Raw genomic sequence first — 115,343 nt, 5'->3', positions numbered from 1 at the left:
CTATGTCGAAAAGGAAAGTATTGCTTTCGCTTAGCTTGTATGAACCTTTACCGATTGTCCATTCAGTTTTTTCAACACCTGCATCGTAGTCGTTTACTGTTACTTCACTGGTTAGTGAGTTTAGTTCGCCTGCGAATGCGCTTGCGCTTGCCAGTGACATACCCACTAGCAGAGCGACTGTTTTTTTCTTCATTTCCATGATGTGTAACTACCTATCTGTATTAATTTAGGCGTGTTTTATCCTATTTCTGCTTTTATTTTGTTTTGGCAGAAATATATAAATAAATATCTATGGAGGACTGAATTTAAAAAACAGGTCTATTTAACTGATAAAAATCAGGTGCACGAACCCAGCACTTAAATTAAGTGAAAGGTAAATAATGATGCAAAATTGTTAATCAGGTTAAAATAAATGTTTAAGCCAGTCCATAGCGTATTTTCAGATAAAGCACGTTTGAAAAAAAATATTAAATCACCTTGGTGAAAGAATGGTTTTGTTATTAGGGCTTGCTATTAACAAATATATCTGTAACCAAAGATTGCAGAGATGCTATCAGTAAAGCTTATTGATTGCTATAGTTCAATAAAACCGCGATATGCGTGGAGTAATTGACTACGTTTAGTTTTAATGGTGGTTGATTATGCTGTTTTTTAACATTTGGTTCTGTATCAATCGCTACTAAATGACCTCAGACCAGTATAAGTAAAAAAGAAATTTTAAAAAATATTACAAAAAAATGGTTTGTTCGATTGATTATTGAGCAATTTATCGATTGCTTGCTTGTTTAATGAACAGTCAGTTGAGCTTGGTAGGAAATAAAGCTCGCATGGTTTGATTATTTATTGAACTCAGTTTTTATCTTTTTATGCGGGTTTTGTATTAAGCATAAATATAGACAGGTAAAAATTACTTTTGTTCAATAAATATGAATATAAAGTTAAAATAATAATATCCTCTTGTTTTGTGTTGAGTTTATGGGTTGCTATTTTTACTGCAATTCCTATGGGGATTACCGCTCCGAAGTAATTGTTATAATGCTGAGCTTAAATGTAGGCTTTTGAGCTCTGAACTAAAAATCTTCAATGTTGGATTTAGCTTATGACGGGATAAATCCTGTGTACAGCTAATAGAGTAATTGGATCATGATGATCTAAAAGCCTGTTTAGCTGTACAAAGTGCAATACCCACAGAAGCTGTATACACAGGCAGTCAATATTTATGTACGGCAGACAATCAGAAAAGATGACAAATTGATGCGATTTATGCTTATTCAGGCTTGAAGTTAAGTCTGACAAGGCTTAGGTTAACGGCATTCTTTTTCCTGTGGGTTTCTGCTTCAATTCGTTGCAACAGAAATACCGTAGGTAGCATTACACTTAAAGATAACAAAAGAGCGAAATAATGAGTTTAGAGAACAGCACAGAACAAAAAACAGCCTGGCAGAGCGCTATGCCAGAAGGTCAGTTTGAATTTATGAAAAAGGTACTGGCTTCACCTTCTCCAATTGGTTTTGAGGCAGCCATGAGCTACGGCGTAATCAAGCCGGAGTTTGAATCCTTTATGCCACAAGGCTGGGGCGTTCACCAGTTTAAAGGCAGTGCAGGCCTGGTATTTGACTCTCACCCTGGCCGTGATGATCTGGTTAGCGTAATGATCGTTGGTCACGCTGACAAAATCCGCATGCAGGTGCGTAAAATCGATAAAGACGGTAAGGTGTGGATCAATACAGACTCTTTCCTGCCAACCACTCTGATTGGTCATGAAGTAAAAGTATTCTGTCAGGATCCTGAGCAGGTGGGCAAGTTCAAAGTAATCGAGGGCTGTACTGTTGAAGCCCTTGGTGCGATTCACTTCTCAACTCCGGCACAGAGAACCGGCGAACAAGGCATTAAGCCTGAGTCTATTTATCTTGAACTGCACACTCATGGCGAAGGCCGTAAAGAGCAGGTAGAAGCTTTAGGTCTGCGCCCGGGTGACCCGATTCTTCTTGACCGTCCAATTAAGCGCGGTGTTTCTCAGGATACTTTCTATGGCGCCTATCTGGACAACGGTCTGGGCTGTTTTTCTGTAACTGAGATTGCACGCTTAGTGGCAGATGAAGGCCTGGATAATGTTCGCGTTCTTTACACTATTGCGACCCATGAAGAGATTGGCCGTTTTGGTTCAGCGCAACTGGTGGGCGAACTGAAGCCGGATGTACTGATTGCGACAGACGTAAACCACGACTACGAAGCTGCGCCAGGTATTGGTAGCCGTAACATGAACCCTCTTAAGATGGGCGAAGGTTTTACCATCGGCCGTGGTTCTGTAACTTCAGAATATCTTGTACAGTCCTTGGAAAAGGTTTGCCGTGAGCTGGAAATTCCTTACCAGTTAGACTTCTCTGGCCGTGATATGGGTACAGATGGTATGGCAGCAGCACTTGCCGGTGTGGATAGCGCAGCAATCACAATCGGCTACCCAATCCGCAATATGCATACTTCTTCAGAGTCTGCACACACAGGCGATCTGCTTGGTTCTATCCATGCGCTTGCTGGACTTTTGCGCCAGTTTAACCAGCAGAATGACGGCAAGGGCATCACTCGTGATGATCTTAAAAACAGCCATATTCGTCTGGATCATGCCTAACCTTCAGTTTGCTAAATAAATTGTCAGGGGCGCTTTATGCGCCTCTGTTTTTTTATACCTAAATAAGTGTCTTAGAGTTAATACTCGTAACATTTTGTCTCACCTCCCTTTCACTCTACTAATCAAAGGCTTCTAATCTTAACTTATACCAATCCTGGCAATAATTTAATCAGATTATCTGAAAAGGAGAGCGTATGGATTTTAAGAGTAAAAAAGCTAAGCAGCTCATTACTGAAGAGGCGTATCTCAACGCAGCTGAAGATCTGAATTGCGATGTGGCTGCGATAAAAGCTGTCGCAGACGTTGAATCCAGAGGGGATGGTTACCTGAGCGACGGACGCCCTAAGATTTTGTTTGAGAGGCATAAGTTCCGCAACTATACCAACAGCCGGTTTGACGAGAATTACCCTGATATTAGCGGTTTCAGAGGTGGCTATTTAGGTGATGCAGCAGAATATGACCGGTTATCTAAAGCCATTCAGCTCGACTGTGAAGCCGCATTAAAATCAGCTTCCTGGGGACGCTTTCAGATAATGGGGTTTAATTATGCTGTCTGTGGTTTTTCCGATATAGAGTCATTTGTCGAAGCTATGGTGGAGTCAGAAGACCGCCAGCTTGAAGCCTTTATCAGTTTTGTCGAAGGAAACAACCTGGATCGCCATTTACGTTCTCACAACTGGGCCAGATTTGCCCGGGGTTATAACGGCCCAGGTTACCGGGAGAATAATTATCACACCAAAATGGCCAGGGCTTATGAAAAGTACGCCAGTGAGCCACGTCCTTCCCGGCTTGTTTCTCTGGCAGGAAATATATCGCAGGCCGATTTTCAGGTTGATTCTGTGAGAGACCTTCAGAGGGCGCTGGATTTCCTTGGTATATCGCCGGGCGTGATAGATAACCAGATGGGGCCTAAAACATGTTCAGCAATCAAAACTTTTCAGCGTTTTGCTCACCTTCCCCAAACCGGTGAGTATGAAAGCTCACTTCGGGCGGCAGTGCAGTCGGCCTATTACATGATGAAAAACTTTGAACTGTTATCGGATTAATCACTAATTGATGAGGACTGATTATGGCTCCTTTACTGGCATTAGCAGCAAGCCTGATTCCTTTGGTTGCAGATGTGGCTCCGCCTCTGGTACGTTTTCTTGTTGGAGACAAAGTGGCTGATACTACGAAAAAAGTCTCGGATACGGCAGAGCTTGTTGCTAAAACCATAGAGAAGATCACCGGTGCCAAAATTACCGGTGAAAATGTAAATACAGAACAGGAAATAGAAAAGTTAAGACAAAAGCTGAGAGAAAAACCGGAACTGAAAAATCAGTTATATATTGAGCTATCACGCATAGACCTGGAGCTGGAACGTATCGAGCTTGAAAGAGATAAAGCATTTCTGGCCGATATTCAGAATGCACGCAGCACAGCCATAGAACGCCTGAAAGTTGGTGGTAGTGACAAGCGCGCCAATGTGATGCTGATTTCCGCGTTTGTTGCGGTCGTTGCTATTGTTGCCCTGCTGGTTATTCCGCTTGGGCAGGAAATTCCAGCTGAAGTTGTAGGCTTTGTTATAGGTATCGGAGGTATGTTTGCCCGGAATATCGGTTCAGCTTTTGACTTTGAATTTGGATCTTCTAAGGGCTCCCGGGAGAAGGACGACAAACTGCAATTACAGCTTCTTGAGCTTCAGCAGGCAAGTCGTGAGCGGGTTGCAGATAAAGCTCAGGAAATTGAGAAGCTTTCTGCTTTTGTGGATGCATCCAGATCGCCAAGTGCCGGTAGTACAGCCGAAAAGCTACGGAATGCTATAGGGTCAAGCTAGCCTACCGAGCTCAGGCAGAAGCAATGCCATATACCAATGTCTAATTTTTACACAATAGTAATAAGCTCATTAAAAAAGAACCATGCTGTGAACTATGATTGGTAGTAGGAGAACCACAATTGTTGTGGGAAAGGCAGGGTAGCAATGCATAAATTACGGAAGATATTTTTACTGGTGGCAATCAATGCCGTTTTATGCGGCACTGTTTTATTGGTGTTTTCCCACAACACAAACTCCTACGAGTCCTGCGTGGATACCTTCTATACCAGTTTCTCTGAAGTTGCCGACCCGAAGATGAGAAAAGAGATAGCCCAGAGCCAGTGTGATGTGCTGGTGGATAAGGGGAGGATTTCTCCGCCGGTGGTGGCGCATTGAGGTTGATGTTTATTCACACTAAAGTTAGCTATATAGCTAACAATTAGGTTTTTTAGCCATAAGTTAGCTATATAGCCAGCTTTTTGGCTCCTTTCATGCGTGATTTAATTGAGGAGATCGCAACTCGAATGTCAGTATGATCAGATACAAAAAAAGCTCATGGATTTCTCCATGAGCTTTTTTTGTATCTGGTGGCCCCTCGCAGACTTGAACTGCGGACCAATCGATTATGAGTTTTGTGTTTCGCGATTCCTTGGGTGTCCCCGCGACTCCCGTATTATCACTATCTTGTTGATTTTATTGATTTAGTATTTACAGCTACATAAATAAGAGTACACTGGAAATCACTCTTAATCCTGAGAGTTTGGTGTTTTTGGTAGTCTATAGGTAGTCTTTAAGGGGTGGTCGTGAGTCAAGTTAGTAATAAGTTTAGCTTTACATATAACAGGTTAAAAAACTTACCTGTTACTGATACTAAAACGCGTTACTACGATGTAAAGCAAGAGTCATTGGTGCTTGTAGTAACACCAAGCGGGAAAAAGACTTTTGTGGTCTACAGAAAACCCAAAGGAGCTAAATCTCCTGTGACAGTAACAATAGGCAATTTTCCTGCGATAGGTATTGAAGACGCGCGAGAAATTGCAAAAGAGAGCGTACTGCTGCTAAGTAAGGGTAAAAATCCAAACGCACTGAGAAAAGAAGACAGAAAAAAACGTGTTACGTTATCAGAGTCTCTGTATCTGTATTTGGATCAAAGAGGCGATAAGTTGTCATCATCTACAGCAAACCAATACATCTCAGCAATCGAAAACTATTCTCAAGACTTACTAGATCTTGATCTGCGGATAATCAATAGGGATCTAGTTGAAAAGAAGCACGCTGACATCACCAATGGAAGGTGCTGTTGGAAACAAAAAGGCGGCTCCCGTTATGAGATGAAATCGGGGAGTGCAGCTCAAGCGGATCTCTGGGCTAGAGTATTTAGAGCTATCTACAATTTTATGAGAGAAAGTTTACGAGACGAAAATGGGAATGCTTTGTTGCCAGAAACTCCGACTACAGTGTTAAGCGCTAAAAGAACATGGAACAATGTGAATAGGAAAGACTCTAGAATTAGAAATCATGAACTAAAAAGTTGGTTTGATGCTATTGATAGTGTAAGAGAAAAAGCAAATTCTTCTGGTAAGAAAAGTACTTCAGCGATTTGTGATGCGATAGAGGTATCTATGTTTACCGGATTAAGGAAGGGGGAAGTTTTTGGTTTAACATGGGATAGAATAAATTTTTCGGAAAAGTATTTTTGGATAAATGAGACTAAGAATGGCCTTAATTTGGAACTACCCATGACACAAACTATTCATGAAATATTCATGCGAAGAAAATCAATAGTGGGTAATGAGAGTCAATATGTCTTTCCTAGTGATATAACAAATGGCCCAATTAAAGAAGTAAGAAAAACCATCCAAAAAATCGTTGAAGAAACTAGTAAATATGGAGTTAATGTAGACGATTTTATTACCCATGATGCCAGAAGGACATTTATTTCAATTGCAAACTCTCTAGGAATAAGTGGATATATGTTGAAAAGGTTAACAAATCATAAAGTAACAAAGTCTTGGGATGTGACAGAAGGTTACATAATACATAGTGCAGAAGAACTAAGGCCTTTTTCTGAGCTTGTGGAAAGAAGGATACTATTAGAAATAGGTCGAGTATCGACACCTGAAATTAAAACAATAGATAATAAGCTATCAGAATTATTGAATGACATTAGCATTGAAGATAAAGTTAAAATAATGTTCATGTTAGAAAGTAAAGACATTAAGTTTAAAGAGGAGTAAGTTACTGCTGTTGTAATTGATATTCGATCTGACAGTTTTTATGGTACACTCTAACTAAGTCAAAAGCCTCCCCACTTCAGGAGGCTACTATTTGGTTCGTCGAAAGAATCAGTATCGAAAAGCGGGTAATTGTCAGAGCAGCTCTTAGCTACTACTGCGGTTAACAAACTCATAAGCAATCTTTGGTGTAAAGTATTTATCTGATTAAGTTTATTTCACTCATAATTGCGTTAATCATATTAATAGATTTTGTCCCGTCCATTTCTGATAGAGATGTTTTACTTAGTTTAGTGATTTGAGATTCAGAACCGAAAATTTTCACCCTGTCCTCAACAACTTTAGACATAATTGAAATGGCTTCTTTTTCTTCTTTTAAATCATACATTGATATGGCTAAATTATGTTTCACTCGTAAAGTCTCAGGATGCATTTCTCCTAAAGTATCAACAGAAATTTTAAGAGCTCTAATTAAAGTTTTTTTTGCTTTTAGATGCTTATTTTGATGTGTGTAACTACTCGCGATATTCACTAGCGTTATGATTGTTAATATGTGGTTTTCACCATACATATCAATACGATTTTTAAGAATCTTTTTAAATGTTTTTTCTGATTTTTTGGGACTGGATTTGATATTTATTAGTGCTAAATTATTTAAATGAGTAACAGTTGAAGGATGTTTTTTCCCAAACAAATCAATGCTTGTATTGTAAGCTTCCTCATAACACAATTTGGCTTTTTTAATATCATTGTTTTTTTCATAAATAGTTCCAAGAGAACTTAAGGTTATACATACTTGTTCAGATTTTCTTCCATGTTCCTTGGTATCCTTTATAATTAAATCGTTATATATTATCTCCGCTTCTGTATATTTACCCATTGATGTATAAGACAGAGCTAGATTATTTTTAACAGTATCAATTATCCAATGATTGCCATCTAACTCAGACTCTAACTCATTCAAAGCATGTTTAAATATATCTACAGCATTGCTTATATTACCTCTGGCTCTTTGGATGAGCCCTTTTTGGTTTAAAAAGATTATCTTGCCTATTAAATCATCACCTATTACTTTTAACCCTTTATCAATTAAACTCATTGCCAGTTCATAATCACCAACTCTATAGGCAAGTTGACACGCATGGTTTGTTATTTGTGGTTGTACGTCAGACAGCATTGAAGCTTTTTCATAATTAATCAATGCCTTGCGATAATTAAAATTAGCTTCTGCTATTTTACCACGGCCTATATAAGCCATGACTAAATGTCTTTCGTTTTCGTTTACAAAGGAATTTAGTACTTCTTCCGCTCTATCAGTATCACCGACGGAAAGCATATTATTCGCCTCGTCAAACACTGCTTCTGGAAGTCTGCTTTTGAACATTGTTAGTGTATCTTCAATTTCCTGTCGCAGAGCCATTTCTTTCTCATAGCTCTCAGTAATATTATTCAACTTACTAACAATGTCTTCATGTTCAGCTTTTTCTACAAGCGATGGCTGAATCGCGAACTTGATGAGAGACTCTAACTCTTCTTTTCGTTTAAGCAATTTACCTTCGAATTCTTTTTCTGCTTCACTTCTAGTCAAAAAGGGAAGGCCATGATTCTCTGAAACTCTTTTTTCTGCCTCGGATTTCCACTCTTTGAGTAGAGACGCTGGGTATTTTTTCTCATCTTTGTCTATCTTTGTAGCACAGTTACAACATAACCAAATCCCATTGCTAATATCTTTACGATCCTCAGAACTCATAAGCTTATTGAAACGTGGCCCATTTTCAGATGCAGCGTAGATGTGAGCGGCAATACCAGTACTAGTACTTTTATTATCCTCACTATGAGAGCTTCTTGTAGACACTCGACATTCGGGGTTTGAACAGAAGTTATTCACACGGTCTCTGAGAGTGTTGATAGTAGTAAGAAGAAAATTATCCCTAGCCATAGGTCTTTGATAAAAAAGTTGAATGTAATCATATGTTAACAGGGGATTCCGCATGGGTATACACCTATTAACAGTCCAAAGAATGAGTTGTTCTTTGTTACATGACGCTAGCCTTATAGAAGAAGGTAGAGGCTGCCTAGTAATCAAGTCATTGGTTACTGAGGCAGAACGAGGGCAAATTTTGAAAGAAACAATCAATACATGAAAAAGAATATTATTGATCTGTCACCATCGCGTTAAGCTTCGTGCTACTCCGGACTCTCAACAGTTCTTTAAAAGGGCATGTGAGGAACTAGATGAAGATTTTTATGTTGTTGAAAATAAATAGAAAAATAATTACTAGTGCATATTTTACCAATTCTCATACCTGCTTAGCTCCTAGAATAAGGTTCTAAAGTTGTCTTCGGAGACTATCATCCTCCTGTTTAACAAACCATGAGGAAACGATGAAAACGATTAACGCACACCAACGATATTTAGATCGAGCTGCTGCGGCAGAATACATATGCGTCTCTCCAAAGACACTGGCTAATTGGGCTGTGGATCAGAGACACAACCTACCTTTTGCCAAACTGGGAGGTAAGGTCGTTTATAAAATTTCGGACTTGGATCTATTTGTAGAGAAAAGACTCATCAATAAGGATTGTGATGATTAAGAGTATATTGCACTTTCTAAGTGGAGCGAAAAGGCCGGAAAAGGAGGGTAAAGAGGTTGTTGAAGTTATATATCAAACTCCTCCTGAAAGACGAAGTGTATCAAAAATATCTCGCTCTTTTGAAATAGAGCGACTTGATCATATCAAAGTTACACGAGGATCTTGTGGATATGATCAAGTTAGTTCTTGGTTGGTAAAAGAAGTGATACCTGATATTTCGTTTGGAGTTGTTTATGGGGCTAGTGGATCATTTAAATCCTTTTATATCCTGAATTTGGCTTGCTCTTTGGCTAAAGGAATGGATTTCTTGGGGTGTAAAACATCCAAGGGCGCTGTTGTATATGTTGCTGGTGAAGGTGCTCGGGGCGCTAGCAGACGTGTTAGAGCATGGGAGATACATTATCAGACTAAAGCTTCTGACGTATATATCATCAATAGCTCTCTAGTTCCAACTAGAGACGGGGATCGTAACTTTTTACTCAGAACTATTAGAGATATAGAAAATAAAGATGGTGTAAAAGTAAAGCTTGTTATTTTTGATACTCTTGCTAGGTGTTTTGAAGGAGAGGAGAACAACTCTAGTGATATGGGGGCTTTTGTTCAAGCTTGTGATTATATCAAAAGTGAAGCCGAGTTATGTGTTCTTGCTGTACACCATATCGGAAAAAATGCTGCTAGTGAGGCTCGTGGACATTCTAGCTTAAATGGTTCATGTGATTTTGAGCTTAAAATTGCCCGCAAAAAGAAAGAGGATAGCCTCGAAGTAATCAATACGAAGCAAAAGGACGAAAAAGAGAAGGAAAACCTTCACGTTGAACTTGAAAGTATGAATCTCGGTGTTTTTGATGAAGATGGTATCGAGCTTAGCTCTTTGGTTCTTCGAAACTTTCATCAATCCAATGATCTTGAAAAATATGATGCTAAGTTAATTGAGATAATCGAGGGCTTCGGGGGGAGAGCAACGAGAAAGCAGCTTAGAGACAAATACTATGAGTCAACTGAAGGAGGAAGCAAAAATGCGAATGCAAAACGTCTTAGTCGAGCTCTTAATTCACTCGTTGAAGGTGGTATTTTTGCTTTAACCAAGTCAGAGCAAAGCATGCATCTTGATACATTCAGTTTGTCTGAGAAAAAATATAATTAGTCGATGTGACACATGACATACTCTTAAGAGTATGTCATGTGTCACATCATAAATAATAAGAACAGATGTATGTTATAGGTTTTCTAGCTTTTCCAAAATTTGAGTTTTTTCCTTCGCCAAAGACTTATCAGTTATATCGATAGCAGGTTGAAATATATTCATATCCATCTCAAAGTGATTAAACTCGTTCAATAGAGTTTTTCTGGACATAAAGAAAACTCTATTATTTATAGCCTCGGGATTAAGTCCTTTAAAAGAGTCCATGATGATATCAGTTAGCATCTCCTTCTTATTAGTATTAACGTTGTACTTGGCTGAAAGCTCTTTCTCTACCTTTAATCTCAAATACAGGTAAGTAATTGTATGTCTTAGGGTTTTCGCCAAGAGAGGGAAGTTGTCATCTTTTAAAGGCTTAAAGTTATCACTGTCCATACCAATGATATCTTGTGCAGATATTATATGATTTGAGCTGATAACATTGCTAGAAAATAGGTTGTTGTAAATGTCTGTAACATTAACCTTTATATTTTTATAGCCATGCATAATATCTGTTAACTTCTGTTTTTCGTCATTTTTACCAAGTATCTGGCAATAACCTCGCATAAACGGAATAACAGAAATCAAGAAGTCTTTTTCATCATTAATTTCGTGTTTGATATCTTCTCTAAGAAGTGAAAGAATTTCATGAATATATAGTAATATTTTCACCTCATTTTCGTTTATATTAATAAAACCATTATTTTCACCTACTGTATTGTTAAAGTAATATAAATTAAGGCAATTTTTTCTTTGATGTTCTAAGAGCTTTATTAGGTCTGTATTGTGAGTTAATACGAGAGTTTTTTTATCCTTAAGGATACTAAGTATCGCATAAGCTAGTTTATTTTTATAAATGGAGTCAAAGCTAGATATTGGATCATCTAGAACAATCAATTCATGTTTAGAGTTTTTTGCTTTAAGTATTTCGAATGATAGAGATAAAAAATTCTGCTCACCATTACTAAGAGATAATTTCTTTCTATCGTGATTTAAAAACTCCTTATCACCTAATAGTAGCTTTAGATTGTTTTCTTTATCTCTCTCTAGTGTTATTTCTCTATCTAGAGCCTCATTCAAGAACTTCTCAATAAATAGTATATCTTCAGTAGCGAATTCAGGTTTCTTTTTTAATAGTTTTTCATATTCATCCAAGTCTACGGATAAATCATAGTTTCCTGTCGTCTCAATAATGAAGTTCTTTATCAAGTTATTATAGATAGATTTGTATAAGTTAAGATCTTCAACAAGGTCTGATATATACCCTCTGTCAGAGTTTGTAATTGCTAGTCTCACTTTGTTTCTAATAGAGAAAGGATCATTTATAGGTAATCCATTCACAATTCTTTCTGCTATTTCTTTTTCTTTATCATCTAGTGAATCAGAGGTCTTTTTTATTTGGTCAGTTTTTTTTATAAGTAGATCTTTAGCGTTAATATGATTGTCACATACAAGGCAATCTTCTATATAGTCAAATCTACTTAGCAACCCAACGGCTTCATTTTGCTCTTCAAGTTTAACTAACTTCTTTTCATTGCCTTTTAACTCGAAGTCATAGTCAAGGATAGTTCGAATTGATGAGGTTTTGCTCTTAAAGTCATTAACAAAGAAAGAAAATTTAACTTCATCATACTCAGCCTCCTCTTTCTCTAAAGCGGATATATGATCTATATACTTACGTCTATCTATATTTTTTCCCTTAGACTTAGTATTAGCGATGTCTGAAATAAAGGAGAGTAGTGGTTTATCTAATATAAGGTCATCAAAAGGAGAGTTCTTTGTTGAGATACCATATTTGGACTTTAGAACCTTTGGTATATCATTGGTAAAGAGTTTGCTGAAGCTATCATTGATCTTTTCTTTAAGCATATACTCTCTTTTGATTTCATCTCCGAGTATAAAATCTTGAGTTTCTCCTTGTATAATGTTTCGGTCATTTTGATCTGAGATTATATGAGCGATCGCATCATCATTTTGAGTGAAGGTTTCACCATTTATTTGAATATCATATTCACTGTCATTTTTCTCCAAGACCTTGGAAAAGCTAGTTTTACCAGTACCGTTCGGGCCATATATAACGCAAACATTTTTTCCCATAAAGTCGATAATATTGTTTTCTTTTAGAGCTAAGTATTCTTCGGTGAAGATGTTTGATTTTTTGAGTTTGTTTATTGTTAAATGCATATTCATAACCAACTAGTTGTATATTTAATGAAAGTACAAGCTACCACTAACTTAGTTTTGGTTCTTTGGGTGAAGTCACCATTTCTAAATTAAATGCACTTTCATATGATCTGAAATCCAGTTTGAGCCTCAGTTATTAGACAAATTTGAGTATAGATTCCAGAGTTAGTATGACGATCGTGAACTAGCACTTATCAAATGGAGGAATTCCAAGTTCAACCTTCTTATTTAATTCGCTACATATGAAATTTACAACTAATGAGGTATCTTTCCTCTCTATAGTTTTTCGATTATTACGTAAGAAGGTCATGTTAATATATATAATACCTCTTTTTATTTCAGAAGAGATTGCTCTGTATTTGTAATTTTTCTGTACTATGTCTTCGTTTGTTAAATATGTTGATGCCACACAGAATTCGTATATTTTTATACCTGCCAATTCAGTTAGTGATAAATTTTCATTTCCTTTTTTGTTTTCTTCTAGTAACTCTTTTTCTCTTCTTTTAGCTAATGCTATAGATTTTTCTGATATCATTTTTTTATTTTAATGTTAATAATAATTTCTTACACTTCAAAATTATTATTTCGGGGTTAAGGGGAAGTCCCCTTACAAGGTTAGAACCCGAAGGGTTCTCCTATCTTGAATCTAGCAGTACCTTTAAGTTATGTATTTTCACCTCCTTGTAAATTTCATAATAAATTACTATTTTTTTAGAAAAATAATGTTAAAAAACTGGGTTGTAATCACTCAGCCAGTTCGTGATAGAACTGATGGTTTGATGAAAAGAGAGCATTATCTTGGCAATGAAAACCATCAGAATCACGCGAATACTGAGGCAATAGTTCAAATATTTGGTGATGAAAAGACTGTCCATAGAATGGCATTACTTGGTGAAAAGTATCGTCTACGACAAAAGCTGGTTAACAGACAAGGAGGAAGGCCTCTAAGTTCGTTTGCCGTAGAGTATTGTTTAACGCTCCCCAAGGGCGTGGTGCGCCCTAGCAAGCGCCAATGGCAATCAATCGTTAGAGATGTATGCAAATCACTAGTTTTAGCTTATAAGCTATCAGAGAGCGAAACAAAGTTGCTTTCCAAACAAGTGCGTGCGGTATGCCACATGCAACGCCAAGATGGAGCTTTAGGCACAGGTGACCACGTTCATCTTATTATTGGAAAAGTAGTTGGAAATCGTGTCCTAACTGAACTACAGAAAAAATCTGCTACACATATAGTTAAGCAATCCTTTAACACTGCTGTTATGAAATACCTCCGCTTGTCTACAAGCAGTTATCAAGTTCAAAACGGCAATCGAGGCAAGAGGCTAGAAATGTGGCGTTTTTTTCACAAAGCTTCTCAAGAGAAGCTAGAGACAATAAAGCTTATAAATAGGTTACAAAAGCAAGCAGATAGGTGGTTCAATGCTTTGGAGTCTGGAGAGACGAAGATTGCTCGTAAGTACAACCGTATGAACCTCACATTAAGAAAGCTTGAAGAGTTAGTAGTTGAGGATGAAGTAAAGCAGAACTTAGCTTTACTCAAAAGTCATATTGATGCTCAAGCTCGGGAACGACACATATCCTTGTAGCTCACTGTACACACCTGAGAACCATCGCTAAAAGTAGTCTATAGGTAGTCCAACAAAAAAGGCCTGAGAAGCAAAAATGCTCTCAGGCCTTATAAAATATGGTGGCCCCTGACAGACTTGAACTGTCGACCAATCGATTATGAGTCGACTGCTCTAACCACTGAGCTAAGGGGCCGAATAGGTGGATGATTATAGGGGAAGGGCGGGCAACTGTCTAGCCACTATGGGGGGCAATTACGCTTAGTTTTTATCCACTTAAACTAAATAGTGCCAAAAAGGTGGTAATTGCCGAAAAATAACCCCGCTGTGCGGGCGAACTACATAAAAAAGGTGAGCACTTAGCTCACCTTTGATTCAATATTGATAGCTGATAGCTGATAGCTGATAGCTGATAGCTGATAGCTGATAGCCTTATTCATCCAGGAAGCTGCGTAGCGTCTCTGAACGGCTTGGGTGGCGAAGTTTACGAAGTGCTTTTGCTTCGATCTGACGGATACGCTCACGGGTAACGTCGAACTGCTTACCAACCTCTTCAAGAGTGTGGTCAGTGTTCATGTCGATACCGAAACGCATACGCAGTACTTTCGCTTCACGAGGAGTCAGGCCTGCAAGAACGTCTTTGGTTGCAACTTTAAGGCTTGTTGCCGTTGCAGAGTCCAGAGGTAGTTCCAGAGTGGTATCCTCGATAAAGTCACCCAGATGCGAATCTTCATCGTCACCGATTGGTGTCTCCATGGAGATAGGCTCTTTAGCGATTTTCAGTACCTTACGGATCTTATCTTCAGGCATCTGCATACGTTCTGCCAGTTCTTCCGGTAGTGGCTCTCGGCCCATTTCCTGAAGCATCTGACGAGAAATACGGTTCAGCTTGTTGATAGTTTCGATCATGTGAACAGGGATACGGATAGTACGGGCCTGGTCCGCAATCGAACGAGTGATTGCCTGACGGATCCACCATGTAGCATAAGTCGAGAACTTATAACCACGGCGGTATTCAAACTTATCAACTGCCTTCATCAGGCCGATGTTACCTTCCTGGATCAGGTCAAGGAACTGAAGACCACGGTTGGTGTATTTCTTCGCGATAGAGATAACCAGACGCAGGTTTGCTTCAACCATCTCTTTCTTCGCACGGCGTGCTTTTGCTTCACCGATAGACATGCGACGGCTGATGTCTTTGATGCTCTGAACCGGAAGAGAAGTCTCTTCTTCGATTGCTTTCAGCTTCTGAATGCTGCGACGGATATCGTCTTCGTTACGCTTGATTTTCTCAGCGTACGGCTTGTCAGAAGCAAGAACTTCATCCAGCCATGCTTCAGAAGACTCGTTGCCGGTAAATAGTGCTACGAATGACTTCTTAGGCATTTTTCCGTATTCAACACACTGGCGCATAATCAGGCGCTCTTGTGTGCGTACGCGGTCCATTGAAGTGCGAAGCTCGTTAACCAGGTAGTCAAACTGCTTAGGAACCAGACGGAACTCTCTGAATACATCCAGCAGTTCTTCAGAGGCTTTATCGACAACAGCACCGCCGTTGCCGTGCTCGTTAACTGCTAGCTGAAGGTCCTGATACTTGTTGCGAAGGTCAGTGAACTTCTCAAGAGCCAATTCTGGGTCGATACCTGTATCTTCTTCAGAATCGTCATCTTCGCTCTCTTCGCCGTCTTCCAGCCCTTCATCATCTTCGTCTTCAAGGTCGCTTTCAGAAAGCTCTGAGCCGATGTGAGTCGCTGTCGGTGCAGCAGTATCCGCATCGTTTGGATCTACAAAGCCTGAGATCAGGTCGGTAAGGCGAAGCTCTTCTGCCTGAACTTTGTCAAACTGTTCAAGAATATAAGAAATTGTGCCAGGGTATTCTGCAACTGAGCACTGAACCTGGTTGATACCATCTTCAATACGTTTTGCAATGTCGATTTCGCCTTCACGGGTAAGTAGCTCAACAGTGCCCATTTCACGCATATACATACGAACAGGGTCTGTGGTGCGGCCGATTTCGTTTTCTACACTGGAAAGTGCAGCGGCTGCTGCTTCTGCGGCATCTTCGTCAGTGATGACGTTGTCATCGTTAAGAGACATCTCATCTGCATCTGGTGCAGTTTCAACGACTTTGATGCCCATATCGTTGATCATCTGAATGATGTCTTCTACCTGTTCAGAATCTACGATTTCTGCTGGTAGGTGGTCGTTAACTTCGGCGTAGGTCAGATAGCCTTGTTCCTTGCCTTTAATAACAAGTAACTTTAGCTGTGACTGCGGATTTTGATCCATAGACGATACCCAACTTCTGGTTTGAGTGATGGTGTAAGTATGCGAAACGCAAACCGCTAATTATAACAAACTGATTAACTTTTATCTACGAATAAGGGTTACGCTTTTAAGTCTAGCATCAAAGCTAGCAGCTCCCGTTTTTCTTCGGTTGATAAACCGACACTTCTCTCTTTCGCTTGTAAAGACTCAATCTGCTTTTCAATGCACTGGGATATTATTTTATCCAATGCATCCAGGAATATATCTTGTTCATTATCATCGTCTTGCAGAGGGATTTCCCATGCGGCAAGGCGAGAGAGCAAACTTTCATTTTTGTCATTGCGCCAGTGCTCTAGTAACTGGCCTGTGTTGATATGGGGATTTGCTATGCATTTATCAACCACATCAAATAATAAACTTAGTCCCGGAATGGGAATTTCGCGAACACTAGTTAGATCCGGTATCAATTCTGAGTAAGCCGGGTTTTGTACCAACAGCGCAATCACCTCCCTCATCGGGGTTCTTTTTATCTCTTTATGTGGCTGAGGCTGTGTATTTACCGGCTTTCTTCTCTGTATCTGGTGTTCGAGAAAGTTGCCTGTTTTTTGTCCCAACAGCTTAAATAGCTGGGCCTGAAGGTGCTCATCCGGCACCTTCTCTATCAGAGGTTTTGCCAGTGCTTCCAGCGCAGCTTTGCCTTCGTTGCTGGCAACACCGACTTTGACCTGATCTGTCAGGTTGGTAAAAAAGTATTCTGACAGCGGCGTAGCCTGCTGCATCTTCTCTTCAAAGGCTTCTTTACCAAATTTTCTGATAAAGCTGTCCGGGTCTTCTCCGTCAGGCAGGAAAAGGAACTTGAGAACGTTGCCGCTCTTCAGGTAGCCCAGGGCATTTTCCAGTGCGCGCCAGGCTGCTTCACGGCCGGCTCTGTCGCCGTCATAGCAGCAGACAACTGTGCTTGTCTGTCTGAACAGCATCTGCAGATGGTCACCGGTTGTCGAAGTGCCCAGTGAAGCAACGGCATAGTCGACGCCATACTGAGCCAGAGCAACCACGTCCATATAGCCTTCAACCACCAGAACCTGTGGTGGCTCTTTATAGGCCTGAAGTACTTCGTAAAGGCCGTACAGCTCTTTACCTTTGTGGAAGACAGGGGTCTCCGGTGAGTTCAGGTACTTAGGTGTGCCGTCTCCGATAACACGACCACCAAAGCCGATAACCCGGCCACGCCGGTCACGGATTGGGAACATTACCCGGCCGCGGAAGCGGTCGTAACGGTTGCCTTTATCATTTTCGATAAGCATACCGCCGGTAACCAGCATATCCTGTGTGGCTTTTTGCTGACCGAAGTTCTTTCTGACCAGATCCCATTCATCGGCAACAAAGCCAATGCCAAATTTCTGGACGATTTCTCCGGAGAGGCCACGCTCTTTCAGATAATCAATCGCGTGCTTATTGGCGCTGACTTTTAGCTGGGAACGGTAAAACTTAGCAATGCTCTCCAGTAACTCATAAAGGCTGCGCTTTTCCTGAGTATTGGTTGGGGGAGTATTGCTAAATTTTCCGCCGCTTCTTTGTTCCCTTGGTACTTCCAGCCCTAAACCAGAAGCCAGCTCTTCAATAGCTTCAACAAATTCAAGGCGGTCGAACTCCATCAGGAAGTCGATGGCATTACCATGCGCACCACAGCCAAAGCAGTGATAGAACTGTTTTTCCTGACTGACGGAAAAAGAGGGAGTTTTTTCGTTGTGGAAGGGGCAGCAAGCGCTGTAGTTTTTTCCCTTTTTCTTCAGTTTTACTCTGGCATCAACAATATCAACAACATCCACCCGGGCGAGTAGGTCATCAATAAAACTGCGTGGGATGTGTCCTGCCATAAGTCCTGATTACTGAATCAATAAATAGGGAACGGATACGAACAAGCCGTGCACTCCAAAAAGGATAGCACGGCTTGCTATAACTTGGGTCGGGTTTTAAGCAAGCTTAGCGCGAACTAAACCGCTCACTTTACCCATATCTGCACGGCCCTGAATCTGTGGCTTAAGAACGCCCATTACTTTACCCATGTCTTGCATGCCCGCAGCGCCGGAATCAGTAATTGCAGCTTCAATAAGTGCAGCTACTTCTTCTTCGCTAAGCGGTTGAGGCATAAATTCCTCAAGTACGGTAATTTCTGCTTTCTCAGCATCGGCAAGGTCTTGGCGACCTGCAGATTCAAACTGCGTAACAGAGTCGCGACGCTGTTTAACCATTTTAGTCAGCACGGCAATGATATCGTCGTCGGTCAGAGTGATCTTCTCGTCAACTTCACGTTGCTTAATTGCTGAAAGGGCTAAACGAATAGTGCCAAGGCGAGCTTTGTCCTTGGCTTTCATCGCAGCTTTTTGCTCTTCTTTGAGTTGGTCAATCAGAGCCATAACTAAATTCCTTGTGGACTTAGTTATTAGTACAGGCGAACGCGACGTGCGTTTTCGCGAGCTAGCTTCTTAGCGTGACGCTTCTGAGCAGCTGCTTTAGCGCGTTTGCGAACTGTTGTTGGTTTTTCATAGTGCTCGCGACGACGTACTTCAGATAGGATACCTGCTTTTTCGCAAGAGCGCTTGAAACGACGTAGTGCAACGTCGAACGGTTCGTTTTCACGTACTTTAACTACTGGCATATGCCTTTCACCTCAGGGGTTATTCGTTAACGCTGGTTCCTTTGTAACCGTATCGCTATTGAACGGTACTTAACCAGCTTGATCAAAAATGGTGCCGAATTTTAATCCGATCGATAGCCCTTTGTAAAGCTTTATCGTGGTCAAAATTTGTGGAATTAGGTAATATTGCGCCAATTTTATTTTCTGAGAAAGACGTGCTGAGAAAATTATGCGCATTTTAGGTATCGAAACCTCCTGTGATGAAACAGGTATAGCAATTTATGATGACGAGAAGGGACTGGTGTCTCACAAGCTTTATAGTCAGGTAAAACTCCATGCAGATTACGGCGGTGTGGTGCCTGAGCTTGCTTCACGGGATCATGTGAAGAAGACTATTCCACTGATTAAAGAGGCATTGAAAGATTCAGGCTTAACGCCAGCAGACTTTGATGGTGTGGCTTATACTGCAGGCCCGGGTCTTGTTGGTGCACTGCTTGTTGGTGCCACTATCGGACGCAGTATCGCTTACGCATGGGATGTTCCTGCGGTTGCTGTTCACCATATGGAAGGGCACCTTCTTGCTCCTATGCTGGAAGATAACCCACCGCCATTTCCTTTTATCGCTCTGCTGGTTTCCGGTGGTCATACTATGATTGTGGAAGTGAAGGGTATTGGCGAATACAAGATTCTTGGTGAATCCATTGATGATGCCGCTGGTGAAGCTTTTGATAAGACGGCGAAGCTGATGGGGCTGGACTATCCGGGCGGACCTCTGCTCTCCAGACTGGCAGAAAAAGGCACTCCGGGTCGTTTTAAATTTCCACGCCCGATGACCGACCGTCCGGGGTTGGATATGAGTTTCTCCGGCCTTAAAACCTTTGCTGCAAATACCATTGCAGCAAACGACAATGACGACCAGACCCGCGCAGATATCGCTTATGCCTTCCAGGAAGCGGTATGCGCCACACTGGCAATCAAGTGTAAGCGCGCACTGGAACAAACCGGAATGAACCGCATTGTTATCGCCGGCGGCGTAAGTGCCAACAAACAGCTGCGTGCTGAACTGGAAGCACTGGCGAAAAAGCGTAAAGGCGAAGTCTATTACCCGAGAACGGAGTTCTGTACTGATAACGGTGCGATGATCGCCTATGCGGGCATGCAACGGTTGAAGAACGGGGAAGTGTCGGATTTGTCGGTTGAAGCTAAGCCTAGGTGGCCGATTGATCAACTGGAATCAATAAAATAAGGGATGGGCTTTGCCCTGATGGGCTATGAGGTGATTAGGCTATAGGGAAAAGCTTGACACCATGCGTATTCGATTCGAATCTTGCATAGCCCATAGCCCATAGCCCATAGCCCATAGCCCATAGCCCATAGCCCATAGCCCATAGCCCATAGCCCATAGCCCATAGCCCTTCTACCTATTCCCCACCTTAGGTTCCGTCCCCTCAATCAACCTCTTAATATTCTCATGATGCCTGAAAATAATCAGACAACAGAGCAACGCAACCGGTAGGGTATAAAGAGGCTTAACTATCCAGGTATAGAAAGGAGCCAGAAGAGAGGTAATTATGGCGGCCGCTGAGGAATAGCGAGTGACAACCGCGATGGTCAGCCAGGTGACTACTAGAAACCCTGTAATATCCCAGCCTATCGGAGCAATGGCACCAATAGCGGTTGCCACGCCTTTTCCGCCTCTGAAATGAAAGAAAATTGGATAGATATGTCCAAGACAGGCTGAGATGCCTATGATGCCTAAAACCAGAGGTTCTATACCCATAAAGTAGCTGGACCAGACAGGTATTGTCCCTTTTAACATATCGCACAGCAGCACCAGCGCGGCAGGCACTTTGCCTCCAAGCCGGAGAACATTGGTTGCACCGGGGTTATGAGATCCGGAAGTTCGCGGATCCGGAAGCCTGAACAGACGGCATATTAAAACTGCACTGGAGATCGAGCCTAACAGATAGGCTGCGATGATCATTGTCAGTGCAATTGGCGTCATAACTGTTCCTTGGGCAATGAAATTGGTAATAGCCAGAGATATTGTGGGATAATACGTTGTTTTAACGTCTATTGGTATCCGACCTCTTTAAAATGAAGGAGTAACCTCTTGCTGGATAAAGTATTTATAGAACAACTGGAAGTTATTACCACAATCGGTGTATACGATTGGGAAAAAACGATTAAACAGAAGCTGATTCTCGATATTGAGATGGCTCATGATAACCGTCCTGCGGGAAAAAGTGATAACGTAGCCGACGCTCTTGATTATGCAGCAGTGAGTGAAGCGGTTCTTAATCATATTGAAGGCGGACGCTTTGAATTGGTAGAAAGAGTGGCTGAAGAAGTGGCAGAGTTAGTGATGAGCCGTTTTTCCGTGCCATGGATTAAGATTCGCCTGACTAAGCCGGGTGCAGTACCTCAGGCTAAAGGGGTGGGCGTCATTATTGAAAGAGGCGTTGCATGACACTTGTCTATGTCGGTGCAGGAACAAACATAGACAGAGAAAAGCACTGCCGGGCAGCGATTGAAGAGCTCTCTGCACTGGATAGTGACTTACGGGTGTCGGCAATATACGAATGCGAAGCAATCGGTTTTGACAGCAACGACTTCTATAACTTTGTCATTGAACTGAATACAAACCTGACGTTAACGGATTTTTCACACTACCTGCGTAATATAGAGCTGAAATGGGGCAGAGAAGCGAATGCCCGCAAATATCAGGATCGGACACTCGATCTGGATATCATTTTATTCGGCGACCAGATATCTTCGGAATCTCCGGTGATCCCGAGAGAAGATATCTATAAATATCCGTTTGTTACCCAGCCACTATACGAGTTGGCTCCGGATCTTGTTATTCCGGGAACTGATACCGCTATCAGAGAAATCCGGGAGCAAATGGAAGGACTAGAATCCCTGAAAACAGTGGATCTAAAACAATAATAATGGATTTACAATGAGTTACTTTGAGGCTTTTATTCTTGCTCTTATTCAGGGCTTGACGGAATTTCTTCCAATCTCCAGTTCAGCGCACCTGATCCTGCCTTCACAGATTCTGGGCTGGGAAGATCAGGGACTGGCTTTTGATGTCGCTGTTCATGTCGGGACTCTGGCGGCGGTGGTGATCTATTTCAGAAAAGAGGTGGTCACCCTGTTTGCTGCTTTGATAGGCTCTGTCTTTAAAGGGCGCAGGGACAAAGAGTCAAAGCTGGCCTGGATGATTGTTCTGGCAACCATACCTGCCTGCGTTTTCGGCTTGCTGATGAAGGACATTATTGAACTTTATCTGCGAAGTGCCTGGGTTATCGCAGCAACAACGCTTATCTTTGCTTACTTACTCTGGTGGGCAGATAAAAACTCTTCTCTGAGCGATGATGAATATGCCGCTGATTGGAAAAAGTCACTGTTTATCGGTGTTGCTCAGGCTCTGGCTATGATTCCGGGAACATCCCGCTCAGGCGCAACGATTACAGCCGCTTTATATTTAGGCTTTAACCGAGAAGCAGCTGCGCGCTTCTCATTCCTGATGTCGATTCCAATTATCGCCCTTGCTGGAAGCTACCTGGGTCTAAAACTGGTCACCGGAACCGAGCCTGTTCATGTGGGCTTCCTACTGACAGGTATTGTGACTTCGTTTATCAGTGCGTACCTGTGTATCCATTTCTTCCTTAAGATCATCTCAAGGATGGGGATGATGCCGTTTGTGATTTACCGGGTAATTCTTGGGGTTGGGTTGGTTGTGTTTATGATGGGTAGTTAAGTCGTAGGCCCTGGGCCCTGGGTTTCTGGGCCCTGGGAAAGTAGATGTTTTTTGAACCCAGGCACCAGTAGGGCGCAGCCCGTCCCAGGGCCCAGGGCCGAAAAATATTTACCCTGAAAGCTGAAAGCTGACAGCCGACAGCCGCCTCCTCTCCATCTCATCCCGAATCCCTTTCCCCTTAAACCCATCCGAAATAACATCCTGAACATCCACCGAAAGAGCGGCTTCAAATGCTTTTTCAAATAGTTCTTTCTGCGGGTATGGTTGGGATTCCAGTCCTTTTCTGCCACGGTGGTCAGCAAGGCAACAGAGAAGCACCTGCTCAAGCTTTTCCGGTTTTCTCCATACATCCAGTTTATTGAAGATCTTAAGGAAAGTTGCAGGGCGGAGCTCTTCGGCTCTGTGTACATTTGAGTGCTGTGCACAGACAGCCAGAGCCAGTTCTTTGTAGTCATTTGGAGCCCGTACCCGTTCACAAAGAGCTTTGATTAGGGGCAGGCCACGGGACTCATGCATTTTATGGCTTGGCCACTCTTCTTTTGGAGTAACACCTTTGCCAAGATCATGCGTCTGAGCGGCGAATCTGATCAGCGGAGAGTCGCTAAGCTTTGCGGCTTGTCTGGCAACCATCAGAGTGTGAATGCCGGTATCAATTTCAGGGTGCCACTTTTTAGTCTGAGGGACACCAAATAACTGTTCGATTTCCGGAAGTACGACTTTCAGCGCACCGCACTCTTTTAAAACCGAAAGGAAGGTTTGCGGGTTTTCCGTAAGCAGGGACTTGTGCCACTCCTGCCAGACTCTTTCTGCGGTCAGGTGTTCCAGTTCGCCCGAGTCAACTATCTGCTTCATCAGAGAAATAGTTTCCGGTGCAATGGAAAAACCAAGGTGAGCAAGTTTAGCGGCAAAGCGGGCAACTCTGAGTACTCGCAGAGGATCTTCGACAAAAGCATCGGAAACATGCCTTAGGATACGCTCATCCAGATCCTGCTTTCCTCTGTAAGGATCATATAGCTTACCGTTTTCATCCATCGCCATGGCGTTGATGGTGAGATCCCGGCGAATCAGATCTTCTTCAAGAGTTACGTCCTGAGAGAAGTGACACTCAAATCCGGTATAACCCGCAGCGGTTTTTCTTTCCGTTCTTGCCAGTGCGTATTCCTGTTTGGTTTTAGGGTGCAGAAAAACCGGGAAGTCTTTACCAACCGCCTGATAACCGAGTTCCAGCATTTGCTCTGGTGTCGAGCCAACGACCATCCAGTCTTTATCGTGGCTTTTTATTCCCAATAGCTGGTCTCTGACCGCTCCACCAACTAAATAAATCTGCAATTTGCACTCCGGGCTGAGAAAATAAGATTAAAGATATTTACATTCTATCAGCCGGTGGTACTTTTGCTTAGCGATAAATATAGGTGTTGAGAAATGTACAAAGATTACTTCGGCTTTATAGAACAGCCGTTTTCTATCGTCCCGAATGCCAGATATCTGTTTTTAAGTTCACGTCATCGTGAGGCGATGACGCACCTTCAGGCCGGGCTGGGAGAAGGTGGCGGGTTTGCTATGCTGACCGGAGAAGTGGGAACCGGGAAAACCACGGTGTCCAAAGCTATGCTGGCCTCGCTGGATGATGAAATAGAGGCGGGGCTGATTCTTAACCCTACTTTTTCAGAGTCTGATTTGCTGGAAGCCATCTGTGATGAGTTTGGAATTGAATATCCTGAGCAGGCTTCACTTAAGCAGCTTAGTCAGGCTATCTCCGGCTATCTGTATACCAATCATGAAAACGGCAAACAGACGCTGCTGTTGATTGACGAAGCTCAGCATCTTTCCGCTCAGGTACTGGAGCAACTACGCCTGCTTACCAATCTGGAAACGGACAATCAGAAACTGCTTAAAGTACTTCTGATTGGTCAGCCAGAGTTGCAACTCAAACTGCAGACGGTGGAACTAAGGCAGCTTGCCCAGAGAATTACCGGCCGTTATCACCTGTTGCCTCTGACCGAAAACGAAATCGCCCAGTATATCGATTTCCGCACCCAAACAGCCGGAGTTCGGGTTCAGCTTTTTTCTAAAAAAGCGGTGAAAATCATTGCCCGTAAAACTCAGGGTGTACCAAGGCTGATTAACCTGGTTTGTGATAAGGCGTTGCAATATGCCTATTACAGTAACCAGAAAACGGTGGGGGCCAGTCAGGCAGAAAAGGCCTGTGACGATGTGCTCTCATTCCAGGCTCCGGGGGCTTTTACTCCAGCTAAGACTAAAAGTTCACCGGGTCCTGTTGTTATTGGTTCTTCTGTTTTGGCCGCACTTGCAGCCTCTGCGATCTATTTTGCTCCTGAGATAAGAGAGCAGGCTGAGTTGTTAACCGGTAAACAACCGGAGCCGATTGTTGTTGTGGAAAAATCTTCCGAGCCGTTAGTGATTGAGGTGGCTTCTCCAACATTTGAGCAGGAGGTTGCCGGTTTTTACAGGGAGAATGAAATCTCAGCTGTTCGCACTTTGTACCATCTGTGGGGGATTGATGCATCAGTCCTGGATGCCAGCTGTAACCTTCTGCCTTCTCACCCTTTTTACTGTGAAACCAGCAAGGGTGAGCTCAGCGATATTCTGAAAGTCAATCGTCCGGTGGTGTTAGCCCTGGAAGCTGACAGGCAAGTTTTCTACGCCGTGCTTTACCGCGTTGATACTGATTCGGTTGAGCTGCTGAATAGCCGGCAGAGGATCCGGATCTCAACTGAGAATTTGAGCAAGCTATGGCGGGGAGAGTATACAAGCCTGTGGCCGAATAAGATTGCCAGAACATTAAAACCGGGGGATTCGGGCAGCAGCGTGATTCTGCTGGACAGCTTACTGGCGAAAGCGCTGGGAGAAGATGCTCTGGAAACTAAGCGTTTTAATGATGAAATGAAAGCGCGGGTAAAAAGCTTCCAGAAGTGGCAGGGGCTTCAGGCTGATGGCGTTGTTGGTAAAAATACGCTGAAGCTGCTGGATATTATTACTAATAAAGAGGCGCCTGAGCTTGTTGCTATGGGGTTGGTAGCGGAAGAGAGCTCAGCTTTGCAAGATCCTGATGTACGGGTTATAAGCCTGGATTACCCGCAGTTTGGTGAGTTACAGCCTGTTGTCAGAAATAAGGCCGACGATACAGTGGCGCAGGAGGTAACCGCGCAAGTTATTCAGGAGGAGCCGGTGCCTCAGCAAGTGGTGGGGTCTGAAAGCAAAAGGGCGAAAGAGCTGGATTTAGATTCTTTGGATCTAAGTGAGCTTTCACCTGAGCTTGCCAAGCGGGTGCAGAATGCCTTTGAGGAAGATAGCGCCACATCTGGTTTGGGTGAACAGGATGCACCAAAACCAGAAAAGCTAACTGAGAATTTGAAGAAGTACGCAGGACAACTACCGGCTCTGAACCTGCAAACACATATGTATGCCTCCGACTCCAAGCGCAGATGGGTCAAGATTAATGATAAGGAGCTGAGTGAAGGAGAGTGGCTTGACACAAGCATTCAGCTGATTTCGATTTCACCACGTAATATCGTTATCGCCTTTAATGGTCAGCAGGTAGAGATTCCGGCGCTTTACGAGTGGGAAGGATAAAAAAGAAAAGAGCCTCGCGGCTCTTTTCAGTAAAACAATTTTTACGCCCAGCCATTTGGTGACTTTTTACGGCGAGGAATGATGTGTGGAAGGATAAGTCCAAACAGCAGACCGATACCTGCAACACCGCCGCCATACATAAAGTATTTCAGCAGAAGATCTTCTTTTTGCGTATCAAGACGGGCACGCAGTTCACGAACATCTTTCTGAGACTCAGTCAGCTTCTGGCTGATGTCGCTGTAGTTTGCTTCCAGCTCAGCAATCTGCTTGTTTCGGATATCCAGAGATTCAATCAGACCGGCTTGCTCCTGATTGGCACTCTTCTCAGCATTGGCCAGTTTTGCCTTAACTTCTGCCAGCTCTTTTTCAAGCTTCGGAAGGCGAACCGCCATACTTGCCTGACGAGTAACAAACTTGCTCTCTACCCAGCCTTTACGGCCTTTTGAGTCAACAACTTCGCTGTAACCCGTATCCTTGTTCACATTAACCAGGTTAACCTTATCGCCGGCATTTACGCTGCCGATAATTCTAAACTGGTTGCTCGGTCCTGAATGCATGTAAGTAAACAGGTTATCTGCGATATAGCGTTGTGCAGCAAAAGCACTTGGTGTTGCGAGTAGTGTGCACAAAACCAAAGTGAATAATTTTTTCACGGTAAGTCCCTTAACAAATTCTTCTATTGAGACAAAGACTATCATCTGAGGGCGTTAACTTGCCCTGAGTTAATTGTAGTCTTTAATAAACAAATTCATGAACCGAATAGTAAGAAGTTTCTTAAGCCCCTGCAACTAAAGAGCCATTCAAATCTGCGCTTTATGCGGTTTTGAGTCAAATCTGACATTCTTCTAACAATATTTCGAGGCTGGATAGCTTGCTCTTGCTCCAAAAAACAGGCTTTTTTCGGTCCTGGAGTATCTGCGTTCAGAATTGGTGCCGAAAGCTGACTTAGATCATTCATTGATGGGGATTTGTTGCTTGCTGTTAATCTTAATAGGCAATATCCTGTCACTATCTTGTTACTAAGGGACAACTATGGAAACCGAGATAGAGCTGAAGTTTTTTGTATCGCCAGATTTTTCGGAAAAATTAAAAGAAAAAATCACAGAAACTAAAATTCTTCAGAACAGTTGCAGAGAGTTAGGGAACACCTATTTTGACACTCCGGACAACTGGTTGCGTCAGCACGATATCGGCTTACGTATTCGACGGTTTGATGACGTTTTCGTTCAAACAGTTAAAACATCAGGTCGCGTAGTTGCCGGCCTGCATCAAAGACCAGAGTTCAATGCTGAACACACAAGCAATGAACCTGAGCTTACCCTTCACCCGGAAGAGATTTGGCCAGACGGTAAGTCAGTGGCTAAGCTTCAGGGGGAACTGATTCCCATCTTTTCAACCAATTTCACCAGAGAACAGTGGCTGGTCGGCATGCCTGACGGCAGTCAGATCGAGGTTGCTTTTGATCTGGGCGCTGTTGTTGCTGACGATAAAGAAGAGCCTATCTGTGAAGTGGAGCTGGAACTTAAGTCAGGCCAGACAGAAGCTCTGTTTACTCTGGCGCGCTCTATCAGTGAAGGCGGCGGTATGCGTCTTGGGAATCTGAGTAAGGCTGCACGAGGTTACAGACTGGCTCAGGGACACAGAGGCGATAAGGTTAAGTCTCTTGCTCTTGTGGATACCAGGGAAAAAGATTCTGTTGAGGCCTGCTTTGTGAAATCTTTGGAGCACGCACTTGCTCACTGGCATTACCATGAGCAGATATTTTTTGAACGTCCCTCTTTGTCTGCGTTGCATGAAATTGGTAATTCCATCTCCTTTATCAGACAGACTCTGACAGTGTTTGGTGGCATTGTACCAAGGCGCGCAAGTGCGATTCTCCGGCAGGAGCTTAAGTGGCTGGATGAAGAGTTGCACTGGCTTAAAGATGCAGATTACATCGATGATCTGTGTGAAGACAAAGGGCATGCGCTGCGTAAGCTTGATGCGCGTAAATGGCTGGTAAAACACTTAAACGACGAGCGGGAAGCCCTTCCGGACAGAGAAGAAACTCTGGATCTTCTACAGTCTGCTCGTTACACCGGCTTGCTGCTTGACCTTAGTCGCTGGATACTGGCAAGAGGCTGGCAGCCGTTTCTGGATGATAAAGCCAGAGAAAAGATGGCTAAGCCGATTCGCCGTTTTTCAGAAAAGCAGCTTGACCGAACCTGGGCTGAACTTATCGAAGCTTTCCCAACCGAGCAGGATCTTTCCCGCCAGGAGTATATCGATCAGCAGTACCGTCTGATGAGAAATCTGTACACCGGTGTCTGCTTTGCCTCTATCTATGATATTGGCCAGCGAAATGCTTTCAGGCTTCCATGGGCCGATCTTTATCAGGGCATCGATGATCTTCTTACGCTTGGTCCGCTACAGAAATATGTGGATCAGCTTGAGGGTGATGAGAAAAATCAGTTGGAAAGATGGCTGTCTCGCCAGGAGTCTTCTATTCTTCATGCTATGGAGCAGACCAGAAACATGTGTGTGGAAGCCCAGCCATATTGGCTCAGACAGTAGAAATATAGCAGCTATATTTTTTGCAGAAAAAGCCAGACAATGTGTCTGGCTTTTTTAATAAGCGCTAAGTTTTCTGTATGGCTCAATTGATGGTCTGCTGCTATTTACGGGGCTTTATTACCCGTTAACTACACCAGTGTGACCTTGGCGGCATTATCACAAAATAAATTCCAGAAATTCAGATCCAGGTCGATAACAGTTATTCATGGGGTTGCAATAATTAACCAGAACAACATTTACGAGATCACAAATACTGATAAAAGTGGTAACTAAATCGCCATTAGTTCTATTGGATGAGCCCAGTTTTGTTATTATCTTTTTTTCATACGAGGCTCGAAATAATTAGAGACATTTCTCTACAGGCTATAATAAAACGCTGCAAGAGAAGAAAATAACTGCAATAAGCACTTAGTCTCTTACTCACAAATTACGTGGAGTTTATTAAATGGCAAGTTTATCAATTAAGCCATGGGAAAGGGTTATTACGGATATCAGGCTGGTTCCTAAACTGCTGGTATTGATGGTGTTCAGTACCATCTTTATCGTAGGTAAGCAGCTGTGGGACGCCAATACGCTTTATTCGTCGCTTGTATCAATCCAGAAAGAACAAGTGATGGAAACATCGCGAGCTGAAGCCGGCATTCTGGCGACTATTCTTCAATCCAGTATTCGTGATGGTGTTGACGGCTCAGAAAATGCGGAGTTCGCCTTTGGCGTTATCGCAAAGCAAGGCGACAGTAATAGCTATGCGTACCTTATTGAACTGGATACAGGTAAAGTTCTGGGGCACCCGAAAGCGAAAAGGGTAAGTGCTCTTACCGATGACACCGATGCGGGTAAAACGGTTTCTCAGTTGATCAAAGGATTATCGGGTGAGCTTGCTTATGAGCTGGCTAGTGGCGATAGATTTGAACACGCAACCAGAGTAAAGGGTGCAAATTGGGTTCTTGTGTCTTCAGAAAGTACTAAGCGTGCTGAAGAGCATTATGAGGCGTACATCACGCATGTTATCTGGCAGACAGTACTAATGATCATTGTTTTTGTAGTGATTTTGATGGGCGCAGCCAGGACTATGCTTCGCCAGACTCAGTTTATACTGGACAGCATCAAAACAATGGCTGACAAAAATTTAGCGGAGCCTGTCGAGCTTAACTGTAAGGATGAATACGGGGATCTGGCCCGTGAGCTGGAGAAAACCCGAGCTCAGCTTCAGGACGTGATTAAAGCTCAGGTCTCCACATCCGATGAACTGTCGGCTCTGACCGAAGTGATGACCATCAGTATGTCTGAGACAAAAGAGTCTGCACAAGAAGAGTTTGCTGAAATTGATCAGCTTGCATCGGCTATGAGTGAAATGACTTCAACGGTCCAGACGGTTGCAGAGCATGCCCGGAGTGCTTCCAGCGTTACAGAGCAGGCTTCTGAACAGGCTCGTTCAGGCCAGCGTTTTGTTCAGGATACGGTTGGTAAAATGAATGAGCTGTCCGGTGATATTTCCAAGTCTGCGGGAGCGGTAAACCAGGTTGAAGAGCGCGTTGAAGCTATCGGCAGCGTTGTCGGTACGATTCAGGGAATCTCTGAACAGACTAACCTGCTGGCGCTTAACGCTGCAATTGAGGCTGCTCGTGCAGGTGAAGCCGGACGAGGCTTTGCAGTGGTCGCGGATGAAGTGCGTAACCTTGCCCAGAGAACTCAGAACGCCACGGTTGAGATTCAGGATATGATCAGCCAGCTTCAGGAAAGCGCGAACTCAGCGGTAGAGCTGATGGAGAAAAGTGTGGTTGAAGCTGCCGATGGTGTTGAGCTGGTAACCAATGCAGGTTCTGAACTGGATGGTATCGTTCTGCAGGTAAGCAATATTAATGATATGAACTTCCAGATAGCGACTGCGGCGGATGAGCAGAGTAGCGTGGCAGATGAGATGAACCAGAATCTGTCTAATGTACGTGAGCTGGTGGAAGCTTCTGTAGTGGTAGTAACAGAGCTGCTTGAAACCTCTGAAATGATGCAGGCCAATGCTGAAGAGCTGGATGGTAAGATTCAGTCATTCAAGATCTAGTTCAATCATTTAAAAATTTATAGAAAACAAACGCCCGCTAAAATTTTAGTGGGCGTTTTTTATTGTTAGAGTAGGGAAAACGACAGCTTTTGCGCAAGGACGAGATATGCAACCCATCAGTGAGCAGCTTCAGCTTGAAGCTGACAAAGCTTATGAGCGATTTTCAGACACCATCAAAGAGGCGATTCAGCAGTGGCCTGAGTCAGTAAAACAGGACCTGTTCCGTGTGCTGGCTTTAAGTGAGTTTGTGCAGGATTCTCTGCTGCGCGATGAAGAGCTATGCGCGAAGCTGCCGCAATTACTGGAAAAGAGCGACAGAGCCTGTGGCTACCGGGAGGAGTTAAAAGAGAAGCTTTTTCAGTGCAGCGATGAAAATCAGGGACATAAGGTACTCCGCCAGTTCAGAAGACAGGAGATGACCATTATTGCCTGGCGTGACTTTTTAAACAGCTGGACGCTGGAAGAGAGCCTGAGTCATGTTTCCCTGCTTGCTGAAGCCATGATCTTTGAAGCCTATGAATGGCAGTATGATGCCTGCTGTAAGGAGTGGGGAACACCTTGCAATGCAGAGGGTGAAGCTCAGCCAATGCTTATCATCGGTATGGGGAAACTGGGTGGCGGTGAGCTTAACTTTTCTTCGGATATCGACCTTATCTTTACCTATGCAGAAAATGGTGAAACGCAGGGGGCACGCAGAAGTATTGCCAATGCCCAGTTCTTTACCCGCTTAGGTCAGAGAATCATTAAGGCGCTGGACCAGCAGACGGTAGACGGCTTCTGCTACCGGGTTGATCTTCGCTTACGTCCTTTTGGTGACAGTGGCCCTCTGGTGATGAGCTTTGCCGCCCTTGAAGATTATTATCAGGAGCAGGGGCGTGACTGGGAACGCTACGCCATGGTGAAAGCCCGGGTGATGGGCAGGGAGATGTATCCCCGCTACCAGGAGCTGAGACAAATGCTCCGGCCGTTTGTGTTCCGCCGTTATATCGATTTCAGTGCGATTCAGGCCCTGCGGCGCATGAAGTCCATGATCTCCAGTGAGGTAAGGCGCAGAGGGCTGACAAACAATATCAAGCTGGGTGCCGGTGGCATCCGGGAAGTGGAGTTTATCGCTCAGGTATTTCAGCTTGTGCGTGGCGGGCGTGAACCGAGCCTGCGCAAGCGGGGTTTGCTGGAAACGCTTGACGCTATCAAAGAACTTGGCCTTCTTGGGGCGGAAGAAGTGGATGATCTGGAGTCCGCTTACCGTTACCTGAGACGACTTGAAAACCTGATCCAGGCTATGGCAGACAAGCAGACTCAAACTCTGCCTGACAATGATGCCGAACGAGAAAAACTGGCTGTTGCGATGGATGAAGTTTCCTGGGACGCACTGTTGAGTCAGACTCAGGGGCATATGGCCAGAGTCCATGCTGTGTTTGAGGATCTGATTGGAGAAGAGGAAGAAGAGTCCGCGCCGGTAGAAAAGCACTTTTCCGAGTTGTGGGATATGGTCGATAAAGATGAGGTTATCGAACATGTGCTGCAGGAAGATCTGAATGTTGCTGATGTTGAAGGCGATGCGGCAACAATCCGTCAGTTTAAATCTGATACAGCAAAGAAAACCCTTGGCCCTCGCGGCCGGGAGGTGCTTAACAGACTGATGCCTAAGATTTTTCAGGCAATCTATGCGCATCAGGATGCCAAATATGGCCTGCCAAGAGTGCTGCATCTTCTGCATAAGATTCTGACCAGAACCACTTATCTGGAATTGCTTGATGAACACCCGGCGGCATTAAAGCAGCTGGTTCGCCTCTGCACCGCAAGCCCGATGCTTTCAGAGCAATTAGGAAGATATCCTATATTGCTTGATGAGCTGCTGGACCCGCAACATCTGTACAATCCGGTGCCTCTCTCTTCTTATAAGAGTGAGCTCAGAGACTATCTCGCCCGTATTCCGGAAGATGATATGGAGCAGCAGATGGAAGCGCTCAGGCAGTTTAAGCAGACTTGTATTCTGCGTATTGCTGCAGCAGATATCGCAGGCGTCCTGCCGGTCATGAAAGTGAGTGATCACTTAACTTATCTGGCTGAGGCGATTGTTGATGCTGTGGTACATCAGGCGTGGCTGCAGCTTTCTGAGAAATATGGTGAACCCACTCACCTGAAAGACAGAGACGGAAAAGGTTTTGCTGTTATTGGTTACGGCAAGGTTGGCGGCTGGGAGCTTGGCTACAATTCCGACCTGGATATTGTCTTTATGCATGACTGCCCGGTACACGTCTACACCGACGGCAAAAAGGAGATTGACGGACGTCAGTTTTATCTGCGCCTTGCTCAGAGAATTATTCATATTTTCTCATCCAGAACAGCGTCAGGTATTTTGTATGAAGTGGATACCCGCTTAAGACCTTCCGGTGCATCCGGATTGCTGGTGAGCCCGACGGATGCGTTTGAGGAGTATCAGCACAATGAAGCCTGGACATGGGAACATCAGGCCCTGACCCGGACCCGGGTTATCTTTGGTGATGAGCCACTGGTTAGCGCTTTTGATGATATCCGTAAGCGTGTTCTGTGCCGCGAACGGGATCAGGAAGCCCTGAAAAAAGAAGTAACCGGGATGCGCGAAAAAATGCGTGAGCATCTTGGTGGTAAAAAATCCGGCCGCTTTATGCTCAAACAAGACCCCGGAGGTATCACAGATATTGAATTTATTGCTCAGTATCTTGTCCTTAACTACAGCGCTAAGCATCCGGAACTCACTCGCTGGTCAGATAATGTCAGGGTTTTCGAATCACTGATGCAGCAGGGGATTATTTCTGATTCTGAAGCTAAGGAACTGACGGATTCTTATACAAGTTTGCGCGATGAGATTCACCACCGCAATTTGTTAAATCAGGATGCAGATGTGGATGAGTCGAGATTTGCAGATGAACGCGACTGTGTACGTAAAAACTGGGAAAAATGGCTGGGCGAAACGGTTTAGGCAGGATAAGCCCTGTGCTAAACTCGCGTTAGCTTTAATTATTGGAGAATTTTATGAAACCGAGCCTACCTGAATATGAAAATGCAGGTGTATTAATTATTGGTGATGTGATGCTGGACAGATACTGGTATGGCCCGACGGGGCGTATCTCTCCAGAAGCTCCGGTTCCTGTTGTTAAAGTAGAAGAGAATGAAGAACGTCCGGGTGGTGCTGCAAACGTAGCAATGAACATAGCTGCACTGGGCGGAAAGGCAAATATCATTGGTCTGGTTGGTGAAGATGAGCCGGCAAAAGTTCTGACTAACACACTGACTTCTTTAAAAGTTAACTGTGACTTTGTCGCCCTACCGGACTACCCGACAATAACAAAGCTAAGAGTGATGAGCCGCGGACAGCAGCTTATCCGTCTGGACTTTGAAGATAAGTTTGAGAATACCGATGCAGAGCTGATTTTATCCCGTATGGATAAGGTTCTGCCTGAAATTAAATCCGTCGTGCTGTCGGATTATGCCAAAGGTGGCCTGGAGCATGTTCAGGTGATGATTCAGAAGGCTCGTGCTGCAGGTGTTCCTGTATTTATCGACCCGAAAGGCGCTGACTTTGAGCGCTACCGTGGTGCCACGCTTCTGACGCCAAATATGGCGGAATTTGAACTGGTCGCTGGTAAGATTAAAGATGAAGAGGAGCTGGTTCAGAAAGGTCTTGAGCTGATCGATACCTATGACTTTGAAGCTCTGCTTGTCACCCGAAGTGAGAACGGTATGACTCTTCTTCGCAAGGGAGAGAAGCCTTTCCACCTGCCTACGCAGGCGAAAGAGGTTTACGATGTGACTGGTGCCGGTGATACGGTTATCTCTGTTCTGGCGGCTTCAGTAGCGGCAGGAAAGCCACTTGACCAGGCTTGTGCTCTTGCAAATGCAGCGGCTGGTGTTGTCGTTGGTAAACTGGGTACTTCCACCGTATCTGAGGTTGAGCTTGCTGAAGCGGTTCATGGTGGTCAGGACACTGATTACGGAATTATCTCAGAGCCTGCTTTGATTGAAGCGGTGAAGAAAGCCAGAGCCAAAGGCGAGAAAGTAGTAATGACCAACGGTTGTTTCGACATCCTCCACGCCGGACATGTTTCTTATCTGAACCACGCCGCTGAGCTTGGTGACCGTCTGATTGTTGCAGTTAACACTGACGAGTCAGTAAAAATGCTTAAAGGCCCCGGACGCCCGGTAAACCCGACAGACCGCCGCATGGCTGTTCTGGCTGGTTTAGGTGCCGTTGACTGGGTTGTACCTTTCAACGAAGAGACACCACAGCGTTTAATCTCAGAAGTACTACCAAGCCTTTTAGTTAAAGGTGGCGACTACAAACCGGAAGAAATCGCCGGCGGCGAAGAAGTGATCGCAGCGGGTGGTGAAGTACGGGTACTAAACTTTGAGGAAGGGGTTTCTACTACGGAAATTATTAATACGATTAAGGGTGGGAAAGGTTAGTAAAGGTTACAGGTGACAGGACGGGCTTTGCCCTACAGGTTACAGGGTAAATGCAGGTTTTCCCATAAAAAAGGCTTGAGATTTATATCTCAAGCCTTTTTAATTCTGCAACCTGCAACCTGCAACCTGCAACCTGCAACCTGCAACCTGCAACCTGCAACCTGCAACCTGCAACCTGCAACCCTGACTCTTATACACAAGTTTAAGGAGCCAAAGAATGCTCCTCCCCTTAGCCTCGAAAGGCCGGATTTTCGAAAAAGTAACATCGAAGGGGAGGCTGGGAGGGGTTGTTTCTCATGGGTTTAAGTTTTGGTGGTTTAACCATGCATGGCATAACCAACCCCCTCTAACTCCCCCTTCTATTAGCTTTATCAACCAGTTAGGCTTTTTCACTAAAGGGGGAGAACCGTTCTCAGGCCACTTTAATATTTGTGTATGAGAGTCAGCCTGCAACCTGCAACCTGCAACCTGTTACCCCTGCGCCTTCAACCCCGCATTAATATCCATAACATCCTGCTCGCTAAGCGTACCAACCGCCTGACGAAGGTTCAGAATGCTGATCAGATAGTCGTAGCGTGCATTTGAAAGGTTACGGTTTGCGTCGTAAAGGCTACGGGTTGAGTCCAGTACGTCAACGATGGTACGAGTACCCACATCAAAGCCTGCTTCCGTTGCTTCAAGTGCTGATTTTGCTGAGATTACAGACTGCTCGTAAGCTTTGATTGTGCCGATGCTTGCGTTTACGTTGTTGTAAGAGCTGCGAACTGTTGTTACAACACCACGGTAACTGGCTTCAAGACTTTCACTTACCGCAACATAGTTGAACTGAGCCTGTTTTACCTGTGAGTTGATATTACCGCCGGTATACAGAGGCATTGAGAAGTTCAGACCGAGGTTGAAAGAGTTGTAATCGACATCCGTGTTGTTGCCACTTTCATCTGTTCTGTCCAGAAGGCCGTATGAGCCGTCAAGGGTCAGAGAAGGAAGTCGGCCAGAGCTTGCCAGCTCAATATTGTCACGCGCAATGTCCTGAGAAATTCGGGCAGAAAGAAGGGTCAGGTTTTGCGTCTGTGCTTGCTCAAGCAGCGCTTCCGGCGTTTCTGAAAGACGTGCCGCGCTGAAACTTTCTGTATCCAGAATATTCAGGTCGGTATGCTCCTGACCTGTGATTTCACGCAGAGACTCATAGCTGTTGATAAGAGAGTTTTCACTGACGACTTCGCTTGCCAGTACGCTATCGAACTGAGCCTGGGCATCGTGTACGTCAGTTATTGCTGAAAGACCAACCTCGAAGCGTTGCTTTGTCTGCTCAAGCTGACGGGCAACGGCTGCTTTTTCAGCGCGAACAAACTCAAGGCTGTCCTGAGCTCTCAGCACTTCGAAGTAGGCAGTTGCAACCCGAAGGATCAGGCTTTGCTGTTCTGCGGCATAAGCGGCATCAGCCTGGCGAGCACTTTTCTCTGACTGATCAAGGTTAAGCCAGCTTGAGCGTTTGTACAGCTCCTGAGTAAACCCGATACCTGCAGTGAAGGAATTGTTATCTGTTGATACTGACTCACTGCTATAATCGGTGCGGTTAATATCATAACTTGCCGTTAAGTTAACCTGCGGCAGAAAAGTACTGCGGCTTTGTTCAATGGCTTCAAACGCAGCATCACGCTCTGCTGCAGAACGAAGAAGAGTTGGATCGTTTTCTTTTGCAAGATCGTAAATCTGAGCTAAATCATCAGCAGTTGCGAAAGTAGATACACTACCTAGAGTCATGCTGATCATTAGTGGAAGCATTTTTTTCATTTTGGCTTGTCCCGCCTTGTTAACTTGGTTGACCATCAAGAGTTTAACCTAACTTGTAGGAAAATTGCTCGAATCTTTGCGCTTTTTTACATTTAATTATCCAATTGTGCAATATATTTTTTGAGATTTAAACTATTATTTAAGGCTTATTGAAAAAGTTGAGCATTATCATTGGTCAATCTTATTGACTAAGATTAAAATAGAGCGCAGGAATCCTCTTGCACTAAGGACATATGAGAGCATGAAGCAAAAGTTTACAACCAAAGACGTAGAAATTCTGTCGAAAGAGACGCTTTTTAAGGGCTTTTTTGAAATGGTTAAGTACCGCTTCAGGCATAAACTGTTCGAAGGTGGCTGGAGTGAGCCGGTAGAGCGCGAATTATTTATACGCGGACACGCAGCCGCAATGCTGCCGTACGATCCTGTATCCGATGAAGTGGTTCTGATTGAGCAGGTCAGGGTCGGCTGCCTGGAGCAGGAGCAGCCGTGGCAGATAGAGATTGTTGCAGGAATTATGGATGCCGATGAGTCTCCGGAAGAGCTTGTCCGTCGCGAAGCGATGGAAGAGGCTGGCGTTGAGGTTGGAGAACTGACTAAAGTGACTAGCTACTACCCTTCAGCGGGTGGGTGCTCTGAAAAACTGGACGTATATGTAGGCCAGGTTGATGCATCAAATGCAGGTGGAATCCATGGTCTGGACTACGAGAATGAAGATATTCGTGTTCAGGTTGTTAGCCGTCAGGTCGCATTTCGTATGATTGCAGACGGTAAAATTGAGAACGGTGCCTCAATTATTGCGTTGCAATGGTTGGAGCTGAATTATAAAGAACTACAATCCCGATGGCTGAAATAAGTACTGGCAAACCGTATCACGTTGATCTCGCAGAACTAATGCGTGTATACGAAACAAATTATGCGAAACTCAATGCTTTGCTACCGACCAGGCCAAGTGTCGGGGATGTGCGTTCATACCAGGTTGCCAGTATGGCTTATCAATTAGAAGTGAGTGAAATCACAAAATACACAACAGTAATTGATGTTAGCCAATGTAATGAGCAGCCTGTTTTTCCATTGCCTAAAATGACAGTAAGGCTTTATCACGATGCGCGGGTAGCTGAAGTGTGTGCGAGCGAACAGATCTCAAGAGTAAAAGCTCGCTATGACTATCCAAATGACAAAATGATGCAAAAAGATGAGAAATTTCAGTTGAACCAGTTTTTAAGTGACTGGCTGACATTTTGTCTGAGACATGGGATTAGTCGCGCCCCCGTATTTTGATAAGCCACGTGAGCATGGGAATAAGCAAAAGAATTTAAAATCAGGTATCAGTTGTGAAATTATCAACAACCTCAGAAAGAAATAGTATAAAACTATTGCAGCTGACAGATACTCACCTGTTTTCCATACAGGACGGGTGCCTGTTGAGTGTGAATACTTTAGATAGTTTTCGTGCTGTTGTGAGTGAGGTTAAAAACAGAAATACAGAATTTGACGCAATATTGGCGACCGGTGATATCTCTCAGGATCACACCGCTAAGTCCTATTGCCGGTTTGAGCAGGAGATCTCTTGTTTAGAGAAGCCGTGCCTGTGGCTGCCGGGAAATCACGACTTTAAGCCCAATATGAAAAGCGTTCTACCATCGGATCAGATTTTCTCTGAGCCACATGTTCTGGCCGGAGATTTCTGGCAGATCATCTCGCTGGACAGTCAGGTAGCAGGCGTTCCTCATGGCCGTCTGAACGGACAACAACTTGCTCTTCTGGATGAAAAGTTAGCAAAGCACCCGGAACGTCACACACTAATCTTGCTGCACCACCATCCTGTGCTGGTTGGCAGTGCCTGGCTTGATCAGCATACGCTTTATCATGCAGAAAGCTTCTGGGAAGTGGTTAAGAAGCATAATAATGTCCGGGCTGCCGTTTGCGGGCATGTTCACCAGGCCTTTGATGAAAAACATCATGGCGTACGTGTTATCACTACCCCTTCAACCTGTGTTCAGTTTAAACCTGATTCGCAGGACTTTGCTCTGGATGCGCAGTCTCCGGGCTGGAGAACATTCGAGCTGTTTGAAGACGGAACACTGAAAGCTCAGGTGCACAGGCTGGAAGGTAGCGAGTTCTTCCCTGATTTCAATGCTGGTGGTTACTAATGAGCAAGCCAGCATTACTACTTTATATTCATGGCTTTAACAGTTCTCCCTTATCGCACAAAGCGAATGTAATGAAGGAGTACTGTGCAGAGCACCGTCCGGATATCAAGGTTGTGGTTCCTCAGATGCCTTGCTTTCCGTCTGATGCCAGGACTCTTCTTCTGGAGCTTATTGAGAAATATAAGGATGACTATCAGATAGGTTTGGTTGGCAGTTCTCTGGGCGGCTACTTCTCTATCTGGCTGAATCACCTGTATGGTTTTAAAGCGGTTGTAGTGAATCCTGCCGTTAGGCCCTATGAGCTTCTGAAGGATTACCTTGGTGAGCAGGAAAATCCATACACAGGTGAAAAGTATCTGCTGGAAGATATCCACGTTGAGCAGCTAAGAGCACTGGACGTAGAAACCATCCAAAACTGTGATGACTTCTGGTTGCTCCAGCAGGAAGGCGACGAAGTACTGGATTTCCGTCAGGCGGTAGAGAAGCTTCAGGAATGTAGACAGACCGTTGAGCCTGATGGTGACCATAGTTTTATTGGCTTTGAACGTTACTCTGAAGAGATTGTTAGTTTTTTGAAGCTCTGACCTGTATCACGGTAGGGGCATGCTTCATAAAATTGTACTGCATATGTGCCTCCCGCTTGACATCCACCTCTATGTTCCAGACTATGTGTCAGCAAAAATTTTTTAAGTAAATTCCGTATTATGACTGAACAATATAACGCTGGAGCCATTGAGGTTCTTAATGGTCTTGAGCCAGTGCGTCGCCGACCTGGGATGTATACGGATACAGTGCGTCCTAACCATCTGGGTCAGGAAGTTATCGATAACAGTGTCGATGAAGCGCTGGCCGGTCATGCTTCCAAGGTACAAGTAATTCTACACGCCGATCAGTCGCTTGAAGTGATTGATGACGGACGTGGTATGCCTGTCGATATTCACCCGGAAGAGAAGGTATCAGGCGTTGAACTGATACTGTGTAAGCTTCACGCTGGTGGTAAATTCTCAAATAAAAACTATCAGTTTTCAGGTGGTTTGCACGGGGTAGGTATCTCGGTAGTAAACGCCCTTTCCAAACGAGTTGAAGTGACAGTCCGTCGTGATGGTCAGGTTTATGAAATCGCCTTTGAACATGGTGATAAAGTATCCGATCTGACGGTGACAGGCACCTGTGGTAAAAGAAACCGTGGTACCAGTGTTCATTTCTGGCCGGATGCTCAGTATTTTGATTCCGCTAACTTCTCTGTATCCAGGCTGATAAATAACCTGAGAGCGAAAGCCGTTCTTTGTCCGGGGCTGGAGATTACCTTTAGCGACAAGGTAAATGGTAACGAGCATAAGTGGTATTACGAAGATGGTCTGAAAGACTATCTGGCAGAAGGTGTTAAAGGTTATACCCTTCTTCCTGAAGAGCCTTTTACCGGTGAGTTTTCGGCAGAAACCGAAGCGGCTAACTGGGCGATTATCTGGCAGCCGGAAGGTGGTGACCAGATCACGGAAAGTTATGTAAACCTTATTCCGACGGCGCTTGGTGGTACCCATGTAAATGGTCTGCGTCAGGGGCTTTTGGATGCCATGCGCGAGTTCTGTGAATTCCGTAACCTGCTGCCACGTGGTGTAAAGCTTACCGGTGATGACGTCTTTGAACGTTGCTCATACGTACTTTCCATTAAAATGCAGGATCCGCAGTTTGCGGGTCAGACCAAAGAGCGCCTCTCTTCCCGTCAGTGCGCGGCATTTGTTTCCGGTGTGGTTAAAGATGCCTTCAGCCTCTGGCTGAATGAACGTCCGCAGCTTGCAGAGCAGATGGCTGAAATGTGTATTGCCAATGCACACCGCCGTATGCGTGCCAGCAAAAAAGTGGTGCGTAAGAAGGTGGCTTCCGGTCCGGCGCTTCCGGGCAAACTAACCGACTGCTCTGTTCAGGATCTGAACCGTACCGAACTCTTCCTGGTGGAGGGTGACTCGGCGGGTGGCAGTGCAAAACAGGCTCGTGACCGTGAGTTTCAGGCAATCATGCCTTTGCGCGGTAAGATTCTGAATACCTGGGAAGTGTCAGCCGATCAGGTGCTTGCTTCGCAGGAAGTACACAACATTTCTATTGCTCTGGGTATCGACCCGGATTCAGATAACCTTGAAGAGCTGCGCTACGGTAAAGTTTGTATCCTTGCCGATGCGGACTCCGATGGTCTTCACATTGCCACTCTGCTTTGTGCTCTGTTTACCCGTCACTTCCGTGCTCTGGTAGAGGCCGGGCATGTTTATGTTGCTATGCCTCCTCTGTACCGCATCGACTGTGGTAAAGAGGTTTTCTACGCTCTGGATGATGAAGAGAAAGACGGCGTTTTAGAAAGGCTGAGCAAGAAGAAGGCGAAGATCAATGTACAGCGATTCAAAGGTCTGGGTGAGATGAACCCGCTTCAGCTTCGCGAAACAACCATGGATCCGAATACACGCCGTCTGGTTCAGCTGACCATAGATGACGATGAGTTGACCAACGAAATGATGGATATGCTGCTGGGTAAAAAGCGCGCGGATGACCGCCGCGACTGGCTGCAGACCAACGGCGACTTAGCAGAGGTTTAACGGATGTCTACAGAAATTACTTTTGATGGCGTTGAACAGCTGCCGCTGCGCAAGTTTACAGAAGACGCTTATCTGAACTACTCCATGTACGTAATCATGGACCGTGCACTGCCGTATATCGGTGACGGCCTGAAGCCGGTACAGAGACGTATTATTTATGCAATGTCGGAGCTGGGCCTTTCCGCTGCGGCAAAATACAAAAAATCGGCCCGTACCGTAGGTGATGTGCTGGGTAAGTATCACCCGCACGGTGACTCTGCCTGTTATGAGGCTATGGTGCTGATGGCTCAGCCATTCTCTTACCGCTACCCGCTGGTAGACGGTCAGGGTAACTGGGGTGCACCGGACGATCCAAAATCTTTCGCAGCAATGCGTTATACCGAAGCAAAGCTTTCTAAATTTGCAGAAGTTCTGTTAGGTGAGCTTGGTCAGGGCACCATTGAGTGGCAGCCAAACTTTGACGGCACAATGAAAGAGCCGCAGATGCTGCCTGCACGTCTTCCGCATATCCTGCTTAACGGCGTAACGGGTATCGCGGTTGGTATGGCAACGGATATACCGCCACACAACGTACGCGAAGTGGCTGATGCTGCAATCCACCTGATCGACAATCCGAAAGCAGAATTGCCGGATGTGATGAACTTCATTCAGGGGCCGGATTACCCGACCGAAGCTGAGATCATCTCGCCTAAAAAAGAGCTTGAGAAGATCTACCGCACCGGGCGTGGCAGCGTGAAAATGCGTGCTGTCTGGCACAAAGAAGGCTCGGATATTGTTATTACCGCGCTTCCTCACCAGGTTTCCGGCGCTAAGCTACTGGAGCAGATCGCAGCCCAGATGCGTGCCAAGAAGCTGCCTATGGTGGATGATCTGCGTGATGAATCGGATCATGAAAACCCGACCCGTATTGTTATCGTTCCGCGTTCTAACCGTGTAGACGCTGAACCTTTGATGAATCACCTGTTTGCTTCAACGGATCTTGAGAAAAACTTCCGTGTTAACCTGAATATGATCGGGCTGGATAACCGGCCGCAGGTTAAAGGCTTGGTTCAGATTATTTCTGAGTGGATCGAGTTCCGCAGAGCAACGGTTCGCAGACGTCTGCAATACCGTTTAGACAAAGTACTTGCCCGCCTGCATATCCTTGAAGGTTTGCTGGTGGCCTTCCTTAATCTGGATGAAGTCATCGAGATTATCCGTACAGAAGACGATCCAAAAGCGGTGCTGATGGAGCGCTTCGGTATTACGGAAATTCAGGCTGATGCCATTCTGGACACTAAACTTCGTCACTTAGCAAAACTGGAAGAGATGAAGATCCGCGGTGAGCAGGACGAGCTTGAGAAAGAGCGTCAAAAGCTTGAGCTGCTGCTTGGCTCTGAGCGCCGTATGAATACGCTGCTTAAGAAAGAGATCAAGGCAGATGCTGAGAAGTATGGTGATGATCGCCGCTCGCCACTGGTAGAGCGTAGCGAAGCTAAAGCGCTGACAGAGCGCGAACTTGTACCAAGTGAAGCGATCACCGTTGTGCTTTCTGACAAAGGCTGGATCCGTCATGCCAAAGGTCATGAAGTCGATCCTGAAGGCCTGAACTACAAAGCGGGTGACAGCTATCTGGCTCACGCCCGTGGTAAGAGTAATCAGCAGGCTGTGTTTATGGGTTCTGATGGCCGGAGTTACTCGCTTGAATCCCATACCCTGCCATCGGCACGTAGCCAGGGTGAGCCGATTACAGGCCGCCTGAACGTTGCAGAAGGCACCTCGATCCGTCAGGTGATTATGGGTGAAGATGAGCAGCTATGGCTGGTGGGCTCCGATGCCGGTTACGGCTTTATCTGTAAAGGAGCCGATCTTCTGTCGAAGAACCGCAGTGGTAAAGCTCTGGTTAACCTGCCGGAGAGCGCAGAGGTAATGAAGCCTGAGATGGTTGCCAATATCGAACAGGATGACATTCTGGCGATCACCAACCAGGGCAGAATGCTGATGTTCCCGCTTAAAGATCTTCCTCAGCTAAGCAAGGGCAAGGGTAACAAGATCATCAACATCCCGGCAGCGAAAGCGAAAGCAAGAGAAGAGATTGTCTCTCACCTTGCCGCAATCCCGGCCGGAGCAACAGTGACGCTTTACGCCGGCAAACGCAAACTCGGCCTGAAACCTGCGGACTTGGAAAACTTCCGTGGTGAACGGGGAAGAAGAGGAAGTCTGTTGCCTAGAGGGTTGCAGAGGGTGACCCGGATTGAGATTGAGGTTGCTGAAACTCAAGCGCCAGAAGAAGTTTAAGGCCCTGGGAACTGGGCCCTGGGAAGTGAATTCATGTGATGTCCCAGGGTCCAGGGCCTAAAAATCCATAGCCCTGCTTTTATTCCGCCATCTCCGCCACAGTAACTGTAAGCGTCAACAATTCCCCATCCCGTAAAATTCCAAAGTCTACCGTTGTCCCCGGTCTTAAGTCGGTAACCAGATCCATCACGCTCTGGCGGCCGTTAATCTTCTGCTCGCCAATGGTGAGAATTACGTCGTTTTTCTGGAAGCCTGCTTTTGCCGCCGGGCCGTTAGGATCGACACCTAATACGATAATTGAGCCGGTATAGTCACCGCCAAGCAGACGGGAAGTCATGGCGTTAACATCCTGACCGTCGACGCCGATATAACCGCGGATTACTCTGCCGTCAGCAATGATCTTTTCCATGATCCGGTTTGCCAGAAGGTAAGGGATAGCAAAGGAGATACCGTAAGTTTCCAGCTCGGTAGCCTGCTGGAAAGAGGCGGTGTTGATGCCGACAAGTTCGCCTCTGGAATTCACCAGAGCACCACCTGAGTTGCCTTCGTTGATTGCGGCATCGGTCTGAATAAAGGACTGTCGGCCGTCCAGGCTGATTGAAGAGCGTCCGGTTGCAGAAATAATACCGAAGGTAGTGGTTTGTCCAAGGTTGTACGGGTTACCGATAGCCAGAACAATATCACCGACTTTTCCGCTGTAATCCGGATTAAGAGGAATAACAGGCAGGCTTTCCATTTCAATGCGAAGGACCGCAATATCCGTTCTTCTGTCTTTACCCACTAACTGTGCGTTTGCCACACGGCCATCCTGCAGAGCCACAATGATCTGATCGGCTTTGGCGATTACGTGGAAATTGGTGATGATGTAGCCTTTCTCACTGACAATCACACCTGAGCCCAGCCCCTGGGTTTTCAGCTTGGTACGATCTTCTGCGGTATATTTTCGGCTATAGATATTAACAACGGCAGGTGCAGCGCGGCGTACAGCATTATTAAAGGAAACTTCCACATCCTGAAAGCTTTCAACTCTGTTTACGATATCCCGGGGAATGAGATTGATATTTGTTCTTAAAGAAGGGACGGCGAGCAGTACAACCAGGGCAGTTGCTAATCCTAAACCAATCGAACGCAGAAAAAAGTTCAGCATGTCGTCCTCTATGCTGGGTGCCAATCTATAGACTCAGAGTCGGTAAGCATAGCACTTAGACAAATGTGATAGCAATTTTTATACGATTCATAAGGTTAATAAATGAGAAAGGAAGGCAACGCCTTCCTTTCCGTATAGAGGTACTCTGGAACTAAATTATCTGACAACCAGATAAATGGTTCTGTCACCGCGCTGGATGTTCATTGCCAGTACGCTTGGCTCCTGCTCCAGAATCTTTCTCAGTTCAGCAAGGTTGCGTACCCGCTGGCGGTTAACACCAAGAATAATGTCACCTTCCTGTAGCTGGTATGCTTCGGCACGGGAACCTTTCTCTACCGATGCAACCTTAACGCCTTCCACAGAATCACTGTCAGTGGTGTTGGTTAGCTCAGCGCCTGTCAGGCCGTCATGCAGTTTCTTGGCCTGAGTTTTGATTTCGCTTGCTTCACCTAAAGTGACATCGAAGGACTTCTTCTTACCATCACGGACAACGCTGAGCTCAATTTTCTTACCTGCGCCAAGGGTGGCAACTTTCGCTCTCAGTTCACTAAAGGTCGTAATATCACGGCCGTTGATGCCGGTGATAATATCACCCGCCTGAAGACCTGCTTTATCCGCAGCGCTGTCAGGAACAACCTGGCTGATAAATGCCCCTTTACTGGATTCGTAGCCAAGCGCTTTGGCCAGTTCAGAAGTGATTTCTCCACCCTGAACGCCCAGCATGCCGCGCTTCACTTCACCAAATTCCAGAATCTGCTCTGTCAGGTTTTTCATCATATTCGACGGAATTGCAAAACCGATACCGATATTGCCGCCGTTAGGGCCAAGGATCGCTGTGTTGATACCAATCAGTTCGCCACGAAGGTTTACCAGTGCGCCGCCAGAGTTACCGCTGTTGATCGCTGCGTCGGTCTGGATAAAGTTCTCGAAGTTTTCGATATTCAGTCCGCTGCGGCCCAGTGCTGAAACGATACCTGAGGTCACTGTCTGACCAAGGCCAAACGGGTTGCCGATAGCAACGGTAAAGTCACCGACACGCAGTTTGTCAGAGTCAGCCAGTTTCACCTGAGTCAGGTCTTCTGCTTTTTCCAGTTTTAGCAGCGCAATGTCAGACATTTCATCGCCGCCGATTAGTTCTGCATTCAGCTCTCTGCCATCATGCAGCTTAACGCGGATTTTGTCTGCGCCATCGATAACGTGATAGTTGGTGACCACAAAGCCTTTTTTAGCATTGATAACAACACCAGAGCCCAGACCTCTGAATGGCCTTTCTCTTAATTGCTCAGTGGGAAAGTCCGGGCCAAAGAAGTATTTAAAGGCATCCGGAATGCTCTGCTTAGAAACCTGCTTACCTTCGACAGCGATACTAACCACAGCCGGCGTGACTTTATCCAGCATTGGAGCCAGGCTTGGGAGTTGTTCGTTATTTACTGACAGAGGCAGTGCAGCTGTCGCAGGTAGTGGTGTGATGATTGAACTTAAGCTGATAGAAAGTGCAGTCAATACAAGCAAAGGTTTTTTCATCATATTCTCCTCTCATTTATACCCTGTTATATATAAAGTTCGCTCAAAGGGTCACTAGGGCATACATGAGAGTTATGACTCAAAAACCAATGCTAAGTTCAGAAAAATTTGAAGTTAATCAAATTTAGGCTTGTTGAGCTTAAGCTTTTACAGCCTCAGGCGCTTCCAGGATCTCTTTTTCTTCTGGCTTCAGAAGGCCCGTCGCACCCTTGGCATAATCTTTAGGCTGTGTTCCTACTTCTGACTCTTTTTCTTCCTCAAGATCATCGTGCGCTACTTTCTTGGTAAAAGGATTGTCTTGTTCAGGAAGGTTCGAAAGTAGCTCATTCGAGGTCTTGGCCATATGCTGATACAGCTTAGTATAATCTTTGCCAATAACATCCAGCATTTCAGCCGTTTGCGCAAAGTGATCTGACAGTTCCTGACGTTGTTGTTCCAGCTCAAACTTAGCTTTGTCGAGCTCTTGCTGCATTTGTTTGTGCTTTTTGTATTGCGGCGTCTTAATGCGGGCAATGATGATACCTATGATAGCGCCCACTAATAAACCGATAAGTCCGTAAATCCAAGGCATAACAGCTCCTTATAATAGTTTTGATTAACATGTTGTATACAATTGAATTACACATGTTTATCTGTCATGGTACTATGACAAAGCTGTAGGATAAAGATATAAAGTACAGATAATCGGACCTTAATCAGAGCCTTTCCGGATAAGTTGGATGACACCATTACAAAAGTATCAGACAGATATTAAGGAGCTGGCATTTCAGGAAGATGCAGCTCAGAGAAATGCCGTACTTCAGCTGGATAAACTACATAGTGAACTTGTTCATTATGAATCACTGCAAACACCGGAGCTGAGCCTGTTTGAGCGCCTGATGAGAGTTAAGCCAAAACAGAATCCGATGCCCAGGGGACTTTATCTTTGGGGAGGAGTAGGGCGTGGCAAGACTTATCTTATGGATACCTTCTATGACTCGCTAACAACACCCCGCGCTTTCCGGGTTCACTTTCACCGTTTTATGCTCTGGGTTCATGAGGAGTTAGCTGCGTTAGGTGATGTGGAAGATCCACTAAAAAAAGTGGCTGATAACTTTAAGCGTGAATTTGACATCATCTGCTTTGATGAGTTTTTCGTTTCGGATATTACCGATGCCATGATTTTAGGTACCCTGTTTCAGGCGCTTTTTGAGCGTGGCATTGTGCTGGTTGCCACTTCAAATATCCCCCCGGATGAGCTTTACCGGAATGGTCTTCAAAGGGCGCGTTTTCTTCCTGCCATCGAACTAATCAAAAAGCATTGTGAAGTGGTCAATGTCGATAGCGGTATTGATTACAGACTAAGAACTCTGGAAAAAGCTGAGATCTATCACTTCCCTCTGGATCAGGCGGCAACGGATAATCTCAATAAATACTATGCTCAACTAACCGCTGACTATCATGTGGTGGCAAGCGAAGTTGAGATTAACCACAGGAAAGTCCCGGTGATAAAAGCCTGTGATGGCGTGCTGTACGCAAGCTTTGAACAGCTCTGTCAGTCGGCACGCAGCCAGAATGACTATATCGAGATATCCCGCATCTACCACACAGTATTGCTCGCAGGAGTCATCCAGATGGACGCCACCACAGACGACGCCGCCAGAAGATTTATCGCCCTGATTGATGAGTTCTACGAACGTAATATAAAGCTGATTATTTCTGCTGAAGTCGGAATGGAAGAGTTATACGCCGGCGGATCGCTGGAGTTTGAGTTCAGGCGTTGCTTGTCCAGGTTGGTGGAGATGCAGGGGAGGGAATATCTTGCTAAAGAGCATTTGGTTTAGGATTTTGGGCTATGGGGCTATGGGGCTATGGGGCGTTGATTTGGGTGTTCCCTATACCCCCTAAGGGCGAAGCCCGTCCCCATAACCCTATAGCCCTAAAAAAAAACCAAAAAACAGATGATTTTTTCCCCACACTTCTCTATAATCCTGCGACCCACCGTTACTGCAGTCTCTTATGAGGCGAGAGTGCCATCCACTCGAAGGGGTGATGTCTGGGGCTCTTAGACAGTGGGAGTAGAAATACTCCTTAAGTGTAAAATTTATAAATTAACGGGTTATTGTTAGCATGAAAACTTTCGTTGCTAAACCAGAAACTGTAAAACGTGACTGGTACGTTGTAGACGCTGAAGGTAAAACTCTTGGTCGTCTTGCAAGTGAAATTGCATCTCGCCTACGTGGCAAGCATAAAGCTGAATACACTCCTCACGTTGATACTGGTGATTACATCATCGTTGTTAACGCTGAGAAAGTTGCTGTAACAGGTAACAAAGCTGCAGCTAAAACTTACTACCGTCACTCTGAATTCCCAGGTGGCCTTAAGTCTATCACTTTTGACAAGCTGATCGACAAGAAGCCAGAGATGGTAATCGAACTAGCTGTTAAAGGTATGCTACCACGTGGTCCTCTAGGCCGTGCTATGTACCGTAAGCTAAAAGTTTACGCTGGCGCTGAGCACAACCACGCTGCTCAACAACCACAAGTACTAGACATCTAATTGGGGATTATGAAAATGGCAGAGAATCAATACTACGGCACTGGCCGTCGCAAAAGCTCAGCTGCTCGTGTTTTCATCAAACCAGGCAGCGGTAACATCGTAATCAACAAGCGTGACCTAGACGTATACTTCGGTCGTGAAACTTCTCGCATGGTTGTTCGTCAGCCACTAGAGCTAGTTGAAATGACTGAGAAGCTAGACCTATACATCACTGTTAAAGGTGGTGGTATCTCTGGTCAAGCTGGTGCTATCCGTCACGGTATCACTCGCGCTCTTATGGAGTACGATGAGTCTCTACGTCCTGCTCTACGTGCAGCTGGCTACGTTACTCGTGACGCTCGTCGCGTTGAACGTAAGAAAGTTGGTCTACGTAAAGCACGTCGTCGTCCACAATTCTCTAAGCGTTAATTTTTCCTTCCGGAAAAGTTCGCTCCGGTTTTTACCGGATTGTGGTTCAAAGCTCGGCTATATGCCGGGCTTTTTGTTTTTTGTGAGCTTGTAAAAGCTTTTGTAATAACAATGTTAACAAAAAGTGATTTTTCTCTTAATATTTTCGGCAATAATAAAATAACTATCTTTGTCAGCCGGAAGACTCCGTAACAACAGCAATATCCTGGATACGGAGTAAACAGGAGAAATGTTGGATGAGCGATACGCCTTTAAACAGCGGACGCAGGCGTTTTCTTACCGCGACAACAGCCGTTGTCGGTGGTTTGGGAGCCGTTACTGTGGCTGTTCCTTTTATCAAGTCCTGGAATCCCAGCGCAAAAGCCAAAGCGGCTGGTGCGCCCGTTGAAGTAGATATCGGTAAGCTGGAAGAAGGGCAGATGGTGCGCGTGGAGTGGCGCGGCAAACCCGTTTGGGTGGTCAGACGCCCGGAATCAATTGTAAACAGCCTGAAAGATATTGATGGACAATTGGCTGACCCGGGTTCAAGTGTTGAGCAACAACCCCTTTATGCGCAGAATGCCCACCGTTCTATCAAGCCTGAATATTTTGTCGCCGTCGGCATCTGTACCCACCTTGGCTGTTCGCCTACCTATTTACCAGACAGTTTTGGTGATCAGGTTCAGGGTGTTAAGTCCGGCTTTTTCTGCCCCTGCCATGGTTCTAAGTTTGATATGGCCGGCCGGGTTTTCTCCGGTGTACCAGCACCATACAACCTTGTGATACCAAGACATATGTATCTGAGCGATAACAGGATTATTATCGGTGTGGATGAAGAGGGAGAAGCCTGATGCAGGGATTAATGGATTGGCTTGAAAAACGCTTGCCCATGATGAATGCCTACAAGAAGCATTTATCAGAGTATCCGATGCCGAAGAACTTTAACTTTTGGTATCTGTTCGGCTCGCTGGCTATGCTGGTTCTGGTTAACCAACTGGTTACCGGTATCTGGCTGACCATGAGCTACGAGCCCTCGGGCGACGGTGCTTTTGCATCAATAGAATATATTATGCGTGATGTGGAATACGGCTGGTTGCTGCGTTATATGCACTCTACCGGCGCCTCCGCTTTCTTTGTGGTTGTCTATCTGCATATGTTCCGCGGGCTTATTTATGGTTCTTACCAGAAACCACGCGAGCTGGTGTGGATCTTCGGTATGTTGATCTTCCTGATCCTGATGGCTGAAGCCTTTATGGGCTATCTGCTTCCATGGGGACAGATGTCTTACTGGGGAGCCCAGGTAATCATCTCGCTGTTTGGTGCCATACCTGTGATAGGCGATGATCTGACCCTCTGGATCCGGGGTGACTATGTGATCTCCGGCGCAACACTAAACCGCTTCTTTGCGCTGCATGTTATTGCTCTGCCGCTGGTGCTTTTGCTTCTGGTTGTGCTGCATATTCTGGCGCTGCATGAAGTGGGCTCAAATAACCCTGACGGTATTGATACCAAGCTTGCCAAAGGCTCTAAGGGAGAGGGATATAAGAGTCAGTTTAAGTTCCATGAATATTATGAGAAGAAGTACGACATTATTGATTCCATTCCTTTCCATCCATACGGGACGGTTAAGGATCTTGTCGGTGTTGCCGGATTCCTGTTCTTCTTCTGTTATGTGTTGTTCTTCAATCCTGAGATGGGAGGTTACTTCCTTGAGCCGCCTAACTTTGAGGCAGCAAACCCGCTGAAGACGCCTGAGCATATTGCGCCGGTCTGGTACTTTACTCCCTTCTACGCGATTCTCCGTGCAGTGCCGGATAAGTTGCTGGGTGTGGTGGCAATGGGGGGCGCAATCGCTGTGCTGTTTGTGCTGCCGTGGCTGGATCGCTGTAAAGTGCGTTCCTACCGTTACCGGAGCAAATTCCACCTGATAAATATTGCTCAGTTTACGGTTAGCTTTGTTGCCCTGGGTATCTTAGGGGCGCTTCCTGCGACCGATCTTTACACGCTTCTGGCCAGAATATTCAGCCTGGGTTATTTCATGTTCTTTGTGCTCCTGTTCTTCTACAGTAAAAATGAAGCAACTAAGCCATTACCAGAGAGGGTGACGTACAAATGAGAAAATGGATTTCTGCCTTTTTTATAATGTTCCCGGCTCTGGTTTTTGCTGCTGGAGGAAGCAGTGTTCACTTAGATGAACCGAATAACGACCTGTCAGATAAGGCATCACTGCAAAACGGCGCCAAGTTGTTTATGAACTACTGCTTTGGCTGTCATTCGACAAAATATCAGCGTTTTCAGCGTGTGGCTGAAGATCTGGACATTCCGCTGGATCTGATGAAGGAACATCTTGTTTTTGACCCGAATGATAAGATTGGTCAGCTGATGGAAAATGCCATTCCTGAGAAACAGGCTGCTAAATGGTTTGGTGCGCCGCCACCTGATTTGACGCTGGTTTCCAGAGTAAGAGGAACGGACTGGCTTTATACCTATCTCCGCTCTTTTTATGCCGACCCTTCGCGCCCGTTTGGAGTCAACAATGTTGTATTCCCAAGTGTGGGCATGCCGCATGTCCTTGAAGAGTTGCAGGGCCTGCCAGGTCCGGTCACCGAAACTCAGACTGTAAACGGCGAAGAGAAGCAGGTTGTGGTTGGTGTTCAGTCCGACGGCAGAGGTGAGCTGAGTGATGGCGAATATGACGCTGCGATTCGCGATTTGGTTAACTTCCTTGAGTACTCTGGCGAGCCAATGAAGCTAGAAAGAGAGCGTATGGGATGGTGGGCTATGGCATTCCTTGTTCTGTTTACTATCGTTGTTGTTCTGCTTAAGAAAGAGTATTGGCGTGATGTACATTAAATATGCTACAATACTTCGCTAATTTGTTTTCAATGGAGGCGGTCCGCCTCCATTGTTTTTGTTTGTAAGTGTTCTGGAGGGCTCAATGGCTGTTGCTGCCAATAAACGTTCTGTAATGACTCTTTTTTCAAGTGCCTCTGACTTGTACAGTCATCAGGTACGTATCGTTCTTGCGGAAAAAGGGGTAAGTGTTGAAGTTGAATTGGTTGATGAAGCCAATCTGCCAAACGAACTTGTTGAGCTAAACCCTTATAAGTCAGTACCTACTCTGATTGACCGTGAACTGGCACTGTATGATTCTAAAATCATCATGGAGTACCTGGACGAGCGTTTTCCTCACCCACCACTGATGCCTGTATATCCTGTTGCACGTGGTAACACTCGTCTGATGATCTACCGTATTGAGCGTAACTGGTATTCACTGGCTCGCAAAGTAATGGAAGGTAACGCGGAAGAGTCTGAGCAGGCTCGTCAAAAGCTTCGCAACGATCTTCTTACTCTGGCTCCTGTATTTGCTGAGTTTGAGTACTTTATGAGCGAAGAGTTTAGCCTGATTGACTGCTACCTGGCTCCGCTGCTTTGGCGTCTGCCTGTACTGGGTATCGAACTGACAGGTCCTGGTTCAAAAGAGCTGAAAGTCTATATGAACCGTGTATTCGAACGTGACTCATTCCTGGCTTCTCTGACAGAAGCGGAACGTGAGATGCGTCTGGTACGCTAATTCATGGAAATTGAAGCAATGAAACCACGTCGCCCTTATTTGCTAAGGGCGTTTTACGATTGGTTAGTTGATAATGACCTGACTCCTCATCTGGTTGTTGATGCCACATTGGTTGGTGTTCGTGTCCCGGTGGATTTTATTCAGGATGGTCAGATTATTCTTAATGTTGCTCCTCGTGCTGTCGGCAACCTTGAAATGGGCAATGAGGCGATTACCTTTAATGCTCGTTTTGGTGGTCGTCCACACTCTGTTATCGTTCCTCTGTATGCTGTTCAGGCAATCTATGCCCGTGAAAACGGAGCAGGCACTATGTTTGAGCCTGAAGAGGCCTATGAAGGTGCGATCATGGAGGCAGACTCAGCAGACGAACTGACAGTTGTTGACAGTATCGATGATGAACCGACACCGGATGATGAGCCACCAAAGCCGAAAGGCAGGCCGAGTCTTCGGGTGATAAAGTAATACCAATTCCAGCAATCACTGAACAGTTAATTACTGGTATTGGTATAATAAAAAAGCAGCTGACTTAGCTGCTTTTTTTACGTCTGGGCTTTATGTTTCTTTATAAGTCATCTTCACCTAACGGTTCTTCGATTGGCTCTATATAAGGAATGGTCTCAGTAGAAGCGACCTGTTCCTGATTAGAAACCGGCTCACTAGCCGCGACTGATGAGTGGGACAGAGCCTTAGTCGGCGCAGGTTTTGACTCAGGCTCTTTTTCTGCCACTGCAGGCAGCTCTCCGTAATAGAAAGAGGTAATGACCTGCCTGACTCCGGAAATATTTCTCGCGATATCTATTGCCAGGTCGGCATTAGTCCGGGAAAGTGCGCCAACCAGGAAGACTTCGCCGTCTTCGGTATAAACCGTCACTTTTACCATCCTGAGCTGTTCGTTAGCAACAAGCGCAGACTTCACTTTGGTGGTTATCCAGGTATCTTTGCTTATATCACCGACATTTAACAGCGGCCGGACTCTCATTTCGTTATAGACAGCCTTAACACCATTAATCCTGCGAACTTTCTCTGTAAGCTGATCTTTGTAGCTCTGACTGACAGCCTGTCCCATCAGCAGAACCTCTCCTCTGAAAGTGTTTGCTGAAACCCTGGCATTAAACTGAAAAGGAGCCTTGTTACCAAAAGCGGTTGCATTCAGAGATATCTCGTTATCTTTAAGAATTTCTTTGGTCGAGCGGGGATCGGTTACCACGGCTACACCGGTTGCCGCTCCTGCAACCAAGACACCTGCGCAACCTGAAAGGTTCAGAAGCAAGAGTGCAACTAAAACTGAACGTAGAATTTTCATAAACACTTACTCTTCATGAGAAGGGAAAAGCACCTGATCGATCAGGTCACAAAGACAGTGCAGAGTCAGCATATGAACTTCATGGATTCTTGCTGTGCGGTGAGAAGGAATGCGTATTTCGACATCATGCTCACCTAAAAGCCCTGCCATTTCACCACCATCCATACCGGTAAGGGCAATGATGGTCATATCACGGGTTACCGCCGCTTCCATCGCCTTTACCACGTTTTTACTGTTACCACTGGTGGATATGGCAAGTAATATATCACCTGCCTGGCCTAAAGCGCGTACCTGTTTTGAGAATACTTCCTGATAGTGGTAGTCGTTAGCTACAGCGGTTACTGTGGTGGTGTCACTGTTTAGTGACATTGCCGGCAGGCTTGGCCTTTCGGTTTCAAACCGGTTTAACAGGCAGGAGACAAACTGCTGGCCGTTAGCCGCTGAGCCACCATTACCACAGCAGATAATTTTATTGCCGTTAAGAAGACTGGTGACCATTGCCTGTGCTGCGTGGGTGATTGCATCCGGTAGTGCTTCTGCGGCAGCAATTTGAATTTGAATGCTTTCGGTAAAGCTCGCTTTTATGCGTTCTTGCATGATTATCCTTCGGTTATCGCGTTCTTAATCCAGTTGATGTTACCACCGCTGGCATGAACGGCAATAACATCGATGCGGAATTCGGTTGTGTGCGGAGAGAGCCCGTGACTTTTTAGCCAGATATTGACCGTTCGTATCAGCCGCGTGGCTTTGCGGTGATTCACAAACTCAGCAGCGTTGCCAAATCCGTCTGTTTTTCGGTATTTTACTTCGACAAAGACGATGGCAGAACCATCTTTCATGATCAAATCTATTTCACCCAGTTTGGTATTGTAGTTTTGATCGATAAAAGAGAGGCCCCGGGCAAGCATATGCTCTTTTGCCAGGGCTTCATAATGTTCACCTATTTGTCGCTTATTCTTCCGGAGCATCGTGCTCAGCCCAGCTGATTTCCCGCTGAATGATACACTGCTCGCCCAGGCTTAGGACGCCTGTCTGACCGCTTAGCTGATAGCCAGGAACCACCTTCATCTTAGGTAGCTCTCTGATCAGATCATAAGCGTCCATACCCAGTGCCTGAAGGCGTTTCTGAGCATTACTCTGATCCGGCCACAGATCATTTAGCTGTGCGTTCAGCAGTTGATCTTCATTTAACAGCAACGGAATATCACTGAAAATAACGCCGGAGAGATCTTCAAACTGACGCTTGCCACCTGTGTTGCTCATGGAGTTAGAAAACAGCTTCGGAGGCTGAGCTTCCGGGTTTATCGCTACATCGATAAATGGTTTGATCAGCGTTAGCTCAGATCTTTTCGCAACAATATAAACCGAATCTATATCTCTGCGGCTGCGAGCCTGATTTTCGCTCTCGATACCCAGCAGGTTATCCATCTGAACGATCCGGGACTGGCTCTCTTTCAGGCCAAATACCTTATCGATAGTCTGCTGAAGCTGTGCCTTAGTACCGAACAGGGCGACTTCAACATCCGTGATGTTTTTCTTTTTCCATTCAGTGGTAAAGGCATCGGTTACCCGTTCGCCCAGAGGCCCCTGCGGAGCCAGAATCAACGGGTATTTGAAGCCTTTTTCTGTCAGATACTCAGCCGCCTGAGTCACTTCCTGCTCAGGGGAGAGCGTCAGATAACAAGTGCCTGCTGAAGTATCCAGCTCATTTGGCAGGTTTAACGCCAGCATAGGCGTTGAAGCCGCTTTCTGGCTCTGCAGTTGCTGCATCTTTTCTATGTTTGATTTAACCAGCGGACCGACAATAAAGTCGCTTTGCTCTTCGGCCAGCTTCGCATCGATCTCTTCCATGCTGTATCTGTTTGTATCGATAACAGACAGGATGGCATCTTCATCTCTGGCTTTATCGTCCAGCATTGCCAGAAGGAAACCGTCACGTACCAGTTGAGCCTGTTTAGCAAATTTACCGGTCAGAGGTAGCAGAAGTGTCGTTTTCTTAGGCTGTATGATTTCAAGATCAAGGATCTCCTGAATCGCAGCCGGGACAAACATTGCCGCCGGGTGGCCCGGTTTGGACTGGATAAATGCCTCTATGGCAGACTTTAGTTTAGGGACGTTGCCGCTGTATCTTTGTGCCTCAAGTGCCAGTTCCAGCCAGCCTTGCATTACCCACTCTTCAGCTTCACCTGCATAGCCTTTTAGTTCTGAAGGCAGCAGTTGTGACAGGTTTTCCCAGATACGGTCTGAGATAAGATCGTACCCTTCTCTTGGCTCTGGAAGAGGTTCTGCTTCCAAAGCTTGTTCAGTCTCTGCTGTTAGCTCTTCTGTTTCTTGAGTGATTTCAGGCTCCGCCGGGATTTGCTCTACCTCAGCATCTTCTGCTACCGGCTCTTCTGTCACTTCCAATGGAAGGTTGAACAGCCAGTTAAGCTCTTCAACGGCGTGGTAGTAGTCACCTGTGTTTTCGAAGGCATCTGCCCGCATGTAATGATAGCTACGCCACTGAGCATCTGTTAGCTGCCACCAGGGTTCAAAATTAAGCTGTTCCAGTACCAGTTCCGGTCTTTCCAGCATCAGATTGTTTTCTGCCCTTAACAGCATCCAGGCTGCTCTTTGTTCCGTGGTCAGGAACTGCTTTTCCAGACGTGCGATAATGCGTGAAGCCTGCTCTGTGTCGCCATCAAGGATAGCGGCTTTCAGAGCCATAATTAGCCAGTCACTCTGAATCTCGCCCTGAGAGCGGTCAGCTTTAATGATATAAGCCTGAACACTTTGATCCGGAGCTGAGGTAATATCAACGGAATCCGGTGCCGGCGGTTTAGAGGAACACGCCGCTAATGTAATTGCCAGTGCAACTGGAGTAAGAATGCGTGATACACTTATTTGCTGATGGTTTTTTTTAGCCATGAGTTCTTTTCAACTATGTGTAGAATTATCTCTATATTAATCGCTGAAGTGATGGTAAACAAATGACAGATAACAAAACTTCCCCGTCAGAGATCCCAACTCTCTATATTGTACCCACTCCAATTGGGAATTTGGGAGATATAACCCAGCGCGCGCTTGATGTCCTTTCAAGTGTAGACGTTATCGCCGCAGAAGATACAAGGCATACCGGGAAGCTATTGTCTCACTTCAATATTCAAACGAAAACCTTTGCTTTACATGATCACAATGAACAGCAGAAGGCGCAAGTACTGGTCGACCGCTTACTTCAGGGGCAGTCTATTGCTCTGGTTTCCGATGCGGGTACGCCACTGATTAGCGATCCTGGCTATCACCTGGTAAGTCAGTGCCGTGATGCGGGTGTTAAGGTAGTGCCGCTACCGGGTGCTTGTGCTTTTGTTACAGCGCTGAGTGCATCCGGCTTACCGTCAGACCGCTTTAGCTTCGAGGGTTTCCTGCCGCCAAAGAGCAAAGGCCGTCAGGATAAATTCCGGGAAATCGAAAAAGCAGAACGTACCTGTATATTTTACGAGTCACCACACAGAATCATGGATTCTCTTAAGGATATGCTGGCAGTACTGGGTCCGGACAGAGAAGTAGTGCTCGCCAGAGAGCTGACCAAAACCTTTGAAACCATTCAGGGAATGCCGCTGGGCGAGCTAATCCCATGGATCGAAGAAGATGAGAATCGCAAAAAAGGTGAGATGGTAGTTCTGATTCACGGCTACAGAGAAAGTGCCGAGGAAGAGTTCTCGCCTGAAGCGTTAAGACTGCTGGAACTTTTAACCAAAGAACTTCCACTGAAAAAAGCGGCCGCGATTGTGGCAGAGATGCACGGCCTCAAGAAAAATGCGCTTTATAAGTGGGGATTGGAAAACCTGGAGTAACCGCTATTCTGGAAGTATGACATTTAGAGTGACACTTTCAGTGTTTCTTCGTATTTAACAAAAGCTAATTTGTTATTTTTTAACAGCTTAGTACTCTCGCCCTCAGTGTTGTAAAAGACAGTGAGGGCATTTATGAGCAAAGCGGTAAAAGTCGGAGATACCGGCACAGAGCATGACGGTTTTCCCGCAACTCCGGTAACTTCCGGTTCCCCTGACGTTAATTTTGACAATATGCCAGCCGCAAGAGTTGGCGATTCCTTAGCACCACACAGCAAACCCAAACATCCCCCTCACGGAAGAACGGTCGCTTCCGGATCTTCCACTGTATTTATCAACGGGAAACCAGCCGCTATCACCGGCGGAGCCATAAGCTGTGGTGGCGTAACCATTGGCAGCGGAACTGTAAATATTGGTGATAAATATGAGCCAGCTGCTTTTTCAGGCTTATCTGATACGCATGGTGCTGCAACTCATAGTGGTGAACTCAATGGCGCAGCTAAGGTTGTGCAAGTTCCGTCAGAGTCAGCTTATTGGCCACCTTACGATTTCACAAAAGGCGAAGAAATCGAAGTTGAGTTCACTCAAAATATCGTTGATTTAGCTGTAATGTCGCTTGAAGAGGCTTATGAGTTTTCAGAGAACTTTTGGAAAGAGCAAAATGGTAAAGGCAAGTTAGATGACTTTAAGAAAGTCTGGGATGGCGCAGGCAATGCTCAGGATGCTTATACCCTTGCAAAAGGGCTTGGAGGGATCGGGGTTAAAGCTTATACCAGGACAGTAAATGGAAAAGAATATGTCATCATTAAAGGCTATAAAAAGCACCTTAAAACTTTGACTAAAGGGAATCGCTGGAGGGCTAATAATCCTCAGGTGGTTCAACTGGGGCTGGGAACTAAAAATTACGCAAAAAATATGGCGAGGAAAGCGTTAAAAGTTAACCTGGTTGTCGATATCACTTTTGCAGTTGCCATTAATGCTGTTGATGCGATTGTTCATGATGAAAAAACTATGGTTGATTTGGTTGGGCATTCAGGAATTTATATTGTTAAGGGCATGATTGCTACTGGGGTTGGAACTGTCGCTGTAATTATTGTTGGGGCACTATCTGCTTCTCTGGTTGCTATAGGGGGAGCATTCGCGGTTGCTTCATTTTTTACGAGTGTCGGCTTGGACTATTTTGATAAAAGCTATGGTATTTCTGATGAACTGATTCATAAGCTCAAGGAGGAGTGTTTATGATCACTAGAGTTGCCTCTATAGCATTTTTTGGCCTGCTTTTTATGTTTATGGCTTGGACAGGGGTAGTTGAGCTTTTACTTTTGCCATTTACAGATCTCGATGATCGCGTTCAATTGCTTTCGTATGTAGAGTATATTTTTCTATTTGCGGGTTTTTTTTACTTGGGAGGGATCGTTGTTATTATTTTTCACCAGTTATTTAATCCGTTAGATAGCCCGGAAAAATATGCTGATAAATATCACAATGCGTTTATGGTGCTTATATGGATAAGTGTAGCCACAGGAGTATTGTCTGTTTTTCCTCGTATCCACCTAGGTTACAAAGTCGATCAGGCAGGCTATGTAAGATGCGTAAAAGAATACAGTACTTCGCGTAGAACCAGTTACCGCATCTACGCAAAGTCTGAAAGCTTATGTAAAGATTATTCCTGGAAACAAAAGGATTAAAGTTGCCACTAAGGCGAGTGTCGAGTATAATCCGCGGCCGGAATTGACCGGGTAGTCGCTGCTTCGTTGATGTCCTTAGGGAGACTGACGGAGGGGAGGAAAGTCCGGGCTCCATAGAGCAGGGTGCCAGGTAACGCCTGGGGGGCGCAAGCCCACGACAAGTGCAGCAGAGAGAAGACCGCCGATGGCTCGTAAGAGTACAGGTAAGGGTGAAAGGGTGCGGTAAGAGCGCACCGTGCGGCTGGCAACAGTTCGTAGCAAGGTAAACTCCACCCGGAGCAAGACCAAATAGGCTTCCACATTGCGTTGCTCGCGTAAGGAGGCGGGTAGGTTGCTCGAGCCAGTGAGCGATTGCTGGCCTAGACGAATGGCTACCGCCGCGCAAGCGGAACAGAACCCGGCTTACAGGTCAATTCCACCTATTCATATTCACAATGCCCCGCATAAACTGCGGGGCATTGTGCTTTTTGCAGAAGCAAAATCTGACCGCGATTTTCATCACTTTTCATTTTTACCGAACTTCTACCCTTTACCCCAAAACCTGCAATACTCAAAAGTAAGCTGTATAAAATCAATAAACATTATCGCGTGCAGGGTAGCAGCAGGTTTCATATTGCTATGAACTTTATCAGGGGCGGTAGAAACGGGTGAGGCTATCATGAGCAAAGGCCATAACTGCTATTCGCTGCCTGATTCCAGGGCATTTCCCATATACTCAAATTTCAGGGTTGTACTCTCCTGTTTATTTATCTTTTTTAGTCTTACCTCTTTTTCGCTGTTGGCTGCGGAAGAGACGGAGTCAGCTCATTCAAATGGTATTGCTCAGCTTGGTAGCGAGCAGTTGAATCAGAAGCTGGAAGAGCTGAAGCAATCACTGGCCGGTATTCCAGAAGGTGCAGAGGCGAGTGAGCAGGACCAGCAGAATAAAGTCACACTGCAAAAACAGCTCAGTTTGCTGGAAGAGTTGATCAGTCAGAAGGATTCGCTGAACCAGCTGACAGAGCAGGAAACGGATAATAGTGCTGCCATTGAAAAAGCCAAAGTCAGGCTTGCTGAGCTTTCCGCCATTCCTGCTGAAGACCCCGATTCTGAGCCTGAAATTGTGGATCCTGCCAGTATTGATCTTACTGCACTGGAAAATCAGCTAAATCAGGCAAGGGAGAAGAAAACCGGTCTGGTTAATCAACAGCTTCAGCAGCAGAAGCTGGAGGATGAGTTATCAGGCTACCTGCAGGCTGCCAATACCCGTTTTCAGGAGGCTGAGCAGCGTGAGTCCATGCTTACCAAGTCCAAAGCGGATGAGCAGAGCCAGACGGCACTGGCGCTGGTGGATAAGCAGATAGAAAACACCCAAATCGACAAATTCATCGCAAAACAGTCAGAAACTCTTTTTGAAGCCCGTCGTCAGTGGTATCGCAATAATGAACCTCTGGTTCAGGTTGAGCTGGAAGTGATCGAGATTGAGATAGCGAAACTGGAGGCGCAGCTGGAAGCCTATCACCAGGCTCTGGAGCAGGAGTTAGCGGAGCAGGCAAAACAGGCTGAAGAGGAGTTGCTGGAAAAAGAGCGTACCGCCCAGGAGGCCAAAGAGCCGGATAAACGTTTTATTGCTGGCTGGGAAGCCGCGATAGCGCGATCTCAGAAAAACATCAGCGAATATCAGGCGATGGCCGTGACCCTGACTAAAGAGACTACAGAACAGGAAAAGTGGCTGGCACTGGAAAACGATGAGTTTATTACCATTAAAAACCTGCTTTCCGGTCAGGACAATTATGATGCCTCCGACCGGATAAAACGCTCATTGCAGCAACTGCAGCAGCATAGTGATCTCCTGCGTTCACTGTTAAGAGACGAGATGTTTACCAGGGTGAGCGAGTACCGTGAGCGGAGTTTCGCTATAGCCGATATTCTCTATGGGCTTACCGATGAGTTTGAAAAGCAGCAGCAGGAAGTGCTCAGTGAACTGGAAGAGTCACAACAGGCCGCCTTTAAAGCGTCGGGTAAGGGGTTATTGCTGGAGTACAGAAATATACTGCGTGATGAAAAGGCGGCGCTGACAGAGGTTATCAGCTATGGTCAGAAGCTGGCCGTAGCCACGGAGCAGAGACTGACTAAGCTTGAAGAGTTTGAGCGCTTTGTTCAGAGCTCCTCATTCTGGATTCGTGACAGTAAGCCGCTAAGTCTGCAGATGCTGTCCAGTGTTCCGTCTGATCTGAAGAAAAACTTTGACTGGCTGAAAGATCTCATTTCCGCCCGCAGCAGGGAACAATTAAGCGAGGGAGTAAAAACAACGCAGAGCATGCTCTATATGCTCGCTCTGTTTTTAGTTCTGCCGGTTATCCTGTATCTGCTGCGCCGCTATCTGCGTGGTCTGAGTGTACGGATTAATGACAGGGTTCAGAGCGAAGGTAAGCTGGTCTATCTGGCGGTATTTGTGCTGATTACCGGTTTCCTCAGTGCGGCACTGCTTCCTGCTTACTTTTTTGTGATCGCCCGTCTGGCTGAAGTGGCCCGACTGCCGGCCGATCTTAATCTGGTTTCCAGCAAGGTATTTGATCATCTTGCGCTGTTTTTCCTTCTCTGGTTTTTCAGCCGCTCCTTTTTTGCCGGGCGCAGTATTACCGAAGTGCAGTTTGATTTACCGCGCAATGTGGCGAACAGACTCTATTCGGGATTTCGCTGGTTTTTGGTTGGTTACCTGCTGCTGTTGCCTGCCGTTGTTTTAACTGCTGCTCCATTTAACAATCACGCTTTGCCGCAGTTTTTCAGTCTGCTGTTCTTAATTCTTACCACTGTGTCGGTATACCGCCTGACCCGGCCGCAGTCTGACTTTGTGCAGCATCAGCTTAAAGCTCTGAATGTGGAGCGCGTAACCACTGGCTGGGTTTTAGTTTCCCGTCTGCTGGTACTTGTGGCTTTCTCTACCATTGTGCTGAGTGCCGCCGGTTATCAGTATGCCTCACAGTCGATAGTTTACCGCCTGGCCGGTACTCTGCTGCTGTTTGCCCTGTTCCCGCCGCTCTACCGGCTTGTCCGCCAGAACTTTGTCAGATTTGTTGAGCAGCGGGTGAGGAAAGCGGCTACTGCGGAAACCGAGCCGGTTGATAAGGCTGAGCAGAAAAATAATACGGTGCGGATCTTTAAGTTTGTCGCCATTGTACTGGGGGCGCTTATCCTGTTACGGATCTGGGGTGTGGATGAACAGGCTTTACTCACTCTCGATGATATCCAGCTTTATAAGGTGCAGATCACCGGAGCGGAGCCTGAATTTGTCACTCTGGGCAGTTATGTGCGTAGTATTGTGTCTGTGTTTGTTGTCTTCTGGGCGATGCGTAATCTGGCGGGATTTATGAACGTCTGGCTGTTCCCGCACTGGGGAGCGGATGTCGGGGTAAAATATGCTGTCACCACAATCTCACGCTATGGTCTGTTTTTAGTCGGCGTTATCTATATTATCTCAGAGCTGCATCTGGACATAGCCAAGCTTGGCTGGCTGATGGCTGCTATCGGTGTGGGGCTGGGGTTCGGCCTGCAGGAGATTGTCTCGAACTTTGTCAGCGGCCTGATCCTTTTAGCAGAGCGCCCTGTTAAACCGGGGGACACCATCACAATCGGGGATCTGACCGGTACGGTAAGTCATATCAATATCCGGGCGACGACTATAGTGAACTTTGATCGCCAGGAGGTTATGGTGCCTAACCGTAATCTGATCACCAATGAAGTGATCAACTGGACCCGCAGTGACACCATCAACCGGGTGGTGATAGGTATAGGGGTTGCCTATGGCAGCGATCTGGATCATGTCACAGAGCTTCTGATGGGCATTGCTAAAGATCAGCCGAAAGTGCTGAACTTCCCGCGCCCGAATGTGCTGTTTATGCAGCACGGTGACAGTTCACTGGATCTGGAACTGCGTGTGTTTGTTTCATCTCCGGACGATATTTTATCGGTGCGGGATCAGATCAACCGTCAGATCAGTAAGGTCTTTGGGCAAGAGAATATTGAGATTCCTTTCCCGCAGCGGGATCTCAATATCCGGACAGCAAATTTAGCCGGGGTTTTAGAGCGGCCTGAACCTGTCGGTAGTTGATAGAAGGCCGTTATACCAATACAAACAATGATTCGTATGACGGCGGTCAATAAACACCAGGCTGTTTATTTTTATACCGATTAAGGTATTGATTAGGAAAATCTAATCATTATAAACTCAATAACATTGCGCTTAATTAGTTGAGTCTACTCATGATTAAATTTTCTGATATCAAGATGAGACCCAAATTGATCTCTCTCTTGGTTATTTTTGGTGTTCTGCCAATGCTGGCTGCGGCGATCTTTGCCAGCCAGCTTGCGTCTAAATCGCTTGTTGAAAACTCCTTCGACAAGCTTCATGCCATTCAGTCTCTTCGGCGGGCTTCAATTGAAGACTTCTTTCATGAAAAGCTGATTGATATCCGGACCATTGCCTCCGGAGAGCGGGCAGAGCGTTTAACTAAGATGCTACTGAGCAAAGATAAAACCGGCCTGGAGCTTGAGAAGGGGCATTTCCGCAACGCTATTAAAGGGTTTATCGGAGATTACGAGTTTAGCGACCTGCTTATACTTGATTCCGGGGATGGTGAAATTCTCTACTCTCTGAATGAAAGAGAGAGAGAAGGGGAGAAGATGCGTTCAGGTCAGAGTAATGACGAAGCTCTGGTGAAAGCCTGGCAGGCTGCTGTCCGGTCAGAAATGCCATCCTTTACAGACTTTGCCGAGCAGAACGATGGTCAGGAAGGCTATATAGCTTATCTGTCCAGCCCGGTCAGAGATTCGCAGGGCAACCTTAATGGCGTACTGGTGCTGAAAGTAACGCCTAAGCTGATCTCTAAAATTGTCGGCTCCCGTGTTGGTATGGGGGAGACCGGCGAGTCTTATCTGATTGGGGTGAACGAACAGAAGCAGTTTGAGTTCCGAAGCGATCTTGTCACCATGGGCAGTGGGCGTTATGTGGTCGGTTACCAGCTGGACAGAACGCTTGACTACTGGGTCGATGCGCAAACGGCAGGTCTGGAAGGTGGTCAGTCAGTTTATACCGATAGTGCGGGAAATCAGGTGCTTGTCACCTTTGATAAAGTAAATATTCCCGGCTATGACTGGTATCTGATCTCCAAGATCAATCAGGACGAAGTTACAGCACCAATTCGCACTATCTATGAGACCGTTTTAGGCGCTTCTCTGATAATGATCCTTTTTGTTGCCTTTGTTGCCCGTGGTCTGGCCCGCTCAATTGTTGATCCTCTGGTTCAGGGAATGAGCTTTGCCAAGGATATTTCTCAGGGCAAGCTTGATGCAAGCCTTGAACTCGACCGTAAGGATGAGGTTGGCTCTCTTGGTTCTGCTCTGAATGATATGGCGGGGCAGCTCCGTGATATGGACTGGATTCAGTCCGGTAAAGAGAATCTGGACGATCAACTGCGTGGCGACCTTGAGGTTGATGAGATCTCGCGCCGCTTTATTACCTTCTTCACTAAACATATGGGCGTTCAGTTGGGTGTTCTGTATCTGTTCGATGAAGAAGAGAAGCTGCTTAATCTTCAGTCCAGCTACGCCTTTGTTGACCGGGAAGGTAACTTCAACCGCATTAAGCTGGGAGAGGGCATAGTCGGCCAGTCTGCTCTGGAGCAGGAAGTTATTGTCTTTAACAATGTGACCAGGGATGCCCCGGCACTGAATTATGGCAGCGGAGAGGTTATCCCCAGTCACTTTATGTCCATACCGCTGATGGTGGACGGACATCTTCTGGGAGCTATTCTGTTAGGCTCTCAGCAGCATTTTACACCATTGCAGCGTAAGTTTGTTGAAGAGGTAGTAGCTAATGCAGCTGTGCTGTTTAACGCAGCCAATGCCCGTCAGATTATCGAAAAACTTCTGCAACAGGCTCAGCAGCAGCAGGAAAGCCTGCTGGATGCAAACAAAGAACTGGAAGCACAAACCGATGCGCTGAAAAAATCAGAGCAGGCACTTCAGACCCAGCAGGAAGAGTTGCGGGTGACCAACGAAGAGCTGGAAGAGCAGACCAAGGTTCTGAAAGAGTCGGAAGCTGAGTTGCAGGCCCAGCAGGAAGAGCTGCGGGTCACCAACGAAGAGCTGGAAGAGCGCACCAAAGCGCTGGAAGATCAGAAGATCGGTATGCAGGAGAAAAACGATGAACTGCATTTAGCTCGTCAGGTGGTTGAGGACAAAGCCAAAGAGCTGGAGATCGCCAGTAAATACAAATCTGAGTTTCTGGCCAATATGTCCCATGAGCTGCGTACGCCGCTTAACAGTATTCTTATTCTGTCGCAGCTGCTTTCAGGCAACAAGGACGGCAATCTGTCGGATAAGCAGATTGAATCAGCAAAAGCGATCAACTCATCCGGTTCGGATCTTTTGTCTCTGATTAATGAAATCCTGGATCTGTCTAAAGTCGAGGCCGGTAAGATTGAACTGCATATTGAAGATGTGGGCCTGGACTCAATCGATGCGGATATCACCCGTCTGTACAAAGATATTGCGGAAGAGAAGGGGCTGGATTTTCAGATTATCCGTGCAGGCAATGTTCCTAAGAGCATTCAGACCGATTCTCAGCGCCTGCAACAGGTGCTGCGTAACCTGCTGACCAACGCCTTCAAGTTTACTCATGAAGGTTCGGTAACCCTGAATATGTCCATGCCAACCCCTGAGATGGCCATGCGTCTGAACAAACCAAGGGAAGAGCTGCTGGCATTCCATGTGAAAGATGACGGTATCGGCATCAAGGAAGAGCAGCAGGCCGCTATCTTCCAGGCATTCCAGCAGGCAGACGGCAGTACCAGCCGTAAGTATGGCGGTACCGGACTTGGCCTTTCTATCTCTAAAGAACTGACACACCTGCTTGGCGGGGAGATCCTGCTTAAGAGTAAAGAGGGTGAGGGAAGCACCTTTACCGTGGTTCTGCCGGTTAGCTATGAAGCTAAACAGGATGCGGAAGAAGCGCCGATTAAACCTTCGGTAATGGCAGAAAAACCTCAGGAAGTGAAGGTTGAAACTCCGCCTGTTGAGACAGTAAAAGATCCGGAACCTAAGCCGGAGCCGCAAATTGCCAGACCAACTGCGGTGGTAAAACCAAAAGAAGACAGTTATGTGGAAGATGACAGGCAGTCCATAGTTCCGGAAGACAGAACGCTGCTGATTATCGAAGATGACAGAGCTTTTGCCGGAGTCATGCGCGACTTTGGCCGTGAACGCGGCTTTAAGTGTATCGTTGCTGAAACCGGAGAAACCGGACTTCACTTTGCCGATTATTACAAACCAAGTGCCATTATTCTGGATATTGGCCTGCCTGGTATTGATGGCTGGACAGTGATGGAACGTCTGAAAGAGAACCCGGATCTGCGCCATATTCCGGTGCACTTTATGTCAGCCAGTGATGAAAACCTGGATGCCATGCGCATGGGAGCCATCGGCTATCTGACCAAGCCGGTTGATGTGAAAAAGATGGAAAAGGCCTTTGGCAACATTGAGGATATTATCTCCAAGCCGGTGAAACGCCTGCTTGTGGTGGAAGATGATGAGATTCAGCGTGACAGTATCTGTGAGCTGGTGGGAGATGGCGATATCGTTATTTCTGCGGTTTCCACCGGCAGAGCGGCGCTTAAGGAGCTGGAGAGCAAACCTTACGACTGTATGATTCTCGATCTTGGCCTTGAGGATATGACCGGCTTTGATCTTCTGGAGAAAATCAGACGCAGTGAAAAAGCGGCCAGGGTGCCAATTATCGTCTATACCGGACGCGAGCTGACTCAGGATGAAGAGAAAGATCTTAACCAGTATGCCGAGAGTATTATCATCAAAGGGGTGAAATCTCCGGAACGCCTGCTGGATGAATCTGCTCTGTTCCTGCACAGGGTAGAGGCGAATCTGCCGGTTGAACAGCAGGCCATGCTTCAGGCTGTGCATGATAAAGAATCCGTACTTCAGGGCAAAAAAGTTCTGTTGGTGGATGATGATATGCGCAACGTATTTGCGCTTTCCAGTATCCTTGACGATAAGGGAATGGAAATTGTGATAGCCCGTGATGGCGCCGAGAGTCTGGAGAAGCTGAAAGAGAATCTGGATATCGATCTGGTACTGATGGATATTATGATGCCTAAGATGGATGGCTATGAAGCCATGCGTGAAATCAGAAAGCAGAGAGTGCATGATAAGTTGCCGATAATTGCCCTGACCGCAAAAGCGATGAAGGGCGACCGGAGCAAATGTATTGAAGCCGGTGCCAGTGACTATCTGGCCAAACCTATCGACACCGGCAAGTTGTTATCAATGCTAAGAGTTTGGTTGTACTGATATGGAACAGACACAGGAACTGACCAGTGAGCAGCTTGAAATTCAGCTGCTGTTAGAAGCTATCTACCGGAAGTACGATTACGACTTCCGGCAGTATTCGGTTGCCCATACCCGGCGTCGTCTTGAGTACCGGCGTGCCATTGAGGGAATGAGAAACTACTCCGAAATGCAGCACAGGGTGCTTTACGATGAGCGTTTCTTTAACCGCCTGTTGCTGGATCTCTCAATTAACGTGACTGAGATGTTCCGCGACCCCTGGTTTTACAAGAAAGTACGGGAGCTGGTTCTGCCTCATCTTCAGACCTATCCTTATATAAAGGTCTGGCACGCTGGCTGTTCCGCCGGGCAGGAAGTTTACTCCATGGGCATAGTGCTGGATGAAGAGGGGATGGAAAACCGGGCCCAGGTGTATGCCACGGACTTTAATGAAGCTATCCTTGAGAAAGCCAAAGCCGGTATCTACCCGATGGATCTGGTGCGTCAGTACACAGCCAATTATCAGGCGGCCGGAGGGCTTGAGTCACTGTCGGATTACTACACGGCAGATTACGATAACGTCATTATGAAAAGCAGCTTAAAGGATAAAGTATTGTTTACTCCTCATAACCTTGCTTCCGATGGCGTTTTTGGGGAAATGCATGTGATATTCTGTCGTAATGTTCTTATCTACTTTAACCGGGAGCTGCAAAACCGGGTATTTAACCTGTTTTATGACAGCCTGGTTCCCGGTGGTTTCCTTTGTCTGGGTTCGAAAGAGAGTATGCGCTTTGCAGATGTTGCCGATAAGTTTGAGTTGGTATCAGAGCGGGAAAAAATATACCGGAAAAAACGGGAGTAAGATTGTATGGCGTGTGAACAGGCTCAATACAGGGCTATCGTGATCGGAGCTTCTGCTGGCGGGTTAGCTGCGGTTGAGCGGGTGGTTCGTGAGCTTAAATCTAACTTTTGTCTGCCTGTTTTATTGGTTCAGCATATCAGTCCTAATGTAGACAGTTATCTGGCTTCTCATTTTGCCAGTCGCTGCCGGCTTGATGTTCAGGAAGGTGAAGATAAAGAACCGATTCAAAAGGGCGCCATGTATATCGCACCGCCAAACTACCATATGATGGTGGAGTACGATGGCAGCATAACGCTCTCTGTTGAACCTCCGGTAAACTTTTCCCGGCCTTCTATCGATGTGCTGTTTGAGTCTGCGGCCGAGTACTATGGTGAGTCGTTAATTGGTTTAGTGCTTACGGGGGCTAATTCCGACGGCGCTCAGGGGCTAAAAAAAATAAAAGAAAAAGGTGGTCTGACGATAGTGCAGTCGGCAGAAACCGCCGAGGCGACAGCCATGCCTAAAGCTGCGATTGAAGCAGTGGATGTTGATCATATTCTTCCTCTGGATGAAATAGGTCGTTTTTTGAGTGATCTTTGCGAATGCTAATTATGGAAGAAATACCTAAGGTACTGATAGTTGATGACAGGGTTGAAAACCTGATTACCCTGGAAAATCTGCTTGATAGTTTTAACATTGAACTGATCCGGGCAACTTCGGGTATCGAAGCGCTGGGCCACACGCTGGACCACGACTTTGCGCTGGTACTGCTGGATGTTCAGATGCCGGAAATGGACGGTTATGAAGTTGCCGAGCTGATGCGCGGTAATCGTGATACCCGTAATATCCCGATTATCTTTGTCACCGCTGAGTCCATGGGTGATGCTCATGTGTTTAAGGGCTATGAATCCGGAGCTGTAGACTATCTGTTTAAACCGTTACAGGCAGAAATATTCAGAAGCAAAGTCGGCGTTTTTATTGAGCTGTTTGAGCAAAAGCTTGCTTTGAAGCGAAAAACTGCGGAATTTAACCGCCAGCTTGTGGAGATGGAAGAGCTGCAGCAGCAACTGGAAGAGACCAATGAGCAGCTTTTGCTGCTTTCAACCACAGATGGCCTGACGGGGCTGCTCAACAAGCGCCGTTATCAGGAAGTATTTGAAGACGAGTGGCAGCGTGCATTACGGGCAAACCATTCACTCTCTCTTGTGATGATCGATATCGATCACTTTAAGCTCTATAACGATACTTTTGGTCACCATGCCGGGGATGACTGCCTGAAAGCCGTCGCGGCTTCTTTGCAGACTGGCAGTTTGCGTCATCTGGACAAAGTGGCTCGTGTTGGTGGTGAAGAGTTTGCCATCCTTCTGCCTGAAACAGACAAAGAAGGCGCTGCTATCGTTGCCGAGCGGGTACGCAGTGAGGTGGAGAAACTGAATATTCCGCACTGTGAAGCGGCTGACAGAGACTGGGTTACTGTGAGTGTCGGCTACAGCTCCATTGTGCCGGATAAAGAAATGTTGCCGGTATCTCTGGGCAAAGCTGCGGATAAAGCCTTGTACGACTCAAAACGAAATAACCGTAACTGCTGCAGTTTCCGGGAAATTAAAGAAGAACAAGAGCTGGCGGGGAATTAGTTCTATCTGTCTCAATATTGAGTATAAAATAGTCTTAATTTGATCATAGAATAACCTTTTGTGGGTTTTTTACTCTAATGACGTAACTAAAGGAATCAAAGATGAAAAAATTTGGGCTTGCACTTTTAATGTCTACAGTGCTCTTTGGGTGTGCTTCTTCTTCAAAAACTGCTCTTGTGACCCCAACGAATAAGGATAAGGTTGCTGAACTTGAGTATACAGATATTGGTGTAACATCTGGCTTTAAGTTTGAGAACATAGCAACTGGCACTATGAAGGCTTTTGGATATGAGGCTGGTTTGGTTGTATATGCTGGAGAGCAAAAGATTGAAGTTAACTTGGATGCGGCTCAAAAGTGGAATATTAAGGCAGAGAGCCAGAGAACTTCTGTTGGTGGAATAAAAGGAATTGGTGTAAGTCTGAAAAACCCTTACCTTGGTGTTGTTCGTCGTGACGGTAAAGTTATTGGTAAAATCGGGATTGATCTTCCAGAAATTAACGCTAAAAATGAAGTGCTTGAATATGTTGGCTTAGACGGACTGGCTAATACAAACCTTGACCTGACTGGTGGAGCTAAGATTCTCGGTGTGCAGTACAAGCTGGGATCTGTATACAAAGATGCAGAAGGTAATGAAAGTGGCTCCCCATATGGCTACAAAGTGACTAAAGGGGGTAAGCTGGTTGGCACTGTCACTGTTGGTAAGAATATGTTTGGTGGCCAGGAGCTGACTGTGTGGTTGAAAGGTGAACAGCCTGCAATTCAGGAGCAGAGTGTAATGAGTATTCTGTTGACTGCTGGTTGGGCAATCTGACCTAATTAGACTTTAAAAATTATTATTTGGCAAAGCCTGAGTATAATGCTCGGGCTTTTTCGTCCTCATAGATTGCCGTAATTTCTGATTTACGCAATTTTGACACCATTTATCAGATTAAAACTAGCCAGCAGAGTGCAAATCAGTACACTATGGGTTTGCCTGAATATATTGGGAAAACGAGTTCCAACCATGACTGAATCTTTTCAACACGTCTCTGTATTATTAAATGAATCTATTGAAGGTCTGGCGATTAAGCCTGACGGCATCTATATCGACGGAACTTTTGGTCGTGGCGGACACAGCCGTAAGATACTTTCTCATCTTGGTGAGAATGGCCGCCTTTACAGTATCGACAGAGATCCGACAGCCATTGCAGAGGCTAATAAGATTGATGACCCTCGTTTTACCATTATTCACGGCCCCTTTTCTGGAATGGCAGAATATGCTGAAGACTACGGTATAGCAGGCAAAATTGATGGTGTGTTGCTTGATTTAGGCGTTTCCTCACCTCAATTGGATGATGCTGAGCGCGGCTTTAGCTTTATGAAAGACGGCCCGCTGGATATGCGTATGGACCCCACTTCAGGTATTCCAGCATCACAATGGCTGGCTGAGGCTGACGCAGAGGATATCAGTTGGGTACTGAAGCAATTTGGCGAAGAGAAATTTGCATGGCGAATTGCCAAAGCCATTGTTGCGCACAGAGAGGATGAAGAGAAAGAGCCTCTGACCCGCACCAGTCAGCTTGCGAAGCTGATTTCAGATGTTTCTCCTTCCAGAGAGAAGAAAAAGCACCCTGCTACCCGCAGTTTTCAGGCGATCCGGATTTACATTAACAGCGAACTGGAAGAGATTGATACGGCACTAAAAGGCGCATTATCAATACTTGCGCCAGAAGGACGCCTTTCAGTCATCAGCTTCCACTCTCTGGAAGACCGCATGGTTAAACGCTTTATGCGCAAAGAGAGTAAGGGACCGGAAGTCCCTCACGGCATTCCGCTGACAGAAGCGCAGATTAAAGAGCTGGGCAGCGCCAGCCTGAAGACCGTTGGCAAAGCTATCATGCCTTCCAAGGAAGAGGTTGAAGTGAACAGCCGCTCACGCAGTTCGGTTCTTCGTATCGCTGAAAAATTGTAATAAATACAATCGTGCGGCTAAGGTTATGACTGAGAAGCAACCCAATCTGGCATTACTGATCCTCAAAGATATTTTTACAGTGGGCAAGCTCCCGCTGTTTCTGCTTATTGCTATCTTTGCTGTTGCTATGGGCGTGGTTTTCAGTACCCACCATACCAGACTGGCGATTTCTGAAAAAAACCTGACCCTGATTGAACGCGACCGCCTGGACAATGAATGGCGAAACCTGATTCTGGAAGAAAACGCACTGTCTGAGCACAGCCGGGTTCAGGAGATGGCAAAAGATGACCTTCAGATGATTCGCCCCGAAGCGAACAGAGAAGTGGTGGTGTCGTTACGATGATTCTGAGAAAGCAAAAGCCGAAAAAGCCGGAAAAACCTAAAACCTCAAACCAGCGAGTCACTAAGCAAGAAGAAGAGTCGTTGCTGATAAAGTGGCGTTTTAACCTGGTGCTGGTTTTTGTTTTCTGTGCTTTTGTCTCTTTGGTTGGGCGCGCGGCTTATATTCAGATTATTGAGCCGGATAACCTGATCCGCCAGGGCGATATGCGCTCTGTCCGTACCCAGGCCCTTCCCTCTGCCCGTGGCATTATTTCTGACCGTAATGGTGAGCAGCTCGCTGTGAGTGTGCCGGTTCAGGCGGTGTGGGCTGATCCTGTGGCTATCTTTAAAGCCGGTGGTTTTGAACAGATCGAGCGCTGGTATGCTCTGGCTGATGTGCTTGGGCTGCAACGTAAAGCTCTGATTGAAAAAATTAAAAAGAACAAAAAGCGCCGCTTTATTTATCTGCAGAGACAGGTAAGCCCGGCCATGGCGAATTATATTAAAGAGCTTAAGTTATCTGGCGTTGGGCTGAATAATGAATCACGTCGCTATTATCCTTCCGGTGAAGTAAGTGCTCACGTTATTGGCGTGACCGGCATTGATGATAAGGGCCTTGAAGGGGTTGAGCGAAGCTACGACTCCTGGCTGACCGGTGAAGCCGGTAAGCAGACGATCCGGAAAGACCGTTTTGGCCGGGTGGTGGAGAACATCTCCCTGAACGAGCGCAAAGAAGGTAAGCCGCTGCAACTGACGATTGATCAGCGTCTTCAGGCCATTTCATACCGGGCGATTAAACAGGCGGTTGCCGACCACAGAGCAACTTCCGGCTCAATCGTTATTCTGGATGTGGATAGCGGAGAGATCCTGGCCATGGTCAATGCTCCTTCCTATAACCCGAATAACAGAGAGCAGCTGCAAAGCTATAAAATGAGAAACCGGACTATTACCGACTCAATGGAGCCGGGGTCCACGGTAAAACCTTTTGTGGTTCTGGCCGCTCTGGAAAACGGCATTGCAGACTCGGATACCATTATTGATACCGGCAACGGCATAATGCAGATAGGCGGCAGCCGGGTCCGGGATACCTCCAAGATCGGCAAGGCGGACCTGCTTACCATACTGAAAAAGTCCAGTAATATCGGCGTGGCTAAGCTGGCTCTGGATATGCCGCTGGAAGCGCTGCTTGGTCAGTACAGCTCTGTGGGCTTTGGCGCATCGACAGGAATTAACCTGATTGGTGAAACCGAAGGCTTGTTCCCAAACAGAAGACGCTGGTCGAAGTTTGAAATTGCCACTCTGGCCTTTGGTTATGGTATGTCCATAACGCCATTGCAGCTCGCTCATGCCTACGCAACTCTGGGGAGCTACGGTAAATACCGGCCTCTGCATATCATCAAAGACAATAAGCATGAAACGTCACGTCAGGTGATAGAAAGAGAAAACGCCAGATACGTGCTGGAAATTCTGGAAACCGTCACTCAAAAAGGCGGTACGGCAACGCGTGCGGCGGTGCCGGGATACAGAATTGCGGCTAAGACAGGTACTTCCCGTAAAGCAACAGCTGGCGGTTACAGTGATGAATATGTTGCCATTGTGGCAGGGGTTGCGCCGGTCAGTGATCCTAAAGTTGCCATGGTGGTGGTGGTTAACGAGCCACAGGGCGACCTTTACTACGGCGGTACGGTTGCAGGCCCGGTATTTTCTGATGTGATGAAATCGACTCTGCAAATATTAAATGTCGCGCCGGACGCGCAATAAAATCGAGAGAATAATAATGATATCCCCCTTCACTCTTGAATCCCTTTTATCTCCCTGGCTGGCGTCGGCTGATAGCCGTTTTAGCCAGATTGAAGTGACAGATCTTGAACTGGACAGCCGCAGGGTTAAACCAGGCACCACCTTTGTTGCCGTTATCGGTCACGCGGTTGATGGTCGTAAATTCATAGCTAAGGCATTGGAAAACGGCGCAAATGCGGTCATTGCACAGTCTTGTGAAGAGAAGCCTCACGGGCTGACTGAATATGTTTCAGAGATACCTGTGGTGTATATTGAGGCGCTTAATCTTAAGCTGTCTGAACTGGCTGGCCAGCTTTATACCGATAAGCCGGAGCTTATTGGCGTGACCGGCACCAACGGTAAGACCACCATTACCCAGCTTATCGCTCAGTGGATGACTCTGGTTGGCAAGCGAGCTTCAGTGATGGGAACCACAGGTAACGGCTTTCTGGAAAAGCTGAAACCGGCTCAGAATACCACCGGCAGTGCCATAGATATCCAGAGAACACTGAACGAATTGTCTCAGGAAGGCGCGGAACTCACCGCACTGGAAGTCTCTTCACACGGCCTTGTTCAGGGACGGGTGAAAGCCCTGCAGTTTGAGGCGGGTGTCTTTACTAACCTGAGCCGGGATCACCTTGACTATCACGGCTCCATGGAAAACTACGCCAGTGCTAAGCTGGAGCTGTTTACCCAGCATCAGTGCAAATATGCCATTATTAACGCCGATGACAGCGTTGGCAGAGAGTGGATTAAGCAACTGCCACAAGCTGTGGGCGTTTCACTGGAAAAAGCACCGGAGTGTGAAAAAGGGCTCTGGGCCACAGACGTTCACTATTCTGAAAAAGGTATTTCCATCCGCTTTGATGGTCACTGGGGGGCCGGAACTCTGAATGCTCCCCTCGTCGGTGCCTTTAACGCATCCAATGTGATGCTGGCGTTTGCTGCTCTGCTGTCACTGGGCTTTTCTGTTTCTGAGTTGACGGAAAGCTCTGAAAAACTGCAGCCGGTTATCGGCCGTATGGAGCTGTTCAGCGCAGAGCAAAAGGCCAAAATTGTTGTGGATTACGCGCACACGCCTGATGCACTGGAAAAAGCACTGTCTGCACTTAGGGTGCATTGCAGCGGAAAGCTCTGGGCAATATTCGGCTGTGGCGGTGACAGAGATGCGGGTAAGCGTCCAATGATGGCCTCCATTGCTGAAAAACTGGCCGATGAAGTAATTCTGACCGATGACAACCCACGCAGCGAAGATCCTGCCATAATTGTGAATGATATGCTTGCCGGTATGCAAAATCCAAAGGCGGCGACAGTTGCGCATAACAGATTTGATGCACTGACCTTTGCCGCAGAAAAAGCTCAGAGCCAGGATATTATCCTGCTGGCAGGCAAAGGACATGAAGACTATCAGGTACTGAAAGGGGAAACGATCCACTATTCTGACCGGGAGTCTGCAATGAAAGTTTTAGGAATAACAGAATGATTTCAACCCGCTTAAGCGAAATCTGTCAGGTTGTCGAAGGGCGCCTGGAGGGAGCTGACTGCGCGATTAACGCAGTATCCACAGATACCAGAACTCTGTCAGAAGGAGCGCTGTTTGTCGCTCTTGTGGGAGAGCGTTTTGATGCGCATGATTTTGCGCAGCAGGCACAGGATAACGGCGCCAGCGCAATTCTGGTAAACCGAAAGCTGGATGTTGAGCTGCCACAGATTATTGTTAAGGATACTCTGATTGCTTTAGGTGTCCTTGCCGCCTGGGTGCATAAAGAGTGCGATATTCAGACTCTGGCGATCACAGGCAGTTGCGGAAAGACCACGGTAAAAGAGATGACGGCGGCGATACTGTCTCAGAAAGGTAAAGTACTGGCTACCGCAGGTAACTTTAATAATGATATCGGGGTGCCTCTCACTCTGCTTCGTTCTGAGCCGGAGTATGACTATGCCGTTATTGAGCTGGGTGCAAACCATATCGGTGAAATTGCCTATACTGCGGCTCTGGTTAAACCAAGCGTAGCTCTGGTCAACAATGTCGCGGAATCACACCTTGAAGGTTTTGGTTCTATCGACGGCGTAAAACAGGCCAAAGGTGAAATTTATCAGGGTCTTGGCAAGAATCAGACAGCAATCGTAAACCTGGACAGCCACGGTGAGAACTACTGGCAGCAAGTTCTGCAGGATAAGCAGACCATCACTTTTTCTGCGACCGATGAGAAAGCGGATTACTACCCGACAGATATCGGTATGAACGAACTGGGTGAAGCCGGTTTTACTCTGAATACACCAGAAGGGCAGATTCAGGTTCAGCTGGGTATTATTGGTCAGCACAATGTTTCCAATGCGCTGGCAGCCGCTTCTCTGGCGATGAGCTTTGGCGCGTCACTGGATGATGTAAAATATGGTCTGGCGAATCTGTCCAATGTAAAAGGCCGGGTAGAGGTCGAAATGCTAAAGGATAATATTCGTTTAATTGACGACAGCTATAATGCCAGCGTTCCTGCAATGAAGGCGGCAGCGGATCTGCTTTCCACATATTCAGGAATCAGATGGCTGATTTTGGGCTACATGGCTGAATTGGGTGAGGAAAGTCTTGCACTTCACCGTCAAGTCGGTGAACATGCAGCACCATTTAAGTTTGAACATGTTCTTACCTATGGTGAGGACACTAAAGTGATTAGCGATATTTGCCAGGGGCATCATTTCTCTTCTCATGAAGAGTTAATGGCATATATCGAAAGCGAGTTGTACAAAGCCTCTGACCAGGTACATACTCTTCTTGTAAAAGGGGCAAATAGTGCCCGTATGAGTAAAGTGGCTGAAGCTTTGAAGGAGAAGCACAAATGATGATCTGGCTTGCTGAGTTGATACAGCCATATTTTTCGTTTTTTCGATTATTTGAATATTTATCTTTCCGTTCCATCCTGAGCGCACTTACCGCTCTGGGACTTTCTTTGTGGATCGGTCCGAGACTGATTGCCCGTCTGCAGCTGATGCAGATTGGTCAGGTGGTACGTAATGACGGCCCTGAGTCTCATTTCAGTAAGCGCGGCACGCCAACAATGGGCGGTGTTATGATTCTGGCATCCATTGTTGTCAGTGTTCTGCTGTGGGCAGATCTTTCTAACCCATATATCTGGGCAGTGATGACAGTGCTCTTAGGCTATGGTGCAGTGGGTTTTGTTGATGATTACCGTAAAGTGGTCCGCAAAGATCCGGCCGGTCTTATCGCACGCTGGAAGTATTTCTGGCAGTCCACAATTGCCATTGTGGTTGCCTTTGCTCTGTATGCACACGGCAAAGACACATCAGCTACCCAACTGGTTGTGCCTTTCTTTAAAGATATTATGCCGCAGCTGGGTCTGTTTTATGTTGTGCTGACTTACTTTGTGATTGTTGGTACCAGTAATGCGGTAAACCTGACTGACGGTCTGGACGGTCTGGCAATACTGCCAACGGTACTGGTGTCTGGTGGCTTTGCCTTTATTGCGTGGGCAACAGGTAACGTTAACTTTGCCGAATATCTGAATATCCCTTATATCCCATACTCAAGTGAGCTGGTGATCTTCTGCTCCGCTATGGTGGGTGCCGGTTTAGGCTTCCTGTGGTTTAACACCTACCCGGCTCAGGTATTTATGGGTGATGTGGGTTCACTGGCTCTGGGTGGCGCTCTGGGTACCATCGCGGTTCTGGTTCGTCAGGAGTTTGTGCTGGTTATTATGGGCGGCGTTTTTGTTATGGAAACATTGTCGGTCATTCTTCAGGTTGGCTCTTATAAACTGAGAGGGCAGCGCGTGTTCCGTATGGCTCCGATTCACCACCATTACGAACTGAAAGGGTGGCCGGAACCAAGGGTTATCGTCCGTTTCTGGATTATCTCCATCGTGCTTGTGCTAATCGGACTGGCAACACTGAAGGTTCGATAACAGATGCAGAACTGGAATAATATCAACAAAGTTGTTGTAGCAGGGCTCGGTATTACCGGGCTTTCTGTTGTTAAGTACCTGACGAAAATCGACAAGAATCTGGATATCCGGGTTATCGATACCAGAGCAAATCCTCCGGGGCAGGATGAACTGGATCCGCAAATTAAACTGCACAGCGGAAGCTGGCAGAATGACTGGCTTGCTCAGGCTGATCTGATTGTAGTTAACCCGGGAATTGCACTGGCAACCCCTGAAATACAGGCGGCTGCTGACAAAAATATTCCGATTGTCGGTGATATCGAGCTGTTTGCATGGGCTGCAGAAGCGCCTGTTATTGCCATCACCGGCTCCAACGGCAAAAGTACTGTGACGGATCTGACCGGCGTTATGGCAAAGGCTGCCGGACTTAAGGTCGGGGTCGGCGGTAATATCGGTGTTCCGGCACTGGAGCTTTTAAACGAACCTGCGGATCTCTATGTTCTGGAGCTTTCCAGCTTCCAGCTTGAAACCACTTCCAGTCTTAAGCTAAAAGCGGCGGCTTTTCTTAATCTGTCTGAAGACCATATGGACCGCTATGACGGCAGCATCGCACTGTACAAAGAGGCGAAACAGAGAATCTTCTCTCATGCTGAATTTGCCGTTGTGAACCGTGATGATCCCCAGACCTATCCTGAGCAGCCACACAAAAACGTGGTGACTTTCGGGCTGGATGAAAAAGAATTCGGTATTATTCCGCATCAGGGTGCGCAGTGGCTGGTTGCAAACGGTGAATTGCTTGTTCCTGTCAGCGAGCTGAGTCTGGTAGGTAAGCATAATATTGCTAATGTACTGACGGTTCTTGCTTTGCTCACATGCGCAGGCATTGATTATAAAGAGTTGTTGCAGACACTGAGAGAATATAATGGCCTGACGCACCGCTGTCAGGTGGTTGCTGACCAGAACGGAATTAAGTGGGTCAATGATTCTAAGGCAACCAATGTTGCCAGTACGCTTGCTGCGTTATCTGGTCTGGATTGTTCGGGTACCCTGCATCTGCTGGTTGGCGGTGTAGGAAAAGGAGCGGACTTCTCAGAACTGGCACCGGCGTTAAATAAACTGGATGTTAAGCTGTATTGCTTTGGTGAAGATGGCGATGAGTTTATGTCTCTTCATAAGTCTGCGACCCGCTGGGATAATATCGAACAGATAGTCAAAGCGGTATCTGAACAAGTTGAATCCGGCGATATGGTGATGCTTTCTCCTGCCTGTGCCAGTTTTGATCAGTTTAAGAATTTTATGGCCAGAGGCGATGCCTTTACTGAGCTTGCAAAGAAGTACGCAAACCAATAAGGATGTATTGACGAGATGGTAGCCAGAGTGATTGAAAACCTCCGGAGCTGGAGCCAGTCGGCTTCGCCGGAAGCGCTTTTTGATCGACAGTTAGTTTGGATTGCTTTAGGACTGATGCTGACAGGGCTTGTGATGGTGACATCGGCCTCTTTTCCTGTCAGTACCCGTCTGACTGAGCAGCCCTTCCACTTTATGTTCCGGCATGCCAGTTTCCTTGTTCTTGCTATCGGTGCTGCTGCGGTAATACTTCAGGTGCAGACAAAAACCTGGCTTAAATTCAGTACCCATTTTTTCTTTGTTACCTTTGCTCTGCTGGTGGTTGTTCTGGTTGGGGGAAAGTCAGTAAACGGTGCGTCGCGCTGGATCCCGCTCGGGCTTTTTAACCTGCAGCCTGCTGAAGTGGCAAAACTATCGCTATTTGTCTTTATATCCGGTTATCTGGAACGCAAAAGAGAAGAGGTGCGTGAGTCGTTTTTTGGCGGATTCTTTAAGCCTGCGCTGGTTTTTGGTAGCTTTGCTGTTTTGCTGTTGATGCAGCCGGACCTGGGTACCGTTGTGGTTATGCTGGTGACTGTGTTTGGTATGCTGTTTATTGCAGGTGCCAAGCTCTGGCAGTTTATTGCTTTGATGATGGTGGGCATTGCCGGTGTTTGTATGCTGATTATCTTTGAGCCATACCGAATGAGGCGTATGACCTCCTTCTGGGACCCCTGGGAGGATCCTTTCGGGAGTGGCTATCAGCTAACTCAGTCACTGATGGCTTTTGGCCGGGGAGAGTGGTTTGGTCAGGGACTGGGTAACTCAGTACAGAAACTTGAATACCTGCCAGAGGCGCATACCGACTTTGTGTTTGCTGTTATTGGCGAAGAACTTGGCTTTGTTGGCGTAACTCTGGTTCTGATACTTATCTTTGCTCTGGTGACTAAGGCCGTTCTGATAGGTAAAAAAGCGCTGGAACAGAATGAGCGTTTTGGCGGTTATCTGGCTTTGGGTATCGGGATCTGGTTTGCGTTTCAGTCGCTGGTTAATGTTGGTGCTGCGGCTGGTTTGGTGCCGACCAAAGGTCTGACACTGCCCCTGATTAGCTACGGTGGTTCGAGCCTGATAGTTATGTCCACTGCAGTATCAATTCTGCTGCGTATCGATTTTGAGCTGCGCCTGAACCAGCAAAAGGCAGTGAGTCAGGAAACTCACCAGGATGATGGATTAAATAATGAAAAAGAATAAACGTTTACTGGTCATGGCTGGTGGTACGGGCGGACACGTATTTCCCGGATTAGCGGTGGCGAAACAGCTGCAACAGCAGGGCTGGGAAATTCGCTGGCTTGGAACCGAAGACAGAATGGAAGCTGATCTGGTACCTAAACACGGTATTGAGATCGACTTTATCAGGGTAAAAGGGATCAGAGGTCAGGGTATTGCGCGCCTGATTAAAGCACCATTTCAGATTATTAACGCTGTCCGTCAGGCGAAACAGCATATCAACAACTGGCAGCCGGATGCCGTGCTGGGAATGGGCGGCTATGTAAGCGGACCGGGCGGTATTGCTGCCTGGCTTTCGGGCATCCCTGTGGTATTGCATGAGCAAAATGCCGTAGCCGGGCTGACTAACCAGTGGCTGTCTAAAGTGGCTAAAAAAGTGTTTCAGGCCTTCCCCGGCGCATTTCCGACAGCGGAAGTGGTGGGTAATCCGGTGCGTGAAGATGTGACTCAACTGCCGCAGCCTCAGGAGCGTCTGGCCTCAAGAGAAGGTGATATCCGGATTCTGGTGATGGGCGGCAGTCAGGGGGCACGCATCCTTAACACAACTCTGCCTGAAGTATTGGCAAAACTGGGTGATGGTTACAGAGTTAAGCATCAGGCCGGTAAGAATAATCAGCAGGATGTTGAGCTGGCTTATGAGCAGGCCGGAGTTAAAGATGCAGAAGTGACCGAATTTATAGATAATGTCGCTCAGGCTTATGAGTGGGCCGATTTACTGATCTGCCGCTCCGGTGCGCTGACGGTTTCAGAGGTATCTGCAGCCGGTGTTGGCGCAATATTTATCCCGTTTATGCATAAAGACAGGCAGCAGGCTTTAAACGCTGATCATCTTGTGGAGTGCAAGGCTGCGCTGATGATTGAGCAACCTGAGCTGACAGCCGAAAAACTGGCTGACACGGTTGCCTCTCTGTCCCGCGAAGATTTAATGGCAATGGCGGTTCAGGCACGACAGGCTGCAAAGCTGGACGCTGACAAGACCGTTGCAGAGGCAATTATTGCCTTAACTGAAAAATGAGAAAGATTTGATGACAATTGAACATACCCAAAACCTATCCCAGATAAGAGCTATGGTCCCTGAAATGCGCAGGGTAAAGTCTATCCACTTTGTTGGTATCGGCGGAGCAGGCATGAGTGGTATTGCTGAAGTTCTTCTGAATGAAGGCTACGAAATTACCGGTTCAGATTTATCCAATAACCCGGTAACGGAAAGACTGAGCAGTAAAGGTGCAAAAATCTTTATTGGTCATCAGGAAAGCAATGTAGAAACTTCCAGCGTGGTGGTGGTTTCTACCGCAATTAAAGCGGATAACCCTGAATTGGTAGCTGCAAAGCGCAAACGTATTCCGGTTGTCAGACGTGCAGAAATGCTGGCTGAGCTGATGCGCTTCCGTCATGGTATTGCGGTTGCAGGCACCCACGGGAAAACAACCACAACGGCGCTGGTTACACAGATCTATTCAGAAGCCGGTCTGGATCCAACCTTTGTTAACGGCGGCCTGGTTAAGAGTGCCGGTACTAACGCACGTCTTGGCTCAAGCCGTATTCTTATTGCAGAAGCGGATGAGAGTGATGCTTCCTTCCTGCACCTGCAGCCGATGGTTAGTATTGTTACCAATATTGAAGCAGACCATATGGATACCTATGGCGGTGACTTTGAAACCCTGAAGCAGACTTTTATCGACTTCCTGCACAACCTGCCCTTCTACGGTCAGGCTATTGTCTGTATCGATGATCCTGTTGTAAGAGAGTTGCTTCCCCGTATCAGCCGTCACGTGATCACTTACGGTTTCTCTGAAGATGCGGATGTGCGGATTGAAAACTACCGTCAGGAAGGCCAGCAGGGCAAGTTCACCGTGATCAGGAAAGGGAAGGATAATCTTGATATTACTCTGAACATTCCAGGACGACATAATGCGTTGAATGCTTCTGCTGCCATTGCCGTTGCAACAGAAGATGATATTTCAGATGAAGCTATTCTGAAAGCCATGATAGGTACTCAGGGCACAGGTCGCAGATTTGAACATCTGGGCGAGTATGAAACCGGCAACGGTCAGGTCATGCTGGTGGATGATTACGGCCACCACCCGAGCGAGGTTGATGTTACCATTCAGGCAGCAAGAGCAGGCTGGGGTGATAAACGTCTGGTGATGATATTCCAGCCGCACCGCTATAGCCGCACGCGTGATCTGTACGATGATTTTGCAAATGTGCTGGAAAATGTGGATGTGCTGATCATGCTTGACGTTTACGCCGCCGGAGAAAAGCCGATTAAAGGCGCAGATGGTCGCTCATTATGCCGCACCATAAGAAGTCGCGGTAAGATTGATCCGATTTTTGTCCCAAATATGAAGGCGTTACCTTCAGTTCTGGCCAATGTGATGCAGGAAAATGATCTGGTGCTGACACAGGGCGCCGGTGATGTGGGTAAAGTGGCAAAACAGCTTGCAGCTTTGCAACTTGATATTAATAAAATGAAGGCAGAATAAGTTTACTTTCCAATATTCTAAATTTTGGGGTAGATAGTTTGCGTATGCTTTGTATAATTCCTTGGTTAAGCCATAAACTTTATTTGCTTAATTTTTGGAAGGAATACCGGGCAAATTAAAGTAACGATATCGAATAGATGAATAATGCAGTTGGTGCTGGTGATTTCGGTCATATAAAACGAGTAATAGAGGAGCATGCCCTGGGCTGTGCTTTTCTTTTGTTAGTTTTGCTTTCTGTCGGCACTTTGTTGTACACCACTGTTAGCTGGATGCTCGATACAGAGCGTCTGCCGCTGTCTAAAATCGTATTGCAGGGAGAGCTTGAATACATCTCTTCTGGGGACGTGCAGCATGCACTGGGTAGCCTGGATAATCTGGGTACCTTTATGTCTCAGGATGTCAACGAGTTACAAACTGCGATTACCGGGCTTCCCTGGGTTGCCAGGGCGTCAATACGTAAGCAGTGGCCCGATATTATTAAAGTCTATTTAGTTGAACACAAAGCGTCGGCTATCTGGAACGGAAATTCATTATTAAATGAAACCGGCGATGTTTTTGATGCAGATGTGGGTCAGCTAAAAGAAGAACGGATTAAACTCTATGGTCCTGCTGGCAGCGAACATAAAGTTTTACAAACCTGGAGAAAAGTAGAGCCTCTTTTTTCTCAATTGGGTTTGTCTCTGACTTCCGTTGTTCTTAATGACAGAAGAGCCTGGCAGATGATACTGGATAACGGTATCCGGCTTGAGCTTGGAAAAGAGTCATTAGATGAGAGATTAGATAGATTTATTTCTCTGTATAACAGATTAGGGAATAAGGCTGCGAAAGTAAGCTATATTGACCTGCGGTATGATACCGGTGCAGCTGTAGGCTGGTTTCCGGAAGATGATTTAGCACAAGAGAGTACGGATGACTAAGATCGCTGACGATAACATCTTTGTCGGTCTTGATATAGGCACTGCAACCATTTCAGCCTTAGTGGGTGAAATACTACCAGATGGTCAGATTAACATTCTTGGTACTGGCTCCAGTCAGTCCAGAGGAATGGATAAAGGCGGCGTTAATGACCTGGAATCAGTTGTAAAGTCGATTCAGGTTGCTGTTGGTCAGGCTGAGATGATGGCCGAATGCAAGATCAGCAATGTCTTTATTTCATTATCAGGAAGACATATCGCCAGCCGTATTGAAAAAGGCATGGGCACTATCTCTGATGAAGAGGTGTCTCAGGACGATATGGATCGGGCTATTCATACGGCGAAATCTGTAAAAATCAGTGATGAACAGCGTATACTGCATGTCATTCCTCAGGAATTTACTATAGATTATCAGGAAGGAATCAAAAACCCTCTTGGTTTGTCTGGTGTACGGATGGAAGTGAGTGTCCATCTGATTACCTGTCATAGCGATATGGCAAGAAACATCATCAAGGCTGTTGAACGTTGCGACCTGCATGTGGAGCAACTGGTATTTTCCGGTCTGGCTGCAAGTAATGCGGTTATCACTGAGGATGAACGAGAGCTTGGTGTCTGTGTGGTTGATATCGGTGCCGGTACTATGGATGTTTCCGTCTGGACCGGTGGCGCATTAAGACATACAGAGGTATTCTCATATGCAGGTAACGCGGTGACCAGTGATATTGCTTTTGCTTTTGGTACACCGGTTAATGATGCAGAAGATATTAAAGTTCGTTTTGGCTGTGCGCTGAGCGAACTGGTTAGTAAGGATGATACTGTTAACGTACCTAGTGTAGGTGGCAGACCATCAAGAACGCTGAAACGCCAGGAATTAGCTGGCGTTATTGAAGCCCGTTATGCAGAGCTGATGGGCTTTATCAATCAATCGGTAAATTCGGTACAGGCGAAGCTCAGAGAAGAAGGTATCAAGCCACACTTAGCGGCGGGTATTGTTCTGACTGGCGGTGCTTCGCAGATTGAAGGAATGGTTGAGTGCGCTGAACGTGTGTTTGGCGCAAACAGAGTAAGAATTGGTAAGCCACTTGAAGTAAAAGGGCTTACAGATTATGTAAAAGAGCCGTATCATTCTACGGCGGTTGGTTTGCTCCATTACGCAAAAGACAGTCAGTTTAATGACGAGGGTGAATATAATGAGCCTAAGAGTTCCTCATTCACCGGAATATTTAGTAAAATGCGTAATTGGATACAGAAAGAGTTTTAACCTGAGAGCAGGAAAAACGGAGATAACACATGTTTGAACCGATGATGGAAATGTCAGACGATGCGGTAATTAAAGTCGTTGGCGTAGGTGGTGGTGGCGGTAACGCAGTAGAACATATGGTTCGTGAATCCATCGAAGGCGTTGAATTTATTAGCGTAAATACGGATGCGCAAGCACTTCGCAAAGCGTCAGTGAGCTCAGTGATCCAGATTGGTGGAGATATCACCAAAGGTCTTGGAGCAGGTGCGAATCCTCAGGTAGGACGTGACTCAGCTCTCGAAGATCAAGAAAAACTTAAAGAAGTACTGGCTGGTGCCGATATGGTATTTATCGCTGCCGGTATGGGCGGCGGTACCGGTACAGGTGCAGCTCCTGTTATTGCTGAAGTTGCTAAGGAACTAAATATCCTTACTGTTGCCGTAGTAACTAAGCCATTTGGATTTGAAGGCAAAAAGCGCTTAGCTTTTGCTGAACAGGGTATCGAAGAGTTATCTAAACATGTCGATTCTTTGATCACCATTCCAAATGAGAAATTACTTAAGGTCTATGGTCGTAGTGTAACCCTGCTAGAGGCTTTTGGTTACGCGAACGATGTGCTAAAAAATGCAGTACAGGGTATTGCTGAGCTAATCACTCGCCCGGGTATGATCAACGTGGACTTTGCTGACGTACGTACAGTGATGTCAGAGATGGGTCATGCAATGATGGGTAGCGGTGTAGCGAAAGGCGAAGAACGTGCGGAAGAGGCTGCAGAAGCAGCGATTTCTTCTCCACTTCTTGAAGATATCGATTTGGCAGGTGCTCGTGGCGTGCTTGTTAACATTACCGCTGGTTTGGACATGCGTCTTGACGAGTTTGAAACGGTTGGTAATACAGTTAAAGCATTTGCATCTGATAACGCGACAGTGGTTATCGGTACGTCACTAGACCCGGATATGTCGGATGAATTCCGTGTAACTGTTGTTGCAACAGGCATAGGAAACGATAAGAAACCAGAGATGACTCTGGTAACTGGTTCAGCAGCTAAGCCAAAACCAGCGCCAACTGCAGCTCAACCTGCAGCGGCAAAAGTAGAGGAAAAAGCGGCACAGCCTTTGCATAATAAAACAGAGGTAAAACCGCAACCTGCAGCTACGTCTCAGGCCGCTGTTTCAAACAGCGCACCAAAGGCGGCAGCAGAGGCTGAAAGGGAAAGCGACTACCTGGATATACCGGCGTTTTTACGTCGCCAAGCAGACTAAGTTAAGTTTAGATACTTGTCTCTTGGGTGATGAAAAAGCCAGCAAATTTGACAGACTTCAAATTTGTGATAGTATTCGCGGTCGATTACATGATCGACCGTGATTTGTAGCACTTAACTAGAGGCAAGCTGATGATCAGACAACGAACTCTGAAGGAAATCGTAAAAACGACCGGGGTAGGTTTACACTCTGGGCGTAAAGTTACGCTTACCTTACGTCCAGCCGCTGCAAATACAGGGATTGTATATCGTCGTACCGACCTGGAGACACCTGTCGATTTTCCGGCAGATCCTGATTCAGTTCGCGACACCATGCTATGTACAGCATTGGTTAACGATGATGGCGTCAGAATTTCAACGGTAGAGCACCTGAATGCTGCACTTGCAGGCATGGGTATCGATAACGTTATCGTTGAAGTTGATGCACCTGAGATTCCTATCATGGACGGAAGTGCCAGTCCTTTTGTTTATCTGATCCAGTCTGCTGGTATTGAAGTTCTGAATATGCCGAAAAGGTTTATTCGCATTAAAAAGCCTGTGCGTGTTGAAGATGGTGATAAGTGGGCCGAGCTGGTTCCTTATAACGGTTTCCGTATGGACTTTGAAATCGAATTTGATCACCCGGCTATTGAAGCGGATGAGCAGCACATGCTGTTTGACTTCTCTTCAAACGCGTTTGTGAAAGATATCTCCCGCGCCCGTACTTTCGGCTTTATGCGCGATATTGAATATCTTCAGTCACAAAACCTTTGCCTTGGCGGCAGCTTTGACTGTGCTATCGTTCTTGACGAGTACCGCATTCTAAACGAAGAAGGTCTTCGTTTTGATAATGAGTTTGTAACTCACAAGGTTCTGGATGCCATTGGTGACCTTTACATGGGCGGCCACAGCATTGTTGGTGAACTTCGTGCGTATAAATCAGGTCACGGCCTGAACAACAAACTGCTAAGAGCGGTTATGGCGGATCAGGAAGCCTGGGAATGGGCAACCTTCGAAGAAGAAGTGGGTTCACCGGTAGCCTTTGCTGAGCCAAATATGGTTCTTGCGTAATTAGCTAAAGATTTTAAGAAAAGCCAGGCGATCGCCTGGCTTTTTTGTATCTCCACCCCAACTTCCCACGCGGCAATTTCCCGCCGTGCTAGTATCTGGCGCATCTTCTTGTAACAAGCATTGCTTACTATTGGTGCAAAGCTTTGGTCAAAGCTGTTCGCTATTTAGTCAGAAACGCCTTTTTTTTCAAAGCTGCTCAAACTAATGCTACTCCTAATGGTCGGGACCAGAAGAATCCCTTAATATATGTGGCATTATTTTTTGCTATAGCTTGAAAACTCTGGGTTTCACCTCAATATCAGAATCACAGGATTTATTTCTCAGTGTTCTTAGTTTGGAACTGATAGAGACTGATAGCATTTTTTTATGGCTAACCAAGCGGTGTTAGCTGAACAACAAGAGATTCACAACAAATGATAACTCAGCTGCTGACAAAGGTAATTGGCAGTCGCAATGACAGAACTCTGCGACGATTAAGAAAAATTGTAAAACAGATCAACAACTATGAGCCGGAATTTGAAGCGCTTTCTGATGACGAGCTGAAAGCGAAAACGGTTGAGTTTCGTGAGCGTTTAGAAAAAGGCGAAACTCTTGATCAACTATTGCCAGAAGCTTTTGCGACAGTACGCGAAGCATCTAAGCGTGTGTTCGGCATGCGCCACTTCGACGTGCAGCTGGTTGGTGGTATGGTGCTGAACGCAGGTCAGATTGCAGAGATGCGTACCGGTGAAGGTAAAACCCTGACAGCAACCCTTCCTGCTTACCTGAATGCACTTCCGGGTAAAGGCGTGCACATTGTAACCGTGAACGACTACCTGGCTAAGCGTGACGCAGAAACTAACCGCGCACTATTTGAATTCCTTGGTATGACGGTTGGCGTTAACGTACCAAATATGCCACAGCCAGAGAAACAAGCGGCTTATGCCTGTGATGTTCTGTACGGTACAAACAACGAGTTCGGTTTCGATTACCTTCGTGACAACATGGCGTTCAGAAATGAAGACCGCGTTCAGCGCGAGCGTTTCTTTGCCGTAGTCGATGAAGTTGACTCCATCCTTATCGATGAAGCCCGTACACCGCTGATTATTTCCGGTCCGGCTGAAGACAGTTCTGAGCTGTATACCCGTATCAATGCGCTGATCCCTAGCCTTGAACAGCAGGAGCAGGAAGATACTGAAGAGTACCGTGGCGACGGTCACTACACAGTTGATGAAAAATCCAAGCAGGTTCACCTGACAGAAACCGGTCAGGAGTTTGTTGAAGAGCTGATGGTGAAAAACGGCCTGATGGAAGAGGGTGACACTCTGTACTCACCAACAAACATCAGTCTGCTTCACCATGTTAACGCAGCACTTCGCGCACATGTCCTGTTTGAAAAAGATGTGGATTACATCGTTAAAGATGATGAAGTCATCATCGTTGATGAGCACACTGGCCGTACTATGCCGGGTCGTCGCTGGTCAGAAGGTCTGCACCAGGCTGTTGAAGCCAAAGAAGGCGTTAAGATCCAGAATGAAAACCAGACTCTGGCATCGATTACCTTCCAGAACTACTTCCGCCTATACGAAAAACTGTCCGGTATGACAGGTACTGCGGATACCGAAGCATTTGAATTCCAGTCAATCTATGGTCTGGAGACAGTGGTAATCCCAACCAATAAACCAATGATCCGTGATGATATGGCGGATGTGGTATACCGTACTGAAGCTGAAAAATTCAACGCCATCATTGAAGATATCAAAGATCGCGTTGCGAAAGGCCAGCCGATTCTGGTTGGTACGGTTTCCATCGAAAAATCTGAGCTGCTTTCTAACGCGCTTAAGAAAGCGAAGATCAAGCACAACGTACTGAATGCGAAATTCCACGAGCAGGAAGCGGACATTGTTGCATTTGCCGGTGCACCTGCGGTGGTAACTATCGCAACTAACATGGCGGGCCGTGGTACGGATATCGTGCTGGGTGGTAGCTGGCAGGCAGAGATCGCTAAGCTGGAAAACCCGACAGAAGATCAGATCGCGAAGATCAAAGATGAGTGGCAGGTTCGTCACAATGCGGTACTGGAATCTGGTGGTCTGCACATTATCGGTACTGAGCGTCACGAATCACGCCGTATTGATAACCAGCTGCGTGGCCGTTCCGGTCGTCAGGGTGATGCTGGTTCATCCCGTTTTTACCTGTCTATGGAAGATTCACTGTTGCGTATCTTTACGTCTGACCGTATGGCTGGTCTTATCCAGAGCGGTATGGATGAGGGTGAAGCGATTGAAAGTAAGATGCTTTCACGCTCTATCGAAAAGGCACAGCGTAAGGTTGAAGGCCGTAACTTCGATATCCGTAAGCAGCTTCTTGAGTACGATGATGTTGCAAACGATCAGCGTAAGGTAGTTTATGAACTACGTGACGAACTGATGAGTGTTGACGATATCAGCGAAATGATTGTTCATAACCGTGAAGATGTATTCGAATCAGTTATCAATGAATATATTCCGCCTCAGTCTCTGGATGATATGTGGGATATCGAAGGTCTGGAACAGCGTTTGAAGAAGGACTTCGATCTCGAGCTAACAATTCAGAAGTGGCTGGATGACGACGATAAGCTTTATGAAGAAGCACTTCGAGAGAAGATCCTTGAAAGCGCGGTTGAGGTTTACAAAGGTAAAGAAGAGATTGTGGGTGAACAGGTTCTTCGTAACTTTGAGAAGTCTGTTATGCTGCAAACGCTTGATAATCTCTGGAAAGAGCACCTTGCTGCAATGGACCACCTTCGTCAGGGCATCCACCTTCGTGGTTACGCTCAGAAGAACCCTAAGCAGGAGTACAAGCGTGAATCTTTCGAGCTGTTTGAGAATCTGCTTGAAACTCTGAAGTTTGAGGTGATTCAGATCCTGAGTAAGGTTCGCGTTCAGCAGCAGGAAGAGGTTGAGCGTATGGAAGAACAGCGCAGAGCGCAGGCTGAAGAAGCGGCTCGCCGTCAGCAGTTCAATCACCAGCAGGCTGAAAACCAGCTGGCTGATGAAGATGAAGCGAATGCTCCGCAGAAGCCGGTTGTTCGTGAAGGTCAGAAGATTGGCCGTAACGACCCTTGCCCGTGTGGTTCAGGTAAGAAGTATAAGCAGTGCCACGGTAAATTGAGCTAATTACTTATACCGTTCAAACTTAATAGAAGCCTGTTAGTATTGATTGCTAATGGGCTTTTTTGTGAGAACTTGATAGTCCTCTGGTGAGCCAGCTAAGCGCACTTGATTCCGCAAAACGCTCAAGACATCCATGTGCGCTTAAACTTGTCCATCCTTGGACAAGTATATTTGCTCCATCAAGTACACTTAACTGGCTAGTTAGGCTCCGGCGCAACCATATAGAGAACCTGAGCATCGTAGAATAAAGAGATATAGAAATGAAACGCCTTCATATCGCAGCAGCAGTAATCTTAAATCCGCAGCAGGATAAGGTTTTTATTACCAAGCGGCCGGATAAAGCCCATAAAGGTGGCCTTTGGGAGTTTCCGGGCGGTAAGGTGGAGCTTGGTGAAACTGCAGAAGATGCCATCGTCAGGGAACTGTTTGAAGAAGTGGGCATTGAAGTGACCGGGTTTGAGCACTTTGAAAAGCTGACTCATGACTACCCGGAAAAATCACTTAAGTTCGATTTTTTTATCGTCTCTGAGTTTGATAACAAACCTTACGGCAAAGAAGGCCAGAGAGGTGAGTGGGTGGAGATACCTCAGATAAGAGAATACGATTTTCCGGAAGCGAATATCCCGGTTCTGGAGCGTGTGATAAAAGAATTTGGTTAATTCTTCAGATAATATGATTAAAACTAAGGTGAGATGTTTACGCGTCTCACCTTTTTTATTAAGTTAGGGGAATGAACTTCCCCTAAAAAAGAATGGAGAAAAACGCAATGGTAAGAATTGCGATTGCAGGAGCTGCAGGCCGAATGGGCCGTAACCTGGTAAAAGCGACAAGTAACAGTGCAGATGCAAAAGTAGGTGCAGGTTCGGAGCGACCGGAGTCTTCGCTTATCGGTGTGGATATTGGCGAGTTATGTGGTGAAGGCCGTTTTGAGGTTTCTCTGATCGATAGCCTGGAAAAGTGCGTGGCGGATTTTGATGTCATCATCGACTTTACAGCCCCTCAGAGTACTCTGGCTAATCTGGAGCTTTGTAAGCAGCATCAGAAAAAGATCGTGATCGGTACAACAGGCTTTACCGAAGAAGAGAAACAGCAGATCGATGAAGCGGCGAAAGTGGTACCTGTGGTTATGGCACCAAACTACAGCGTGGGTGTGAACCTGGTATTTAAACTGCTGGAGAAAGCGGCCAAGGTAATGGGTGACTACTGCGATATCGAGATTGTAGAAGCGCATCACAGACATAAGGTTGATGCTCCGTCAGGTACTGCAATTGGTATGGGCGAAGCCATCGCGGGCGCTATGGGTAATGAGCTTAACGATGTGGCGGTATATGCGCGTGAAGGTATTACCGGTGAGCGTACCCGTGATGAAATTGGTTTTGCTACTATTCGTGCCGGTGACATCATCGGTGAGCACACCGCAATGTTTGCCGATATTGGTGAGCGCGTGGAGATCACTCACAAGGCGACTGACAGAATGACATTTGCCAACGGCGCAGTAAAAGCGGCGGTATGGCTGAATGATAAACCAGCCGGATTTTATACTATGACCGAAGTTCTTGGTCTGGATGTTATCTAGTTTTCCCTTCTTTTAAAATAATTTCCCGTTTTTACATATTTATGCGTCAAGAATTCTTGACGCATACCGTATTCCCTCCTATCTTCCTATTAATTATCTGGCATGATTCAGCCTGTTTTTATTGGTTTGTCTTGAGTTTTTGTGCTGTTTCGGTGGTTTTTGGGCTGGATTTCGATAAAAGTATTGTTTTTGTATAGTAGTTAACGTTTGCGTGCTTGGCTAAAGTTTCGCTGATTAATAAGTGAACGCCAATTGATGTGCTCTACAAGTTATTTGATGAAAGTGGTGTTTTTAGATGAGGTTTCTTGTTGTTTTTAGCTGTTAGAGTGAAAAAGTTGCTTAATGTCGATATAAATATTAATTTTATTGGCTAGTTATATTGACACAAATCACACTCGTCCCTAGAATACCGCCAATTTGTCTAAATTCTACTTAGCCATTTCTTTCTGATAGAAAGGAAGGTAGAATTGCAAAAAAATACACATTTTATGCATTTTTATTCTGGAGGTTGTCTTGAGTAAGTCAGCATTGCTTGTCCTGGAAGACGGGACAGTATTCAACGGAGTGTCCATTGGTGCGGACGGCAGCGCCGTTGGTGAAGTCGTTTTTAACACCTCGATGACGGGGTACCAAGAAATCCTCACTGATCCTTCCTATTCACAACAGATTGTTACCCTTACTTATCCTCACATAGGCAATACCGGAACCAATTCCGAAGATGAAGAATCTTCTTCTATTCATGCACAAGGCCTTGTGATTCGCGATCTTCCTCTTATCGCTTCTAACTTCCGTAATGAACAGTCTCTTTCTGATTACCTTAAGTCGCAGAACATTGTCGGCATCGCGGATATTGATACCCGTAAGCTGACGCGTATTCTGCGCGAAAAAGGTGCTCAGAATGGTTGTATCGTTGCAGGAAGCAACATTGATGAAGCGCTGGCTCTGGCGAAAGCAAAAGAGTTCCCGGGCCTTAAGGGTATGGACTTAGCGAAAGAAGTAACAACGAAAGAAGCTTATCCCTGGAAGCAGGGGTCATGGACGCTGGAAGGTGGTCTGCCTGAAGCGAAAGATGACAGTGAACTGCCATTCCATGTAGTGGCTTACGATTTCGGTGCTAAGCGCAATATCCTGCGCATGCTGGTGGACAGAGGCTGCCGTCTGACGGTTGTTCCTGCTCAGACTCCGGCAGAAGAAGTACTGGCGATGAACCCGGATGGTGTTTTCCTTTCAAACGGCCCGGGTGACCCGGAACCATGTACATACGCGATTGAAGCGACAAAAGTATTCCTTGATAAAGGCCTGCCGATTTTCGGTATCTGCCTTGGTCACCAGATTCTGGCACTGGCTTCTGGTGCGCAGACTGTGAAAATGAAGTTTGGTCACCACGGTGCTAACCACCCGGTTAAAGACCTGGATCGTGACGTAGTAATGATTACTTCTCAGAACCACGGTTTCGCAGCAGACGAAGAAACTTTGCCAGAGAACCTGAAAGCGACACACAAATCGCTGTTCGACGGCTCTTTGCAGGGTATTCACCGTACAGATAAGCCTGCATTCAGCTTCCAGGGGCACCCTGAAGCAAGCCCTGGTCCGCACGATGCAGCACCACTATTTGACCACTTTATTGAATTGATTCAACAGCACAAAGCTTAATTGGGGTAGTAGAGAATGCCAAAACGTAATGACATTAAAAGTATTCTGATTCTGGGTGCTGGCCCGATTGTAATCGGTCAGGCATGTGAGTTTGACTACTCTGGTGCGCAGGCGTGTAAAGCGCTTCGCGAAGAGGGTTACCGAGTTATTCTTGTAAACTCAAACCCAGCGACCATTATGACTGACCCGGAAATGGCCGATGCGACTTATATTGAGCCGATCAACTGGGAAGTGGTACGTAAGATCATCGAAAAAGAGCGTCCGGACGCAGTTTTGCCAACAATGGGTGGTCAGACTGCACTGAACTGTGCGCTTGATCTTGAGCGTGAAGGTGTACTGGAAGAATTCGGCGTTGAAATGATTGGTGCGACAGCAGATGCCATCGATAAGGCAGAAGATCGCTCCCGTTTTGACAAGGCAATGAAGTCTATCGGCCTTGAGTGTCCGCGCGCAGATACAGCGAAAAGCATGGAAGAAGCTTATAAAGTGCTGGATATGGTCGGCTTCCCATGTATTATCCGTCCTTCATTTACTATGGGTGGTACCGGTGGCGGTATCGCTTATAACAAAGAAGAGTTCGAAGAGATCTGTCGCCGTGGTCTGGATCTTTCTCCGACTAACGAACTTCTTATCGATGAATCTCTTATCGGCTGGAAAGAGTACGAGATGGAAGTGGTTCGCGACAAAGCGGACAACTGTATCATCGTATGTTCCATCGAAAACTTTGACCCAATGGGTATCCACACCGGTGACTCAATCACGGTAGCTCCGGCTCAGACTCTGACTGATAAAGAGTACCAGCTGATGCGTAACGCTTCTCTGGCGGTACTGCGTGAAATCGGTGTAGAAACAGGTGGTTCAAACGTACAGTTTGGTATCAACCCGAAAGATGGCCGTATGGTTATCATCGAGATGAACCCGCGTGTATCGCGCTCTTCTGCTCTTGCATCTAAAGCGACTGGCTTCCCGATTGCAAAAATTGCAGCAAAACTGGCTGTTGGTTTCACACTTGATGAGCTGATGAACGACATCACAGGTGGTGCAACGCCGGCATCATTTGAACCTACTATCGACTACGTAGTAACTAAGATCCCTCGCTTTAACTTCGAGAAATTCGCTGGCGCTAATGACCGTCTGACAACTCAGATGAAGTCAGTGGGTGAGGTTATGGCTATCGGCCGTAACCAGCAGGAATCTCTGCACAAAGCTCTTCGTGGTCTTGAGGTTGGTGCTAACGGCTTCGACCCTATGGTTGACCTTGATGCGCCGGATGCACTGACTAAGATTCGCCATGAGCTAAAAGATGCTGGTGCTGAGCGTATCTGGTATATCGCAGATGCATTCCGTGCTGGTATGTCTGTAGATGGCGTATTTAACCTGACTCAGATTGACCGCTGGTTCCTGGTTCAGATTGAAGAGTTGATTAAGCTGGAAGAAGAAGTAAAAGCTGGCGGTTTTGCCGGTCTGAATAAAGATGTACTTCGCAAGCTGAAGCGTAAAGGCTTCTCTGATGCGCGTCTGTCTGACCTTCTGGGTGTTGCAGAGAGCGAAATTCGCCGTCTGCGTGACCAGTTTGAAATCTATCCGGTTTACAAGCGAGTAGATACCTGTGCGGCTGAGTTCTCTTCTGATACGGCTTACATGTACTCATCTTATGATGAAGAGTGTGAAGCGAACCCGACAGACAAAGACAAGATCATGGTTCTGGGCGGTGGTCCAAACCGTATCGGTCAGGGTATCGAATTTGACTACTGCTGTGTACACGCATCACTTGCGCTGCGTGAAGACGGTTACGAAACCATTATGGTTAACTGTAACCCTGAAACCGTATCTACTGACTACGATACTTCAGACCGTCTGTACTTCGAGCCGGTAACGCTTGAAGATGTACTTTCGATTGTACGCGTTGAAAAGCCAAAAGGCGTTATCGTTCAGTACGGTGGCCAGACTCCGCTGAAACTGGCTCGCGCCCTTGAAGCAGCTGGCGTGCCGATTATCGGTACAAGCCCGGATGCTATCGACCGTGCGGAAGACCGTGAACGCTTCCAGGCTGCTGTTGAGCGTCTTGGCCTTCTTCAGCCGGCTAACGCAACAGTAACGGCACTTGAGCAGGCAGTAGAGAAATCTAAAGAGATTGGCTTCCCGCTGGTGGTACGTCCTTCTTACGTTCTGGGTGGTCGAGCGATGGAAATCGTATACGATGAGTCTGACCTGCGTCGCTACTTTAACGAAGCAGTTAGCGTATCAAACGAATCTCCGGTTCTTCTGGACCGTTTCCTTGATAACGCAACGGAAGTGGATATCGATGCTATCTGTGACGGTGAGCGCGTAGTTATCGGCGGTATCATGGAGCACATTGAGCAGGCGGGTGTTCACTCAGGTGACTCTGCATGTTCGCTACCGGCTTACACGCTAAGCAAAGAGATCCAGGATGTGATGCGTGAGCAGGTTGAGAAGCTGGCATTTGAGCTGGGTGTGCGCGGCCTGATGAATACGCAGTTTGCGGTTAAAGATAACGAAGTTTACCTGATTGAGGTTAACCCTCGTGCTGCGCGTACCGTGCCATTTGTTTCTAAAGCAACAGGTGCTCCTCTGGCCAAGATCGCTGCGCGTGTTATGGCTGGTCAGTCTCTTGAGTCTCAGAACTTCACTAAAGAGATTATCCCTCCTTATTACTCTGTTAAGGAAGTGGTTCTGCCGTTTAACAAGTTCCCTGGCGTTGACCCATTGCTTGGCCCTGAAATGCGCTCAACCGGTGAGGTTATGGGTGTTGGTGCATCGTTTGCTGAAGCTTACGCGAAAGCAGAGCTGGGTTGTGGCAATGTTTACCCAGAAGGTGGCCGTGCTCTGATTTCTGTTCGCAGCGATGACAAACAGCGTGTTGTGGATCTGGCTTCTAAGCTGGTTAAACTGGGTTACCAGTTGGATGCAACGCACGGCACTGCCGTTGTACTTGGTGAAGCGGGCATTAACCCTCGTCTTGTAAACAAGGTACACGAAGGTCGTCCTCATATTCTTGACCGTATCAAGAACAATGAGTACACCTACATCATCAACACAGCAGCTGGCCGTCAGGCAATTGAAGACTCAAAAGTCCTTCGCCGTGGCGCACTGGCAGAAAAAGTGAACTATACAACAACGCTAAACGCAGCGTTCGCAACCTGTATGGGCCACACTGCTGACGCACGCAGCTCAGTAACTTCTGTTCAGGAGTTGCATGCTAAGGTGAAAGCTCAGTCGTAATCGTATTACGATTTGCTGAAATAAAACTGGAAGGGAGAAGGCGTAGGTCTTCTCCCTTTTTTGATCTTAATTACTGGTATTGGTATTAGTTACATTGATTTCGAGCTAAGAAATATAAATCGTAGCTAGCATATTTCCAGGCCTGTTGCCTAATGATGATCTAGCTTATTTGAATAGAGGAGAATTATTGTGAAGGTTAGCCTTAGTGATTTGGAAATGGCGGTTGAGTTTGTGTCAGGGCCTCCAAGTATTACTGCGGAAGCGTTTGTGGATAAAGAGAAGGGGCGAGTTTACCTGGCCGGAGAATGTGTTGAGGAAGAACCACCCGAAGATCTATATGTAAATGATCGTTATATTGAAGTGCCCTCAAAAACAGACTTGGATCTTGGCCGCTCTGTGGCGCTTAAGTTTGCTAGTACTCCGACACATAAGTTCTGACATATTGAGCCTACGCTATTTCTTTCGTAGTTTGGCGTAGGCTTTGGTGAACTTTTCTCGTGCTGCTTCTATGTCAAACTGCCAGTTGATAGAAGCTTTTTCCTGATTCCTTCGCGTTTCCCACGCATCCAGTTCATTGCGTAATTTCTCCCATGTCGGGATCCTTTGATTCAGACATTGTCTGTTCATGACCCCTATTTCAATTTCCACTTTATTCAGCCAACTGGCATGCTTAGGGGTATAGTGAAATTCCAATTGGCTCAGAAGCCTCCGGGCCTCTGCTGGTTCAAATGCCTTATAGAGTGAAGCCTCTGTATGCGTGCCAAAGTTGTCCATCACGACATGAATTTTCTTAGCTTCAGGGTAGTGGATATCCACCAACTCCTTCATACATTGTGCAAAGTCCTCAGCCTTTTTATTTTCTGTTTCTTTGACTTTTCTCCACCCTCGGTGACAGTCATAAAACATGAACAGATTAGCCACCGCCACTCGCTTGTATTCATAGTCTTCTCTCGGAGGTTGCCCTGACTTAGCCTGAGTTGATGGCTTAATATCTGCCACCAATTGTTTCATCGCCTCATCAAAGTTGATTAGTGGTTCATCGGGAATAGCTGGACGACTGTACAAGTCAAGCACATGCTCCATGCGGGCAATATATTCGGCATTCATATCACCAACGCACCACATCTTTTTCTGCCAGGGTTTCAAATCGTTGCTCTTGAGCTGCCTTCGAATCGTCTCAACTGATATCGATTCTCCTTCCACCAAGGCCATAAATTCATCGGCGATTAGGTTTAATGTCCACCGGCCACAACCTTCTGGTGGCTCACTACAGGCAATGGCCGTCAACAATGCATCACTGACAGCATCGAGCTTGCGCGGGCAACCTGTTCTTCTTCCTTCATTCAAAGCTTCAGGCAAACCCTCTTCGACAAATCGTTTCTTGGTCCGGTAAATGGTTGATGTACTGATATGAAGCAGTTCGACAATGTCTTTGTCTTGCTTGCCGTCATCGGCAAGTAATAACAGTTGGGCTCTTTTGAGTTTTCTGGCGCTTTCCTTACCTTTTGACGTGAGTTTTATTAACGTATCTCGTTCTTCATTACTCAGCTCTACAACGTATTTGACATTCATGGCACAATCTCGGTATTGATAACCACCATACTTGATCACAAAAGGCTTGCTGTGTCGATCCCTGACCCTGAAAATTACGCATTTACGGAAAAAGAGCGAAAATATCTGACTTATATTCTCGAATACACACGATTGAGAGGGATCCCGCCAGCCTTCGCTGATATCCAGGCTTACTTCAAAGTCACCGCCCCTACAGTGAATCAAATGATAAAAAACCTAGAAAAGAAAAAGTGGATAATTAAGTCCCCCGGTGTTGCCCGAAGTCTCTTTGTTAATGTTCCAGCTGAACTATTGTTATCGCTACCGGAGCCGCCGGATATTCCGTACACGGAGAAACAAGGTCAATATCTGGCTTTTATTCATCAATACACCAAGATGCGTGGTTTTCCCCCGGCTTACGCCGAAATGGAGCACTACTTTAAAGTAACCGCTCCCACTGTTAATCAGATGATTAAAAATCTGGAGAAAAAAGGACTTATTGAAAAACAGCCGCGTAAACCGCGAAGTATTCGGGTGACTTTGCCTGACTCCCAGATACCGGTTATTTAATTATGCAGCTTTAGTGCACCAAAGAGGTGAGACACCACCTTGGTGTACTAAATTCAATCGATCATAACTTCTGTGTTTAGGTACTAGTGAGGTCATCCCGGAAGAGTACGAGCTAATTTATTCATATTTTTCTCAGCCTGGTGCATTCTCAAAGCTCAGGGGCAGAATCGATGAACTGGGAAAAATACAAGAGTGGCATGCCTATCAGGATAAAGCTCTTAGGGAAGCTTTGGAGCTCTGGTGTGAGGAGAATGAAATAAGTCTTGATAAATAACAGAATACGGTTGCGACGGGTTGCATACTGTATAAATGAGCATGGCTTTAATCTCGCTTATGTGATATAAGAGTGCGAATTTTTTGATAGTGGGACAAAGATGACAAGTTATCAAAAAGCACTGTTATGTTTTTTCTTCATTATTTCAGTATGTTTGCTGATCATAACGTACTTTTTCATCAGTGATTATTTTGCATACGACTTAAGTAAAGTTGGAGAGTTTTGTTCCAAAAATGTGGAGGCGTGTGATAGCGTGTCCATGGCATATCAACTCGGTAGATTAGACTTTGTTAGCGTGTGCCTCGCTTTGCTTGGTGTTATAGTAGGTTTGTCGGCCATATTTGTTTTTTTGAGTATTAAAGAAAAGTCTGAGCTTATAGCTGAAAAGGTCGCGACTGAAGAGATTAAAGCCTTTATTGACAGAGATGCCAGAAATATAGTTATGATGAAAGTTGATGAGGCAATTAGAGATACATTGTCTGATGGACAGCCAGACAGAACGGAAGTGAGTGTTGATGAAGCAGATTGGGGGGAGCATCTATGAGTGAACCAAAATCATTGAAAGGCTGGTTAACTTACTTTCAGCAAAATAGCCCGGCTGATGTAGAAGCCCTGTGTAAGCAGTTAGGGATTGAGTGTATTGCTGAGCGAATGCCTGATAGTGTATCGGGATATATCGAACGTATAAGTGATTTCAAATATCGTATCGCTTTTAACGCTATTCATCCAAGGGTTCGACAGAGGTTTACTATTGCTCATGAACTGGGGCATTTCTATCAGCACCGAGAAATCTTAGGTTATGGTACCGGAGATAACAAAGCTTACCGCTCAATTGAAACGGGACACGATAACCCAAATATCAAGCAACGTCATGAGACTGAAGCGAATGCTTTTGCAGCTGATCTCCTGATGCCTAAGAACCTGATTGAAGAATGGCGTGATGCTGGATACTCATTTTATTCTGTTAAGCGAAAGTTGGATGTTTCAGAATCTGCATTGCGGTTTCGATTGCAGAACCTGAATATTGAGCTTTCAGAGCAGTAAATTTACAACTGAATATTTAAAGAGGGCTCAATTGCGAGACAGCCATGCTTTGAATTGAACCCTTTTAACGCCGTTGGCAAGTTGTACACCCCCGGCACGCCTGGCGAGTGTGCTTATCCAGGCGAGAGCGCTGAACCTTGCAATAGGCGTTTTTCAGAGAGCGCCGGGCTGCAAACCAGTCCTCCGGTTTTTCCATTATCAGGTAGCCGTTAAAACGCTTTACCAGTTGAGTTCTGTACTCATCAATAAACTTGCTGTCGTACTCAATTTCAAAATAGTCCAGCGCCTGCTCTATTGAGGTAAATCCGGCAATAATTTCCTGAATCTCTTTTTTACTCATACTTAGCCGTAGTTATTAGGTAACCCGGACACAATAGCACACTGTCTGTGCACTAAAGTCACAACTTGCTTGCTTTCTCTGTTATTTCCTCTGCTGTTCAAATACCATATCCCGGTAATTATACCAATCCCAGCAATTATCTGTTCATCCTTGCTGGTCAAAATTGCTAATAGCTGCGTTAAAATTTTTGTAATTAGATCCACTAGTTACTGCAAATTTTGCCTTGCTCTTAGCAATTTTGCCTGCGCAATCACTGAACAGCTAATTACTGGTATTGGTATTACCTATCAAATAAGAAGGAAATGAGATGACTAGCCGTGTTTATGTTATAGCGCAATTTAAGCCGAAAGAAGGCAAAGAAGCAGAACTGTTTGAGGTGCTGAAAGCACTTGAGCCGGATTCCTACCGTGAAGAAGGCTGCCTTCAGTACACAGTGACTCGTCAGATTGACCACCCAAGCGCAACAAGAAATGAATACCCGATTGTCTTTAATGAAATCTGGGAAGATGCAGATGCATGGGCGGCGCATGGCAGAAGAAAGCAGATTGGTGATTTCTTTGAAACACAGGTTAAAGCAGAAACCGGACTGGTAGCAGACGCCATTGTGACTGCATACTCAGACGAAGGTTACAATTACGACGCACCTGTTTACGAGTAATTGAAGCATGAAACTTATCGAGCCATCGCTGGAATATAAGTCTGAATTTGAAGCCTTCTATGAAGACTTTGCGAAGAATGATGAAGTTAACTCCGGGTTTTATCAGCCCGGAATAGACAACTTTGCGGCTTATATTCAGCAAATCACTGACGAAGCGGCAGGAATCAATGTGCAGCAAGGCTATGTTCCTTGCAGTCATTTCTGGCTGGTTGATGACAGTAAGAATATTATCGGTGCAATCCGGGTTCGCCATCATATTGATAATGATTATTTATCTCTTGAAGGTGGGCATATCGGTTATGACATAGCGCCTTCTTTCCGCGAGCAGGGTTTTGGTACCGCGATGCTTAAGCTTGTGCTGCCAAAAGCAAAAGCTCTGGGAATTGAAAAGGCATTAATCGTTGCTGATGAAGATAACCTGGCATCCCGCGGAGTGATTGAAGCCAATGGTGGTGAGCTGGAAAAAATCGTCGTGGGGCGGGTGTACCCTGAACCACTAGCTCGTTACTGGATTCAGTGTGGCTAACCTTAGCTTAAAGCTGGTTGCTCTAACTTATTGAAAAATTAAAACTGTCGTAACTTTGTCAGGTCTGTGACGTTATCTTTTTGAGTTATTCGCGTTAGATTTCATACAGGGACAGCAGAGAGGAGGCATCAGGCCTCCTCTCTTTTTAAGGCTGCTATGCCTTTATGAATTTAGCCGGGTAAGTAAAGTCATTACATTAGAGGCTGGTACCGGCTCCAGTGTGGTGATTGTCGCCTTATAACCGCTCTCCTCGCTATCCGGGACAAAGTCCAGGTAGTTGTGAATGCTATCCAGTGCGTCATCCTCATAATGAGAAACGTACAGAAGCTGGTTTAGATGTTCACGAGCAATTAACTCAAGCGTATTCTTAACCAGTCTTCTGCCGAGAAAATCCAGGCCCTGATAAGGTTCATCAAGGATCAGCAGGGTTGGCCTTTTCACTATGGCTCTGGCTATCAATAATAAGCGCTGCTGGCCGTATTCCAGTTGCCTGAAGGAAGTATTGGTAAACTGGCTCATATGCAGAATTTCCAGCCACTCTTTTGCCAACTGAATTTCAGATTTTGATGGCTTTTCATAAAGTCCGATGGAGTCGTAAAAGCCCGAGAGGATAACCTCAAGCGCACTGCAATTAACCCTGTATTGAAGATGAAGTGCTGAAGAAACCATACCGATATTCTTTTTTATATCCCAGATGGTTTCACCGCTTCCTCTCTGGCGGCCAAATATCTGGATATCATTGCTATAGCATTGAGGGTGATCGCCAAAGATTAAGCCAAGCAGGGTACTTTTTCCGCACCCGTTTGGCCCTCTTATCTGCCAGTGCTCGTTATTGTTAATGCGCCAGTTTACGTCTGTGAAAATGGTTTTTTCTGTGTAAGCGACTCTGCCGTTGGTGAGCTGAAATACAGGGTTATCAAATCTTGCCTGATGCTTATGGTTACGAATCAGTTCAAGCATCTGTTGGCTCTGCTCCAGTGACTGGGCTTTTATCTGACTGATAACCGGATGACCATCCCAGCTGGACTTGGACATAGTCGCTTCCAGCTTTCCTTTGTTAAATAGGGCAACCTTATTTATCCAGCCGGGCATATCCTCTTCACGGGAAACGATAACTATCATTTGAGTAAACGCAGATATCCTTTCAAGGTATTCAGCCAGAGATTTCCTGTGAGCAATGTCCAGCCCGGCGTATGGTTCATCCAGAACAAGAAGCATAGGCCTTTTACAAAGTGCTTTTGCCAGCATGAGTCGTCTGGTTTCCCCGGTAGAGAGCTCTCTGAAACCGCTATCTCGCAGATGCTCCAGGTTAAGATCAATAAGCAGGGTTTCAGTCAGGAGTTCATCATTACAAAAATCAAATAACAGAGAATAAACCGTGGTACCTGTGTCGATGCGGTCCATAAAGTCGGTATCATCGTTTGCCAGTTCGATTTCCAGCAGGCGTTGTTGCTCTACAAGCGAGACCTGAGCCACTGTGAGATCGTCGGTTTCTATCTCTCCGGATTCGGGGAGGCGTTCGTTGCAGAGCAGATCACCAAGCAGGGAGCCGATATCTCCGTCGGTGTTGAAGACACCCCAGGACTCTTTTTCTTCTATTTTCCACTCATCTATATCGAGACAAAATGTAGCTGTGCTTGCTTTTAACTGACGTAATTCCATATCTTGTTTTTTTCTTCCGGTTGTTTTTTTATTCATACTACACCACAAGTCTTTGATTTGCGTAGTTTGCGGTAGCTCTCAAATAATTAGAGAGGCAGAGATTAAAGGAAAAAAGTTTTATACAGGTATAGACACTGTATGAATCAACAGTATAATAATCAAAAAAGTTTAAGAACACTTTGTGTGGAGAAAGTAATGGACGAGAACAAACAGAAGGCTCTTGCCGCGGCGCTTGGTCAGATTGAAAAACAATTTGGTAAAGGTTCTATCATGCGCCTTGGTGATAACCGCACCATGGATGTAGAGACGATTTCAACAGGCTCTCTTTCACTGGATATTGCTCTGGGTGCTGGTGGTCTTCCAATGGGTCGTATTATTGAAATCTACGGTCCGGAAAGTTCTGGTAAAACAACACTGACTCTTGAGCTTATCGCTGCTGCTCAGAAAGCAGGTAAAACCTGTGCATTCGTGGATGCAGAGCACGCTCTTGATCCTGTTTACGCGAAAAGACTTGGCGTAAACATCGACGATCTTCTGGTTTCACAGCCGGATACCGGTGAACAGGCGCTGGAAATCTGTGATGCGCTGGCTCGTTCAGGTGCGGTAGATGTGCTGGTAGTGGACTCCGTTGCTGCTCTTACTCCAAAAGCTGAAATCGAAGGCGAGATGGGTGACAGCCACATGGGCCTCCAGGCGCGTATGCTTTCTCAGGCAATGCGTAAGCTTACCGGTAACCTTAAGCAGTCTAACTGTATGTGTATTTTCATCAACCAGATCCGTATGAAAATTGGTGTGATGTTCGGTAACCCGGAAACCACTACCGGTGGTAACGCACTTAAGTTCTACGCTTCTGTCCGTCTTGATATCCGTCGTACCGGTGCTATCAAAGAAGGTGATGAGGTTGTTGGTAACGAAACCAAGATCAAAGTGGTTAAGAACAAGATCGCAGCACCATTTAAAGAAGCTCATACACAAATCATGTATGGTCAGGGCTTTAACCGCGAAGGTGAGCTGATTGACCTTGGTGTTAAGCACAAGCTGGTAGAAAAAGCAGGTGCCTGGTACAGCTACAAAGGCGATAAGATTGGTCAGGGCAAAGCTAACGCATGTAAATTTATGCGTGAGAACCCTGAAGCTGCAACTGAGATCGACACTAAGCTACGTGAGCTTTTGCTGACGCCTGCTGCGATTGAAGAAGATGATGCAGTGCCAGAAATGCCGGCGGATGCTGAATAAATAAGTTTTAGGTGACTTTTATACACAAGTATTAAAGTGACCAGAGAACGGTTCTCCCCCTTGAGCAAAAAAGCCTAATTGGTTGATAAGGCTAATAGAAGGGGGAGTTAGAGGGGGTTGGTTATGCTATATATGGCTAAATCACAAAAGTTTAGCCTCATGAGAAGCAACCCCTCCCAGCCTCCCCTTCGATGCTACTTCTTCGCAAATCCGGCCTTTGTAGACTAAGGGGAGGAGCATTCTTTGCCCATTAAGCTTACGTATAAATATCAGTCTATTACTCGTTAATTATGTCTTCCTTTACCGCCCTGGAAACCTCAATCTACCTCCTTTCCCGCCGCGATCACGGCCGATATGAGCTCCTGCAAAAGCTAAAAGCCAAAGGCTACCCGGAAGATGACGCTGAGTACGCAGTTCAATATTGTGTTGAAAGCAACTACCTGAACGATCTCCGCTATGCACAAAGTCAGGTACGCCAGCATATTTCAAAAGGCCACGGTGTGAACCGGATCCGACAGGAGCTTTCTTTTAAGCGTGTTGAGGAAGAGCTGATAAATCAGGCTCTTGAGTCCGAACAAACAGATTGGTTTGAACTGGCAAAAGAAACCGCCTATAAAAAATTCAAAGGCATAAAAGCCGCAGATCAAAAAGAGTACGCAAAACAGGTTCGCTTTCTACAGTATCGCGGGTTTTCTTTCGACCAGATTAACTATGCCTTGACAGAATCATCTTAGTCGTTAACTTCCCATAACCCCATAACCCCATAACCCCATAACCCCATAACCCCATAACCCCATAACCCCATAACCCCATAGCCTTTTAGATTAAAACTCGCGCTCCTACACTTTTGTGTATACAATACCCGCCATTAATTTAATTTGGGCATTTCCCGCCCTAAATTCATCTCGAAAGTTTCAGGATAAAGTCGCATGTACATGAGCACCGACGAGATACGCCGTGCGTTTCTAGAGTTCTTTGAAAGCAAAGGACACCAAATTGTAGAAAGTTCTTCATTAGTACCACACAACGATCCAACTCTGTTGTTCACTAATGCGGGTATGAACCAGTTTAAAGATTGCTTCCTGGGTGCTGAAAAGCGCGCCTACACACGAGCCACTACAGCCCAGCGCTGTGTGCGTGCCGGTGGTAAGCACAACGACCTTGAAAACGTTGGTTTTACAGCCCGTCACCACACTTTCTTTGAAATGCTGGGTAACTTCAGCTTTGGTGATTACTTCAAAGATGACGCTATCGCGTATGCGTGGGAGTTTCTGACTGAAGTACTTAAACTGCCAACAGAAAAGCTGCTGGTTACCGTTTATGAAACCGATGACGAGGCGTTCGAAATCTGGAATAAAGCAATGAATATTCCGGCTGACCGTATTATCCGTATCGGTGACAAGAAAGGTGGCAAAGCTTACGAGTCAGATAACTTCTGGCAGATGGGTGACACTGGTCCTTGTGGCCCTTGTACTGAGATCTTCTACGATCACGGTGAGCACATCTGGGGTGGCCGTCCTGGTACGCCTGAAGAAGATGGTGACCGCTTTATCGAAATCTGGAACAACGTATTTATGCAGTTCAACCGTCACGCTGACGGTACAATGGAACCGCTGCCTAAGCCTGCTGTAGATACAGGTATGGGTATTGAGCGTATCGCTGCGATTATGCAGGGCGTTCACTCTAACTACGAAATTGATATCTTCCAGACACTAATCAAAGCAGCAGCAGAAGTTACCGGTCATGAAGACCTGTCTAACCAGTCTCTGCGCGTAGTGGCTGACCACATCCGTTCTTGTGCATTCCTGATTGTTGATGGTGTTATGCCTTCAAACGAAGGTCGTGGTTATGTACTTCGCCGTATTATCCGCCGTGCAGTTCGCCATGGTAACAAGCTGGGTGCACAGGGTGCATTCTTCTACAAGCTTGTTGGTGTACTGGCGCAAGTGATGGGCACAGCAGGTGCTGAACTTAAGAAGCAGCAGGAGCTGGTAGAAAAAGTCCTTCGCATCGAAGAAGAGAACTTTGGCCGCACTCTTGAGCGCGGTATGAGTATTCTTACTGAAGCTCTGGATAACCTTGAAGGTAAAGAGCTTGACGGTGAAACAGTATTTAAACTGTACGACACCTACGGCTTCCCGGCTGACCTTACTAACGATGTAGCGCGTGAGCGTGACTTCACTATCGATGAAGCCGGTTTTGAAGCGGCGATGGAAGCACAGCGTCAGCGTGCACGTGAAGCTGGTCAGTTCGGCACTGACTACAACGAAGCTATCAAAGTTGATGCGTCAACTGAGTTCCTTGGTTATGAAGGCACTGAAGGCGATGCCGAGGTTGTTGCGCTGTTTGTTGAAGGTAACGAAGTTGAACACCTGTCAGCAGGTGACAAGGCTATCGTTGTACTGACGGAAACGCCTTTCTACGCAGAGTCCGGTGGTCAGTGTGGTGATGCCGGTGTGCTGAAGACTTCTGCCGGTCTGTTCAGAGTAGAAGACACCCAGAAACTGGGTAATGCCATTGCTCACCACGGTGAACTGGTTGAAGGCGTGTTTGCAAAAGCGGATAAAGTATCAGCGGTTGTTGATGCACAGCGTCGCGCTGCTATCACACTGAACCACTCTGCAACTCACCTGCTTCATGCTGCACTTCGCACTGTGCTTGGTGATCATGTTGCTCAGAAAGGCTCTCTGGTTAAAGCAGAAAACCTGCGTTTTGACTTCTCTCACTTAGAAGCAATGAAACCGGAAGAGATTAAAGAAGTAGAGCGTATGGTTAACCAGCAGATCCGCGTTAACCACGTAATCGAAACCAATGTGATGGACATCGAAGCTGCGAAAGCAAAAGGTGCTATGGCACTGTTCGGTGAGAAGTACGATGATGAAGTTCGCGTTCTGTCTATGGGCGAATTCTCAACTGAGCTTTGTGGTGGTATCCACGCAAGCAACACCGGTGATATCGGTCTGTTTAAGATCATCTCTGAAGGTGGTATCGCAGCAGGTATCCGCCGTATTGAAGCGGTAACAGGTGAAGCGGCTCTTGATGCCATTGAAGCTCAACAGGCTCAGTATGAAGAGAAGCTGGCTGAATCAGCTGCGCGTGCTAAGTCTCTGGAAAAAGAGATTGTGCTTCTGAAAGAGAAAATGGCAGCTGCGGAAAGTGCCAATATCATGGGTAAAGCTCAGGAAATTGGTGGCCATAAGGTACTTATCGCCGCTATTGAAGGTGCGGACAACAAGAACCTGCGCGTTATGGTTGATGACATCAAAAACCAGATGGGCAGCGGCGTTGTTATGCTGGCGAATATCGCTAACGGTAAGATTGGCCTGATTGCAGGTGTAACTAAGGATCTTACCGGTATGGTTAAAGCCGGTGAGCTGGTTAACCTTGTTGCACAGCAGGTTGGCGGTAAAGGCGGCGGTCGTCCGGATATGGCACAGGCTGGTGGTACAGATGTACAAGCTCTGCCTGATGCTATGAAGTCTGTTCAGCCATGGCTGGAAGAGCGTTTAAGCTAAGCTGTTTCTAAATTAGAAGAAGTTATTTTATAAACCAACTGGCTGTTTGTTAGTTGGTTTTTCTATTTCTTATTGAGTTTATTGAATAAAGACTCAATATGAATGTCATGAAATAAAAGAGATACTCTCTCAAGGGAGGTGACGACTGGTGAATAAACCGTTACACGTACTGAAATTTGGTGGTACTTCTGTCGGCAGTATAGAAAGAATTAGTACTGTTGCAAAAAGAGTTGTGGAAATAAAAGAGTCCGGTAAGAATCTGGTTGTTGTGGTATCCGCTATGTCTGGTGAAACAAACCGTCTGGTTGGACTGGCAAAGGAAGTCGATAAGGTTCCGGCAGCCAGAGAACTGGATGTTTTGCTCTCAGCGGGTGAACAGGTGTCCATGGCTTTGCTGGCGATGACTCTGAACAAAATGGGTTATCCGGCAACCTCTCTGACCGGTGGTCAGGCAGGCATTTTTACCGACAGTATCCACAATGACGCAAGTATCAGGCATATTGAAACCGGCCTGATTCATGATCTTATTTCAGATGATCAGATAGTGATTGTAGCGGGATTCCAGGGCGTCACAGAAAATGGTGATATCACGACGTTGGGGCGTGGTGGTTCTGATACAACAGCGGTTGCACTGGCCGGTGCGCTGAACGCTGAAGAGTGTCAGATATTTACCGATGTTGATGGTGTATATAGTTGCGACCCCCGGGTTGTAAAAGATGCCAGAAAACTTGATGTCATCGACTTCCCTAATATGGAAGAGATGGCCAGAAAAGGAGCAAAAGTACTACACTTACCTTGTGTGACTCATGCAAAAGAGAACAGTGTGCCTTTGAGGGTTCGTTCTTCATTTTCTGAAGATGCTGGAACTCTGGTGAAGGGGCAGGCTTGCCAGCATGGTATTTGTGGGATTGCATTGCAAAAAGATCTTGTCTTTATTCAGGTTGAACACTCTGATCTGGAACTTCTGAACAAACAGTGCCGGTTACTTGGTATTCGCGTCTGGAGTGTGATCGAGGAAGCAAATCAGAAAGGTGTTGTTGTTCAACAGGATGCTTTCGATAAGTTGACACTGGTTTTTAGTGAAAAGATACGTAATAGTGAAAAGGTAAGCTCACTTACAAGTGTTGGCAGTAAAGCAAAAGGAATTGTTGAACACTCATCTGAAGTGCTTTCACAAGCCGGGATTGAGATCTTTGCATCTTTGACTGGTCAGCAATATTCAATGTTGCTGCTTAAGCCTGAAATAGTGGATAGAGCAGCCAATTTGATTCATAAAACCTTTATTGTTGCTAATGAGACGCTTGAAGAACAACAAAAATTCGCAGTAATCTAGCGATATATGCACTACACTATAAAGCTAGTATAAGAACTTGTTTTTATTGTTGGATAACAAGCAAAAAAAGATAGTCCAGAGATTACTCAAGGAGTAGAAGAATGCTGATTTTGACTCGCCGTGTTGGCGAAACATTAATGATTGGTGATGAAGTTACCGTTACGGTTTTGGGTGTTAAGGGAAACCAGGTACGCATAGGTGTTAACGCGCCTAAAGAAGTGTCAGTACACCGCGAAGAAATTTATATGCGCATACAGGCCGAGAAGGGCACAGGTAGTTCTGGTTCAGGGAACTACTAATAATTGATAAAGGCTGGTAATGACTACTGGCCTTTTTTGTCTGGAAAATCTGTCTGGTTTTTAGCCGGAAGAGTTGGTTTTTATTATATTTTTAACTCTTTTGGTTGATTCCTGTTCTATTGCACATTTTTTACTGATTTAATGCCAGAAAGTCATTGACATATTTTTGGTAAATCGTAATATGTGCGTCCGCAAGATGGTGAGGTGGCCGAGAGGCTGAAGGCGCTCCCCTGCTAAGGGAGTATACGGTTTGTAGCCGTATCGAGGGTTCGAATCCCTCCCTCACCGCCATTTCTTGCAAGCATTATAGAAACGACGCGCTCGTAGCTCAGCTGGATAGAGTACCTGGCTACGAACCAGGCGGTCGAAGGTTCGAATCCTTCCGAGCGCGCCATTCTATAAAAAAGGTGAGGTGGCCGAGAGGCTGAAGGCGCTCCCCTGCTAAGGGAGTATACGGTTTGTAGCCGTATCGAGGGTTCGAATCCCTCCCTCACCGCCATTTAACCTATTTATCAATAGGTTGAAAAAAAGTGGTCAATTGAGGCCATTTTTTTGTTTCAAAATAATGAAACTGTGATATAGTTCACGCCCTTGCGCGCTCGTAGCTCAGCTGGATAGAGTACCTGGCTACGAACCAGGCGGTCGAAGGTTCGAATCCTTCCGAGCGCGCCATAATTTGAAAGAACGTAATCAACAGATTATAGAAAATATCCCAAGTGCGCTCGTAGCTCAGCTGGATAGAGTACCTGGCTACGAACCAGGCGGTCGAAGGTTCGAATCCTTCCGAGCGCGCCATTTTCTACTCTCTTTATTAGGTTCTTAAAAAAAAGAATTTCTGCGCGCTCGTAGCTCAGCTGGATAGAGTACCTGGCTACGAACCAGGCGGTCGAAGGTTCGAATCCTTCCGAGCGCGCCATTCTTTCACATTTAGATGTCAAAACAGATACTGCGCGCTCGTAGCTCAGCTGGATAGAGTACCTGGCTACGAACCAGGCGGTCGAAGGTTCGAATCCTTCCGAGCGCGCCATTCTTTCGCATTTAGATGTCACAAACAGATACTGCGCGCTCGTAGCTCAGCTGGATAGAGTACCTGGCTACGAACCAGGCGGTCGAAGGTTCGAATCCTTCCGAGCGCGCCATTCTTTAATAAAGCCTCGCATTTGCGGGGCTTTTTTGATCTCGCTCCTGACCAATACATTTCCCGAAGTTGTAAAATCAATTCTTAACATTTTGTTCTTATATTTGTAACTAAAGATTCGCAACTGGCTATTTCGTAACTCAATATTCGAGTTTTATTACCTGTATCGCATTAATTTTCTGAATATTGACTTAAGTTAGCTATAACGCCCAGTTAAATAGTCTGAAATCAGGCATATATAAAGCTTATTCTCATTATTTATATAAAAGCAGCGTTAAATTTGTGTGTTATCTTTCATACACCTGTAAACCAAATTGACAATTGTAGTTGAAACGAGATAATCCTAAGCCGCGCTAAGTTCGTTGCTTGGATTTTTCGGACTTGGCATTTTGTCAGGATGACAAGAAAGGAAGCATAATGACAGATATTGGAAGTTTATTAGGACAAGCAGCCTCGCTGATGATCACAGGCATGGGCGTTGTTTTTGTTTTTCTAACTATTCTCGTATACCTGGTTCGGTTGATGTCCAGAATTGTACCTCAGGAGGTACCTCAGCCGATTGCACCAATTCAAAATCAAAACACTCAATCAACATCGTCTACTGTTAGCCCTCAGGTTGTTGCAGCGATTTCTGCTGCTGTACATAAGTACCGCAACTCTGAGACTAAAAAGTAGCCTTTGAGCATGGATAAAAGGAGTTTATGAGCATGTCTAAACCACTTGCTATTACCGACGTAGTACTACGCGACGCCCACCAATCGCTGTTCGCTACCCGTATGCGTATCGAAGATATGTTACCGATTGCGGCCGAGCTGGATAAAGTTGGCTACTGGTCACTGGAGACATGGGGCGGGGCGACGTTCGATTCATGTATTCGTTTCTTAGGCGAAGACCCGTGGGAGCGCCTGCGTGAACTGAAAAAGGCGATGCCAAATACCCCGATGCAGATGCTGCTTCGTGGTCAGAACCTGCTGGGCTACCGCCACTATGGCGACGATGTTGTAGAAAAATTTGTAGAGCGTGCACATAAGAACGGTATGGACGTTTTCCGTATCTTCGATGCGATGAACGATGTGCGTAACTTCCAGAAAGCGGTTAAGTCAGCCATTGATGTTGGCGCCCACGCTCAGGGTACGCTTTCTTACACAACCAGCCCGGTTCACAATGCCGATACCTGGGTTGATCTGGCTAAGCGCCTTGAAGATCTTGGCTGTCACTCTCTGTGTATTAAAGATATGTCAGGCCTTCTTAAGCCGTATGAAGCTGAAGAGCTGATTACCCGTATTAAAGCCTCTTGTGATGTGCCACTTGCGCTTCACTGTCACGCGACAACCGGTCTTTCTACTGCCACAGCGGTTAAAGCGGTTGAGTCTGGCCTGGATATTCTTGATACCTCTATCTCTTCAATGAGTCAGACTTACGGCCACACTCCAACAGAAACTGTGGTTGCTATGCTGGAAGGCACTGAGCGCGATACCGGCCTGAAACTAAATGAAATTGAGCCGATTGCTGCCTATTTCCGTGAAGTACGTAAGAAGTACGCTAAGTGGGAAGGCGCTCTGAAAGGTGTTGATTCACGAATCCTGATTGCTCAGGTACCTGGCGGTATGCTGACAAACATGGAAGGTCAGCTAAAAGAGCAGGGTGCTGCAGACCGTATCGATGAGGTGCTGGAAGAGATCCCACGCGTTCGTAAGGACCTTGGTTACATCCCTCTGGTAACACCAACGTCACAGATCGTGGGTACTCAGGCGGTAATCAACGTTCTGACAGGCGAGCGCTATAAGAGCATCACTAAAGAAACCGCTGGTGTTCTGAAAGGTGAATACGGCGCTGCTCCGGCTGAAGTTGATAAAGATCTTCAGGCTCGCGTTCTGGAAGGTAAAGATCCAATCACTTGCCGTCCGGCTGATCTTTTAGAAGACGAACTGGATGCACTGACAACGGATCTTCTGGAAAAAGCAAAATCCGATGGTATCTCTCTGGCAGAAGACACAGTGGATGACGTTCTGACCTATGCACTGTTCCCTCAGGTTGGTCTGAAGTTCCTGAAAAACCGTGGCAACCCGGATGCATTTGAACCTGCACCAGGTACAGAGCCAGCTCCAACTGCTCCGGCTCCTGCCGCTGCACCTCAGGCTGCCGGTGGCATTGAAACTTACAGCGTTAAGGTTGACGGTCAGGTTTATGATGTGGAAGTGGGTCCTCAGGGACAACTGACATCAGTGACTCCTGCTGCGGCTCCAGCTCAGCAAGCGGCTGCTCCGGCACCGGCTCCTGCTGGTAATGCTGAAGCGGTTCCGGCTCCACTGGCAGGGACTATCTTCAAAGTTAACGTACAGTCTGGTGCTCAGGTAGCTGAAGGCGATGTTCTTCTGATTCTTGAAGCGATGAAGATGGAAACAGAAGTTCGTGCAACCCGCGCAGGTACTGTTGCAGATGTTCAGGTTAAAGAAGGCGACTCTGTAGTGGTAGGTGCTCCGCTATTAAGTCTGGCATAAGGGAGAATCATGGAAGGTTTATCGATTCTTTGGTCTGAGACAGGGATAGCTAACTTTGAGTTTGGCCAGATCGCCATGATCCTGGTTGGCTGTTTGCTCCTGTTCTTAGCGATACGCAAAGGCTTTGAGCCTTTGCTTCTGTTGCCAATTGGTTTTGGTGCGATACTGGCGAACATTCCGGGAGCTGGTTTTACCGATGAAGGTGGCGTGCTTTACTACGTATACCATGCCGGGATCGAAACAGGGATATTCCCTCTGTTGATCTTCATGGGTGTTGGTGCGATGACGGACTTTGGTGCGCTTATCGCAAACCCTAAAACCTTGTGGCTGGGTGCCGCTGCACAGTTTGGTATTTTTGTTACTCTGTTTGGAGCAATCCTGCTTAACTTTATTCCGGGAATGGAGTTTTCACTGGCGGATGCCTCTTCGATAGCAATTATCGGTGGCGCAGATGGTCCAACGGCTATCTTCCTGT

The 115,343-nt window shown here is 46.2% G+C and carries 93 protein-coding genes, 9 tRNA genes, 1 other RNA gene and 2 pseudogenes (2 of these 105 cut by a window edge); 82 read left to right on the top strand and 23 right to left on the bottom strand.

Annotated features, from left to right (window positions below; all coding sequences use genetic code 11):
* Nucleotides 1-199 carry the 5' portion of a hypothetical protein gene (locus L3Q72_RS12800; protein WP_275130322.1) on the bottom strand. Its footprint begins 704 nt before the window's first position, so 199 of the gene's 903 nt are visible here — the first part of the coding sequence; it begins with the start codon at nt 197-199; its stop codon lies beyond the left edge, outside the window.
* 1,203 nt (nt 200-1,402) lie between these two features.
* Here L3Q72_RS12800 and L3Q72_RS12795 point away from each other — a divergent pair.
* The 5 genes from L3Q72_RS12795 to L3Q72_RS12775 all read left to right on the top strand — a co-directional run bounded on the left by L3Q72_RS12795 (nt 1,403) and on the right by L3Q72_RS12775 (nt 6,661).
* On the top strand, nt 1,403-2,629 hold the full coding sequence (locus tag L3Q72_RS12795; protein ID WP_275130321.1) for a M20/M25/M40 family metallo-hydrolase: 1,227 nt from the start codon (nt 1,403-1,405) through the stop codon (nt 2,627-2,629).
* Between the two features lie 194 nt (nt 2,630-2,823).
* Nucleotides 2,824-3,675, top strand: a complete 852-nt coding sequence (locus L3Q72_RS12790; RefSeq protein ID WP_275130320.1) for an N-acetylmuramidase domain-containing protein — start codon at nt 2,824-2,826, stop codon at nt 3,673-3,675.
* Nucleotides 3,676-3,698: 23 nt separating this feature from the next.
* The gene (locus tag L3Q72_RS12785) at nt 3,699-4,445 is read left to right on the top strand and encodes a hypothetical protein (protein ID WP_275130319.1); all 747 of its coding nucleotides are present in this window, start codon (nt 3,699-3,701) and stop codon (nt 4,443-4,445) included.
* A gap of 144 nt (nt 4,446-4,589) precedes the next feature.
* A complete protein-coding gene (locus tag L3Q72_RS12780) occupies nt 4,590-4,820 on the top strand; it encodes a hypothetical protein (RefSeq protein ID WP_275130318.1) in 231 nt (76 codons plus the stop codon).
* 407 nt (nt 4,821-5,227) lie between these two features.
* A complete protein-coding gene (locus tag L3Q72_RS12775) occupies nt 5,228-6,661 on the top strand; it encodes an integrase family protein (RefSeq protein ID WP_275130317.1) in 1,434 nt (477 codons plus the stop codon).
* Nucleotides 6,662-6,857: 196 nt separating this feature from the next.
* Here the strand turns inward: L3Q72_RS12775 and L3Q72_RS12770 are convergent, their stop codons facing one another.
* Entirely contained in the window at nt 6,858-8,513 is a 1,656-nt protein-coding gene (locus L3Q72_RS12770) for a tetratricopeptide repeat protein (protein WP_275130316.1), read from the bottom strand.
* 732 nt (nt 8,514-9,245) lie between these two features.
* Here L3Q72_RS12770 and L3Q72_RS12760 point away from each other — a divergent pair.
* Nucleotides 9,246-10,397, top strand: a complete 1,152-nt coding sequence (locus tag L3Q72_RS12760) for an AAA family ATPase (protein ID WP_275130314.1) — start codon at nt 9,246-9,248, stop codon at nt 10,395-10,397.
* A 72-nt stretch (nt 10,398-10,469) separates the two neighbouring features.
* Here L3Q72_RS12760 and L3Q72_RS12755 read toward each other — a convergent pair whose 3' ends face one another.
* Nucleotides 10,470-12,617, bottom strand: a complete 2,148-nt coding sequence (locus L3Q72_RS12755) for a hypothetical protein (RefSeq protein ID WP_275130313.1) — start codon at nt 12,615-12,617, stop codon at nt 10,470-10,472.
* Nucleotides 12,618-12,801: 184 nt separating this feature from the next.
* Nucleotides 12,802-13,152 carry a hypothetical protein gene (locus tag L3Q72_RS12750; RefSeq protein WP_275130312.1) on the bottom strand — a complete coding sequence of 117 codons (351 nt, stop codon included), beginning with the start codon at nt 13,150-13,152 and terminating at the stop codon, nt 12,802-12,804.
* Nucleotides 13,153-13,339: 187 nt separating this feature from the next.
* On the opposite strand from L3Q72_RS12750, the gene L3Q72_RS12745 reads away from it, so the two are divergent.
* Complete coding sequence (locus L3Q72_RS12745) at nt 13,340-14,203, top strand: hypothetical protein (RefSeq protein ID WP_275130311.1); 864 nt, start codon at nt 13,340-13,342, stop codon at nt 14,201-14,203.
* 99 nt (nt 14,204-14,302) lie between these two features.
* On the opposite strand, the gene L3Q72_RS12740 is transcribed toward L3Q72_RS12745, so the two are convergent.
* The 5 genes from L3Q72_RS12740 to rpsU all read right to left on the bottom strand — a co-directional run bounded on the left by L3Q72_RS12740 (nt 14,303) and on the right by rpsU (nt 19,109).
* Nucleotides 14,303-14,378 (bottom strand) — tRNA-Ile (locus L3Q72_RS12740).
* 236 nt (nt 14,379-14,614) lie between these two features.
* Nucleotides 14,615-16,501, bottom strand: coding sequence for an RNA polymerase sigma factor RpoD (gene rpoD, locus L3Q72_RS12735; protein ID WP_275132108.1), 1,887 nt, complete (start codon nt 16,499-16,501; stop codon nt 14,615-14,617).
* A gap of 68 nt (nt 16,502-16,569) precedes the next feature.
* Complete coding sequence (gene dnaG / locus L3Q72_RS12730) at nt 16,570-18,327, bottom strand: DNA primase (protein ID WP_275130310.1); 1,758 nt, start codon at nt 18,325-18,327, stop codon at nt 16,570-16,572.
* Between the two features lie 96 nt (nt 18,328-18,423).
* Entirely contained in the window at nt 18,424-18,867 is a 444-nt protein-coding gene (locus L3Q72_RS12725; RefSeq protein WP_275130309.1) for a GatB/YqeY domain-containing protein, read from the bottom strand.
* 26 nt (nt 18,868-18,893) lie between these two features.
* Nucleotides 18,894-19,109 carry a 30S ribosomal protein S21 gene (gene rpsU / locus L3Q72_RS12720; protein ID WP_001145625.1) on the bottom strand — a complete coding sequence of 72 codons (216 nt, stop codon included), beginning with the start codon at nt 19,107-19,109 and terminating at the stop codon, nt 18,894-18,896.
* Between the two features lie 208 nt (nt 19,110-19,317).
* Here rpsU and tsaD point away from each other — a divergent pair, with 208 nt between their 5' ends.
* Nucleotides 19,318-20,334, top strand: a complete 1,017-nt coding sequence (tsaD, locus tag L3Q72_RS12715) for a tRNA (adenosine(37)-N6)-threonylcarbamoyltransferase complex transferase subunit TsaD (RefSeq protein WP_275130308.1) — start codon at nt 19,318-19,320, stop codon at nt 20,332-20,334.
* Nucleotides 20,335-20,505: 171 nt separating this feature from the next.
* On the opposite strand, the gene plsY is transcribed toward tsaD, so the two are convergent.
* On the bottom strand, nt 20,506-21,093 hold the full coding sequence (gene plsY / locus L3Q72_RS12710; RefSeq protein ID WP_275130307.1) for a glycerol-3-phosphate 1-O-acyltransferase PlsY: 588 nt from the start codon (nt 21,091-21,093) through the stop codon (nt 20,506-20,508).
* 111 nt (nt 21,094-21,204) lie between these two features.
* Between plsY and folB the strand changes: the two genes are divergently transcribed.
* From folB to L3Q72_RS12695, 3 genes are read left to right on the top strand one after another with little or no spacing between them, the layout of a single operon-like run.
* Nucleotides 21,205-21,558, top strand: coding sequence for a bifunctional dihydroneopterin aldolase/7,8-dihydroneopterin epimerase (gene folB, locus L3Q72_RS12705; protein WP_275132107.1), 354 nt, complete (start codon nt 21,205-21,207; stop codon nt 21,556-21,558).
* Entirely contained in the window at nt 21,555-22,037 is a 483-nt protein-coding gene (folK, locus tag L3Q72_RS12700) for a 2-amino-4-hydroxy-6-hydroxymethyldihydropteridine diphosphokinase (RefSeq protein ID WP_275130306.1), read from the top strand. The genes folB and folK overlap by 4 nt, the downstream gene beginning before the upstream one ends.
* Before the next feature lie 13 nt (nt 22,038-22,050).
* Nucleotides 22,051-22,854, top strand: a complete 804-nt coding sequence (locus tag L3Q72_RS12695) for an undecaprenyl-diphosphate phosphatase (RefSeq protein ID WP_275130305.1) — start codon at nt 22,051-22,053, stop codon at nt 22,852-22,854.
* A 108-nt stretch (nt 22,855-22,962) separates the two neighbouring features.
* Here L3Q72_RS12695 and L3Q72_RS12690 read toward each other — a convergent pair whose 3' ends face one another.
* The gene (locus L3Q72_RS12690; protein WP_275130304.1) at nt 22,963-24,183 is read right to left on the bottom strand and encodes a multifunctional CCA addition/repair protein; all 1,221 of its coding nucleotides are present in this window, start codon (nt 24,181-24,183) and stop codon (nt 22,963-22,965) included.
* 93 nt (nt 24,184-24,276) lie between these two features.
* On the opposite strand from L3Q72_RS12690, the pseudogene L3Q72_RS12685 reads away from it, so the two are divergent.
* Nucleotides 24,277-25,875 (top strand): annotated as a pseudogene (locus L3Q72_RS12685) (AAA family ATPase); the annotation flags it as partial.
* 6 nt (nt 25,876-25,881) lie between these two features.
* A complete protein-coding gene (locus L3Q72_RS12680; protein ID WP_275132106.1) occupies nt 25,882-26,448 on the top strand; it encodes a general secretion pathway protein GspB in 567 nt (188 codons plus the stop codon).
* Between the two features lie 41 nt (nt 26,449-26,489).
* Here L3Q72_RS12680 and L3Q72_RS12675 read toward each other — a convergent pair whose 3' ends face one another.
* Complete coding sequence (locus tag L3Q72_RS12675) at nt 26,490-27,101, bottom strand: TIGR04211 family SH3 domain-containing protein (protein ID WP_275130303.1); 612 nt, start codon at nt 27,099-27,101, stop codon at nt 26,490-26,492.
* Between the two features lie 379 nt (nt 27,102-27,480).
* Between L3Q72_RS12675 and L3Q72_RS12670 the strand changes: the two genes are divergently transcribed.
* From L3Q72_RS12670 to hldE, 4 genes are all read left to right on the top strand, one after another.
* Nucleotides 27,481-29,001, top strand: coding sequence for an inorganic triphosphatase (locus tag L3Q72_RS12670; RefSeq protein ID WP_275130302.1), 1,521 nt, complete (start codon nt 27,481-27,483; stop codon nt 28,999-29,001).
* Between the two features lie 445 nt (nt 29,002-29,446).
* Complete coding sequence (locus L3Q72_RS12665) at nt 29,447-31,060, top strand: methyl-accepting chemotaxis protein (protein WP_275130301.1); 1,614 nt, start codon at nt 29,447-29,449, stop codon at nt 31,058-31,060.
* A gap of 106 nt (nt 31,061-31,166) precedes the next feature.
* Nucleotides 31,167-34,025 carry a bifunctional [glutamate--ammonia ligase]-adenylyl-L-tyrosine phosphorylase/[glutamate--ammonia-ligase] adenylyltransferase gene (glnE, locus tag L3Q72_RS12660; protein ID WP_275130300.1) on the top strand — a complete coding sequence of 953 codons (2,859 nt, stop codon included), beginning with the start codon at nt 31,167-31,169 and terminating at the stop codon, nt 34,023-34,025.
* A gap of 53 nt (nt 34,026-34,078) precedes the next feature.
* The gene (gene hldE / locus L3Q72_RS12655) at nt 34,079-35,509 is read left to right on the top strand and encodes a bifunctional D-glycero-beta-D-manno-heptose-7-phosphate kinase/D-glycero-beta-D-manno-heptose 1-phosphate adenylyltransferase HldE (RefSeq protein WP_275130299.1); all 1,431 of its coding nucleotides are present in this window, start codon (nt 34,079-34,081) and stop codon (nt 35,507-35,509) included.
* Nucleotides 35,510-35,980: 471 nt separating this feature from the next.
* Here hldE and tolC read toward each other — a convergent pair whose 3' ends face one another.
* Nucleotides 35,981-37,303, bottom strand: a complete 1,323-nt coding sequence (gene tolC / locus L3Q72_RS12650; RefSeq protein WP_275130298.1) for an outer membrane channel protein TolC — start codon at nt 37,301-37,303, stop codon at nt 35,981-35,983.
* Between the two features lie 241 nt (nt 37,304-37,544).
* On the opposite strand from tolC, the gene nudF reads away from it, so the two are divergent.
* The 6 genes from nudF to parC all read left to right on the top strand — a co-directional run bounded on the left by nudF (nt 37,545) and on the right by parC (nt 44,315).
* On the top strand, nt 37,545-38,156 hold the full coding sequence (gene nudF / locus L3Q72_RS12645; RefSeq protein WP_275130297.1) for an ADP-ribose diphosphatase: 612 nt from the start codon (nt 37,545-37,547) through the stop codon (nt 38,154-38,156).
* Complete coding sequence (locus L3Q72_RS12640; protein ID WP_275130296.1) at nt 38,144-38,581, top strand: DUF1249 family protein; 438 nt, start codon at nt 38,144-38,146, stop codon at nt 38,579-38,581. Before nudF ends, L3Q72_RS12640 begins: the two co-directional genes overlap by 13 nt.
* Before the next feature lie 53 nt (nt 38,582-38,634).
* Nucleotides 38,635-39,453: a 3',5'-cyclic-AMP phosphodiesterase gene (cpdA, locus tag L3Q72_RS12635; protein ID WP_275130295.1), complete on the top strand. Its 819-nt coding sequence runs from the start codon at nt 38,635-38,637 to the stop codon at nt 39,451-39,453.
* A complete protein-coding gene (gene yqiA, locus L3Q72_RS12630; RefSeq protein ID WP_275130294.1) occupies nt 39,453-40,037 on the top strand; it encodes an esterase YqiA in 585 nt (194 codons plus the stop codon). Before cpdA ends, yqiA begins: the two co-directional genes overlap by 1 nt.
* Nucleotides 40,038-40,157: 120 nt before the next feature.
* Complete coding sequence (gene parE, locus L3Q72_RS12625; protein WP_275130293.1) at nt 40,158-42,038, top strand: DNA topoisomerase IV subunit B; 1,881 nt, start codon at nt 40,158-40,160, stop codon at nt 42,036-42,038.
* 3 nt (nt 42,039-42,041) lie between these two features.
* Complete coding sequence (gene parC / locus L3Q72_RS12620; RefSeq protein ID WP_275130292.1) at nt 42,042-44,315, top strand: DNA topoisomerase IV subunit A; 2,274 nt, start codon at nt 42,042-42,044, stop codon at nt 44,313-44,315.
* Between the two features lie 79 nt (nt 44,316-44,394).
* Here the strand turns inward: parC and degS are convergent, their stop codons facing one another.
* From degS to zapG, 3 genes are all read right to left on the bottom strand, one after another.
* Complete coding sequence (gene degS / locus L3Q72_RS12615; RefSeq protein ID WP_275130291.1) at nt 44,395-45,462, bottom strand: outer membrane-stress sensor serine endopeptidase DegS; 1,068 nt, start codon at nt 45,460-45,462, stop codon at nt 44,395-44,397.
* Nucleotides 45,463-45,618: 156 nt separating this feature from the next.
* The gene (locus tag L3Q72_RS12610) at nt 45,619-46,986 is read right to left on the bottom strand and encodes a Do family serine endopeptidase (RefSeq protein WP_275130290.1); all 1,368 of its coding nucleotides are present in this window, start codon (nt 46,984-46,986) and stop codon (nt 45,619-45,621) included.
* Between the two features lie 139 nt (nt 46,987-47,125).
* Entirely contained in the window at nt 47,126-47,557 is a 432-nt protein-coding gene (gene zapG, locus L3Q72_RS12605) for a Z-ring associated protein ZapG (RefSeq protein WP_275130289.1), read from the bottom strand.
* Between the two features lie 148 nt (nt 47,558-47,705).
* Here zapG and zapE point away from each other — a divergent pair, with 148 nt between their 5' ends.
* The 8 genes from zapE to sspB all read left to right on the top strand — a co-directional run bounded on the left by zapE (nt 47,706) and on the right by sspB (nt 53,947).
* Nucleotides 47,706-48,809 (top strand): cell division protein ZapE, encoded by a 1,104-nt coding sequence (zapE, locus tag L3Q72_RS12600; RefSeq protein WP_275130288.1) that lies wholly within the window; start codon nt 47,706-47,708, stop codon nt 48,807-48,809.
* Between the two features lie 286 nt (nt 48,810-49,095).
* Entirely contained in the window at nt 49,096-49,524 is a 429-nt protein-coding gene (rplM, locus tag L3Q72_RS12595) for a 50S ribosomal protein L13 (RefSeq protein ID WP_275130287.1), read from the top strand.
* A 15-nt stretch (nt 49,525-49,539) separates the two neighbouring features.
* On the top strand, nt 49,540-49,932 hold the full coding sequence (rpsI, locus tag L3Q72_RS12590) for a 30S ribosomal protein S9 (RefSeq protein WP_275130286.1): 393 nt from the start codon (nt 49,540-49,542) through the stop codon (nt 49,930-49,932).
* A 236-nt stretch (nt 49,933-50,168) separates the two neighbouring features.
* Nucleotides 50,169-50,762 (top strand): ubiquinol-cytochrome c reductase iron-sulfur subunit, encoded by a 594-nt coding sequence (gene petA, locus L3Q72_RS12585; protein WP_275130285.1) that lies wholly within the window; start codon nt 50,169-50,171, stop codon nt 50,760-50,762.
* Nucleotides 50,762-52,027, top strand: coding sequence for a cytochrome bc complex cytochrome b subunit (locus L3Q72_RS12580; RefSeq protein WP_275130284.1), 1,266 nt, complete (start codon nt 50,762-50,764; stop codon nt 52,025-52,027). Before petA ends, L3Q72_RS12580 begins: the two co-directional genes overlap by 1 nt.
* Complete coding sequence (locus L3Q72_RS12575) at nt 52,024-52,764, top strand: cytochrome c1 (RefSeq protein WP_275130283.1); 741 nt, start codon at nt 52,024-52,026, stop codon at nt 52,762-52,764. Before L3Q72_RS12580 ends, L3Q72_RS12575 begins: the two co-directional genes overlap by 4 nt.
* 85 nt (nt 52,765-52,849) lie before the next feature.
* On the top strand, nt 52,850-53,485 hold the full coding sequence (gene sspA / locus L3Q72_RS12570; RefSeq protein WP_275130282.1) for a stringent starvation protein SspA: 636 nt from the start codon (nt 52,850-52,852) through the stop codon (nt 53,483-53,485).
* A gap of 3 nt (nt 53,486-53,488) precedes the next feature.
* Nucleotides 53,489-53,947: a ClpXP protease specificity-enhancing factor gene (gene sspB, locus L3Q72_RS12565; RefSeq protein ID WP_275130281.1), complete on the top strand. Its 459-nt coding sequence runs from the start codon at nt 53,489-53,491 to the stop codon at nt 53,945-53,947.
* 274 nt (nt 53,948-54,221) lie between these two features.
* Here sspB and L3Q72_RS12560 read toward each other — a convergent pair.
* From L3Q72_RS12560 to L3Q72_RS12545, 4 genes and pseudogenes are all read right to left on the bottom strand, one after another.
* Nucleotides 54,222-54,788: pseudogene (locus L3Q72_RS12560) on the bottom strand (BON domain-containing protein); the annotation flags it as partial.
* 6 nt (nt 54,789-54,794) lie between these two features.
* Complete coding sequence (locus tag L3Q72_RS12555) at nt 54,795-55,385, bottom strand: phosphoheptose isomerase (protein WP_275130280.1); 591 nt, start codon at nt 55,383-55,385, stop codon at nt 54,795-54,797.
* 2 nt (nt 55,386-55,387) lie between these two features.
* Entirely contained in the window at nt 55,388-55,756 is a 369-nt protein-coding gene (locus tag L3Q72_RS12550) for a YraN family protein (RefSeq protein ID WP_275130279.1), read from the bottom strand.
* Nucleotides 55,740-57,695: a penicillin-binding protein activator gene (locus tag L3Q72_RS12545; RefSeq protein WP_275130278.1), complete on the bottom strand. Its 1,956-nt coding sequence runs from the start codon at nt 57,693-57,695 to the stop codon at nt 55,740-55,742. Before L3Q72_RS12545 ends, L3Q72_RS12550 begins: the two co-directional genes overlap by 17 nt.
* Before the next feature lie 62 nt (nt 57,696-57,757).
* Between L3Q72_RS12545 and rsmI the strand changes: the two genes are divergently transcribed.
* The 30 genes from rsmI (at nt 57,758) to L3Q72_RS12395 (ending at nt 98,659) form a co-directional block, all read left to right on the top strand.
* A complete protein-coding gene (rsmI, locus tag L3Q72_RS12540; protein ID WP_275130277.1) occupies nt 57,758-58,621 on the top strand; it encodes a 16S rRNA (cytidine(1402)-2'-O)-methyltransferase in 864 nt (287 codons plus the stop codon).
* 132 nt (nt 58,622-58,753) lie between these two features.
* Nucleotides 58,754-59,860 (top strand): type VI secretion system PAAR protein, encoded by a 1,107-nt coding sequence (locus tag L3Q72_RS23420; protein WP_342752135.1) that lies wholly within the window; start codon nt 58,754-58,756, stop codon nt 59,858-59,860.
* Entirely contained in the window at nt 59,857-60,306 is a 450-nt protein-coding gene (locus L3Q72_RS12530; protein WP_275130276.1) for a hypothetical protein, read from the top strand. The genes L3Q72_RS23420 and L3Q72_RS12530 overlap by 4 nt, the downstream gene beginning before the upstream one ends.
* A gap of 39 nt (nt 60,307-60,345) precedes the next feature.
* Nucleotides 60,346-60,727: RNase P RNA component class A (gene rnpB, locus L3Q72_RS12525), an RNA gene on the top strand.
* A 237-nt stretch (nt 60,728-60,964) separates the two neighbouring features.
* Nucleotides 60,965-64,396 (top strand): mechanosensitive ion channel domain-containing protein, encoded by a 3,432-nt coding sequence (locus tag L3Q72_RS12520; protein ID WP_275130275.1) that lies wholly within the window; start codon nt 60,965-60,967, stop codon nt 64,394-64,396.
* Nucleotides 64,397-64,548: 152 nt separating this feature from the next.
* Nucleotides 64,549-68,649: a response regulator gene (locus L3Q72_RS12515; RefSeq protein ID WP_275130274.1), complete on the top strand. Its 4,101-nt coding sequence runs from the start codon at nt 64,549-64,551 to the stop codon at nt 68,647-68,649.
* A 1-nt stretch (nt 68,650) separates the two neighbouring features.
* Entirely contained in the window at nt 68,651-69,487 is an 837-nt protein-coding gene (locus L3Q72_RS12510; protein WP_275130273.1) for a protein-glutamate O-methyltransferase CheR, read from the top strand.
* Between the two features lie 6 nt (nt 69,488-69,493).
* Complete coding sequence (locus tag L3Q72_RS12505; RefSeq protein ID WP_275130272.1) at nt 69,494-70,075, top strand: chemotaxis protein CheB; 582 nt, start codon at nt 69,494-69,496, stop codon at nt 70,073-70,075.
* Nucleotides 70,076-70,077: 2 nt separating this feature from the next.
* Complete coding sequence (locus L3Q72_RS12500; RefSeq protein ID WP_275130271.1) at nt 70,078-71,100, top strand: diguanylate cyclase; 1,023 nt, start codon at nt 70,078-70,080, stop codon at nt 71,098-71,100.
* 101 nt (nt 71,101-71,201) lie between these two features.
* Nucleotides 71,202-71,912, top strand: coding sequence for a hypothetical protein (locus tag L3Q72_RS12495; RefSeq protein WP_275130270.1), 711 nt, complete (start codon nt 71,202-71,204; stop codon nt 71,910-71,912).
* A gap of 192 nt (nt 71,913-72,104) precedes the next feature.
* The gene (gene rsmH / locus L3Q72_RS12490; protein WP_275130269.1) at nt 72,105-73,052 is read left to right on the top strand and encodes a 16S rRNA (cytosine(1402)-N(4))-methyltransferase RsmH; all 948 of its coding nucleotides are present in this window, start codon (nt 72,105-72,107) and stop codon (nt 73,050-73,052) included.
* Nucleotides 73,053-73,077: 25 nt separating this feature from the next.
* Nucleotides 73,078-73,395 carry a cell division protein FtsL gene (ftsL, locus tag L3Q72_RS12485; RefSeq protein WP_275130268.1) on the top strand — a complete coding sequence of 106 codons (318 nt, stop codon included), beginning with the start codon at nt 73,078-73,080 and terminating at the stop codon, nt 73,393-73,395.
* A complete protein-coding gene (locus L3Q72_RS12480) occupies nt 73,392-75,134 on the top strand; it encodes a penicillin-binding transpeptidase domain-containing protein (protein WP_275130267.1) in 1,743 nt (580 codons plus the stop codon). The genes ftsL and L3Q72_RS12480 overlap by 4 nt, the downstream gene beginning before the upstream one ends.
* Before the next feature lie 16 nt (nt 75,135-75,150).
* Nucleotides 75,151-76,635: a UDP-N-acetylmuramoyl-L-alanyl-D-glutamate--2,6-diaminopimelate ligase gene (gene murE / locus L3Q72_RS12475; RefSeq protein ID WP_275130266.1), complete on the top strand. Its 1,485-nt coding sequence runs from the start codon at nt 75,151-75,153 to the stop codon at nt 76,633-76,635.
* Nucleotides 76,632-77,993: a UDP-N-acetylmuramoyl-tripeptide--D-alanyl-D-alanine ligase gene (murF, locus tag L3Q72_RS12470; protein ID WP_275130265.1), complete on the top strand. Its 1,362-nt coding sequence runs from the start codon at nt 76,632-76,634 to the stop codon at nt 77,991-77,993. Before murE ends, murF begins: the two co-directional genes overlap by 4 nt.
* Nucleotides 77,990-79,072 (top strand): phospho-N-acetylmuramoyl-pentapeptide-transferase, encoded by a 1,083-nt coding sequence (gene mraY / locus L3Q72_RS12465; RefSeq protein WP_275130264.1) that lies wholly within the window; start codon nt 77,990-77,992, stop codon nt 79,070-79,072. The genes murF and mraY overlap by 4 nt, the downstream gene beginning before the upstream one ends.
* A 3-nt stretch (nt 79,073-79,075) precedes the next feature.
* Complete coding sequence (murD, locus tag L3Q72_RS12460) at nt 79,076-80,401, top strand: UDP-N-acetylmuramoyl-L-alanine--D-glutamate ligase (protein ID WP_275130263.1); 1,326 nt, start codon at nt 79,076-79,078, stop codon at nt 80,399-80,401.
* A 15-nt stretch (nt 80,402-80,416) separates the two neighbouring features.
* On the top strand, nt 80,417-81,628 hold the full coding sequence (gene ftsW, locus L3Q72_RS12455) for a cell division protein FtsW (RefSeq protein ID WP_275130262.1): 1,212 nt from the start codon (nt 80,417-80,419) through the stop codon (nt 81,626-81,628).
* Nucleotides 81,615-82,679, top strand: a complete 1,065-nt coding sequence (murG, locus tag L3Q72_RS12450; RefSeq protein WP_275130261.1) for an undecaprenyldiphospho-muramoylpentapeptide beta-N-acetylglucosaminyltransferase — start codon at nt 81,615-81,617, stop codon at nt 82,677-82,679. The genes ftsW and murG overlap by 14 nt, the downstream gene beginning before the upstream one ends.
* Before the next feature lie 10 nt (nt 82,680-82,689).
* The gene (gene murC / locus L3Q72_RS12445; RefSeq protein ID WP_275130260.1) at nt 82,690-84,150 is read left to right on the top strand and encodes a UDP-N-acetylmuramate--L-alanine ligase; all 1,461 of its coding nucleotides are present in this window, start codon (nt 82,690-82,692) and stop codon (nt 84,148-84,150) included.
* A 137-nt stretch (nt 84,151-84,287) separates the two neighbouring features.
* Nucleotides 84,288-85,067 carry a cell division protein FtsQ/DivIB gene (locus L3Q72_RS12440; RefSeq protein WP_275130259.1) on the top strand — a complete coding sequence of 260 codons (780 nt, stop codon included), beginning with the start codon at nt 84,288-84,290 and terminating at the stop codon, nt 85,065-85,067.
* Nucleotides 85,060-86,325 (top strand): cell division protein FtsA, encoded by a 1,266-nt coding sequence (gene ftsA, locus L3Q72_RS12435; protein ID WP_275130258.1) that lies wholly within the window; start codon nt 85,060-85,062, stop codon nt 86,323-86,325. Before L3Q72_RS12440 ends, ftsA begins: the two co-directional genes overlap by 8 nt.
* A gap of 29 nt (nt 86,326-86,354) precedes the next feature.
* Nucleotides 86,355-87,566, top strand: coding sequence for a cell division protein FtsZ (ftsZ, locus tag L3Q72_RS12430; RefSeq protein WP_275130257.1), 1,212 nt, complete (start codon nt 86,355-86,357; stop codon nt 87,564-87,566).
* A 131-nt stretch (nt 87,567-87,697) separates the two neighbouring features.
* Nucleotides 87,698-88,615, top strand: a complete 918-nt coding sequence (gene lpxC, locus L3Q72_RS12425; RefSeq protein WP_275130256.1) for a UDP-3-O-acyl-N-acetylglucosamine deacetylase — start codon at nt 87,698-87,700, stop codon at nt 88,613-88,615.
* A gap of 413 nt (nt 88,616-89,028) precedes the next feature.
* On the top strand, nt 89,029-91,752 hold the full coding sequence (secA, locus tag L3Q72_RS12420) for a preprotein translocase subunit SecA (protein ID WP_275130255.1): 2,724 nt from the start codon (nt 89,029-89,031) through the stop codon (nt 91,750-91,752).
* A gap of 257 nt (nt 91,753-92,009) precedes the next feature.
* The gene (mutT, locus tag L3Q72_RS12415) at nt 92,010-92,408 is read left to right on the top strand and encodes an 8-oxo-dGTP diphosphatase MutT (protein WP_275130254.1); all 399 of its coding nucleotides are present in this window, start codon (nt 92,010-92,012) and stop codon (nt 92,406-92,408) included.
* Between the two features lie 107 nt (nt 92,409-92,515).
* Complete coding sequence (gene dapB, locus L3Q72_RS12410; RefSeq protein ID WP_275130253.1) at nt 92,516-93,325, top strand: 4-hydroxy-tetrahydrodipicolinate reductase; 810 nt, start codon at nt 92,516-92,518, stop codon at nt 93,323-93,325.
* Between the two features lie 513 nt (nt 93,326-93,838).
* Nucleotides 93,839-94,978 carry a glutamine-hydrolyzing carbamoyl-phosphate synthase small subunit gene (carA, locus tag L3Q72_RS12405; protein ID WP_275130252.1) on the top strand — a complete coding sequence of 380 codons (1,140 nt, stop codon included), beginning with the start codon at nt 93,839-93,841 and terminating at the stop codon, nt 94,976-94,978.
* A 15-nt stretch (nt 94,979-94,993) separates the two neighbouring features.
* Nucleotides 94,994-98,221 carry a carbamoyl-phosphate synthase large subunit gene (carB, locus tag L3Q72_RS12400; protein ID WP_275130251.1) on the top strand — a complete coding sequence of 1,076 codons (3,228 nt, stop codon included), beginning with the start codon at nt 94,994-94,996 and terminating at the stop codon, nt 98,219-98,221.
* Nucleotides 98,222-98,410: 189 nt separating this feature from the next.
* On the top strand, nt 98,411-98,659 hold the full coding sequence (locus L3Q72_RS12395; RefSeq protein WP_275130250.1) for a hypothetical protein: 249 nt from the start codon (nt 98,411-98,413) through the stop codon (nt 98,657-98,659).
* A gap of 15 nt (nt 98,660-98,674) precedes the next feature.
* Here the strand turns inward: L3Q72_RS12395 and L3Q72_RS12390 are convergent, their stop codons facing one another.
* Nucleotides 98,675-99,793 (bottom strand): IS630 family transposase, encoded by a 1,119-nt coding sequence (locus L3Q72_RS12390; protein WP_275130149.1) that lies wholly within the window; start codon nt 99,791-99,793, stop codon nt 98,675-98,677.
* Nucleotides 99,794-99,997: 204 nt separating this feature from the next.
* Between L3Q72_RS12390 and L3Q72_RS12385 the strand changes: the two genes are divergently transcribed.
* The 3 genes from L3Q72_RS12385 (at nt 99,998) to L3Q72_RS12375 (ending at nt 101,660) form a co-directional block, all read left to right on the top strand.
* Entirely contained in the window at nt 99,998-100,342 is a 345-nt protein-coding gene (locus tag L3Q72_RS12385) for a hypothetical protein (RefSeq protein WP_275130249.1), read from the top strand.
* A 374-nt stretch (nt 100,343-100,716) separates the two neighbouring features.
* Nucleotides 100,717-101,160, top strand: coding sequence for a hypothetical protein (locus L3Q72_RS12380; RefSeq protein WP_275130248.1), 444 nt, complete (start codon nt 100,717-100,719; stop codon nt 101,158-101,160).
* Nucleotides 101,157-101,660, top strand: a complete 504-nt coding sequence (locus tag L3Q72_RS12375; protein ID WP_275130247.1) for an ImmA/IrrE family metallo-endopeptidase — start codon at nt 101,157-101,159, stop codon at nt 101,658-101,660. Before L3Q72_RS12380 ends, L3Q72_RS12375 begins: the two co-directional genes overlap by 4 nt.
* Nucleotides 101,661-101,724: 64 nt before the next feature.
* Here the strand turns inward: L3Q72_RS12375 and L3Q72_RS12370 are convergent, their stop codons facing one another.
* Nucleotides 101,725-102,000, bottom strand: coding sequence for a nitrogenase-stabilizing/protective protein NifW (locus tag L3Q72_RS12370; RefSeq protein WP_275130246.1), 276 nt, complete (start codon nt 101,998-102,000; stop codon nt 101,725-101,727).
* A 307-nt stretch (nt 102,001-102,307) separates the two neighbouring features.
* On the opposite strand from L3Q72_RS12370, the gene L3Q72_RS12365 reads away from it, so the two are divergent.
* Both L3Q72_RS12365 and L3Q72_RS12360 read left to right on the top strand, forming a co-directional pair.
* Nucleotides 102,308-102,658 carry an antibiotic biosynthesis monooxygenase gene (locus L3Q72_RS12365; RefSeq protein WP_275130245.1) on the top strand — a complete coding sequence of 117 codons (351 nt, stop codon included), beginning with the start codon at nt 102,308-102,310 and terminating at the stop codon, nt 102,656-102,658.
* A gap of 7 nt (nt 102,659-102,665) precedes the next feature.
* Nucleotides 102,666-103,184, top strand: coding sequence for a GNAT family N-acetyltransferase (locus L3Q72_RS12360; RefSeq protein WP_275130244.1), 519 nt, complete (start codon nt 102,666-102,668; stop codon nt 103,182-103,184).
* A 162-nt stretch (nt 103,185-103,346) separates the two neighbouring features.
* Here L3Q72_RS12360 and L3Q72_RS12355 read toward each other — a convergent pair whose 3' ends face one another.
* Nucleotides 103,347-104,846, bottom strand: coding sequence for an ATP-binding cassette domain-containing protein (locus L3Q72_RS12355; protein ID WP_275132105.1), 1,500 nt, complete (start codon nt 104,844-104,846; stop codon nt 103,347-103,349).
* Nucleotides 104,847-104,984: 138 nt separating this feature from the next.
* Here L3Q72_RS12355 and recA point away from each other — a divergent pair, with 138 nt between their 5' ends.
* The 16 genes from recA to L3Q72_RS12275 all read left to right on the top strand — a co-directional run.
* Nucleotides 104,985-106,082, top strand: coding sequence for a recombinase RecA (gene recA / locus L3Q72_RS12350; protein WP_275130243.1), 1,098 nt, complete (start codon nt 104,985-104,987; stop codon nt 106,080-106,082).
* Between the two features lie 290 nt (nt 106,083-106,372).
* Nucleotides 106,373-106,816, top strand: a complete 444-nt coding sequence (gene recX / locus L3Q72_RS12345; RefSeq protein ID WP_275130242.1) for a recombination regulator RecX — start codon at nt 106,373-106,375, stop codon at nt 106,814-106,816.
* Between the two features lie 195 nt (nt 106,817-107,011).
* A complete protein-coding gene (gene alaS / locus L3Q72_RS12340) occupies nt 107,012-109,597 on the top strand; it encodes an alanine--tRNA ligase (RefSeq protein ID WP_275130241.1) in 2,586 nt (861 codons plus the stop codon).
* 148 nt (nt 109,598-109,745) lie between these two features.
* Nucleotides 109,746-110,930 carry an aspartate kinase gene (locus L3Q72_RS12335; protein ID WP_275130240.1) on the top strand — a complete coding sequence of 395 codons (1,185 nt, stop codon included), beginning with the start codon at nt 109,746-109,748 and terminating at the stop codon, nt 110,928-110,930.
* Between the two features lie 101 nt (nt 110,931-111,031).
* Nucleotides 111,032-111,229 carry a carbon storage regulator CsrA gene (csrA, locus tag L3Q72_RS12330; RefSeq protein WP_275130239.1) on the top strand — a complete coding sequence of 66 codons (198 nt, stop codon included), beginning with the start codon at nt 111,032-111,034 and terminating at the stop codon, nt 111,227-111,229.
* A 198-nt stretch (nt 111,230-111,427) separates the two neighbouring features.
* Nucleotides 111,428-111,520 (top strand) — tRNA-Ser (locus L3Q72_RS12325).
* 26 nt (nt 111,521-111,546) lie between these two features.
* Nucleotides 111,547-111,623: transfer RNA gene (locus L3Q72_RS12320), tRNA-Arg, on the top strand.
* A 12-nt stretch (nt 111,624-111,635) separates the two neighbouring features.
* Nucleotides 111,636-111,728: transfer RNA gene (locus tag L3Q72_RS12315), tRNA-Ser, on the top strand.
* 96 nt (nt 111,729-111,824) lie between these two features.
* A tRNA-Arg gene (locus L3Q72_RS12310) sits at nt 111,825-111,901 on the top strand.
* A gap of 46 nt (nt 111,902-111,947) precedes the next feature.
* Nucleotides 111,948-112,024: transfer RNA gene (locus L3Q72_RS12305), tRNA-Arg, on the top strand.
* Nucleotides 112,025-112,068: 44 nt separating this feature from the next.
* Nucleotides 112,069-112,145, top strand: a tRNA-Arg gene (locus L3Q72_RS12300).
* 34 nt (nt 112,146-112,179) lie between these two features.
* A tRNA-Arg gene (locus L3Q72_RS12295) sits at nt 112,180-112,256 on the top strand.
* Between the two features lie 35 nt (nt 112,257-112,291).
* A tRNA-Arg gene (locus L3Q72_RS12290) sits at nt 112,292-112,368 on the top strand.
* Between the two features lie 416 nt (nt 112,369-112,784).
* Nucleotides 112,785-113,042: an oxaloacetate decarboxylase subunit gamma gene (locus L3Q72_RS12285; RefSeq protein WP_275130238.1), complete on the top strand. Its 258-nt coding sequence runs from the start codon at nt 112,785-112,787 to the stop codon at nt 113,040-113,042.
* Nucleotides 113,043-113,074: 32 nt separating this feature from the next.
* On the top strand, nt 113,075-114,868 hold the full coding sequence (gene oadA, locus L3Q72_RS12280; protein ID WP_275130237.1) for a sodium-extruding oxaloacetate decarboxylase subunit alpha: 1,794 nt from the start codon (nt 113,075-113,077) through the stop codon (nt 114,866-114,868).
* A gap of 9 nt (nt 114,869-114,877) precedes the next feature.
* Nucleotides 114,878-115,343, top strand: the 5' portion of a protein-coding gene (locus L3Q72_RS12275; protein ID WP_275130236.1) for a sodium ion-translocating decarboxylase subunit beta. Its footprint extends 665 nt past the window's final position; only the first 466 of its 1,131 coding nucleotides appear in the window; its start codon is at nt 114,878-114,880; its stop codon lies off the right edge, out of view.

The sequence above is a fragment of the Vibrio sp. JC009 genome, from assembly GCF_029016485.1.
In the GTDB taxonomy this organism is placed as follows: domain Bacteria; phylum Pseudomonadota; class Gammaproteobacteria; order Enterobacterales; family Vibrionaceae; genus Vibrio.
The sequence above is the reverse complement of the archived record's forward strand: the minus strand, read 5'-3'. Positions and strand labels throughout refer to the sequence as shown.

Coding starts and splice junctions, on each gene's coding strand:
- nudF (WP_275130297.1), top strand. CDS start 37,545: ATGAAGCAAAAGTTTACAACCAAAGACGTAGAAATTCTGTCGAAAGAG.
- L3Q72_RS12575 (WP_275130283.1), top strand. CDS start 52,024: ATGAGAAAATGGATTTCTGCCTTTTTTATAATGTTCCCGGCTCTGGTT.
- L3Q72_RS12640 (WP_275130296.1), top strand. CDS start 38,144: ATGGCTGAAATAAGTACTGGCAAACCGTATCACGTTGATCTCGCAGAA.
- lpxC (WP_275130256.1), top strand. CDS start 87,698: ATGATCAGACAACGAACTCTGAAGGAAATCGTAAAAACGACCGGGGTA.
- tolC (WP_275130298.1), bottom strand. CDS start 37,303: ATGAAAAAAATGCTTCCACTAATGATCAGCATGACTCTAGGTAGTGTA.
- murC (WP_275130260.1), top strand. CDS start 82,690: ATGACAATTGAACATACCCAAAACCTATCCCAGATAAGAGCTATGGTC.
- yqiA (WP_275130294.1), top strand. CDS start 39,453: ATGAGCAAGCCAGCATTACTACTTTATATTCATGGCTTTAACAGTTCT.
- L3Q72_RS12760 (WP_275130314.1), top strand. CDS start 9,246: ATGATTAAGAGTATATTGCACTTTCTAAGTGGAGCGAAAAGGCCGGAA.
- L3Q72_RS12515 (WP_275130274.1), top strand. CDS start 64,549: ATGATTAAATTTTCTGATATCAAGATGAGACCCAAATTGATCTCTCTC.
- L3Q72_RS12755 (WP_275130313.1), bottom strand. CDS start 12,617: ATGCATTTAACAATAAACAAACTCAAAAAATCAAACATCTTCACCGAA.
- secA (WP_275130255.1), top strand. CDS start 89,029: ATGATAACTCAGCTGCTGACAAAGGTAATTGGCAGTCGCAATGACAGA.
- L3Q72_RS12680 (WP_275132106.1), top strand. CDS start 25,882: ATGGGGTTGGTAGCGGAAGAGAGCTCAGCTTTGCAAGATCCTGATGTA.
- ftsL (WP_275130268.1), top strand. CDS start 73,078: ATGACTGAGAAGCAACCCAATCTGGCATTACTGATCCTCAAAGATATT.
- L3Q72_RS12530 (WP_275130276.1), top strand. CDS start 59,857: ATGATCACTAGAGTTGCCTCTATAGCATTTTTTGGCCTGCTTTTTATG.
- zapE (WP_275130288.1), top strand. CDS start 47,706: ATGACACCATTACAAAAGTATCAGACAGATATTAAGGAGCTGGCATTT.
- L3Q72_RS12385 (WP_275130249.1), top strand. CDS start 99,998: ATGATAAAAAACCTAGAAAAGAAAAAGTGGATAATTAAGTCCCCCGGT.
- parC (WP_275130292.1), top strand. CDS start 42,042: ATGTCTACAGAAATTACTTTTGATGGCGTTGAACAGCTGCCGCTGCGC.
- ftsW (WP_275130262.1), top strand. CDS start 80,417: ATGGTAGCCAGAGTGATTGAAAACCTCCGGAGCTGGAGCCAGTCGGCT.
- L3Q72_RS12785 (WP_275130319.1), top strand. CDS start 3,699: ATGGCTCCTTTACTGGCATTAGCAGCAAGCCTGATTCCTTTGGTTGCA.
- csrA (WP_275130239.1), top strand. CDS start 111,032: ATGCTGATTTTGACTCGCCGTGTTGGCGAAACATTAATGATTGGTGAT.
- recX (WP_275130242.1), top strand. CDS start 106,373: ATGTCTTCCTTTACCGCCCTGGAAACCTCAATCTACCTCCTTTCCCGC.
- L3Q72_RS12480 (WP_275130267.1), top strand. CDS start 73,392: ATGATTCTGAGAAAGCAAAAGCCGAAAAAGCCGGAAAAACCTAAAACC.
- L3Q72_RS12510 (WP_275130273.1), top strand. CDS start 68,651: ATGGAACAGACACAGGAACTGACCAGTGAGCAGCTTGAAATTCAGCTG.
- murF (WP_275130265.1), top strand. CDS start 76,632: ATGATTTCAACCCGCTTAAGCGAAATCTGTCAGGTTGTCGAAGGGCGC.
- folK (WP_275130306.1), top strand. CDS start 21,555: ATGACACTTGTCTATGTCGGTGCAGGAACAAACATAGACAGAGAAAAG.
- L3Q72_RS12505 (WP_275130272.1), top strand. CDS start 69,494: ATGGCGTGTGAACAGGCTCAATACAGGGCTATCGTGATCGGAGCTTCT.
- ftsZ (WP_275130257.1), top strand. CDS start 86,355: ATGTTTGAACCGATGATGGAAATGTCAGACGATGCGGTAATTAAAGTC.
- murD (WP_275130263.1), top strand. CDS start 79,076: ATGCAGAACTGGAATAATATCAACAAAGTTGTTGTAGCAGGGCTCGGT.
- degS (WP_275130291.1), bottom strand. CDS start 45,462: ATGCTGAACTTTTTTCTGCGTTCGATTGGTTTAGGATTAGCAACTGCC.
- sspB (WP_275130281.1), top strand. CDS start 53,489: ATGGAAATTGAAGCAATGAAACCACGTCGCCCTTATTTGCTAAGGGCG.
- L3Q72_RS12380 (WP_275130248.1), top strand. CDS start 100,717: ATGACAAGTTATCAAAAAGCACTGTTATGTTTTTTCTTCATTATTTCA.
- plsY (WP_275130307.1), bottom strand. CDS start 21,093: ATGACGCCAATTGCACTGACAATGATCATCGCAGCCTATCTGTTAGGC.
- L3Q72_RS12665 (WP_275130301.1), top strand. CDS start 29,447: ATGGCAAGTTTATCAATTAAGCCATGGGAAAGGGTTATTACGGATATC.
- murG (WP_275130261.1), top strand. CDS start 81,615: ATGAAAAAGAATAAACGTTTACTGGTCATGGCTGGTGGTACGGGCGGA.
- rplM (WP_275130287.1), top strand. CDS start 49,096: ATGAAAACTTTCGTTGCTAAACCAGAAACTGTAAAACGTGACTGGTAC.
- parE (WP_275130293.1), top strand. CDS start 40,158: ATGACTGAACAATATAACGCTGGAGCCATTGAGGTTCTTAATGGTCTT.
- L3Q72_RS12545 (WP_275130278.1), bottom strand. CDS start 57,695: ATGGCTAAAAAAAACCATCAGCAAATAAGTGTATCACGCATTCTTACT.
- L3Q72_RS12580 (WP_275130284.1), top strand. CDS start 50,762: ATGCAGGGATTAATGGATTGGCTTGAAAAACGCTTGCCCATGATGAAT.
- L3Q72_RS23420 (WP_342752135.1), top strand. CDS start 58,754: ATGAGCAAAGCGGTAAAAGTCGGAGATACCGGCACAGAGCATGACGGT.
- L3Q72_RS12500 (WP_275130271.1), top strand. CDS start 70,078: ATGGAAGAAATACCTAAGGTACTGATAGTTGATGACAGGGTTGAAAAC.
- L3Q72_RS12745 (WP_275130311.1), top strand. CDS start 13,340: ATGTTAAAAAACTGGGTTGTAATCACTCAGCCAGTTCGTGATAGAACT.
- L3Q72_RS12750 (WP_275130312.1), bottom strand. CDS start 13,152: ATGATATCAGAAAAATCTATAGCATTAGCTAAAAGAAGAGAAAAAGAG.
- hldE (WP_275130299.1), top strand. CDS start 34,079: ATGAAACCGAGCCTACCTGAATATGAAAATGCAGGTGTATTAATTATT.
- L3Q72_RS12610 (WP_275130290.1), bottom strand. CDS start 46,986: ATGAAAAAACCTTTGCTTGTATTGACTGCACTTTCTATCAGCTTAAGT.
- L3Q72_RS12795 (WP_275130321.1), top strand. CDS start 1,403: ATGAGTTTAGAGAACAGCACAGAACAAAAAACAGCCTGGCAGAGCGCT.
- L3Q72_RS12355 (WP_275132105.1), bottom strand. CDS start 104,846: ATGGAATTACGTCAGTTAAAAGCAAGCACAGCTACATTTTGTCTCGAT.
- L3Q72_RS12285 (WP_275130238.1), top strand. CDS start 112,785: ATGACAGATATTGGAAGTTTATTAGGACAAGCAGCCTCGCTGATGATC.
- L3Q72_RS12520 (WP_275130275.1), top strand. CDS start 60,965: ATGAGCAAAGGCCATAACTGCTATTCGCTGCCTGATTCCAGGGCATTT.
- sspA (WP_275130282.1), top strand. CDS start 52,850: ATGGCTGTTGCTGCCAATAAACGTTCTGTAATGACTCTTTTTTCAAGT.
- rsmH (WP_275130269.1), top strand. CDS start 72,105: ATGACTGAATCTTTTCAACACGTCTCTGTATTATTAAATGAATCTATT.
- L3Q72_RS12495 (WP_275130270.1), top strand. CDS start 71,202: ATGAAAAAATTTGGGCTTGCACTTTTAATGTCTACAGTGCTCTTTGGG.
- rpsU (WP_001145625.1), bottom strand. CDS start 19,109: ATGCCAGTAGTTAAAGTACGTGAAAACGAACCGTTCGACGTTGCACTA.
- L3Q72_RS12725 (WP_275130309.1), bottom strand. CDS start 18,867: ATGGCTCTGATTGACCAACTCAAAGAAGAGCAAAAAGCTGCGATGAAA.
- L3Q72_RS12670 (WP_275130302.1), top strand. CDS start 27,481: ATGGAAACCGAGATAGAGCTGAAGTTTTTTGTATCGCCAGATTTTTCG.
- mraY (WP_275130264.1), top strand. CDS start 77,990: ATGATGATCTGGCTTGCTGAGTTGATACAGCCATATTTTTCGTTTTTT.
- L3Q72_RS12440 (WP_275130259.1), top strand. CDS start 84,288: ATGAATAATGCAGTTGGTGCTGGTGATTTCGGTCATATAAAACGAGTA.
- L3Q72_RS12780 (WP_275130318.1), top strand. CDS start 4,590: ATGCATAAATTACGGAAGATATTTTTACTGGTGGCAATCAATGCCGTT.
- dnaG (WP_275130310.1), bottom strand. CDS start 18,327: ATGGCAGGACACATCCCACGCAGTTTTATTGATGACCTACTCGCCCGG.
- L3Q72_RS12375 (WP_275130247.1), top strand. CDS start 101,157: ATGAGTGAACCAAAATCATTGAAAGGCTGGTTAACTTACTTTCAGCAA.
- L3Q72_RS12390 (WP_275130149.1), bottom strand. CDS start 99,793: ATGAATGTCAAATACGTTGTAGAGCTGAGTAATGAAGAACGAGATACG.
- dapB (WP_275130253.1), top strand. CDS start 92,516: ATGGTAAGAATTGCGATTGCAGGAGCTGCAGGCCGAATGGGCCGTAAC.
- rpsI (WP_275130286.1), top strand. CDS start 49,540: ATGGCAGAGAATCAATACTACGGCACTGGCCGTCGCAAAAGCTCAGCT.
- L3Q72_RS12555 (WP_275130280.1), bottom strand. CDS start 55,385: ATGCAAGAACGCATAAAAGCGAGCTTTACCGAAAGCATTCAAATTCAA.
- recA (WP_275130243.1), top strand. CDS start 104,985: ATGAATCAACAGTATAATAATCAAAAAAGTTTAAGAACACTTTGTGTG.
- L3Q72_RS12550 (WP_275130279.1), bottom strand. CDS start 55,756: ATGCTCCGGAAGAATAAGCGACAAATAGGTGAACATTATGAAGCCCTG.
- ftsA (WP_275130258.1), top strand. CDS start 85,060: ATGACTAAGATCGCTGACGATAACATCTTTGTCGGTCTTGATATAGGC.
- L3Q72_RS12370 (WP_275130246.1), bottom strand. CDS start 102,000: ATGAGTAAAAAAGAGATTCAGGAAATTATTGCCGGATTTACCTCAATA.
- tsaD (WP_275130308.1), top strand. CDS start 19,318: ATGCGCATTTTAGGTATCGAAACCTCCTGTGATGAAACAGGTATAGCA.
- zapG (WP_275130289.1), bottom strand. CDS start 47,557: ATGCCTTGGATTTACGGACTTATCGGTTTATTAGTGGGCGCTATCATA.
- L3Q72_RS12360 (WP_275130244.1), top strand. CDS start 102,666: ATGAAACTTATCGAGCCATCGCTGGAATATAAGTCTGAATTTGAAGCC.
- L3Q72_RS12365 (WP_275130245.1), top strand. CDS start 102,308: ATGACTAGCCGTGTTTATGTTATAGCGCAATTTAAGCCGAAAGAAGGC.
- mutT (WP_275130254.1), top strand. CDS start 92,010: ATGAAACGCCTTCATATCGCAGCAGCAGTAATCTTAAATCCGCAGCAG.
- carB (WP_275130251.1), top strand. CDS start 94,994: ATGCCAAAACGTAATGACATTAAAAGTATTCTGATTCTGGGTGCTGGC.
- L3Q72_RS12790 (WP_275130320.1), top strand. CDS start 2,824: ATGGATTTTAAGAGTAAAAAAGCTAAGCAGCTCATTACTGAAGAGGCG.
- alaS (WP_275130241.1), top strand. CDS start 107,012: ATGTACATGAGCACCGACGAGATACGCCGTGCGTTTCTAGAGTTCTTT.
- petA (WP_275130285.1), top strand. CDS start 50,169: ATGAGCGATACGCCTTTAAACAGCGGACGCAGGCGTTTTCTTACCGCG.
- murE (WP_275130266.1), top strand. CDS start 75,151: ATGATATCCCCCTTCACTCTTGAATCCCTTTTATCTCCCTGGCTGGCG.
- L3Q72_RS12695 (WP_275130305.1), top strand. CDS start 22,051: ATGAGTTACTTTGAGGCTTTTATTCTTGCTCTTATTCAGGGCTTGACG.
- glnE (WP_275130300.1), top strand. CDS start 31,167: ATGCAACCCATCAGTGAGCAGCTTCAGCTTGAAGCTGACAAAGCTTAT.
- rsmI (WP_275130277.1), top strand. CDS start 57,758: ATGACAGATAACAAAACTTCCCCGTCAGAGATCCCAACTCTCTATATT.
- oadA (WP_275130237.1), top strand. CDS start 113,075: ATGTCTAAACCACTTGCTATTACCGACGTAGTACTACGCGACGCCCAC.